This is a genomic window from Pseudomonas trivialis (assembly GCF_036864995.1).
Classification (GTDB): Bacteria; Pseudomonadota; Gammaproteobacteria; order Pseudomonadales; family Pseudomonadaceae; genus Aquipseudomonas; species Aquipseudomonas trivialis.
Map to the genome: position 1 here is coordinate 3,155,799 of NZ_CP142151.1, position 115,343 is coordinate 3,271,141.

The 115,343-nt window shown below is 58.3% G+C and carries 89 protein-coding genes and 5 pseudogenes (2 of these 94 cut by a window edge); 44 read left to right on the forward strand and 50 right to left on the reverse strand.

The window, feature by feature from the left end:
- The 13 genes from VRB54_RS13600 to VRB54_RS13660 form a co-directional block, all read right to left on the reverse strand.
- Positions 1 to 500, reverse strand: partial view of a methyl-accepting chemotaxis protein gene (locus VRB54_RS13600; RefSeq protein WP_422396058.1) — the 5' portion only. It extends 1,174 nt beyond the left edge of the window; only the first 500 of its 1,674 coding nucleotides appear in the window; the start codon lies at positions 498 to 500; its stop codon lies beyond the left edge, outside the window.
- 94 nt (positions 501 to 594) lie between these two features.
- Positions 595 to 999, reverse strand: coding sequence for a TraR/DksA family transcriptional regulator (locus VRB54_RS13605; protein ID WP_003191666.1), 405 nt, complete (start codon positions 997 to 999; stop codon positions 595 to 597).
- A 330-nt stretch (positions 1,000 to 1,329) separates the two neighbouring features.
- The gene (locus VRB54_RS13610; RefSeq protein ID WP_024076018.1) at positions 1,330 to 2,352 is read right to left on the reverse strand and encodes an ABC transporter permease; all 1,023 of its coding nucleotides are present in this window, start codon (positions 2,350 to 2,352) and stop codon (positions 1,330 to 1,332) included.
- Positions 2,353 to 2,377: 25 nt separating this feature from the next.
- The gene (locus VRB54_RS13615; RefSeq protein WP_338477620.1) at positions 2,378 to 3,931 is read right to left on the reverse strand and encodes a sugar ABC transporter ATP-binding protein; all 1,554 of its coding nucleotides are present in this window, start codon (positions 3,929 to 3,931) and stop codon (positions 2,378 to 2,380) included.
- 63 nt (positions 3,932 to 3,994) lie between these two features.
- Positions 3,995 to 4,930, reverse strand: a complete 936-nt coding sequence (locus VRB54_RS13620) for a sugar ABC transporter substrate-binding protein (RefSeq protein WP_338477621.1) — start codon at positions 4,928 to 4,930, stop codon at positions 3,995 to 3,997.
- Between the two features lie 49 nt (positions 4,931 to 4,979).
- Positions 4,980 to 5,156, reverse strand: coding sequence for a hypothetical protein (locus VRB54_RS13625; protein ID WP_209982683.1), 177 nt, complete (start codon positions 5,154 to 5,156; stop codon positions 4,980 to 4,982).
- Between the two features lie 128 nt (positions 5,157 to 5,284).
- The gene (locus tag VRB54_RS13630) at positions 5,285 to 6,313 is read right to left on the reverse strand and encodes a Gfo/Idh/MocA family protein (protein WP_338477623.1); all 1,029 of its coding nucleotides are present in this window, start codon (positions 6,311 to 6,313) and stop codon (positions 5,285 to 5,287) included.
- 92 nt (positions 6,314 to 6,405) lie between these two features.
- A complete protein-coding gene (locus VRB54_RS13635; protein ID WP_338477625.1) occupies positions 6,406 to 7,416 on the reverse strand; it encodes a Gfo/Idh/MocA family oxidoreductase in 1,011 nt (336 codons plus the stop codon).
- A 19-nt stretch (positions 7,417 to 7,435) separates the two neighbouring features.
- Positions 7,436 to 9,367, reverse strand: a complete 1,932-nt coding sequence (gene iolD / locus VRB54_RS13640; RefSeq protein ID WP_338477627.1) for a 3D-(3,5/4)-trihydroxycyclohexane-1,2-dione acylhydrolase (decyclizing) — start codon at positions 9,365 to 9,367, stop codon at positions 7,436 to 7,438.
- 40 nt (positions 9,368 to 9,407) lie between these two features.
- Positions 9,408 to 10,229: a TIM barrel protein gene (locus tag VRB54_RS13645; protein WP_338477628.1), complete on the reverse strand. Its 822-nt coding sequence runs from the start codon at positions 10,227 to 10,229 to the stop codon at positions 9,408 to 9,410.
- 26 nt (positions 10,230 to 10,255) lie between these two features.
- Positions 10,256 to 11,044 carry a 5-deoxy-glucuronate isomerase gene (gene iolB / locus VRB54_RS13650; protein WP_338477629.1) on the reverse strand — a complete coding sequence of 263 codons (789 nt, stop codon included), beginning with the start codon at positions 11,042 to 11,044 and terminating at the stop codon, positions 10,256 to 10,258.
- Complete coding sequence (gene iolE / locus VRB54_RS13655; protein WP_338477630.1) at positions 11,041 to 11,934, reverse strand: myo-inosose-2 dehydratase; 894 nt, start codon at positions 11,932 to 11,934, stop codon at positions 11,041 to 11,043. The genes iolB and iolE overlap by 4 nt, the downstream gene beginning before the upstream one ends.
- Positions 11,935 to 12,078: 144 nt before the next feature.
- Positions 12,079 to 14,016: a bifunctional 5-dehydro-2-deoxygluconokinase/5-dehydro-2-deoxyphosphogluconate aldolase gene (locus VRB54_RS13660; protein ID WP_338477631.1), complete on the reverse strand. Its 1,938-nt coding sequence runs from the start codon at positions 14,014 to 14,016 to the stop codon at positions 12,079 to 12,081.
- A 283-nt stretch (positions 14,017 to 14,299) separates the two neighbouring features.
- Between VRB54_RS13660 and VRB54_RS13665 the strand changes: the two genes are divergently transcribed.
- Positions 14,300 to 15,196: a MurR/RpiR family transcriptional regulator gene (locus VRB54_RS13665; protein WP_338477632.1), complete on the forward strand. Its 897-nt coding sequence runs from the start codon at positions 14,300 to 14,302 to the stop codon at positions 15,194 to 15,196.
- Between the two features lie 223 nt (positions 15,197 to 15,419).
- Here VRB54_RS13665 and VRB54_RS13670 read toward each other — a convergent pair whose 3' ends face one another.
- A complete protein-coding gene (locus VRB54_RS13670) occupies positions 15,420 to 16,325 on the reverse strand; it encodes a hypothetical protein (RefSeq protein ID WP_209982699.1) in 906 nt (301 codons plus the stop codon).
- A gap of 333 nt (positions 16,326 to 16,658) precedes the next feature.
- Here VRB54_RS13670 and VRB54_RS13675 point away from each other — a divergent pair, with 333 nt between their 5' ends.
- A complete protein-coding gene (locus VRB54_RS13675; protein WP_034096990.1) occupies positions 16,659 to 17,342 on the forward strand; it encodes a response regulator transcription factor in 684 nt (227 codons plus the stop codon).
- Entirely contained in the window at positions 17,320 to 18,711 is a 1,392-nt protein-coding gene (locus VRB54_RS13680) for a HAMP domain-containing sensor histidine kinase (protein ID WP_338477633.1), read from the forward strand. Before VRB54_RS13675 ends, VRB54_RS13680 begins: the two co-directional genes overlap by 23 nt.
- Positions 18,712 to 18,847: 136 nt before the next feature.
- On the opposite strand, the gene VRB54_RS13685 is transcribed toward VRB54_RS13680, so the two are convergent.
- A complete protein-coding gene (locus tag VRB54_RS13685; protein ID WP_338477634.1) occupies positions 18,848 to 19,264 on the reverse strand; it encodes an SRPBCC family protein in 417 nt (138 codons plus the stop codon).
- A gap of 144 nt (positions 19,265 to 19,408) precedes the next feature.
- Here VRB54_RS13685 and VRB54_RS13690 point away from each other — a divergent pair, with 144 nt between their 5' ends.
- A complete protein-coding gene (locus tag VRB54_RS13690; protein WP_338477635.1) occupies positions 19,409 to 21,580 on the forward strand; it encodes a TonB-dependent siderophore receptor in 2,172 nt (723 codons plus the stop codon).
- 155 nt (positions 21,581 to 21,735) lie between these two features.
- Here the strand turns inward: VRB54_RS13690 and sohB are convergent, their stop codons facing one another.
- Positions 21,736 to 22,761 carry a protease SohB gene (sohB, locus tag VRB54_RS13695; protein ID WP_338477637.1) on the reverse strand — a complete coding sequence of 342 codons (1,026 nt, stop codon included), beginning with the start codon at positions 22,759 to 22,761 and terminating at the stop codon, positions 21,736 to 21,738.
- Between the two features lie 195 nt (positions 22,762 to 22,956).
- Between sohB and VRB54_RS13700 the strand changes: the two genes are divergently transcribed.
- The gene (locus VRB54_RS13700) at positions 22,957 to 23,667 is read left to right on the forward strand and encodes a histidine phosphatase family protein (RefSeq protein WP_338477638.1); all 711 of its coding nucleotides are present in this window, start codon (positions 22,957 to 22,959) and stop codon (positions 23,665 to 23,667) included.
- A 56-nt stretch (positions 23,668 to 23,723) separates the two neighbouring features.
- Positions 23,724 to 24,038: an SCP2 sterol-binding domain-containing protein gene (locus VRB54_RS13705; protein ID WP_005788868.1), complete on the forward strand. Its 315-nt coding sequence runs from the start codon at positions 23,724 to 23,726 to the stop codon at positions 24,036 to 24,038.
- 31 nt (positions 24,039 to 24,069) lie between these two features.
- On the opposite strand, the gene VRB54_RS13710 is transcribed toward VRB54_RS13705, so the two are convergent.
- Positions 24,070 to 26,706, reverse strand: a complete 2,637-nt coding sequence (locus VRB54_RS13710) for an MGH1-like glycoside hydrolase domain-containing protein (protein WP_338477639.1) — start codon at positions 26,704 to 26,706, stop codon at positions 24,070 to 24,072.
- Between the two features lie 195 nt (positions 26,707 to 26,901).
- Between VRB54_RS13710 and VRB54_RS13715 the strand changes: the two genes are divergently transcribed.
- Positions 26,902 to 28,275: a 2-oxoadipate dioxygenase/decarboxylase HglS gene (locus VRB54_RS13715; RefSeq protein ID WP_338477640.1), complete on the forward strand. Its 1,374-nt coding sequence runs from the start codon at positions 26,902 to 26,904 to the stop codon at positions 28,273 to 28,275.
- Positions 28,276 to 28,305: 30 nt separating this feature from the next.
- Here the strand turns inward: VRB54_RS13715 and VRB54_RS13720 are convergent, their stop codons facing one another.
- Entirely contained in the window at positions 28,306 to 28,530 is a 225-nt protein-coding gene (locus VRB54_RS13720; RefSeq protein ID WP_338477641.1) for a DUF465 domain-containing protein, read from the reverse strand.
- A gap of 173 nt (positions 28,531 to 28,703) precedes the next feature.
- Here VRB54_RS13720 and tkt point away from each other — a divergent pair, with 173 nt between their 5' ends.
- On the forward strand, positions 28,704 to 30,758 hold the full coding sequence (tkt, locus tag VRB54_RS13725) for a transketolase (protein ID WP_338477643.1): 2,055 nt from the start codon (positions 28,704 to 28,706) through the stop codon (positions 30,756 to 30,758).
- 379 nt (positions 30,759 to 31,137) lie between these two features.
- Here the strand turns inward: tkt and uvrA are convergent, their stop codons facing one another.
- The 11 genes and pseudogenes from uvrA to VRB54_RS13780 form a co-directional block, all read right to left on the reverse strand.
- Positions 31,138 to 33,630 (reverse strand): excinuclease ABC subunit UvrA, encoded by a 2,493-nt coding sequence (gene uvrA / locus VRB54_RS13730; protein ID WP_338481105.1) that lies wholly within the window; start codon positions 33,628 to 33,630, stop codon positions 31,138 to 31,140.
- A gap of 22 nt (positions 33,631 to 33,652) precedes the next feature.
- Positions 33,653 to 35,365: an ATP-binding protein gene (locus VRB54_RS13735; protein ID WP_338477644.1), complete on the reverse strand. Its 1,713-nt coding sequence runs from the start codon at positions 35,363 to 35,365 to the stop codon at positions 33,653 to 33,655.
- A gap of 107 nt (positions 35,366 to 35,472) precedes the next feature.
- Positions 35,473 to 38,565 (reverse strand): error-prone DNA polymerase, encoded by a 3,093-nt coding sequence (locus tag VRB54_RS13740; protein WP_338477645.1) that lies wholly within the window; start codon positions 38,563 to 38,565, stop codon positions 35,473 to 35,475.
- Entirely contained in the window at positions 38,541 to 39,956 is a 1,416-nt protein-coding gene (locus tag VRB54_RS13745) for a DNA polymerase Y family protein (protein ID WP_338477646.1), read from the reverse strand. Before VRB54_RS13745 ends, VRB54_RS13740 begins: the two co-directional genes overlap by 25 nt.
- Before the next feature lie 7 nt (positions 39,957 to 39,963).
- Entirely contained in the window at positions 39,964 to 40,578 is a 615-nt protein-coding gene (gene imuA / locus VRB54_RS13750) for a translesion DNA synthesis-associated protein ImuA (RefSeq protein ID WP_338477647.1), read from the reverse strand.
- Positions 40,578 to 41,195: a transcriptional repressor LexA gene (gene lexA, locus VRB54_RS13755; protein WP_057007451.1), complete on the reverse strand. Its 618-nt coding sequence runs from the start codon at positions 41,193 to 41,195 to the stop codon at positions 40,578 to 40,580. Before lexA ends, imuA begins: the two co-directional genes overlap by 1 nt.
- A 112-nt stretch (positions 41,196 to 41,307) precedes the next feature.
- Positions 41,308 to 41,685 carry a hypothetical protein gene (locus VRB54_RS13760; RefSeq protein ID WP_338477649.1) on the reverse strand — a complete coding sequence of 126 codons (378 nt, stop codon included), beginning with the start codon at positions 41,683 to 41,685 and terminating at the stop codon, positions 41,308 to 41,310.
- 3 nt (positions 41,686 to 41,688) lie between these two features.
- Positions 41,689 to 42,623 (reverse strand): annotated as a pseudogene (locus tag VRB54_RS13765) (hypothetical protein).
- A 454-nt stretch (positions 42,624 to 43,077) separates the two neighbouring features.
- Positions 43,078 to 44,142: a lipocalin-like domain-containing protein gene (locus VRB54_RS13770; protein ID WP_338477650.1), complete on the reverse strand. Its 1,065-nt coding sequence runs from the start codon at positions 44,140 to 44,142 to the stop codon at positions 43,078 to 43,080.
- Positions 44,132 to 46,594 carry an ABC transporter permease gene (locus VRB54_RS13775; RefSeq protein ID WP_338477651.1) on the reverse strand — a complete coding sequence of 821 codons (2,463 nt, stop codon included), beginning with the start codon at positions 46,592 to 46,594 and terminating at the stop codon, positions 44,132 to 44,134. The genes VRB54_RS13770 and VRB54_RS13775 overlap by 11 nt, the downstream gene beginning before the upstream one ends.
- Before the next feature lies 1 nt (position 46,595).
- Positions 46,596 to 47,264, reverse strand: coding sequence for an ABC transporter ATP-binding protein (locus VRB54_RS13780; RefSeq protein ID WP_338477652.1), 669 nt, complete (start codon positions 47,262 to 47,264; stop codon positions 46,596 to 46,598).
- Positions 47,265 to 47,537: 273 nt separating this feature from the next.
- Here VRB54_RS13780 and VRB54_RS13785 point away from each other — a divergent pair, with 273 nt between their 5' ends.
- The 4 genes from VRB54_RS13785 (at position 47,538) to VRB54_RS13800 (ending at position 51,843) form a co-directional block, all read left to right on the forward strand.
- On the forward strand, positions 47,538 to 48,212 hold the full coding sequence (locus VRB54_RS13785) for a histidine phosphatase family protein (protein ID WP_338477653.1): 675 nt from the start codon (positions 47,538 to 47,540) through the stop codon (positions 48,210 to 48,212).
- Positions 48,213 to 48,401: 189 nt separating this feature from the next.
- Positions 48,402 to 50,057, forward strand: a complete 1,656-nt coding sequence (arnT, locus tag VRB54_RS13790; RefSeq protein ID WP_338477654.1) for a lipid IV(A) 4-amino-4-deoxy-L-arabinosyltransferase — start codon at positions 48,402 to 48,404, stop codon at positions 50,055 to 50,057.
- Between the two features lie 8 nt (positions 50,058 to 50,065).
- A complete protein-coding gene (locus tag VRB54_RS13795) occupies positions 50,066 to 51,583 on the forward strand; it encodes an ArnT family glycosyltransferase (RefSeq protein ID WP_338477655.1) in 1,518 nt (505 codons plus the stop codon).
- 113 nt (positions 51,584 to 51,696) lie between these two features.
- Positions 51,697 to 51,843: a hypothetical protein gene (locus tag VRB54_RS13800; RefSeq protein ID WP_338481157.1), complete on the forward strand. Its 147-nt coding sequence runs from the start codon at positions 51,697 to 51,699 to the stop codon at positions 51,841 to 51,843.
- A 144-nt stretch (positions 51,844 to 51,987) separates the two neighbouring features.
- Here VRB54_RS13800 and VRB54_RS13805 read toward each other — a convergent pair whose 3' ends face one another.
- Positions 51,988 to 58,263: an amino acid adenylation domain-containing protein gene (locus VRB54_RS13805; protein WP_338477656.1), complete on the reverse strand. Its 6,276-nt coding sequence runs from the start codon at positions 58,261 to 58,263 to the stop codon at positions 51,988 to 51,990.
- Between the two features lie 478 nt (positions 58,264 to 58,741).
- Here VRB54_RS13805 and VRB54_RS13810 point away from each other — a divergent pair, with 478 nt between their 5' ends.
- The gene (locus VRB54_RS13810) at positions 58,742 to 59,536 is read left to right on the forward strand and encodes a helix-turn-helix transcriptional regulator (protein ID WP_338477657.1); all 795 of its coding nucleotides are present in this window, start codon (positions 58,742 to 58,744) and stop codon (positions 59,534 to 59,536) included.
- Positions 59,536 to 60,956 (forward strand): annotated as a pseudogene (locus VRB54_RS13815) (efflux transporter outer membrane subunit). The gene VRB54_RS13810 and the pseudogene VRB54_RS13815 overlap by 1 nt, the downstream one beginning before the upstream one ends.
- On the opposite strand, the gene VRB54_RS13820 reads toward VRB54_RS13815, so the two are convergent.
- From VRB54_RS13820 to VRB54_RS13830, 3 genes are read right to left on the reverse strand one after another with little or no spacing between them, the layout of a single operon-like run.
- Entirely contained in the window at positions 60,953 to 61,795 is an 843-nt protein-coding gene (locus tag VRB54_RS13820; RefSeq protein ID WP_338477658.1) for a hypothetical protein, read from the reverse strand. The pseudogene VRB54_RS13815 and the gene VRB54_RS13820 overlap by 4 nt on opposite strands.
- A gap of 29 nt (positions 61,796 to 61,824) precedes the next feature.
- The gene (locus tag VRB54_RS13825) at positions 61,825 to 63,051 is read right to left on the reverse strand and encodes a type III secretion protein (RefSeq protein WP_338477659.1); all 1,227 of its coding nucleotides are present in this window, start codon (positions 63,049 to 63,051) and stop codon (positions 61,825 to 61,827) included.
- The gene (locus VRB54_RS13830; RefSeq protein WP_338477660.1) at positions 63,038 to 64,288 is read right to left on the reverse strand and encodes a XylR family transcriptional regulator; all 1,251 of its coding nucleotides are present in this window, start codon (positions 64,286 to 64,288) and stop codon (positions 63,038 to 63,040) included. Before VRB54_RS13830 ends, VRB54_RS13825 begins: the two co-directional genes overlap by 14 nt.
- A gap of 139 nt (positions 64,289 to 64,427) precedes the next feature.
- Here VRB54_RS13830 and xylA point away from each other — a divergent pair, with 139 nt between their 5' ends.
- The 6 genes from xylA to VRB54_RS13860 all read left to right on the forward strand — a co-directional run bounded on the left by xylA (position 64,428) and on the right by VRB54_RS13860 (position 71,663).
- Positions 64,428 to 65,744 (forward strand): xylose isomerase, encoded by a 1,317-nt coding sequence (gene xylA / locus VRB54_RS13835; protein WP_338477662.1) that lies wholly within the window; start codon positions 64,428 to 64,430, stop codon positions 65,742 to 65,744.
- Between the two features lie 291 nt (positions 65,745 to 66,035).
- The gene (xylF, locus tag VRB54_RS13840) at positions 66,036 to 67,037 is read left to right on the forward strand and encodes a D-xylose ABC transporter substrate-binding protein (protein WP_209982763.1); all 1,002 of its coding nucleotides are present in this window, start codon (positions 66,036 to 66,038) and stop codon (positions 67,035 to 67,037) included.
- Between the two features lie 5 nt (positions 67,038 to 67,042).
- Positions 67,043 to 68,587, forward strand: a complete 1,545-nt coding sequence (xylG, locus tag VRB54_RS13845) for a D-xylose ABC transporter ATP-binding protein (protein WP_338477663.1) — start codon at positions 67,043 to 67,045, stop codon at positions 68,585 to 68,587.
- Positions 68,588 to 69,724, forward strand: a complete 1,137-nt coding sequence (locus tag VRB54_RS13850) for a sugar ABC transporter permease (RefSeq protein ID WP_338477664.1) — start codon at positions 68,588 to 68,590, stop codon at positions 69,722 to 69,724. It abuts the gene before it with no gap.
- Positions 69,725 to 69,903: 179 nt separating this feature from the next.
- Positions 69,904 to 71,037: an FAD-binding oxidoreductase gene (locus VRB54_RS13855; protein ID WP_338477666.1), complete on the forward strand. Its 1,134-nt coding sequence runs from the start codon at positions 69,904 to 69,906 to the stop codon at positions 71,035 to 71,037.
- Entirely contained in the window at positions 71,037 to 71,663 is a 627-nt protein-coding gene (locus VRB54_RS13860) for a helix-turn-helix transcriptional regulator (RefSeq protein WP_338477668.1), read from the forward strand. The genes VRB54_RS13855 and VRB54_RS13860 overlap by 1 nt, the downstream gene beginning before the upstream one ends.
- Before the next feature lie 39 nt (positions 71,664 to 71,702).
- On the opposite strand, the gene VRB54_RS13865 is transcribed toward VRB54_RS13860, so the two are convergent.
- A complete protein-coding gene (locus tag VRB54_RS13865; RefSeq protein WP_338477669.1) occupies positions 71,703 to 72,476 on the reverse strand; it encodes an ABC transporter substrate-binding protein in 774 nt (257 codons plus the stop codon).
- 224 nt (positions 72,477 to 72,700) lie between these two features.
- Positions 72,701 to 74,200, reverse strand: coding sequence for a CoA-acylating methylmalonate-semialdehyde dehydrogenase (locus VRB54_RS13870; protein ID WP_338477670.1), 1,500 nt, complete (start codon positions 74,198 to 74,200; stop codon positions 72,701 to 72,703).
- Positions 74,201 to 74,310: 110 nt separating this feature from the next.
- Between VRB54_RS13870 and VRB54_RS13875 the strand changes: the two genes are divergently transcribed.
- Positions 74,311 to 75,273, forward strand: coding sequence for a LysR family transcriptional regulator (locus VRB54_RS13875; protein WP_338477671.1), 963 nt, complete (start codon positions 74,311 to 74,313; stop codon positions 75,271 to 75,273).
- A 215-nt stretch (positions 75,274 to 75,488) separates the two neighbouring features.
- Here VRB54_RS13875 and VRB54_RS13880 read toward each other — a convergent pair whose 3' ends face one another.
- Both VRB54_RS13880 and VRB54_RS13885 read right to left on the reverse strand, forming a co-directional pair.
- Complete coding sequence (locus VRB54_RS13880) at positions 75,489 to 75,674, reverse strand: hypothetical protein (RefSeq protein WP_003232175.1); 186 nt, start codon at positions 75,672 to 75,674, stop codon at positions 75,489 to 75,491.
- A 95-nt stretch (positions 75,675 to 75,769) separates the two neighbouring features.
- Entirely contained in the window at positions 75,770 to 76,099 is a 330-nt protein-coding gene (locus VRB54_RS13885; protein ID WP_338477672.1) for a helix-turn-helix transcriptional regulator, read from the reverse strand.
- 191 nt (positions 76,100 to 76,290) lie between these two features.
- Between VRB54_RS13885 and VRB54_RS13890 the strand changes: the two genes are divergently transcribed.
- Entirely contained in the window at positions 76,291 to 76,425 is a 135-nt protein-coding gene (locus VRB54_RS13890; protein WP_338477673.1) for a hypothetical protein, read from the forward strand.
- A 94-nt stretch (positions 76,426 to 76,519) separates the two neighbouring features.
- Here the strand turns inward: VRB54_RS13890 and VRB54_RS13895 are convergent, their stop codons facing one another.
- The 3 genes from VRB54_RS13895 to VRB54_RS13905 form a co-directional block, all read right to left on the reverse strand.
- Positions 76,520 to 76,978: an Hsp20 family protein gene (locus tag VRB54_RS13895; RefSeq protein ID WP_003232172.1), complete on the reverse strand. Its 459-nt coding sequence runs from the start codon at positions 76,976 to 76,978 to the stop codon at positions 76,520 to 76,522.
- A gap of 187 nt (positions 76,979 to 77,165) precedes the next feature.
- Entirely contained in the window at positions 77,166 to 79,127 is a 1,962-nt protein-coding gene (locus tag VRB54_RS13900) for a methyl-accepting chemotaxis protein (protein ID WP_422396059.1), read from the reverse strand.
- Between the two features lie 949 nt (positions 79,128 to 80,076).
- On the reverse strand, positions 80,077 to 80,289 hold the full coding sequence (locus VRB54_RS13905) for a response regulator transcription factor (protein WP_338477674.1): 213 nt from the start codon (positions 80,287 to 80,289) through the stop codon (positions 80,077 to 80,079).
- 269 nt (positions 80,290 to 80,558) lie between these two features.
- Here VRB54_RS13905 and VRB54_RS13910 point away from each other — a divergent pair, with 269 nt between their 5' ends.
- The 7 genes from VRB54_RS13910 (at position 80,559) to VRB54_RS13940 (ending at position 88,826) form a co-directional block, all read left to right on the forward strand.
- Positions 80,559 to 81,815 (forward strand): HlyD family secretion protein, encoded by a 1,257-nt coding sequence (locus VRB54_RS13910; RefSeq protein ID WP_338481107.1) that lies wholly within the window; start codon positions 80,559 to 80,561, stop codon positions 81,813 to 81,815.
- A gap of 10 nt (positions 81,816 to 81,825) precedes the next feature.
- Positions 81,826 to 83,976, forward strand: coding sequence for a peptidase domain-containing ABC transporter (locus VRB54_RS13915; RefSeq protein ID WP_338477675.1), 2,151 nt, complete (start codon positions 81,826 to 81,828; stop codon positions 83,974 to 83,976).
- 2 nt (positions 83,977 to 83,978) lie between these two features.
- Positions 83,979 to 85,397 (forward strand): TolC family protein, encoded by a 1,419-nt coding sequence (locus VRB54_RS13920; protein ID WP_338500552.1) that lies wholly within the window; start codon positions 83,979 to 83,981, stop codon positions 85,395 to 85,397.
- 71 nt (positions 85,398 to 85,468) lie between these two features.
- On the forward strand, positions 85,469 to 86,578 hold the full coding sequence (locus VRB54_RS13925) for an SbmA/BacA-like family transporter (RefSeq protein ID WP_338477676.1): 1,110 nt from the start codon (positions 85,469 to 85,471) through the stop codon (positions 86,576 to 86,578).
- Between the two features lie 9 nt (positions 86,579 to 86,587).
- Positions 86,588 to 87,349 carry a hypothetical protein gene (locus tag VRB54_RS13930; RefSeq protein ID WP_338477677.1) on the forward strand — a complete coding sequence of 254 codons (762 nt, stop codon included), beginning with the start codon at positions 86,588 to 86,590 and terminating at the stop codon, positions 87,347 to 87,349.
- 101 nt (positions 87,350 to 87,450) lie between these two features.
- Positions 87,451 to 88,314: a hypothetical protein gene (locus tag VRB54_RS13935; RefSeq protein ID WP_338477678.1), complete on the forward strand. Its 864-nt coding sequence runs from the start codon at positions 87,451 to 87,453 to the stop codon at positions 88,312 to 88,314.
- Complete coding sequence (locus VRB54_RS13940; protein WP_338477679.1) at positions 88,311 to 88,826, forward strand: toxin-activating lysine-acyltransferase; 516 nt, start codon at positions 88,311 to 88,313, stop codon at positions 88,824 to 88,826. The genes VRB54_RS13935 and VRB54_RS13940 overlap by 4 nt, the downstream gene beginning before the upstream one ends.
- Before the next feature lie 823 nt (positions 88,827 to 89,649).
- Here the strand turns inward: VRB54_RS13940 and VRB54_RS13945 are convergent.
- Positions 89,650 to 90,049, reverse strand: a pseudogene (locus VRB54_RS13945) (IS481 family transposase); the annotation flags it as partial.
- A 991-nt stretch (positions 90,050 to 91,040) separates the two neighbouring features.
- On the opposite strand from VRB54_RS13945, the gene VRB54_RS13950 reads away from it, so the two are divergent.
- The 6 genes from VRB54_RS13950 (at position 91,041) to VRB54_RS13975 (ending at position 95,209) form a co-directional block, all read left to right on the forward strand.
- On the forward strand, positions 91,041 to 91,583 hold the full coding sequence (locus VRB54_RS13950) for a tyrosine-type recombinase/integrase (RefSeq protein ID WP_338477681.1): 543 nt from the start codon (positions 91,041 to 91,043) through the stop codon (positions 91,581 to 91,583).
- Between the two features lie 189 nt (positions 91,584 to 91,772).
- Positions 91,773 to 92,243: a hypothetical protein gene (locus tag VRB54_RS13955; RefSeq protein ID WP_338477683.1), complete on the forward strand. Its 471-nt coding sequence runs from the start codon at positions 91,773 to 91,775 to the stop codon at positions 92,241 to 92,243.
- 461 nt (positions 92,244 to 92,704) lie between these two features.
- A complete protein-coding gene (locus VRB54_RS13960) occupies positions 92,705 to 93,160 on the forward strand; it encodes a hypothetical protein (RefSeq protein ID WP_338477684.1) in 456 nt (151 codons plus the stop codon).
- Positions 93,161 to 93,205: 45 nt separating this feature from the next.
- On the forward strand, positions 93,206 to 93,622 hold the full coding sequence (locus tag VRB54_RS13965; protein ID WP_338477685.1) for an endonuclease: 417 nt from the start codon (positions 93,206 to 93,208) through the stop codon (positions 93,620 to 93,622).
- Between the two features lie 13 nt (positions 93,623 to 93,635).
- Positions 93,636 to 94,094 (forward strand): thiol-disulfide oxidoreductase DCC family protein, encoded by a 459-nt coding sequence (locus tag VRB54_RS13970; protein WP_338477686.1) that lies wholly within the window; start codon positions 93,636 to 93,638, stop codon positions 94,092 to 94,094.
- A 512-nt stretch (positions 94,095 to 94,606) separates the two neighbouring features.
- Complete coding sequence (locus VRB54_RS13975; RefSeq protein WP_338477687.1) at positions 94,607 to 95,209, forward strand: DUF262 domain-containing protein; 603 nt, start codon at positions 94,607 to 94,609, stop codon at positions 95,207 to 95,209.
- 676 nt (positions 95,210 to 95,885) lie between these two features.
- Here the strand turns inward: VRB54_RS13975 and VRB54_RS13985 are convergent.
- From VRB54_RS13985 to VRB54_RS13995, 3 genes are read right to left on the reverse strand one after another with little or no spacing between them, the layout of a single operon-like run.
- On the reverse strand, positions 95,886 to 97,646 hold the full coding sequence (locus tag VRB54_RS13985) for an SIR2 family protein (protein WP_338477689.1): 1,761 nt from the start codon (positions 97,644 to 97,646) through the stop codon (positions 95,886 to 95,888).
- Between the two features lie 51 nt (positions 97,647 to 97,697).
- Positions 97,698 to 99,449, reverse strand: a complete 1,752-nt coding sequence (locus VRB54_RS13990) for a UvrD-helicase domain-containing protein (RefSeq protein ID WP_422396108.1) — start codon at positions 99,447 to 99,449, stop codon at positions 97,698 to 97,700.
- On the reverse strand, positions 99,436 to 101,352 hold the full coding sequence (locus VRB54_RS13995) for an ATP-dependent nuclease (RefSeq protein ID WP_338477691.1): 1,917 nt from the start codon (positions 101,350 to 101,352) through the stop codon (positions 99,436 to 99,438). The genes VRB54_RS13990 and VRB54_RS13995 overlap by 14 nt, the downstream gene beginning before the upstream one ends.
- A gap of 355 nt (positions 101,353 to 101,707) precedes the next feature.
- Between VRB54_RS13995 and VRB54_RS14000 the strand changes: the two genes are divergently transcribed.
- The 5 genes from VRB54_RS14000 (at position 101,708) to VRB54_RS14020 (ending at position 106,770) form a co-directional block, all read left to right on the forward strand.
- The gene (locus tag VRB54_RS14000; protein WP_338477692.1) at positions 101,708 to 102,520 is read left to right on the forward strand and encodes an inositol monophosphatase family protein; all 813 of its coding nucleotides are present in this window, start codon (positions 101,708 to 101,710) and stop codon (positions 102,518 to 102,520) included.
- A 298-nt stretch (positions 102,521 to 102,818) separates the two neighbouring features.
- Positions 102,819 to 103,130 (forward strand): hypothetical protein, encoded by a 312-nt coding sequence (locus tag VRB54_RS14005; protein WP_338477693.1) that lies wholly within the window; start codon positions 102,819 to 102,821, stop codon positions 103,128 to 103,130.
- 310 nt (positions 103,131 to 103,440) lie between these two features.
- Entirely contained in the window at positions 103,441 to 103,914 is a 474-nt protein-coding gene (locus VRB54_RS14010; RefSeq protein ID WP_338477694.1) for a metallophosphoesterase, read from the forward strand.
- A gap of 59 nt (positions 103,915 to 103,973) precedes the next feature.
- Positions 103,974 to 104,555, forward strand: a complete 582-nt coding sequence (locus VRB54_RS14015) for a hypothetical protein (RefSeq protein WP_338477696.1) — start codon at positions 103,974 to 103,976, stop codon at positions 104,553 to 104,555.
- A complete protein-coding gene (locus VRB54_RS14020; protein ID WP_338477697.1) occupies positions 104,515 to 106,770 on the forward strand; it encodes a hypothetical protein in 2,256 nt (751 codons plus the stop codon). Before VRB54_RS14015 ends, VRB54_RS14020 begins: the two co-directional genes overlap by 41 nt.
- Before the next feature lie 358 nt (positions 106,771 to 107,128).
- Here VRB54_RS14020 and VRB54_RS14025 read toward each other — a convergent pair whose 3' ends face one another.
- Both VRB54_RS14025 and VRB54_RS14030 read right to left on the reverse strand, forming a co-directional pair.
- Entirely contained in the window at positions 107,129 to 107,650 is a 522-nt protein-coding gene (locus VRB54_RS14025; RefSeq protein WP_338477698.1) for a hypothetical protein, read from the reverse strand.
- Positions 107,651 to 107,788: 138 nt separating this feature from the next.
- On the reverse strand, positions 107,789 to 108,298 hold the full coding sequence (locus tag VRB54_RS14030) for a hypothetical protein (protein WP_338477699.1): 510 nt from the start codon (positions 108,296 to 108,298) through the stop codon (positions 107,789 to 107,791).
- 78 nt (positions 108,299 to 108,376) lie between these two features.
- On the opposite strand from VRB54_RS14030, the pseudogene VRB54_RS24635 reads away from it, so the two are divergent.
- The 4 genes and pseudogenes from VRB54_RS24635 to VRB54_RS24640 form a co-directional block, all read left to right on the forward strand.
- Positions 108,377 to 108,722: pseudogene (locus VRB54_RS24635) on the forward strand (DUF7693 family protein).
- 435 nt (positions 108,723 to 109,157) lie between these two features.
- Positions 109,158 to 110,861: a patatin-like phospholipase family protein gene (locus VRB54_RS14035; RefSeq protein WP_338477701.1), complete on the forward strand. Its 1,704-nt coding sequence runs from the start codon at positions 109,158 to 109,160 to the stop codon at positions 110,859 to 110,861.
- The gene (locus tag VRB54_RS14040) at positions 110,852 to 111,148 is read left to right on the forward strand and encodes a hypothetical protein (RefSeq protein ID WP_338477702.1); all 297 of its coding nucleotides are present in this window, start codon (positions 110,852 to 110,854) and stop codon (positions 111,146 to 111,148) included. Before VRB54_RS14035 ends, VRB54_RS14040 begins: the two co-directional genes overlap by 10 nt.
- 503 nt (positions 111,149 to 111,651) lie before the next feature.
- Positions 111,652 to 111,792, forward strand: a pseudogene (locus VRB54_RS24640) (DUF7693 family protein); the annotation flags it as partial.
- Positions 111,793 to 111,861: 69 nt separating this feature from the next.
- Here the strand turns inward: VRB54_RS24640 and VRB54_RS14045 are convergent.
- From VRB54_RS14045 to VRB54_RS14060, 4 genes are all read right to left on the reverse strand, one after another.
- Positions 111,862 to 112,911, reverse strand: coding sequence for a DUF4238 domain-containing protein (locus VRB54_RS14045; RefSeq protein ID WP_338477703.1), 1,050 nt, complete (start codon positions 112,909 to 112,911; stop codon positions 111,862 to 111,864).
- A 74-nt stretch (positions 112,912 to 112,985) separates the two neighbouring features.
- A complete protein-coding gene (locus VRB54_RS14050; RefSeq protein WP_338481109.1) occupies positions 112,986 to 114,152 on the reverse strand; it encodes a restriction endonuclease in 1,167 nt (388 codons plus the stop codon).
- Between the two features lie 243 nt (positions 114,153 to 114,395).
- Entirely contained in the window at positions 114,396 to 114,893 is a 498-nt protein-coding gene (locus VRB54_RS14055) for a Mov34/MPN/PAD-1 family protein (protein ID WP_338477704.1), read from the reverse strand.
- On the reverse strand, positions 114,881 to 115,343 hold the final stretch of the coding sequence (locus VRB54_RS14060) for a ThiF family adenylyltransferase (RefSeq protein ID WP_338477705.1). Its footprint extends 1,184 nt past the window's final position; only the last 463 of its 1,647 coding nucleotides appear in the window; the start codon falls outside the window, past its right edge; the stop codon is at positions 114,881 to 114,883. The genes VRB54_RS14055 and VRB54_RS14060 overlap by 13 nt, the downstream gene beginning before the upstream one ends.

Consider the following 115,343-nt stretch of genomic DNA (forward strand, 5'->3'; position numbering starts at 1 on the left):
GCGCCGAGGGCCTGCCGGCTGAGCTGGGCGGTCACTTGTTCGGTGCCGATCATCACTTCAGCGCTGCTGACGATCTGTTTGGCCGCACTCAGCTGGGATTGCAGGCGCGCCGCCAGTTGCTTGACCGAATAGGCCACGCCTGCGGCTGACAATGCGTTATGGCTGGTGGTATGGGAAAGGTCGCGTGTGAGCTCGCCGATCGCGTCAACGGCGTTGATCGAGGTCACGGCAGGGGTGCGGGGTTTCAAGCGCGGCAGCCAGATCACCAGCAAGGCCAGTGGCAGACACAGGTACAGCGGCAGGCCGGCAAAAGCCAGGCCCAGCAGCACCAGCACCATCGCGGCGCTCTGCACAAGCGGCATCAGCCAGACGGGCAGCCTGCTCACCGTTTGCGGCGGCATTGCCATGCCCATCAGAGATCCATCTCCAGCCATCGTCGTTACCCCACTGCTTGTCGTTGTTGTGCCTGCATTAAACGCCACTATCGGGCCATTATCCATGGGCCTTTAGTGGGGGCTTGCAGCACATCAACAGAGGGGGCTTAACGGGTATTGCCCTGGGGGGCCGCAGGCACGGCGCCCCAGCTTCACGGCATCAGGCCTGGCGCTGATGCTTGTCGATCTGCTCGTGGCGCTCTTGGGCCTCGATGCAGTATTTGGTGGTAGGGCTGATCAGCAGGCGCTTGAGGCCGATAGGCTCGCCGCTGTCGTCACACCAGCCAAAGGAATCTTCCTTGATACGCTCCAGGGCGCGTTCCAACTGCGGCAGCATGCGCTGGTCACGGTCGATGGCATTGACCAGCCAGGTGCGCTCTTCTTCAACGGAGGCGGCGTCGGCCGGGTCGGCCGGGGTGTCCAGGCTTTCAATGGCGATACGGTTCTGCTCAATGCGCTCGTGGTGTTCGACTTTCATGTCCTGCAGCAACTTCTCGAAAAAAGCGTGCTGTTCGGCATTCATGTAGTCATCCGCCGGCATGGCCAGCAACTTTTCCTTTGTCATTGATTTCTCTATAAAAAAATACGTGCATTAAGGCGAATAAGGGAGCGTTCCGGTCGACCTCTGCAGGTCTCGGAAGGGCGCCATCCATTCCAAGCGCCACCCGGCACTCAATTTAAGAGGGGCGGCAGTCTAAGGCCGACTTGAGGGCGCAGCAACTGAAATGACAGGCATTTTTTCCCGATTAACCCCCAAAGGCACCAGGACGGGCTTGGCGAATGGTTATCGGAGTGCGTTTATAGCAGGAAAGTTCGTAAAGCGGCTATAAGCCGCATGCTGCAAGCGACAAGCTGCAAGGCGTTCCACTTCAGCTTGCCGCTTGCAACTTGCCGTTCAGCGCTTGAGCTTGCGTTTGTTGCGGTATTGGTCAATCACCACCGCCACCACAATGATCAGCCCCTTGATGATGTCCTGGATATACGCATCCACCCCCACGAAGGTGAACCCGCTGGCCATCACCCCGAGGATCAGCGCGCCAATTACCGTGCCGGTGATGCGCCCTACCCCGCCCGCAAGGCTGGTGCCGCCGATCACCGCAGCAGCAATCGCGTCCAGCTCATAGGACATGCCCATGCCGGCCTGGCCGGTGGCAGCACGTGCCGAGGCGACTACACCGGCCAGGCCCGCGAGCAGGCCGGCGATGCTGTAGACGATGATCAGGTGGCGCTTGACGTTGATGCCCGACGTGCGCGCGGCCTGCATGTTGCCGCCGATGGCGTAGGTGTACTTGCCGTACTTGGTGTAACGCAGGGCGATGTGGAAGATCACCGCCACCACCAGAAAGATGATCACCGGCATGGCGCCATGGCCGATGGCGGTGTAGGAATCCGACAGCATGCTCACCGGCTGCCCTTCGGTGTAGTAGCGCGCCAGGCCACGGGCCGAAACCATCATGCCCAGCGTCGCAATAAATGGTGGAATGCCGGTCACCGCAATGATGCTGCCGTTGATCGCGCCGGCCAGCAGCCCCACACCGAGCCCCATTGCCACCGGGATCCACACCGGCAGGTCGGTGAGCGATGGAAACACCGCGCGGGAAAAGTCCGAGGTCTGCGCCAGGCTGGCGGCAATCATTGCCGACAGCGCCAGCACCGAGCCCGACGACAGGTCGATGCCGGTGGTGATGATCACCTGGGTCACCCCGATAGCCAGCAAACCGATGATCGACACCTGCAATATCATCAGCACCAGGCGCTGGGAGTTCATCAAAAAGCTCTGGTCCCGCACGATCCAGCCGAACAGCTCAAACACCAGGCCGATGCCGATCAACACCAGGAATATGCTCAGTTCGGTGGGCAAGCGCCGACGATGCTTGACCGGGGCCGTAGCCGGCTTGTTGTCCGTTATTGCGTTCATAGCCAATCACCTTCTTATTCTGTAATCAGTGGACTGCGGTCATACCCGACGCCAGTTGCATGACTTTTTCCTGGGTCGCCTCGCTGCGATCCAGCGTGCCCATCAGGTCGCCTTCGTGCATCACCATCACCCGGTCGCTCATGCCAAGCACCTCGGGCAGCTCCGACGAAATCATGATCACCGCCATGCCTTCGCTGGCCAGGAACGAGATCAAGCGATAGATCTCGGCCTTGGCGCCCACGTCGATACCACGGGTCGGTTCATCCAGGATCAGCAAGCGTGGATGGGTCATCAGCCAGCGCGCCAGCAAAGCCTTCTGCTGATTACCGCCGGACAGGGTGTCGATGCACTGCTCCAGCGACGGGGTTTTGACCCGCAGCTTCTTGCACATGTCTTCGCACAGCGCGCGCAAGGCTTTCTGCTGGATAAAACCATTCTCCGAATAGTGTGGCAGCACGGCCATTTCCATGTTTTCCAGCACCGACAGGCACGGGAACAGACCGCTGAGCTTGCGATCCTCGGTCAACAGCGCAAAGCCCTTCTCGATGGCCATGTGCGGGTCGCTGATGCGCACCGGCGTGCCGTCCAGGGTGATCTGTCCGCTGGTGCTGGGGGTGATGCCGAAAATGGCTTCGGCCACATTGGTACGGCCCGAGCCCATGAGCCCGGCAATGCCGAGGATCTCGCCGGCGTGCAGGTCAAACGATACGTCCTTGAACACGCCGTCCAGCGTCAGGTCGCGCACCGACAGCAGCACGTCGCCAATCGGCGTCTCCCGCACCGGGAACAACTGGCTAAGCTCACGGCCCACCATCATCGAGATCAGGCTGTCGCTGTTCATGCTGTCGGCGCGCTGCAAACCGATGTAGCGGCCGTCACGAAAAACCGCCACTTCATCGGCGATGGCGAACACTTCGTTCATCTTGTGGGTGATGTAGACAATGCCTTTGCCCTGGGACTTGAGGTCGGCAATGATCGAAAACAGGTGGGCGACTTCCTTCTCGGTAATCGCCGAGGTCGGTTCATCCATGATCAGGATGTCGGAGTCGTAGGACACTGCCTTGGCAATCTCGACCATCTGCCGCTCGGCGATGCTCAGGTTGCCGACCTGCTCCTCGGGGTCCAGGTTGATGCGCAGGCGCGCCAGTAACTCGGCGGTGCAGCGATGCATTTCGCGGTGGTTGACCATGTGCAGGCTGTTGAGCTGCTCACGGCCGATCCAGATATTCTCGGCGATGCTCATGTGCGGCATCAAGTTGAGTTCCTGATGGATCATCGCGATGCCCGCCTTCTGCGCGGCCAGCGGCGTTTCAAACACGATCGGCTGGCCCCGCAGACGGATTTCGCCGGCGTCGGGCTGGTAGATGCCGGCGATGATTTTCATCAAGGTCGACTTGCCGGCGCCGTTCTCGCCCATCAGCGCCAGCACCGAGCCCGGGCGTACGCGCAATTGCACATCGTCCAGGGCCACGACGCCGGGAAAGCCTTTGCTGATGTTGACGATTTCCAGCAGGTAGGGTTCGTCCAGCGCCAGTGGCTGGATACCAGGGGGCTGCGAGGCAGTCGCTTGAGCGAGCATGAGGAGTACTCCATCTGCAGGGCGGCCGTGACCGCCCTGCCGCTTATTGTTGTTATGTCACTGCTATTTGAAGTCGTTGACGTTGTCGGGCGTGATCAGCTTGAACGGGATAATCACGTTCTGCTCGACGGGCTCCTGCTTCGCCATCTTGCGCGCTGCTTCCACCGAGCCCACTGCCTGTCCCTTGGCGTCCTGGAACGCCGAGGCGGCCATATCGCCCTTGGTGATCGCGTTCAGCCCGTCCGGGGTTCCGTCGACGCCGGCGATCAATACTGTGCCGGGTTTGGTGCCTGCCGATTTCAACGCCATGGACGCGCCGATGGCCATCTCATCGTTGTTGGCCAGCACCGCGTTGAACTCGCGGCCCTGGGTCAGCCAGTCATTGACCAGGGTCATGCCCTTGTCACGCAGCCAGATGCCGGTCTGTTCCTGCTCGATCTTGATGTCGGGGTACTTGGTCAGCACCTCTTTCACGCCCTTGGTGCGGTTGGTCGTGGAGTTGTTCGCAAGATCCCCCAGCAGGATCACGATCTTGCCCTTGCCACCGAGTTTCTCGGCGATGTATTGCATTTGCAGCTTGCCGGCCTCGACGTCATCGGAGGTCACGGCCACCACGCCCTTGGGCAGGTCTTTCTGGTCCGGGCGGCGGTTGACGAACACCAGCGGGATGCCCGCTTTGGTGGCTGCGCTGATGATGTTTTTGGTCGATGCGGTGTCCACCGGGTTGACGATGATCGCGTCGACCTTCTGGCTGATGAAATTCTCGACCTGGCTCAGTTGCTTCACCACGTCGGCGCGGGCGTCTTCGAATTGCAGCTGCACACCGTCGCCCTTGGGATAGGACTTGGCCTGCTTGTCCATGTCTTCGCGCAGGTAGGTGAGGAAGGTGTCATCGAAGGCGGACATGCTCACGCCCACCTTGATATCGGCGGCAGCGGCCATACCGCTGGCCAGCCACAGGGACAAGGCCAGCGCGGTAAAACGGATCGGGGTCTTCATGAACGGTCTGTCTCCACATTTATTGTTGGTTTTCTGGACGTTGCGTTAATCAGGACTCGGCGGGCAGTCGAACCACCGGCGCGCCGGGAATGCAGCACACCAGCGCGCCGTGGTTTTCGACGCACAGCACATTGAGGAAGGAGAAGTAGAAAGGCCGGGCGCGGGGCAGGCCGCGTGGCGTGTGAGAAAGGCGTAAAACTCGCAGTACAGCGTTGAAGATTTTCATCTGACGGTACCTGGTTGTTTTTGATCTTGTTTTTGTTGAGTCGCCCGAATCAGGTCCGGAACGTACTTTATGCAACCTGCAAAAGACTTTATTGGAAAATAATTTCTATATCAACCTGTTTTAGAATTTTATTCCATTTTCGTTGACACCACTTGCTGACGCTCCGCGCTCAGGCGTGCGGCGTCCAATATACGGGTGGTTTCCAGCGCGTCATAGGCGTTTACCGGCAAGGGCCCCTGCCCTTCCACAGCACGCTGCAGCTGGCTGTAGAAGTGCGTCCAGCAGCCTTTTTCGGTGGGCACCCGTTCGCGCTGCTCGCCTTGTTCAAACCAGCCCCAGCGGCGATGCTCCTCTGCCCCCCAATGCTCGCATTCGGTTTTCGGCGACTTGCCGGCCATCAGTGCCGCTTCCTGGCCGTCCAGGCCTTCCACGGTGTAACACCCGAGGGTTCCGCTCACGCGCAAACGCGAGGCCGGGCTGTTTTGCAGACCATTGCCCCGCAGGTGCGAAATGACGCCGTTGGCATGGGTCAGCGACACGAAGAAACCATGGTCAACGCTGGGGTGTTCGGCGGTGTAATGCAATTGCGCAAATACCCGGTCCACCGGACCGAACAGTTGCAGCGCCTGGTCCACCAGATGGCTGCCGAGGTCACGTAGCCAGCCGCCGCCACTGGCATTGCCGACCCCTTGCGGGCTGTAGCGCTCCACACAGGATTCAAAGCGCGTAATGGTGCCCAGTGCGCCGGCGTCAATCAGCTTGCGCACGGTCAGGTAATCGGAGTCCCAACGGCGGTTCTGGTAGACGCTCAGCAAGACGTCATGCCGCTCGGCGGCCGTGATCAGTGCCTGGGCCTGTTCGGCATTGCTGGCGAAGGGTTTGTCACTGACCACCGCCACGCCGTGTTCGATGGCTTCCAGCACGAGGGCCGGGCGGCCTTTGAGCGTGGTGGAGATAACCAGCGCATCAACGCCGGCTTCGACGATCTGGCCGATGGAGTCGAATGCCTGGATACCCGGATGATCGGTTGCCAGTTGCTCGCGACGCTCGGGTGACCGTGTGACCACGCCCACAAACGTCGCGCCCGGCAATGTTGCAATCAGCGGCGCATGAAAAAAGCGCCCTCCGTGGCCGTAGCCGACAAGTCCGATTCGCATGACGCGTGCTCCTTTGTTGAGATGCAAGGCCAATCCAGAGGTGGGAGCAAGCGAGCTTCCTCCCACCTGTTGGATCGCGCATCTGCAGAGGTTCAGTTATAGAAACCCGGACGCTGCGGCAGGCTGACTCTCACAATCTGCTCGCTGTTTTGCGCCTCGATGCACGCGTCCGCTGCCACGGCTGCTGCAAAGCCGTCCCACGCTGACGGCCCGCCGACCTGGTCGGCGCGCACGCTGTCGATAAACGCCTGCAATTCGACGTCATAGGCGCCGACAAAACGGTCTTTCCAGTCCATCAAAATGGCGTTGGACAGCTTCGCCTCACTGCGCAATTGCACCTGGGACGGTTCCGGCAATTTGGCGATACCGGTCTCCCCCACCACTTCGCACTGGATGTCGTAGCCGTACTGGCAGTTCACAAACACCTCCACGTCAATGCGCGTGCCTTTGGCGGTTTCCAGCAGGACGATCTGTGGGTCGCGCAGATGGGCCAGGGCCTTGCTGCTCTTGCGCGGGAACACCACTTGCACCGAGACGTAATCGTCGTCGAGCAGCCAACGCAGCACATCCAGCTCGTGGATCAGCGTGTCGGTAATTGCCATGTCGGTCTTGTAGTTGTCGCCCACCGTCGGGTTGCGGTGCGCGCAGTGCAGCATCAAGGGCTCGCCGATCTGGCCGCTGTCGATCACCGCCTTGAGGGCTCGATAGCCAGGGTCGTAGGGGCGCATGAAGCCCACTTGCACCAGACGCTTGCCGTGGGCCACTTCGGCATCGACGATTGCCCGGCAACCTTCGGCCGTCACGGCCAGGGGTTTTTCGCAGAACACCGGTTTGCCGGCAGCGATGGCGGCGAGCACAAACTCCTGGTGGCTCGGCCCCCAGGACGTCACCAGAATTGCCTCGACCTGCGGCGAATGGATCAGCGCATGGCCGTCGGGGTATACCTCGGCATCCAGCTGCAACTCGGCAACTACCCGGGCGGCCTGCTCAAGGTTGATGTCCGTCACCGCCACGACCTGGCTGTTGAGCAACGTCTGGCTGCACCGACGAATATGGTCTCGACCAATGGCGCCCGTGCCGATCACTCCAAGCTTCAAAGACATGCAAACACTCCTCTTGTTGTTAGTACTGCCTGGCCTTGGCCAGCTGTTCATTGAGTTTTGCGGCGGCTGCACGGGTGCGCTCGCTGGTGGACACCTGCGCCACCCCCACCCGCCACCACGACAGGTAGCCGTGGACCATGGTCTTGGGCAGCACCTTGATATCGATCAGGGTCGAGACGCTTTGCGTGCGCGCATCAGCCAGGGCCGCTTGCAGCTGTTCCACGTTACTGACCTTGTAGGTCTTGCAGCCATAGGCCGCCGCGCTCATGGCGAAATCCACCGGCACCAGGCCGCCGTCGAGCTTGCCGCTCTCGGGGTTGCGGTAGCGAAATTCGGTGCCGAAGCTGTCCATGCCGTTGCCGATCTGCAGGTTGTTGATGCAACCGAAGGCCATGTTGTCCAGCAGCACCACGTTGATCTTGCGCCGCTCCTGGATCGAGGTGGCCAGTTCCGAATGCAGCATCATGTAGGAGCCGTCGCCAACCAGCGCATACACCTCCTTCTGCGGTTCGGCGAGCTTCACGCCGAGGGCCGCATTAATCTCGTAGCCCATGCACGAATAGCCGTATTCGACGTGGTAGGTGTTGACGCCCTTGCTGCGCCAGGCCCGCTGCAAATCACCCGGCAGGCTGCCGGCGGCGGCGACGATAATGGCGTCGTCGGCCAGGCTTTCATTAAGCACGCCGAGGACGCGGCTCTGGGTGAGGCAGGAGCCGGTGAGTTCGATAAATTCGCGCAGTACCGCGCGGTCCAGCGGGTCGTCGACCTCGGGCACGAAATCATCGCCGTGGTACTGCACGTTGTGCACGCGATCCAGCTCGGCCTCCAGTTGCGCCTTCGCGTCGCTCACCTGTTCGCCCCAGCCCGCGCGGTAGTCGCCGAGCGCATCGGCCAGTGCTTCGAGGGCCACCCTGGCGTCCGCCAGCACCTGCACACCGTCCAGCTTCAACGCGTCGCACGGGCTGATATTGAGGTTCAGAAACCTCACCTCGGGGTGTTTGAACAGGGATTTGGACGACGTGGTGAAGTCGGTATAACGGGTGCCGACGCCGATGATCAGGTCCGCCTCCGGCGCCAGCAGGTTGGCCGCCAGGCAGCCGGTTTCGCCGATGCCGCCCACATTGAGCGCATGGCTGGACAGCACGGCGCTCTTGCCCGCCTGGGTCTCGGCGAAGGGAATGTCAAAACGCTCGGCAAAGGCTTGCAGCGCCGCATTCGCGCCGGCGTACTTCACCCCGCCGCCACAGATGATCAACGGCTTGCGCTTGCCCCGGAACACGGCCAATGCATCGCCGATCATCGCGGCAGTGGGCGCACGACGCTCGATGCGGTGCACCCGCTTTTGCAGGAAATAATCCGGATAATCCCAGGCTTCAGCCTGCACGTCCTGCGGCAATGCCAGAGTCACGGCGCCGGTTTCAGCGGGGTCGGTCAGCACGCGCATGGCGTGGATCGCGGCGCTCATCAACTGCTCGGGACGGTTGATGCGGTCCCAGTATTTGCTCACCGAGCGGAACGCATCGTTGGTGCTGATGCTCAGGTCGTGGAACTGCTCGATCTGCTGCAACACCGGGTCGGGCTGGCGGCTGGCGTAGACATCGCCGGGCAACAGCAGCAATGGAATACGGTTGGCGGTGGCGGTCGCCGCAGCGGTGAGCATATTCGCCGCACCCGGGCCGACGGACGCCGTGCACGCATAGATTTTGCGGCGCAGGTGCTGCTTGGCGAATCCGATGGCAGCGTGGGCCATGCCCTGCTCGTTGCGGCCTTGATGCACCACCAGGTCGCCGCTGTCCTGCTCCAGCGCCTGGCCCAGGCCCAGCACATTGCCGTGGCCGAAAATAGTGAATACCCCGGCGACGAATTTGCTCTGCACGCCATCGACTTCGATGTACTGGTTATCCAGAAATTTCACCAGGGCCTGGGCCATGGTCAATCGGGTTGTGGTCATCACTTGCACCTTGTGTCAATTCAGATCCATTGGGTCTCGGTTATGCCCGGGACTTTTGCAACAGGGTCATGCTTGCCCCCAACGCCTGCTGAATATCCGCCATCGAATGCACGCTTTCGGCAAACGGTTCGAACGACAGATAGCCCCTGTAGCCGCTGCCGAGCAAGCTGTCGATCTGCGCCGCATTGCCGAGGATATCGCCCTCGCCCACCAGCACGCGGTGGCCGTCGCGGATCGAATTGAGCGGCGCATCGGCATCTTCCACGCCGGAGATATGCACCAGCCCGGTGAGTGGTGCGAAGAACTCCTGCTCGCCGGTCAGGTGATGGTGGAAGGTGTCATGCACCAGGCGCAATACATCCAGGCCACCGGTCGCCTGGATGGCGTCCACCGCCACACGCTTGCGGCGCATGGCGCATTCTTCAAAGCCCAGTGGCTCGATAAAACCGAGAATCCCGTACTCACGCAGGATCGGCGCCAGTTCGCTCAGGGCAGTGCGCAGTCCGGCGGCGCGCTGGGCTTCGTTGCGCGTGTCGCCCGGTTCATTGAACGGGCACATCACCAAGCCCTGAGCGCCGCATTCACGGGCGTAGTTGGCGAGGTTGATTGCCTGGGCACGGCGCTCGTCATTCCACACGTCAAAGGGGTACAGCGCGTTGATCGACAGCACGGTGATACCCTGCGCGGCGCACAATTCACGCACGCGGCTGGCCGGCGCACCGAATTCAATTTGCCGGTCGGCGAGGTCATTGCGGATTTCGATGGCATCGCATTCAAGCGCGACCGCCAGCTGGATGAACTCCGGCAGAGACAGGTGCGGCGCAACCATGCGGTTAAGCGCGAAACGTAAGGGCGATTTCATTGTTGTTGTTCCCCGTCCAAAACAGCTTAAAGGTCCAGCAGCCAGCTGTGCTGCGGGTCATTGTGGAAATGCCAGGCGCGCTTGGGCCCGGCCATCACGTTCAGGTAATAGGACTCGTAGCCGTACGGCACGCTGACCGGGTGATACCCCTTGGGCACCACCACCAGGTCACTGTTTTCCACGGCCATGGCCTGATCGATGCTGCGATCGTCGGTGTAGACACGCTGGAACACGTAGCCCTGGGGCGGGTTGATCTGGTGGTAGTAGGTCTCTTCCAGAAAGCTCTGGTGCGGCAGGTCGTCGGTGTCATGTTTGTGCGGCGGGTAGCTCGACGAGTGCCCGGACGGCGTGCGCACTTCCACCACCAGCAGCGAGTGGGCCGGCTCGCTGTCGGGCAGGATGTCGCACACATAACGGGTGTTGGCGCCCTTGCCGCGCACGCTGCGTTTGCAGTCTTCGGGGCGGATCAGGCGCGGCTCGAAACCTGCGGCGCCGGGGGCGGCGCACACGGCGATTTGTACATCGCTCAAGGCGGTCACCTGGGCATCGGTGCCCGGCGGCAGGTAGGCGGCAAACGGCGATTTGTCCTCGAATACCGAGTGGCGATCACCGAGGTTCTGCCAGTCGAAACCTTCGCCTTGAATAGTCACCCGGCCACTGAGCAGCACCAGGCACAGCTCTTTGTCGCCGGCGCTGACCGGCAGGGTTTCGCCCAGGCTCAGGCGATAAGCACTGAAGCCCACGTACTCCAGGCGCCCGCCTTCCAGGGCGACCATGGTTTGTCCGCGTTTGCTGCTTTTGACCAACAGGCTCATGGTTGGGTCCTCTCATCGAGCAGCGCACGCAAGGTGTCATAGCCTTTTTTCGCATAGACATAGCTGGGCGCCACGGCAGGGTCCTGCTCGGCTTCCACCACCAGCCAGCCTTCGTATCGGGCCGCCAGCAATACATCGAGCAATTCGGCAAAATTGATGTCGCCATCGCCGGGCACGGTGAAGGTGCCGTTGACGATGCAGTCGGGGAAGCTCCACATCTGGTTGCGCGCCAGTTGCACCACCGGTTTGCGCACGTCCTTGAAATGCACGTGGCAAACGCGGTCGATGTGTTTGCGCAGCACTTCAAGCGGTTCGCCGCCGCCCATGTAGCAATGGCCCGAATCGAACAGCAGGCCGACCTCGGGGCCGGTGCGTTGCATCAACTGGTCGATGTCCTGCGGGGACTCGACGTAGGCGCCCATATGATGGTGGTAGGCCAGGCGCACGCCCTGGGACAGGGTAAAGCGCGCCAGCTCCGTGAGCTTGTCGGCGTAATCCTGCCAGGCCTGTTCGCTGTGAAAACGCGGGCGTTCGATCAGGCGAATGCGTGAACCCTGGATGGAATCGGCAACTTCGCCATACACCAGCACCTTGGCACCGTTGTGTTTGAGTAATTGAACGTGGCCGGCAATCGCCTCAATTTCTTCGGCCACCGAGCGGCGCGCCAGACGGCTGGAGTACCAGCCGGAGACCAGCGCCAGCTCATAGGGGCGCAAAACATCGGCGACGCCCTTGGAGTCTTTGGGGAACTTGCCGTTGAGTTCAAACCCTTCGTAGCCGATGGCCTGGCCTTCGCTCAGCGCGGTGCTCAGCGGTGTTTCACCGCCCAGGGCCGGCAGGTCGTCGTTGCTCCAGGAGATCGGGTTGATGCCAATTCGGATTGCGGGCATGGCTGCACCTTTATTGTTTTCTTCTTTATGTGGGAGCTGGCGTGCCTGCGATGGCATCCACTCGGTGTACCTGATGAACCTTGTTGCCGGCATCGCAGGCAAGCCAGCTCCCACATTGATTGCATTGCACATCTGCAGGTGGGGTTAGCCTCGCGCACTGCGCCAGGCGTTGATCAACTGCTCAAAGGTCTGCTGCACTCGTTGAATCAGCATGTCGTCATCGATCTCCCCCGCCATCCACGCGCGGCTTGGCTCCTGGAAGATCGTGCGGCCCACCGCAAAACCCCGGCAGGTGGTGCTGTGGCTGGCTTGTTGAAAGCCCTCAGCCAGGCACTCAGCGGACGCATTCAGGCCCAGCAATACCACGCCACGGCAATACGGGTCGCGCTCAAGGATCAGCTCATCAAGCTTTGTCCACGCCTCGGTCGACTGCGCCTCGATCTTCCACCACGCCGGGTAGATACCCAGGTTGTACAACCGCTTGAGGCTGCGGTAGAGCACATCCGGGTGCGGCGACGGGTGATCCTTGGGCGGGATGACTTCCAGCAGCAGTTCATGGCCGCTGACCAGCGATGCGTCGTACACCGCCCTGAGTTGCGCTTCCTGTTCCAGGCGCAGCAGAGGCTCGTCATCCGGGTGAAACTGCACCAGGCACTTGATGATCTGTTCCTGGGGCCAGGCGATCAGATTGCTGCCAATCGAGCGGCCGTGTTCAAACGCCAGCGGCCGCGAGTTCTGCACTTCCACCGGGCGCGCGATCCACCAGCCGCGACCGCTGGCAGCGTTGAGCGCGTCCTGGCCGAAACGCTGGTCGGCCAGCAGGCCCACATCGGCCTCGACGCCCTGCTCGCGCAGCTTATGCTCCACGCGTTCGATGGCCTGGATAAACAGCTGCTTGATGTCGCTGATGCGGGTCAGGTCCTGGCCGCCTTTTTGCGCAAGCTCCACCAATTGCCAGCGATGGTCGAAGGCAAATACAAACAACTGCTTCCAGGTTTTGCGCGGCACCGTGACCCGGTGCAGGCGTTGCAGGGTTTCGTCCTGATCCGGCCGGGTGATGGGCACCGGGCTGCTGAACAGGTAATCGAGTTCGGCGCGCGTTGGCATCGCCGGAGCACAGGCGTGACGCGACACCACCAGGCCACCACAGGCGTTGGCCAGCTGGCTGCAACGCTCGTCACTGGCGTCATTGATCCAGCCACTTAAAAAGCCCGACATGAACGCATCACCGGCCCCCAGCACATTGAGCACTTCCACGCGCACGCCGGGGTAAATCGCGCCGTCTTCCAGGCGTGCCGGGATCGCGCCGTGGATCACCGTGCAACCTTGCGGGCCCAGTTTGACCACCAGCGTCGCCGGGGTGAGTTCGCGCACCGTGCGCAGCGCGGTAAGCAGGTTTTCACTGCCGCCGGCGATGAGGAATTCTTCTTCGGTGCCGACGATCAGGTCGAAACGCGGGAGGATGGTCTGCACGTGCTGGCTGACGTTCTGGTCGGCCACAAAGCGCGTCTCGCCGTCGGCCTTGCCCGCCAGGCCCCACAGCACCGGGCGGTAGTCGATATCCAGCACGCACTTGACGTTGTGCCGGGCCGCGTAATCCAGCGCCTGGATGCTGGCCTTGTACACGCTGTCGGTGGAGAAATGCGTGCCGGTGATCAGCAGCGCCTTGCTGGAAGCGATAAAGGCCTCGTCGATGTCCTCGGCGCGCAGGGCCATGTCGGCGCAGTTTTCGCGGTAGAACACCAGGGGGAAGGTTTCGCGGTCCTTGAGCCCGAGCAGCACCAGCGCGGTGAGGCGTTCCGGGTCGACCTTGATACCGCTCACATCGCAGCCTTCGCGGCTCAGGGACTCCACCAGAAAACGGCCCATATGGTCGTCACCGACGCGGCTGAGCATCGCCGACTTGAGCCCCAGGCGTGCGGTGCCGAACGCGATATTGGCGGAAGACCCGCCGAGGTACTTGGCGAAACTGGTGACGTCCTCAAGCCGCGCCCCCACTTGCTGCGCATAGAGGTCGACGCCCAAGCGCCCGAGGCAAATCAGATCCAATTGACGCCCACTGGCAAAACGAGTCTGGCCCATGCTGGCTCCTGTTATTTTTATCAGCCTGCGTTGTGCCGCCGTGGCGACGGCAAACGCTCTTGGTGGGAGCAGACTAGAACGTCCGGCGACACCGATCAATATTTATTCCATAATTATTTTTATTGGAATATTTTTTCCAATACGCCAGCATAGCTTCACGCCAGCCGCAGTGCATCGTTTCAGCAGCCCCGCGGGCCGTGATGCCGAGGTATTTTTTTGCGCCTACCCTGTAGACTGGCGCCACCGCCCAGCGCACCAGACTGACACGCCAGAAGGATTGCCCATGTCCGAGACCCCTTCACAAGACGCTCTCGCCAGCCCCCCGCTCAATGCCGAACGTTTGTTGCAGCTGATCACCGATGAATACGAGAGCCTGCCTCGCCAGCTCAAGCGCATCGCCAGCTACATGAGCCAGCAGAGCGACCGGATCATGGTCGACCGCATCAGCGACATCGCCCGCGAATGTGAAGTGCACCCTTCGGCCATCGTGCGTTTTTCCCAGCGCTTCGGCTTCAGCGGGTTCAGTGAGATGCAGACGCTGTTTCGCGAGGCATATACGCACAAGACCACGCCCGTGCAGAACTACCAGCAGCGCATTCGCAGCATGATCGCCAACAAGTCGCAGAAGGCCAGCGGCGGCGACCTGGCGCGTGAGTGCGTGAATGCCACGTTATCGGGCATCGAGCGGCTGGGGCTGGAGCTGGATGACGTGGCGTTCGACAAGGCCGTGGACCTGGTGGTCAACGCCGACAACATCTATGTGGTGGGCGTGCGCCGTTCGTTTGCGGTGGCCGACTACCTGGTCTACAACCTGCAGCACACCAACAAGCGCATCCACCTGGTCTCGGGCCTGGGCGGCAGCTACCGCGAGCAGATGCGCAGCGTGCGCGCCAATGACCTGGTGATCGCCATCAGCTTCACGCCCTACGGCAAAGAGACCCAGCACTGCCTGCGCATCGCCCAGCACCATCAGGCCAGGACGCTGATCATTACCGACAGCAACCTCTCGCCCCTGGTCAAGCGCGCGAATGCGGTGCTGCTGGTTAACGAGGGATCATCGTTTGCGTTTCGCTCGTTGAGCGCCACGCTGTGCCTGTGCCAGGCATTGTTCATTGCCGTGGCTTACCGCCTGGAATTGAAAGTGGACGAGATTCACGAGCAAGTGGGTTTCGACGACTGACCTGACACCCTGCAAAACAAAATGTGGGAGGGTGCTTGCTCCCGATAGCGATGTGTCAGTGCTGAACAGGCCAGCTGACGTACCGCTATCGGGAGCAAGCCCCCTCCCACATCGGGATGGAGCCTGGCTCGGATCAGTGCATGAAGATCGCGATCAGAATGATCAACGGGATTGGCACGCCGAGGAACCACAGAAGTAATGAGCGCATGATGTTCTTCCTTATTTAACGAACGTAGTTTTCGGTTTCGACATACACCACCGCATCGCGACGGCGACCGCCGAAGGTGGCAGCGAAGCTGGCGAAGAACGCACCGATCAACAGCGACACGAAAGTCCACAGCGAAGCGTATGCGGCCACTTTCGCGGCAGTGTCGGCAGCTTGCTTGGCTTTGAGCTTGGCGTCTTCGATGGCTTTGCGGGCGTCGCCATACACCTTGTCGATACGCGCTTCGGCATCGGCCTGGCTGAGGTTGGTGCGCTGGCTGATCAGTTGCGCCAGGTAGGTACGGTCTTCCGGTGCCAACTGGCCGTCGTTGCTCAGGGTACGGGCGAAGATGCGACCGACCACGGCATGGGCTGCATCATCGCTGACCGCTGCAGGGCGATCATCACGGAACAGGCTGTCGACGTAGTAGCCGAAGTCGCCGCTGTGGGCGCCCTTGGCCATGCTGCCGGCGGCCTGGGTCATGCCGCTTGCCGCACCCGACGCCACGCTGGCACCGGCTTTGACGCCACCGCCGACGACGCTGCTCACCGAGCCGACAACCAATACGGCTGTGATCAGGGTTGCCACGGCCCAGGCCAGAAAGCCGTGGGCGGTGTCGCGAAAGTACACCTCATCGCCATGCATGTTGGCCCACTTCACGCGCAAGCGACCGGCGATGTAACCGCCCAGGCCCGATGCGACGATCTGGGTGAAAGCCAGCCAGATAATGGTGGAAATGCCAAGGCCCTTGGCACTCATGCCGCTGTCGGCCCACGGCGATACCGCCGAGAAACCCAGGCCGAAGCCCAGCAGTACGAGGATCAGGGACAGTGCAGCCGCCGCAGCGGCGCCAGCAAAAATCGCCCCCCAGGAAACCCCGGAGCGCGCGCTCGATTCTTGAAGCGTGGTGGATGATGTGATCATTGTTGTTGTGCTCCCGGCAGGAAAAAAGTGTTACAAGTCTCAAAAGGGACAGTGCAGGCCGCGTGCCAGCCCCCTCTAAAAATAAAATCTATACATTTCAACAACTTAACTAAATTGAACTTACACAATCCATGCAAGTTGCAATAAACCCGGGTTTCGAGCGGGCGTAATGCAATCCCCCCAGCCACCCACAACGGCCTGTGAGAGGGGGCTTGTTCTCACAGATGATTTTCCTGTCAGTTTTATGGAGATGACGTTTTATTTAGGAAACGTTCAGTTACTTATTGGCAAAATATGCGTACTTCTAGTGTGAATCGCTCACCAGGTACTCCTATGACCCGTATTTTGACCATCGAGGATGACGCCGTAACGGCCCGCGAGATCGTCGCCGAGCTGAGTAGCCATGGACTGGAGGTGGACTGGGTGGACAATGGCCGCGAAGGCCTGGTCCGCGCCGTGAGTGGTGATTACGATCTGATCACCCTCGACCGAATGCTGCCGGAACTGGATGGCCTGGCCATCGTCACCACCCTGCGCACCATCGGCGTCTCCACGCCGATCCTGATGATCAGTGCCCTCTCCGACGTCGACGAGCGTGTGCGCGGCCTGCGCGCCGGCGGTGACGATTACCTGACCAAACCCTTCGCCTCCGATGAAATGGCCGCCCGCGTCGAAGTGCTGCTGCGCCGCAAAAGCACGGTCAAGGAGTTCGAAACCGCATTGCGCGTGGCGGACCTGGAACTGAATCTGATCAGCCGCGAAGCCAGTCGCGCCGATCAGCCGCTGACCCTGCTGCCCACCGAATACAAATTGCTCGAATTCCTGATGCGCAACACTGGGCAGATCCTCTCGCGAATGATGATCTTCGAGGAAGTCTGGGGCTATCACTTCGACCCCGGCACCAACCTGATCGACGTGCACATCGGGCGCCTGCGCAAAAAGATCGACCCCCCGGGCCTCACGCCGCTGATCCGCACGGTACGGGGCTCGGGTTATGTCATTGCTGAACCCCTCTAAAGGCTGGCGCTCCTCCAGCAGCCGCCTGCTGGCGCTGTACAGTTCGCTGTTCGTGGCCTGGAGCTGCATCCTCATGGGGGTGCTGTATTACGAGGTCTCGGGTTACCTGAGCGACTTGTCGCGCCATTCGCTGCTGCAGCGCCAGCATCTGTTCCAGCGCTTCGACGGCGAAGAGCTGGTGGAAGCGCTGACCACCAGCATGACCTTCGACATGAAGGGCGTGGACGCCTATGGCCTGTTCGACGAGGCCTTCCGCCCGTTGAGCGGACCGATCCGCGCGGTGCCACCGGACCTGCCCCTGGACGGCAAGATCCACACGCTGGTCAATTGCGTCGAATCCGACGACCCCAAGTTGCCCAAGGACAGCTGCGACGCCGTCGCCACCCACACCGACGACGGCCGCTGGCTGGTGCTGGTGCGCGCCAACGGTTCGCTGTTCGGCGTAACGCGGATCATCTGGCACGCCCTGTTGTGGGCGCTGTCGCTGACCATCATCCCCGGGATCGCCGGCTGGCATCTGCTGCGCCGCCGCCCGCTGCGGCGCATTCGCGGGATTCAGGCAAGCGCCGAGGCCATCGTCGCCGGCGACCTCACCCACCGCCTGCCGCTGTCCGACCGGCGTGATGAGCTGGACATGCTCGCGGCCATCGTCAACGCCATGCTCGACCGCATCGAAAAGCTGATGAATGAGGTCAAGGGCGTGTGCGACAACATCGCCCACGACCTGCGCACCCCGCTGACGCGCCTGCGCGCGCAGTTGTACCGCATCAAGCAGCAAGCCGAGGAAGACTCGGTGCACGCGGTGAAACTCGACGATGCAATTGCCGAAACCGATACGCTGATGGCGCGCTTTCGTGGGCTGTTGCGCATCTCGGAGCTGGAAGATCACCAGCGCCGCTCGGGCTTTCTGGTGATGGACCCGCTGCCGCTGCTGCGCGAGCTGCATGACTTCTACCTGCCCCTGGCCGAAGAAGGCGAATTGCAACTGGTATTGGACGTGCCGGCGTCTTTGCCGCCGATCAGCGGTGACCGCGCACTGCTGTTCGAAGCCCTGTCCAACTTGTTGAGCAACTCGATCAAGTTCACCCCGCCGGGCGGCGAAGTGATTTTGCGCGCGGTCAATAACGCCGGCAGCACCCGCATTGAAGTGCATGACTCCGGGCCTGGCATTCCGCTGGCCGAGCGCGATGCGGTGTTCCAGCGCTTTTACCGGGTGGACGAAGGCGACCAGCAAGGCGGGTTCGGGTTGGGCTTGTCGATTGTGGCGGCGATCATCAACCTGCATGGCTTCAAGCTGGACGTGGGCAGCAGCCAGCGCGGCGGCGCAAGGCTGGCGCTCGAGTGTCGGCAACAACTGATGCCCAAATAACCCGGACACTGCAAAAAACTGTGGGAGGGGGCTTGCTCCCGATGGCGGTGGTTCAGTCAGCATGGCTGTAGCTGATACACCGCTATCGGGAGCAAGCCCCCTCCCACATTGGATTTGCGTTAGCCGTTAAGACCGATCAGGCCGGGTAGTTGGCGCGCAGCGCCGCAAGCCCATCGCTGTACACGCCAGTGAACAACGCCTCGGCAGCCGCCTCGGTGGTGCCCGCTGCCGGTGTGAACACGCCGGACCAGGTCACCTTTGCCGACGTTTCGGTCAGCGCCTCAACCTGCACCGTCGCCAGGTAAGCACTCACCGGAAACGGCGATTGCTCGATGGTGTAGCTGTAGGTGCGCGCCACGTTGTCAAAGGTTTGCAGGCGCTCCACGATCACGGCGCCATCGGTGGTTTGCAGGTGACGCACGCGTCCGCCCTCACCCGGCTCGCTGCTGGCGATGAACGCCAGCCAGTCCGGCAGGCTGTTGAAACCGCCCATCAATTGCCAGACCTGGTCGGCACAAGCGGGGATTTCAATGACACAAGATGCTGTTGCCATGGCAGGTACTCCAGAAGGTCAATAAGAACTCGGCTCGCCGGCAGTGTACGCCACACTTGCATGCAGCTCTCCCAATGACTTGTAAAACCTCGCCGTAATGCCTAGCTTATGCGCCCCCTCGCCCAACGCTTTAAGGCCCCGCCCATGGTTTTGCGTTTTCGCCCTTTTCGCCCTCTGGCCACTTCACCTTTTGCTCTCGGTCTGTTGCTCAGCAGCGGCATGGGCAGCAGCCAGGCGGCTGAAATCGAACTGCCGGCGCTACAGGTCCAGGGCCAGGAGGCATCCGGCTACCGCACCGAGAACGCGTCGGTCGGCGGCTTCAACGAAGCGCCGTTGCTCGACACGCCGGCCTCGATCACGGTCATCAACGCCACGCTGATCAAGGACCAGCAGGCGCGCCTGCTCAGTGAAGTACTGCGCAACGACGCCTCGGTGGGCGACAGCTATGCGCCGATCGGCTACTACGAAAACTTCGTGGTGCGCGGCTTCTCGCTGAATGCGGCGAGCAGCTACAAAATCAACGGGCGCACCATCACTGGCGAGCAGAACGTCGCGCTGGAGAACAAGCAGCAGGTGGAAGTGCTCAAGGGCCTGGCCGGGCTGCAAAGCGGTATTTCCGAACCCGCCGGCGTCATCAACTACGTGACCAAGCGCCCGGAAGAGGTGCGTTCGGTCACCGTCTCCACCGATGATCGCGGCAGCGGCTATGTGGCCACGGATGTGGGCGGCTGGTTCGGCAGCGAGCAACAGTTCGGCCTGCGTGCCAACGTGGCCCATGAAGACCTCAACACCTATGTGGAACACGCCAATGGCCGGCGCGATTTCGTGTCCCTGGCCTTTGACTGGAACCTCAGCCCCGACGCGGTGCTGCAACTGGACGCGGAATACCAGAACAGGCAACAGCGCTCGGTGCCGGGCTATCAATTGCTGGGCGGCACTGAAGTGCCCCACGGCGCGTCACCAAAAAAACTGCTGGGGCACCAGAGCGGTTCCAGGCAGGTGGGCATCGACTCGCTGAACCTCAACGGCAAGTTCGAGTACCGCTTCAGCGACCAATGGAAAGGCAGCCTCAGTGCAGCCCGCAGCCAGGTGGTGATCGACGACTACAGCGCGTTTGCCTGGGGCTGCTACGGTTCGGCCAGTTGCAGCGGGTCGAGCACGCCCAACTACTTCAGCCCCGAAGGCAATTACGACGTCTACGACTTCCGCAGCCCGGATGACACGCGCCGTAACGATGAAGTGCAGGCAACCATGACCGGGCTTTTCGACACCGCCGGCATCGGTCATGAGCTGACCTTCGGCAGCAGCGCCTTTCGCCGGGTGGTCGACAAACGCATACCAGTCAACGAGCTGATCGGCACCGCCACTATCGACGAGGACGTGCCGACCTTCACCCCTGCCGACAAGCCGCTCAACGACAGCCATCGCGCCCTCGACAGTCGCCAGTACGGCGTGTTCGTCACCGACCGCATGCGCCTGAGCGAGCAATGGCAAACCGTCCTCGGCGGCCGCGAAGTGCGCCTGGATGAGCGGGCGTTCGACAGCGACGGCAACCCGGCACGGCATACCCAACAGTCTGTGTTCCTGCCCCAGGCGGCATTGATCTACAAACCGGTGGAGGCTGTTTCGCTGTACACCAGCTACAGCAAGGGCCTGTCCCTGGGCGGCACCGCGCCGTGGTTTGCGAGCAACGCCAATACCACCCTGGCACCGACCACATCACGGCAGATCGACGCCGGGGTGAAATACGACTGGCGCCGCATCAGCTTCGCCGCCGCCGTGTTCCAGACGCGCCAGGCCTATCAATATGCCAGGCCCGACGGCGCCGGTAACTTCACTTACGTACAACAGGGCGAGCAGAAGAACACTGGCCTGGAGCTCTCGGCCAATGGCTGGGCCACCGAACGCCTGCAGATCGCAACCAGCGTGGCGGCGATTCGTGCGCGGGTGAGCGGCAGCGGCACGCCGGGTTATGAAGATCATCAGGCAATCAACGTGCCCACGCTGCGCGCCAGTGTGTATGGAGATTACGCGTTGCCGTGGGTGAACGGTCTGGCGGTGCTGGGCGGCGTGCAATACAGCGCCAAAAAGTACGCCAATCGCACCGGCAATGCAGAGGTGGGGGATTACGCGGTGGTCAATGTCGGCAGCCGCTACACGACCCGGCTCGATGGCTATGAAACAGTGTTTCGCCTGAGCGTCGACAACCTGTTCGACAAGCGATACTGGCGCGACGCGGGCGAGTACATGGGCGATGACTACCTGTTCCAGGGCGCACCCTTGACGGCCCGCTTGAGTGCTTCGGTCAACTTCTGATCCGCGGTATGAATGAAAATCCAACCGTAGAAGGAAGTCTGTTTTTAAAGCCTGAATTTTCAGACGGCCACATCACTGTGACGAGCAGGCTTGTTGTGGCAAGCCCGCTCGCCACAGCGGGCCTCGCGAAAGCACTAAGCCCCCCACATTGCGCCTTACCAGAACCGCTGCTGGGTCAGGCGGCTCCACCACGTCAGCAGCACCCGGTCCACTGAACCGCTGGCCGCCAGGCCCACACGTTCCTGCAGGCTCTTGCGCTCGGCGTAATGCAAGTGGAACACCTCGGCCGTCGCGGCCTTGGTGGCCAGGTATTCGTCGCTGGTCTGCAGCGCGTCCACCAGTTGCTTGTCCAGCGCCGCCACGCCCAGCCACACTTCTCCGGTGGCAACGTCATCGATTGACAACTGCGGGCGGTAACGCGAGACGAAGTTCTTGAACAGTTGGTGGGTGATATCCAGGTCTTCCTGGAACTTCTCCCGGCCTTTCTCGGTGTTTTCGCCGAACACCGTGAGGGTGCGCTTGTATTCACCGGCAGTCAGCACTTCAAAGTCGATGTCGTGCTTTTTAAGCAGGCGGTTGACGTTGGGCAACTGCGCGACCACACCGATGGAGCCGAGGATGGCAAACGGCGCGCTGATGATCTTCTCGCCAATGCACGCCATCATGTAGCCGCCGCTGGCCGCGATCTTGTCGATGCACACGGTCAACGGCACGCCCGCCTGGCGAATGCGCGCCAGTTGCGACGAGGCCAGGCCGTAGCTGTGCACCATGCCGCCGCCGCTTTCCAGACGCAGTACCACTTCGTCCTCGGGCGTGGCCAGGCTCAGCAACGCGGTGATTTCATGGCGCAGGCTCTCGGTGGCCGAGGCCTTGATATCGCCATCGAAATCCAGCACGAATACCCGGGGCCGGGCCTCTGGCTTCTTTTTGCTGTTCTTCTTTTCGGTTTTGCTTTCGGACTTGCGCAGGGCCTTGAGCTGGTCCTTGTCGAGCAGGGACGACTCCAGACGCTCACGCAACCCCTTGTAGAAATCATTGAGCTTGCTGACCTGCAACTGACCGGCGGACTTGCGACGTCCTTTACTGCGCAGCGCCGCGAAGCTGATCAGGACGACCAGGATCGCGACCACCAGGGTGACAGTCTTTGCGAGAAAGCTCGCGTATTCAGCCAGAAAATCCATGGTTCTCCTTACAAGTGCAGTGCGCCAGGCGCGGATGGCCCCAGCATACCGGCGGCACTGCCTGCAAACCAGTGCCCAAACCGCCAGCAGCCGCCCTCCAACTACCTTTTAAAACAAGCGTATGTTTTTCCATTGACAGCTTCCGGGCATCCCCATAACCTCGTCGGACGTTTCAACGTACCCAGGAAAACGGACGTGGGCAGCATCTATCTGATTCGGCATGGCCAGGCCTCTTTCGGGGCAGACGACTATGACGTCCTGTCGCCCATCGGTGTGGAACAGGCGCAGGTGCTCGGTCGTCATCTCGCCGACCTGGGGATTGCCTTCGACCGCTGCATCGCCGGCGACCTGCGCCGCCAACAGCACACTGCCACCGCCACCTTCGAATCCTTCAGCGCCCTCGGCTTGCCGGTCCCGCCCGTGGAAACCGACAGCGCATTCAATGAATTCGACGCCGAAGCCGTGATCCGCGCGCTGCTCCCCGAGCTGTTGAGCGAAGAACCCGAAGCCCTCGACATCCTGCGCAACGCCGCGCAAAACCGCCGCGAGTTCCAGCGCATCTTTGCGCTGATCATCGACCGCTGGCTGGCCGGCACGTACGACCCGCCAGGGCTGGAAAGCTGGCTGGGGTTCGTCGAACGCGTGCAGGGCGGTCTGCAGCGTCTGCTGGACAAGGCCGACGACGCCGACAAAATCGCCGTGTTCACCTCCGGCGGCACCATCACCGCCCTGCTCCACCTGATCACCCGAATGCCTGCCGCGCAGGCCTTCGAGCTGAACTGGCAAATTGTTAACACCTCGCTCAACCAGCTGAAATTCCGCGGTCGCGAGGTGGCCCTGGCTTCCTTCAACAGTCATGCGCACTTGCAACTGTTGAAGGCGCCGCAGCTCATCACGTTCCGATGAATTGCGGCCCACCGTGACCCCAAGGTCACTGGACTCTACCCTAAAGGATCGAAACCATGACTGACGTAGCCAAAGCCGTAGAAGCAATGAAAGCCAAATTCAACCCAAGCGCCGCCGAAGGTCTGGACCTGGTGTTCGGTTTCCGTATCGACGACACCAAGAACTTCTCGCTGGTGGTCAAGGACAAGACCTGCGAACTGCAGGAAGGCGAAAACCCGGACGCCCAGGTCACTCTGGTGATGGACAGCGAAACCCTGGAAGGCATCGTCGACGGTTCCACCGACGGCATGCAGGCGTTCATGGGCGGCAAGCTGCGCACCGAAGGCGACATGATGCTGGCCATGAAGCTGAGCGAATTGTTCCCGTCCTGAGTGCCCGTGGGAGGGGCTCGCCCCTCCCATATCAGTTTTTCGGTTGCAGCAACAACGCCACCAACGCGCTCCACCCCGTCTGATGCGACGCCCCCAAGCCTCGCCCCGTTTCTCCATGGAAATACTCATGGAACAGCACCAGGTCGCGACTCGCCGGGTCCGCCTCCAGCTGCGCATACCCCGCCATCGAAGGCCGCAGGCCGTTTTCATCCCTTAGAAACAATCGCGTCAAGCGCTGACTCAAGCTGTCGGCGACCTCCCCCATCGACGCCAGATAACCGCTCCCCGTGGGGTACTCCACCAAAAAATTGTCCGCGTAGTAACGATGAAACTCGCGCAGCGACTCGATCAGCATGTAGTTCACTGGCATCCACACCGGCCCGCGCCAATTTGAATTGCCGCCGTACAGGCGTGAATCGGATTCGCCGGGCTGATAACGCGCGCTCAGGCTGTCGCCATTCATCTGCAGCGCCAGCGGCTGCTCGGCGAAGGCTTTGGACAATGAGCGCACGCCGAACGCCGAGAGAAACTCATCGTCATCCAGCATGCGCCGCAGCAGGTCCTTGGTGCGCTCGCCGCGCAGCAACGCCAGCAACAGGCGATTGCCCTGCCCCGGTTCATTCCAGCGCGACACCAGCCTGGCCAGATCAGGCCGGTGATGCATAAAGCCCAACAGCCGTTCGCGCAACCCCGCCAGGCCTTCATGCTCGCGCTGCTCCAGCACCAGCACGGCGAACAGCGGCATCAGGCCGACAATGGAGCGCAGGCGCACCGGCTCGCTGTGGCCATCGGGGCGGTGCAGCACGTCGTAGAAAAACAGGTCCTGCTCATCCCAGAGGCCTTCGGCGCTGTCGTCGACGCGGTTGATGGCGCCGGCGATATACAGGAAGTGTTCGAAGAATTTCACCGCAATATCGACGTACACCGCATTGCGCCTGGCCAGCTCCAGGCCGATGCGCATCAGGTCCAGCGCATAGGCTGCCACCCACGCCGTGCCATCGGCCTGATCCAGTTGATAACCCGGCGGCAACGTCGCCGAGCGGTCGAACAAGGCAATGTTGTCCAGGCCCAGAAACCCGCCCTGAAACAGGTTGCGCCCCTCGGCATCCTTGCGGTTGACCCACCAGGAAAAATTCAGCAGCAGCTTGTGGAAAATCCGCTCGAGAAAATCCATATCGCCGACGCCCGTGAGCGCCTTGTCCTGCTGATACACGCGCCAGCTGGCCCAGGCATGCACCGGCGGGTTGGCATCGTCGAAACGCCACTCATAGGCCGGCAACTGGCCGTTGGGGTGCATGAAGCGGTCCTTCACCAACAGCAGCAGTTGTTGCTTGGCATAGCCCGGGTCGATCAGGGCAAACGCCACTGCCTGGAAGCCCTGATCCCAGGACGCGTACCACGGGTATTCCCAGGTGTCGGGCATTGAGAGGATGTCGAAGTTGGACAAGTGCCGCCAATGGGTATTGCGAATGTGCAAGCGCTCGGGCGGCGGCGCCGGTTGGGCCGGGTCGCCGTCGAGCCACTGGTTCACATCGAAATAATAGAGCTGCTTGGACCACAGCAGGTCGGCCAAGGCCTGACGCTGCACATTGCGTGCGTCTTCATCGACGATGCCCTGTTGCAGGGCGGCGTAGAAGTCATCGGTTTCCTGGCGGCGCTGTTCGAACAGCTTGCGCGCATTGACCTCAGGCGCGCCCACCGGCGCAAAGCGCAGGTAGACAGTTTTGCTTTCCAGCCCCGCCAGCTCCAGGATGAACCGCGCGGCGACCTTGGTGCCCGCGTCACGCCGAATGGCAGCCTGCACACCGTCCACCACGAAATCGTTGATGCCATCCTTGAACGGCCCGGGCGCGGCTTGCCCGTCAAGCCTGGGGTAGTTGGTTTCGTTCTCGCAGAACAGCCATTCCACGCCGTCCTGGCCCCAGGCGCCGAGCTGGTAATCGGGCAATTCATGATGACGCGCGAGCACACGCTCACCGTCGAGTTTCAACTGCGGCTTGGGGGCGTCAGCAGTCCAGCTCCAGTCGTTGCGCGCCCACACCTGGGGCAGCACCTGCAGGCGTGTCGGCTGCTCGGCGCGGTTGTGCACGGTGACGCGCATGCAAATGTCGCCCGGCTGATGCTTGGCGTACTCGACGCTGACGTCGCAATAACGATTGTCTGCAAACACGCCGGTGTCGAGGATCTCATACTCGGCATCGCCCAGCCCGCGTCGCGCGTTTTCGCTGATCAGGTCGGCATAGGGAAACGCTGCGTGGGGGTATTTGTAGAGCATGCGCATATAGGCATGACTGGGCACGCCGTCGACGAAAAAGTACAGCTCCTTGACGTCCTCACCGTGGTTGCCCTCGGCGTTGTTCAGGCCGAACAGGCGCTCCTTGAGGATCACATCGCGCTCGTTCCACAGCGCCAGGCCCAGGCACCAGCGCTGCGCCTTGTCACTGAACCCGGCCAGGCCATCCTCGCCCCAGCGATAGGCGCGGCTGCGCGCATGTTCATGGGGGAAGTAGCGCCAGGCATCGCCGTCGGCGCTGTAGTCTTCGCGCACCGTGCCCCATTGGCGCTCACTCAAATACGGCCCCCACGCGCGCCAATCCTCGGCATCCTCGGTTGCCAGGCGCTGGCCTTCAACCGTTTCACGTAGTCGGGTATTGGGTGTGGCCGTCATGGAGTCCTCCGTCGCCTGCCTGATAGACGCAGTGTAGAGCCCAACCGCGCGCGGATGCACATGAAGACTTGGAAGACGCCTTTCATTCATTTGCAGAATGAAGTCCTGAGGATTCTTCGTTTGCACGCGCACCCCGCGCCCAACAAAATCCCGTGAACGGCCACGCTCACCGCCACTGCCATCAGGAATTTTTCTATGTCCAGCACCGCCCATGTCAGCCCCGACGACATTCGCAAAGGTTTCTCCAAGGCCATGTCCGACATGTACCGTGATGAAGTGCCGCTTTATGGCGCGCTGCTGGAGCTGGTGGCCGAGACCAACCGCCGCGTACTCGACAGCGACGCGGGCCTGGCGCAACAGCTGCAGCGCACCGGCGAAATCCAGCGCCTGGACATGGAACGCCACGGCGCCATCCGCGTGGGCACGGCTGCCGAACTGGCAACCCTGCGCCGGTTATTCGCGGTGATGGGCATGCAGCCGGTGGGCTACTACGACCTGACCCCGGCCGGGGTGCCGGTGCATTCCACGGCGTTTCGCGCGGTGCATGAAAGCGCTTTGCAATCCAGCCCGTTCCGCGTATTCACCTCGCTGCTGCGCCTGGAACTGCTCGAAGCCCCCGAGCTGCGCGCCTTCGCCGAAACCGCCCTGGCCAAACGCTCGATCTTCACCCCGGGCGCCCTGGCGCTGATCGAACACGCTGAGCAACAGGGTGGCCTCAACGCCGCGCAGGCCGACGAATTCATCCGCCAGGCCCTGGAGACCTTTCGCTGGCACCACACCGCCACCGTCACCAGCGCGCAGTACCGGCAATTGAGTGACCAGCACCGCCTGATCGCCGATGTGGTGGCCTTCAAGGGGCCGCACATCAATCACCTGACCCCGCGCACCCTGGACATCGACCAGGTGCAGGCCGCGATGCTCGGCAAAGGCATCACGCCCAAGGCGGTGATCGAAGGACCGCCGCGCCGCCGCTGCCCGATTCTGCTGCGCCAGACCAGCTTCAAGGCGCTGGACGAACCCATCGCCTTCACCGACGCCCACGGCAGCCACAGCGCGCGCTTCGGCGAAATCGAACAGCGTGGCGTCGCTCTCACCCCCAAGGGCCGCGCTTTGTACGACCAACTGCTGAACGCCGCGCGCGATGAACTGGGTGCCTTTCCCAGCGAGGCCAACGCTGGGCGCTACACGCAGTTGATGGAACAGCACTTCCAGGCCTTCCCCGACGATCATGGGCAGATGCGTGAACAGGGCCTGGCCTACTTTCGTTATTTCGCCACCGAGCAGGGCCTGGCCGCACGCGGTCAGGCCGACCGACCGCGTACGCTGGAAGCACTTTTGCGCGCCGGCCATGTGGCGATTGAACCGTTGGTGTATGAGGATTTTCTGCCGGTGAGTGCGGCGGGGATTTTCCAGTCGAACCTGGGGGATGCGGCGCAGAGTCATTATGCGGCGAACTCGAACCAGGCCGAGTTCGAGCAGGCGCTGGGGTGCAGGACAATCGATGAATTGCAGTTGTATGCACAGACGCAACAGCGTTCCATCGACGCCTGCACTCAGGCATTGCTGTAGGAGCAAGCGTGCTCCTGCAGCCGTCGGCATTCAGCTCAAGCGGTCTCTGATCTCGTCCTTGATCAACAGGCGTTTCTTCTTGAGCTTCTCTACATCCTCATCGTTGGCACTGGCTTTTTCCGCCTCCAGCACCTCCTTGTCGGCGTCGGCATAGCGAGTGAGCAGCGCGTCCAGCCGTTTATCGTCCGCCCTGTGTTTGTGAACGTCGTCCTTGCTCATTCCCAGGTCCTGATACAGGTCGTGTTTAACTGGCATGGCCTACCTCCGCACGTTGATCAATGGCTTACACCCTTGAAACTAGCCCATTCCTGACGCGCTTGTCATGTTTCAAGCCCATCGGTTCCGTTCGTCGCAGCGCAAGGGATGGGATCAAACCTTTGCGCTGACCTGCCCTCCACTGTAGATCGCCACCCAAGGGAGACCGGTTCATGAATCACGCTGCCACCGCTGTCGACACCCAATGCATCAACACCCTCCGCACCCTGGCCATGGACGCCGTGCAGAAGGCCAATTCCGGCCATCCGGGCACGCCCATGGGCCTGGCGCCGGTTGGGTATACACTGTGGAGTCGCTTCCTGCGCTATCACCCCGAGCACCCGGACTGGCCCAACCGTGACCGCTTTGTGTTGTCGGTGGGCCATGCGTCGATGCTGCTGTATTCGCTGCTGCACCTGGCCGGCGTGGTCGAGATCGACGCCCACGGCAAGCGCAGCGGCCAGCCGGCAATCAGCCTGGACGATATCAAGCAGTTCCGGCAGATGAGTTCCAAGACTCCAGGCCACCCCGAATACCGCATGACCACTGGCGTGGAGACCACCACCGGCCCGCTCGGCCAGGGCTGCGCCAACAGCGTCGGCATGGCGATGGCCGAGCGCTGGCTGGCCAAGCGCTTCAACCGCGAAGGTCAGGTGCTGTTCGATTACAACGTCTACACCCTGTGCGGCGACGGCGACATGATGGAAGGCATCAGCAGCGAAGCCGCGTCGATGGCCGGCCACTTGAAGCTGGATAACCTGTGCTGGATCTACGACAACAACACCATCAGCATCGAAGGCCACACGGAACTGGCGTTCAGCGAAGACGTGATCAAACGCTTCCAGGCCTATGGCTGGCACACCCTGCACGTCACCGATGCCAATGACTTGCAGGCATTGAGCGACGCGTTGACCACCTTCCAGGTCAACACCGGCGCGCCGACCCTTATTGTGGTGGACAGCGTGATCGGCTACGGCTCGCCGCACAAACACAACACCGCAGCAGCCCACGGCGAGCCACTGGGTGACGATGAAATTCGCCTGACCAAGGCGGCCTACGGCTGGCCGGAAGACTCCAGCTTCCTGGTGCCCGAAGTCGCGCGCACGGTATTGCGTGACGCGCTGCATGAGCGCGCCGAGCCTTTGTTTGCGCAGTGGAGCCAGACCCTGTCGCGCCTCGACCCGCAACTGGCCGACGAACTGCAGCGCATGCGCGCCGGTGAAATGCCCGCGCAGTGGCAGGCGCAACTGCCCGACTATGCGGCCGATGCCAAGGGCGTGGCCAGCCGTGCCGCCGGTGGCGAGGTGCTGAACGCCTTCGCCCAGCAGATTCCCTGGCTGCTCGGTGGTTCGGCGGATTTGTCGCCTTCGACCAAGACCAACCTCACCTTCGACGGCGCCGGGCGTTTCAGCGCCGATGACTACAGCGGGCGCAACCTGCACTTCGGCATCCGCGAACACGCCATGGGGGCGATTGCCAACGGCATGGCGCTGTCCTACCTGCGGCCGTACACCTCGACCTTCCTGGTGTTCAGCGACTACATGAAACCGCCGATCCGCCTGGCGGCGATCATGGAACTGCCGGTGGTGTTCGTGTTTACCCATGACTCAATCGGCGTGGGTGAAGACGGCCCCACTCACCAGCCCATCGAGCACCTGACCCAACTGCGCGCCACACCGGGCCTGCTGACCCTGCGCCCGGGCGATGCGAATGAAACCCTGGAAGTGTGGAAAGTGGCGCTGGCACAAACCCATCGGCCCAGTTGTGTGGTGCTGTCGCGCCAGCCGCTGCCGACTCTGGACCGTACGAAGTACGCAGCCGCCAGCGGCGCGGCCAAGGGTGCCTATGTGCTGGCGGGCGCCGGGCAACCTCAAGTGCTGCTGTTGGCGACGGGCAGCGAAGTGAGCCTGGCGGTGGCGGCGTATGAACAGCTCAAGAGTGAAGGGATTGCAGCGCAGGTCGTCTCAATGCCCAGTTGGGAACTGTTCGAAGACCAGGACCAGGCTTACCGCGACAGCGTCTTGCCGCCCGCGGTGAAAGCCCGCGTGGTGGTGGAACAGGCCGGCCCGCTGGGCTGGGACCGCTATGTCGGGCAGACCGGCGCCAAAGTGGTGATGAACAGCTTCGGCGCCTCGGCCCCACTGGCCAAACTGCAGGAGAAGTTCGGCTTCACCGTGGAAAATGTGGTCAAGCAGGCCAAACAGCAAATCCAGCTGAATCAACACTGATCCATCTGTGGGAGGGGGCCGCACAGGTTCGGGATCACCTGAGAATTTACTCAAGAAGGCCAAACCAACCCCACCTGATCCAACACTGCTCCACCTGTGGGAGGGGGCCGCACAGGTTCGGGATCACCTGAGAATTTACTCAAGAAGGCCAAACCAACCCCACCTGACCCAACACTGCTCCACCTGTGGGAGGGGGCTTGCTCCCGATGGCGGTGTCACAGTCAACATCTGCATTGACTGACCAACCGCTATCGGGAGCAAGCCCCCTCCCACATTGGCCGAAGGGGGCCGCACAGGTTCGGGGTCACCTGAGATTTACTCAAGAAGGCTAAACACAACCCCAACTGCCCCAACACCCTCCCACAAGTGACCTTGGTTGTTACACCAGCTCCCGCGCCAGAAACGGCGCGGTCCGGCTTTTCCTGCTTTTGGCGACCTTTTGCGGCGTGCCACAGGCAACCACGGTGCCGCCCTCATCCCCGGCCCCCGGCCCGATGTCGATCACCCAGTCGCTCTGGGCCACTACGCGCATTTCATGCTCCACCACAACCACCGTGTGCCCTGCGTCCACCAGTTGATTGAGCTGGCTGAGCAAGCGGTCGACGTCCCGGGGATGCAATCCGGTGGTCGGCTCGTCGAGCACATACAAGGTCGCGCCCCGGGCATTGCGTTGCAACTCGGTGGCGAGCTTGATGCGCTGCGCTTCGCCGCCGGACAGCTCGGTTGCCGGCTGCCCCAGGCGCAAGTAGCCCAAACCGATATCGCGCAGCACCTGCAGTGAACGCAGCACAGCAGGTTGCTCGGCGAACACCTCGACCGCCTGTTCCACCGTCAGCCCCAGCACCTGGGCGATGCTCAGGCCTTGCCATTTGATCGCCAGGGTCTCGGGGTTGTAGCGCGCGCCGTGACAGGTCGGGCATGGCGCGTACACGCTGGGCATGAACAGCAACTCAACGCTCACAAACCCTTCACCCTCGCACTGCGGGCAACGGCCCTTGGCGACGTTGAACGAGAACTGCCCCGCGTCATACCCGCGCTTCGTGGCCGCCGGCGTGGCGGCAAACAGTTTGCGCACGTTGTCGAACAGCCCGGTGTAGGTCGCCAGATTGGAACGCGGGGTACGGCCGATGGGTTTCTGGTCTACCTGCACCAATCGACGGATATGCTCGAGCCCGGAGCGGATGTGCCCGCCACTGGTTTGCGGGGCGTCGTCCTCCAGGCTGGGCTCTTCGTCATTGACCACCCGGCTGCCCAGACCACTGCCCACCAGGTCCAGCAGCGCCTGGCTGACCAGGCTGGATTTGCCCGAGCCCGAAATACCGGTCACCGCCGTGAAACAGCCCAGCGGGAAATCCACCTTCACGTCATTGAGGTTGTTGCGCGTCACGCCTTCCAGCTTCAACCACGCAGCGGGCTCGCGGCGCGTCGAGGGCAACGCCTGCCCTTCGGCAAACAGGTACGCGCGGGTCTGCGAAGACTGCACGTCTGCCAGCCCGGCCGGCGGGCCGCTGTACAGCACTTGCCCGCCGTGTTCGCCGGCGGCCGGGCCCACGTCGATCAGCCAGTCGGCGCGGCGCATGGTTTCCAGGTCATGCTCCACCACGAACAGCGAATTGCCGGCGGCTTTCAGGCGCTCGAGCGCGGAAAACAACGCCTCGCCATCAGCCGGGTGCAAGCCCGCCGAGGGCTCGTCCAGCACATAGATCACGCCGAACAACTGCGAGCCCAATTGCGTGGCCAGGCGCAAACGCTGCAACTCGCCGGACGACAGGGTCGGCGTGCTGCGCTCCAGGGACAGGTAACCCAGGCCCAGGTCGATCAAGGTGCTGACCCGTTCGAGCAGGTCCTGGGCGATGCGTTGCGCGGCCAGGCGTTTCTCCACCGACAGCTTCATGCGGTCCTGCCCTTCCGCCACCGGGCGCAACAGTTCGGCCAGTTGCGAGAGGGACAACTGCGACAACTCGCCGATATCCACCCCGGCAAACTTCACCGACAGGGCGGCCCGCGTCAGGCGCTTGCCCTCGCACAACGGGCAGGCGCTACCTTGCATGAACTGCGACACGCGCTTTTTCATCAGCGCGCTTTGGGTGTGGCTGAAGGTGTGCAGGATGTAGCGCCGCGCACCGCTGAATGTGCCCTGGTAACTCGGCTCCAGCTTGCGCTTCAACGCGTCGCGGGTCTGCGCCGGGGTGAAGCCGGCGTACACCGGCACCGTCGGGGTTTCTTCGGTGAAGAGGATCCAGTCACGCTGCTTTTTCGGCAGGTCGCGCCAGGGGATGTCGACGTCATAGCCCAGGGTCACGAGGATGTCGCGCAGGTTCTGGCCCTGCCACGCTAGCGGCCAGGCGGCCACCGCGCGCTGGCGGATCGTCAATGAGGGATCGGGCACCATCAGCGCCTCGGTCACTTCATACACACGGCCCAACCCATGGCACTGCGGGCAGGCGCCCTGGGGCAGGTTCGGCGAAAAGTCTTCGGCATACAGCATCGCCTGGCCCGGCGGGTAGCTGCCGGCGCGCGAATACAGCATGCGGATCAGGCTCGACAAGGTGGTCACACTGCCCACCGAGGAACGCGCGCTCGGCGTGCCGCGCTGTTGTTGCAGGGCCACGGCCGGCGGCAGGCCTTCGATGGAGTCCACGTCCGGCACGCCGACCTGATCGATCAGGCGCCGCGCATAAGGCGCCACCGACTCGAAATAACGGCGCTGGGCCTCGGCATACACCGTGGAAAACGCCAGTGACGACTTGCCGGAACCTGACACGCCGGTAAACACCACCAGGGCATCCCGTGGAATATCCACATCGACGTTGCGCAGGTTGTGTTCGCGGGCGCCGCGTACCCGGACGAAACCTGGGCGTTGGGCGGAGATCGGGGGGTGGTGCGCTGTGAAGTCATTGGCAACCTTGTCGTGCGGTAAGCATGCTGCGCACCCGTAGCGTCAGGGCTTCGGGGCTGTAGGGCTTGCTCAGCAGATGAATGTCGGGACTCAGCAGGTGGTTGCTGGAGAGAATGTCGCGGGTGTGGCCGGAGGTGAACAACACCGGCACCGGAGGCTGTTGCTGGCGAGCCCAGTCGGCCAGGTCGGTACTTTTGACCCGGCCCGGCATCACCACGTCGGTAAAGATCAGTTCCGGTTGCAGGCCGGTTTGCAGCTTTTGCATGGCCTGGTCGCCGTCGTCGGCGGTGAGCACGGTGTAGCCCGATTGTTCGAGCACTTCCACCACGGTGAGGCGCACGCCCTCGTTATCCTCGACCACCAGGATGGTTTCCTGCCCGCCGATGGGCTCCACGGATTCATCCGCCAACTCCTCGCACTCCTCGCCAAGGCTGCGCGGGAAATACAACTGCACCACGGTGCCCTTGCCTTCGGCGCTGCACACGTCGACATGCCCGCCGCTTTGGCGCACAAAGCCGAACACCATGCTCAAGCCCAGCCCGGTGCCGTGGCCGTCGCGCTTGGTGGTGAAGAACGGTTCGAACACCTTGGCCTGGATCGCCGGCGACATGCCCACCCCGGTGTCGCTAACCGACAGGCGCACGTACTCGCCGGGGCTGATGCTTTTGCCCACGCAATCCTTGGGGTTGAGAATGATGTTTTCGCCGCTGATGCGAATCACGCCCTCGCCTTTCATGGCGTCCCGCGCGTTGATCGCAAGGTTGAGCAGGGCATTTTCCAGCTGGTTGCGGTCGACGTGAATACGCCAAGGGTCGCGCGGCAGTTGCACATCGATATGGATGGTTTCACCCAGCGCGCGCTGCAACAGCTCGCCGAGGTTTTCATAAATGCGCAAAGGGTTGTACACCGCCGGCGACAGCGGCTGACGACGGGCAAACGCGAGCAATTGCGAGGACAGCTTGGCACCCCGCTCCACGGCGGCGATGGCCGCCGTGACGCGGCGCTGCACCTGGGGGTTATCCGGCTCATGCCGGGCCAGCAGGTGCAGGTTGCCGGCGATCACTTGCAGCAGATTATTGAAGTCGTGGGCCACGCCGCCGGTCAGGCCGCCGATGGCTTCGAGTTTCTGCGACTGGCGCAACTGTTCCTCGGCGGCCGAACGCGCCTGCACTTCGGCGGCGACGCGCTGCTCGAGGTTGTGGGTGAGTTCCTGGCGCACCCGCTCGGACTTCACCAGTTCGGTGGTCTCCACCACAATCGCCAGCACCCCGGCCGGTTGCTGGTTGTCGCCGGCAACCGGGCTGTAATAAAGGTCGAGCCACAGGGTTTCGGGCTTGCCGTTACGCGACAGCACCAGTTCCTTGTTGTTGAACGACAGGGTGCCGCCGGCCAGGCAGGTGTCCACCACATGCCGATTGAACTCGGCCACTTCCGGCCAGCCCTGCTCCACCGGCGTGCCCAGCAGGTAGGGATGGCGCCGGCCGGCGAACACCGAATAACTGTCGTTGTAGATCATGTAACCCGCACGCCCCCACAGCATCACCATCGGCACGGGAGATGCGAGCATCATCTGCACCGTGCAGGCCAGACTGGTGGACCATTCGTCGAGCGGCCCCAGGTCAGTGTTCGACCAGTCGAACGCGCGAATGCGTTGGGCCATTTCACCGGCCCAGCCTTCACAGTCATGTGGGTTGGATAAAAATTGCATGATTGGGCTCTGCACAAAGAGGACGTTCGCAACGTTTTGGAGCATGCCAGTTGTAGATGGTTTCATCTGGACTTATTTAGGGCGCAAACACTATGCAATCAACGGCTTCAATGGAAATCCCGGCTGCGCACATGGATGCCGTCCAACAGCGGCGTGAGATCGGTGAGACGCCCGGCGATCAGGTGTCGCACTTCGCCCACCGCCTCCCAGCGCCCGTCCACCTTGAGCAGTCGCGAACCCACCAGGGCCTGGCGTTGGCGTTCGGCCAAATCGCGCCAGACCACCACATTGAGGTTGCCGAACTCATCTTCCAGGGTGACGAAGGTCACGCCGCTGGCGGTGCCGGGCCGTTGCCGACCCGTGACCAGCCCCGCAACGCTGACGTTGCGCCCATGCTCCACCGTCGCCAGCTCCCGGGAGCTGCGACAACGCCGCTTGCGCAGCTCCCCGCGCAGCAAGGCCAGCGGGTGCGGGCCCAGGGTGGTGCCGAGGGTGGCGTAGTCGGCGTGCAGGTCTTCGCCCAACGTTGGCGCGGGCAACGCCACCGGGGTTGCGTCGGCGCCGGGCAGGTCGGCAAACAGCCCCAGCTGTTTATGCATCCCGGCCACGTCCCAGCGCGCCTGGTGCCGGTTGCCGGCCAGCGCACGTAATGCACCGGCATCGGCCAGCAGGGCCTGGGCACGCGAATCCAGCCCGGCCCGCTCGTCGAGGTCGGCAATGTCGCCGAACACACGACGCCCGCGCGCGGCCTCGATGCGCCGCGCGTCGTCTTCGCGAAACCCCGAGATCATGCGCAGCCCCAGGCGAATTGCCGGTTGCTGGCCGTCGATGGGCTCCAGGCTGCAATCCCAGTCACTGGCGAGCACGTCCACCGGGCGGATCTGCAGGCGATGGCGGCGTGCGTCCTGCAGGATCTGGTCCGGGCTGTAGAAACCCATGGGCCAGCTGTTGATCAGCGCACAGGCGAACGCCGCCGGCTCATGGCACTTGAGCCAGCAACTGGCGTAGGTCAGCAGGGCAAAGCTGGCCGCGTGGGATTCGGGAAAACCATAGCTGCCAAAGCCCTTGATCTGCTCGAAGATCTGCGCGGCAAAGGCTTCGGTGTAGCCGTTCTTCATCATGCCGGTGCGCAGGCGTTCCTGATGGGGCTCCAGACCGCCATGGCGTTTCCAGGCAGCCATGGAACGGCGCAACTGGTCGGCTTCGCCGGGGCTGTAGTCGGCGGCGACCATGGCGATCTGCATCACCTGCTCCTGGAACAGCGGGATGCCCAAAGTGCGTTTCAGTACCACTTCCAACTCCGGCGAAGGATAGGTGGTCTCTTCCTCCTTGTTCCGCCGACGCAGATACGGATGCACCATGCCGCCCTGAATCGGCCCGGGCCGCACGATGGCGACTTCGATCACCAGGTCGTAAAACTTCTGCGGCTTGAGCCTGGGTAACATCGACATCTGCGCTCGCGACTCGATCTGGAACACACCAATGGTGTCGGCCTTGCTGATCATCGCGTAGGTGGCCGGGTCTTCCTTGGGGATCGACGCCAGTGTCAGGTCCCGATTGCGGTGGCGGCGCAGCAGGTCGAAGCAGCGGCGGATCGCGCTGAGCATGCCCAGGGCGAGAATATCCACCTTGAGCAGGCCCACGGCGTCGAGGTCGTCCTTGTCCCACTGGATGATGGTGCGCTCGGCCATGGCTGCGTTTTCCACCGGTACCAGGGTGTCCAGCGGGTGTTCGGAAATCACGAAGCCGCCGGGGTGCTGGGACAGGTGCCGGGGGAAGCCGATCAACTGTTGGGTGAGCGTGAGCACCCGGCGCAGGATCGGGCTGTCCGGGTCGAAGCCGCTTTCACGCAGGCGCGCCAGCGGTGGCGCATCATCACTCCAGCGCCCGCAGCACTCGGCCAGCGCGTTGATCTGGTCGGCGGGCAAGCCCAGGGCCTTGGCCACATCGCGCACTGCGCCGGCCGCGTGATAACTGCTGACCACCGCCGTCAACGCCGCGCGGGCACGCCCGTAGCGTTGGAACACGTATTGCAGCACCTCCTCGCGGCGCTCGTGCTCGAAGTCGACGTCTATGTCCGGCGGCTCGTTGCGCTCCCTGGACAGGAAGCGCTCGAACAGCAGGCGGGTCAGGCTCGGGTCGATCTCGGTGATGCCCAGGGCAAAGCACACCGCCGAATTGGCCGCAGACCCGCGCCCCTGGCACAGGATCGAACGGCTGCGGGCGAAACGTACGATGTCGTGCACCGTGAGGAAGTAGCTTTCGTAGCCCAGCTCGCTGATCAGCTCCAGCTCGATGTTGATCTGCTCCAGGGTGCCAGCCTCGACGCCCTGGGGCCAGCGCCGGGCGATGCCTTCTTCGGTGAGGGTACGCAGCCAGCTTTTGGCGCTGTGGCCGTCGGGCACCAGCTCGCGCGGATAGTGGTAGCGCAACTGGCCGAGGTCGAAGGTGCAGCGTCGGGCGATGGTCAGGGTTTCGTCGAGCAAGGCCTGGGGGTACAGCGCGGCCAGGGCCTCGCGGCTGCGCAGGTGGCGTTCGCCATTGGGGTGCAGGCGCGTGCCGGCTTCGGCCACCGGAACGTGATGGCGGATGGCAGTCATGGTGTCTTGCAGGGCCCGGCGACCGCGCGCATGCATGTGCACATCGCCACAGGCCACCGCCGGAATGTGCAAGCTGGCGGCCAGTTGCAGGCGCTGCTCCAGATGGCGCGCATCGTCCTGGCCGCAGTGCAGGTGCACCGCCAGCCACAGGCCGTCGGCGAAGGTGCGGCGCAGCCATTGGATATCGGCCTGGGTGTTGCCGTCTTCGGCCACCCACAGCGCCAGCAGGCCGGAAAACGGCGTGTCGAAGTCCTCCCGCAGCAGGCGATAACGGCCCTTTTCGGCGCGCCGCCGGGCCAGGGTGATCAGCCGGCACAGGTGCTGGTAACCGTTGAGGTCCTGCACCAGCAACACCAGTTTCGGGCCGTTTTCGATGCGCATCTCGCTGCCGATGATCAGCGGCACCTCCACCGCCTTCGCCGCCTGCCACGCCCGCACGATGCCCGACAAGGTGCACTCATCGGTGATCGCCAGTGCGCGGTAGCCCTGCTGTTTGGCGCGCTCGAACAACGCCAGCGCACTCGAGGCGCCGCGCTGGAAGCTGAAGTTGGACAGGCAGTGCAGTTCGGCGTAGTTCATGCAAACCAGCCTTGCAGCCATAACCCATCGCTTTGCCCCACGCTGCGGTAGGCCCAGCCCTGCTGGCCGGCGCGGGTCTGGATCAGGTAGTAGTCGCGGCGGATGTCGGCGCCGTCCCACCAGCCGGATTCGATGCGTTCCGGGCCCATCAGAATCTGCACCCCCTGCTCGGCCAGCAGGGTCGGTTCGCGCAGCAGCCAGCCGGGGCGTTGCACCTTGTTCAGGGTTGAGCAGGGATGTTTGTCGACCGCCGCCTGCCAGGCATATTCGGGGCGGTGATCGGCATGAAAACGCAGGCCCTGCACCGCCTCATCCCCCAGGCGCGCGCGCAGGCGTTCGCGCAACTGTTCCCACGGCAGGGTTTGTTGCGGGCGGTCGTCGAACAGGTCCTGGCGCTGGGGCACGAACAACGGCAGGTCCTCAGCCACCAGGCGAAAGCCGCGTACCGGCGCGGTGACCTGCACTTGCTCAAGCCGCCCGCGAGCCAGCTCGAACAGCATCGCCGGTTCGCGCTCGGCGCTGAGCAGGCCGACCTTGATCACGCTGTCCGGCGCCTGGGCGTGTTCCAGGTGCAGGTCGAACCGTTGCACGCCGCTGTCGCGCCCGCAGAGGAAGGCCGATAGATCGCCGGTCAGGCGGCGCAAGGGAAACAGCAACGCCTGGTGGGAGTGCACGTCGAAATTCAATTCGATGCGCACATCGAACTGGTCCGGTGGCTGATAGAAGGCCAGGGCCAGAGGCCGCTGCCCGGTCAATGTATCCAGGTGCTGCAGCAGCCCGGCGTCAAAACGCCGCGCCAAGGTATGCCGGGGCAGCGCCTGCACCTGGGCCAGCGTGCGCAGGCCCATGCGCGACAAGGCAGTGGCGGCCTGCGGGTTCAGGCCTGCGCGGTCGATGGGCAGCGGCGCCAGGGCGTGCAGCAAGGCGCTGTCATCGGCCACGGCCAGGCCATCGTAGAGGTTCGCCAACACGCGCGCCGCCGCCGGGTTGGGGGCGGCGACGATGCGGTGGCGAAACCCCAGTTCCGTGAGTTCCTTGCGCAAGCGCGCCTCGAACTGCGGCCAGGGCCCGAACAGGCCCAGGCTCGACTCGATCTCGAACAGCAGCGCACGCGGATAAAACACACTGACCTGGGAACTGAAACGGTAGGCCCAGGCCGCGAGAAACTGTTGCCAGTGTTCGATTTGAGCCGGGTCGTACTCGGCGCTGGCAAAGGTTTTGCTCAGCGCATGGGCGGCCGTCAGCGACTGGCCGGGGCGCAAACCCAAGGCGCGCGCGGCGGCATTGGCCGTTTGCACGACGCGGCGCTGCGGCGTGCCCGCAAGCAGCACCAGCGGTTGGTCCGGCTCGGGATGCAGACGCTGCACCCCGTCCAGCGCCAATTGCGGGAAGACAATACACACCCAGCGCATGGCAACCTCAGTGCCCGGCCAGCGCGATCGGCGCCGGGTGGGCCAGCCCGCCCCGGCACTTGAGCACGCGCACCTGCGCAGGCTGCGCCTCGACCGCCAGGCGCAGGGCCGCCGGCGACGCATTGACCGCCTCGCCCAATGCGCGCCAGGCAAACGCCAGGGTCTGCCCGGTTTCCGCCGCCACCTGCAGGCGGCGCAAGGCGCGGTCATCGGCCTTGCGCGGCCAGCACAGCACCGCGCCGCAACTGCCGGAACGCAGGCACTGTTCCGCCGCCCACAGCGCGTCGCGCTCCTCGGCCTGGATGACGGCGAGCTGACGCAGGTCCACCCCGGCGTTGTGCCAGGCATGGGCGTACGGCGTGTAAGGCGGCGCCACCAGCACAATTCGCTCCCCTGCCGCCGACAGGCGCGCCAGGGTCGGCAGCACCAGTTGCAATTCGCCCACGCCCTCCGTGGCCATCAGGATTTCGCTGAGGGCCGACTCCGGCCAGCCACCGCTGGGCAGCACCGCATCCAGCGCCGCCAGCCCCGTGGGGTGCACGCTGGCCGGTGGCGCGGCGGGTCGGCCTTTCCACACGCGGCCGCCATTGAACAGCGTGTCCAGCGCAATGACAGCGCCCATCAACCCTGCCTCACCAGGCCGCAGAACACCCCTTCGATGGCCAGGTCCTGGTCAGGCCCCACCACGATGGGCTGATACGCAGGGTTGCGCGGCAACAGGCGCACGCTGTCGCCGTGGCGCTCGAACCGCTTGATGGTGACTTCGCCATCCAGGCGCGCCACCACGATCTGCCCGTTTACGGCCTCGGCACTGCGGCGCACGCCCACCAGGTCACCGTCGAGAATGCCGTCTTCGATCATCGAATCGCCCTGCACCCGCAGCAGGTAATCCGGAGTTTTGGCGAACGTGGTCGGGTCCAGTTGCAGGCGGCTGTGCACCTCGGCATCGGCACCGATGGGCAACCCGGCGGCCACGCGACCGAGCACCGGAACATCCAGCCAGTCGGGCCGCGCCGGCTGATTGAGCAGGCGAATACCGCGAGCCTGGTTGGGGTTGACCTCGATAAAACCGGCCTCGGTCAGGGCCAGTACGTGCTTGCGTGCCACGCTGCGCGAGGCAAAGCCGAACGCCTCGGCGATCTCGGCGAGGCTGGGAGGCTGCCCTTGCTGCGCGATGCGATCGCGGATAAAGGTCAGGATGGCGGTACGGCGGGGGGTTAAAGTCGTCATGGAGTACATTTGTACTCCTGCGGGAAATTTCTGACAATAGCCGGTAGTCGGGAGTGTTCACTGAAGCCAGGCGCACGTTAAATGCAAGAAAACATGACACTCTCCTCTGCCGGATATCACATCAGATTTGAATGTCGAACCACCAAAACCAGAGACACCAAACGATGGTTGCGCCTCCCCAAATATAAGTAAGGTAAAAAGGCCACAGCACCCAACGCCTGAGTGACAAAGAAATGGATTGCAGTTCGGCCTCCGTCACGATTCCTGCTTCCACGTGGCGTTTTGAATCGGACAAAAACTCATAAATCTGCAACATGCGATAAAACCTGTCGATCGGCTGGTTTCTTCCCCAAAAACGTTTGGTGCCGCGAACCTTTTCATTTTGGCTGAAACAGCTTTCCAGACTGTCGAGTTTTACGTATTCGGCAAATAGTCGCAGCCCGAGGATAACAAGGCCTCCAACAAACCAGACGACGGTGTAGACGAGAAAGAATGACAATTGTCAGGCCCCTTCAGGTTCGAATATCAAGTCTCCACCAACTTCAATGATCTCCCCGCCCAAAAAAGCACCTCCAGCACCACCTGCATTTCCGGCTGCGCTGCCTCCCGCTGCACCTCCAATGACTCCACACGCAAGTAATCCATTTCCTTTCAAATAAACGCCCAGATACAAGCGACAAGCACTACGAGCTACATCAGCAGCTAATTTTGCCCCAATGGCAGCTCCGTCACCCCGCCCACAAACCTGCCCGCCTCCACATATTTCGCTCGTCTGCACTGCGCTTCCTTACCCGTCATACAGGCTTCCTTGATCTCCAAACCTGTGACGCCAACATCCAACAGCAATCCTGCATATGTCCCTTTGCCCAACCACTTCGACGTCCGCGTTATCGCCTTGATTCTTTGCGCATACCCTGCAATTTCATTCTTGTGCAGATAACTTTTAGTCGACAATCCGAGCACTTTCTTCAACGATTGATTGCCTTGCAATCCCGTCCCGAAACGCGCCGCTCCTTGCAACTGCGCATCCAATCGACCAAACAGCATCTGCCGCTGCCGAACAAATCCATCCCTGTCCAACCCGCCACTCTTCAACCGCTGATGCAAATGTTCGATTTCTCCCAGTGTTCGCCCCACTTCATCCAGATGCCGCCCCCAGCCAGACGCTGCGCTTCCCACACCAATCGAGCCATACGCAAGAAAACTCTGCAGCAAATCATAATTGCCGATCACCACCGCGCCGGCCGACGTATTCAGCTCCAGGCTGCGACGAACCTGTTCAGCATGCCGCATCAACCAGGCCTCCTCGCCGGAACAGCTCACGCTGCCGGCATCGGGAATAATCACCAATTGCCCCGGTGCCACAAGACCGGGGCGCAGGTGTCGATTCAGTACGTCGAAATGATCAGAGCGCTGTCGATTCAGGCCGCCGCCCATCAAGCGCGATTTCAAACACTCTTAGTCCGTTGTGCGGTCATTGATGTGGCTCTGCGCCATGCCTTACATCCGGGATGCAATGAAACTGGCGTCGAAATATAAGCAGGGAAGCACGGCCTGGACACAAGTCCGGGAGGGGTCCATCACATTTGGGAGGCTGCCTACACGGCAGAGAATTTGCGCTTACAGAAAGCGGCCCGACCTACCGTCAAACCTTTACCACTTTTACTTTGGCGAGCGGGCCTGTCGTGGCGAGCGGGCTTGCCCCGCGTTGGGGTGCGAAGCAGCCCCAGAACCAGGCTCTGAGTAGTGTCAGGTACACCGCGCTTTTCTTGATTGGGGGCGCTTCGCACCCCAACGCGGGGCAAGCCCGCTCGCCACAGAGGTGCACTTTTGCTGCACGAGAGTTTTTGCTTTGCTTTGATTTTGATCTCAGGCGCCCCGTCAACCACGCCTAGTACCCGGTCATCTCCAGATACCCCACCCCACCCTCAAACTTCACCGGCCCTTCCCAGTACGGAATATTCAAATCCATCCAGGCCTTGGGATTGACGGCCTGCGTCGTAATATCCAAGCCCTTGCCGGGAATCTTCAGCGACCAGCGCGTGGGAATACGGCGCCCGTCAATCTCGGTGGTGGCCAATGGCGTGAGCTGGATATCGGCGTTGTGCAAGGTCTGCGTCACCCCTTGCGGATCAATCCAGGTACCCGTCAGGTAACCCGAACCGTCCTTCTGCCGCACACGAAACAGCATCAACTGCTCGCCCCTGTCCAGGTGCAGCGAAAACCAGTCCCAGCCCGTCTGGCTGGCGGCCAGAGGTTGGCTGCTCCACTCCCGATCCAGCCAGACCGGCCCGGTCACCTGATACACCTTGCCATCCAGGCTGACACTGCCACTGGCCGTAAAAAACGGCTGACTGTAGTAATACGACGCCTGGCCCTGATCCGATTTACGGCTGTAGCCACGGTCACCTTGCAGCACCAGCGGGCGGCTGGAGGTCAAGCGCAAATCGTAGGCAAACTGCGCGCCGCCGGACTTGAGTTGCATGTCTGCCAAGGGGCTGGCCGCGCCGGGACGGCTGGCAAAATTCCACTCGTCGATCCAGGCAGCAAACGGCGCCGACTGAGCACCGGCCTGGCCGACACCGCCACGGGCATAACGCTCGGCAGCGTAGTGCCGGGTGGCAGAAGTGACGGCCGCGTGGCCCAGCCAGACTGTGGAATCGCGCCAACCGGCCTGCGCGGGGCCAGCCTGCAAGGCGTTGCGAAACAGCGTCCACTGCACGCCAAACACATTGCCCTGGGCGTCCTTCAAGTTGGCGGTCACGTACCACCATTCAATGCGAAAGCCTGGATGCGCACCGTGGTCTTCGGGAAACGTGAACACCTTGCCTGGCACTACCTGGGCAAAGTCCGCGGCATCGCTGCCAAGGCCGGCAAAGCTTTCTTCGGGGGCGGGGGCTTTGTCGCACGCACTCAACAGCAGCAACGCACACCACAACCAGGCTTTAATTTTCATGGGCGAAGGTCCTCAGCAGATCCGCCGGGCGGCTGCGGTACAGCTGCCACAGCGGCCAGGCCGAGGCCAGCAGCGTGGCGAGCATTGCCAGCCCCAGCAATTGCGCCAACTGCCACGGAAATACCTGCAACGGCAGACGCCAGCCAAAGGCCTGCACGTTGATCACCGCATCCAGGCACCAGGCCAGCAGCAGGCCCAGGGGCAAGGCCAGCACCAGGGTCAGCACCGCCAGCAGCCAGGTCTGGCCCAGGTTGAGCAGCATCAGTTGTCGGCGCGTCACGCCCAGCGCCCACAACGGCGCGAGTTGGCCAAGGCGGCTTTGGCTCTGAGTCAACAGGCTGATGAACAGCGCCACACCGGCGACGCCGAGGGTGAGACTGTTGAGCGCGGCCGTGGCGGCAAACGTGCGTTCGAACACCTGGCTCGACCAGCCTTTGAGCTGCTGTTGATCGACAATACGGCTGTCCTCCAGGGCAAAGGTGCGCTGCACGGCCTGGATCAACGACGGTACCTGTTGCGGCAACACCCGTAGGTTGAAGCGCACCGGTGACAGCCCTGGCCAGTGCGCCAACAGGTGCTGTGAATCGACCAGCAGGTGGCCCTTGGGGTTGCCGTAGTCGGCGTAAATCCCGACCACCGAAGGCGACCAGTTGCCCTGTGCGGTGGGCACGCTGAGCGTATCGCCCAATCGCACCTTCAAGCGCCGCGCCAATTGTTCGCTGAGCATCACCGTATCGCCTTGATGCAGGCGGTCCCAGGGTTGGCCGACGGCTTCCAGCAACGGCCAGTGCTGACGGTAGGTCGGGTCGTCGACCACGCCGAACACGTCCGCCGGCCAGCCCTGCAACTGCACGCTGACCTGCCAGGCGGGCAGCACCGCCTGCACCTGCGGTTGGCGGGCCAGCCAGGAGTGCATCTGCTCGGCCTGCGCCGGGTTTTGCGGGTTGAGGTAGAGCTCGGCGGTAAGGCGCTGTTCCAGCCAGTTATCGAAGGTGTGGCGAAAGCCCGAGGTCATGGAGCCCGCGCCGATATTGGCCGCCAGCGCCAACAGCAGCGCCATCAGCGCCAGGCTCAGGGCCGGCAATTGCTGACGGCAATCGGCGAGAAACCACTGCCCCAACACCGAACGGCTGCGCCCCAGCACGCCTTTGAGCAGCGCATTGAGCAACACCGGCAAGCCCAGCGCCGCGCCCAGCAACAGTGCGGCCATCAGCACAAACCCGGCGGCCAGACTGTTGCCCAGCCACAGCGCCAGCAGCGCAATCAGCAGCGCCGCCGCCGCCACCCACCCCTGGCGCCGCAACCAGCGGCCATGGGCCTCATGCCAGGCCTGGGCATTGGCCAGCGCCAGCAGCGGCAAGCGTGCCGCGCGCCACAGGCTGCCGGCGCCGGCGAGCAGCGCGCCGAGCAGGCTCAAGCCGAGCCCGGCTACCCACCAGCCCGGGCTGAGGCTCAGTTGGCCCGGCACCTCGGCGCCGTACAGGCCGCGTATGCTGGCAGCCACATCCGGCAGCAACAGGCTGGCCAGCAAGTACCCGCTGGCCACACCCAGCATGCCGCCGAGCAACGCCAGCACGCCCAGCTCCACGCCCAGGCTGAGGATCAGCAGGCGCGCGCTGACCCCGCACGCGCGCAAGGTGCGCAGCAGGCTGCGTCGTTGCTCCAGGGCCAGGCCGATGGCGGCGTGGACGATAAACAACCCGACCACAAAGGACAGAAACCCCAGGGCATCCAGGTTCAGGTGAAAGCTTTCGGTGAGGCGCGCGAGGTTGTTGTCTTCGCCCTGCTTGAGCTGCAAGCCGGCCGGTGGCGTGGGATGGGTGGCGGCGAAGGTCTTGTCCAACAGCAAGCGTGACAATTGCCCGGGCATGCCCAGTAGAGGTTGGGCAAAGCCGATGTCCATCAGCAGCAGGCCGGGAGCCATGTCCGGCTGGGCCTGCAAGGGCGGAAGCGCTTGCCCGCTGACGGTGTGAGGTTGCTCGCCCTCGCGCAGGCTGAGCGCCTGCAGGGTTTGCGGCGAAATCCAGGTGCGCCCCGGCGCGGCAAAAAACGCGAGCATCTGCGCCTGGCTCAAGCGCTGCCCCGCCACCGCCCCACCGCCGGGCAGGGACAGCGGCTCGATGCCCATCAACTGCAGGCGCTGGTCTTCATGCCCCTTGAGTAACACGCGCCCTTGCACCACAGGCGACACCGGCCAGCCGGCGCGACGCAACTGGGCAAACAGCACCTCGGGGAAAGCGGCGGCATCCGGCGCACTCAGGCTGGCTTGCGGCTCGCCGCCGATCAACTGGCCGGCGCGTGCGTAGCTATCCCGCGCTTGACTGTTAAGGGCTTGCACACCGGTGAGCAACGCCGTGGCGAGCCACAAGCCGGTGAGCACACTGAAAAACTGCACGGGGTGACGCCGCCAGTGGCTGAGCAGCGCGCGCAAGGCCCAATAAAATACTCTCATTTCAAGACGCAACGGCGGGCACGACCCGCCCGCGATGCAGCACCACCTGGCGGTCGAGCCGCGCCGCGATGCGTGGGCTGTGGGTGACCATCAGCAGGCTGGTGGGGCTGTCACGCAACAGGTCCAGCAGCAGTTGCAGCACGTCGTCGCTGGTGGCTTCGTCGAGATTGCCGGTGGGTTCATCCGCCAGCAACAGGCGCGGCCGCGACGCCAACGCGCGGCCCACCGCCACCCGCTGCTGCTGACCGCCGGAGAGTTGCTCGGGATAACGCTTGAGCAAGTCGCCCAGGCCCAGGCGCTCGATCAACTGCGCCTGCCAGTGCGGATCAAAACGCCCGGCCAGACGCGCCTGGAAGGCCAGGTTATCGTCGACGCGCAAACTGCCGATCAGATTGAACTGCTGGAACACCAGGCCGATTTCGCTGCGCCGCCACTGCGCCAGTTGCGCCTCGCCCAGTTGGTCCAGGCGTTGCTCGCCCACCTGGATACTGCCTGCGTCCACGCGGTCGAGCCCGGCCACCAGGTGCAGCAACGTGCTCTTGCCACTGCCCGACTCCCCCATCAGCGCCAGGCTGCTGCGCTCGCCCAAGTGCAGGTCGACGCCGGCCAGCACCGCCAGCGGCCCCTGGGGGGTGGTGTAGCTCTTGCGTACGCCGTGCACCTGCAACATAAACACGCTCACTTGAAAAACTGAAAACGAGAATAACGGCTGATGGCGACAAGTAAGCAAATTTTTCACATGAATTTCACTGCGCGCCCACCACTGCCACTTTAAATTGCCGGCCCATGACTGATGAGTCGGCAACTTCTTAGTTATTTAATGCGACAACTTTTAACCGCGGGATGTTCAGCCAAAAGACAGCCACCCTGTGACAGCCTCTTTATCCCACTGCGGGTATCCGTTAATGCATTGCGCCTACTTGAATATTAATAAATACGGGTCATGGTGAATGATGTGGTTGACCTCACGCTGACCAAACCGCGCACGCGCCGACGCTTAATCAAGCGCTGGCGAACGTGGCGGATGAGCCTTGCCGTCGTAAGCCTGATGCTTGCGGGCTGGCTGTTGTGGCCTGCAACACCCCGCGACCTGGGTGTGGGCAAACGGCTGCTGACTGCGCACCTGCTGCCTGCCTGGCGGGAAGGCGAACTGATCGTGCTGGTGCGCCATGAAGAGCGCTGTGATCGCTCGAAAAACCACTGCCTCGGCCCGGCCGATGGCCTCACCGTCGTCGGCAATCAACACGCCGAAGCGCTGGGCAAAGCCTTCAACGTATTGGGCATGACGCGTACCGACGTGCTCGCCAGCCCCGCCACTCGCACGGCCCAGACGGCCCATGCGATGTTCGGCAACGTCCAATTGACGGCTGATCCGCAGGCCATCTGCGGCGAGGCGATCGGCGAACAGCTGCTGCAGCGCAAACACCCCGGGCGCAACCTGATCTTCGTCACTCACAGTGGCTGCATCGCCGACTTCGAAAAAGCCCTGGGCTACCCCCACGCGGCGTTTCCCCAGTACGGCAGTGCGCTGTTCATACGGGCAAGGGCCGACGGCAGGTTCGACACCCTGGGCCTGGTCAATGGTCCAGCGTGGGCGGCTGTTTTGAAAAACCTCTGAACACACTTTTTTACATATCCAGCATTACCTATTCAGCAAAATGACAGGCCTGTTCTGGCATGTTGAGCCGCGCCCGTTAATTAACGGCGCCCAACATAACTCGACCCAGTTAGTGAACATTTTGAGTCTTGCTCTTATTACTTATATAGCCCCCCACTCCGTCATTAAGTGTCAAGGAGCCGCGCGCTCATGACCCGACTAAAACCTCTGCCCTTACTGTTGCTGGCAATCGCCGCATTTTACCTGCTGCCCCTTGGCCTGCATGGCTTGTGGGTGCCCGACGAAACCCGCTACGCCCAGATCAGCCAGGAAATGCTCACCAGCGGCAACTGGGTGTCGCCGCATTTCATGGGTTTGCGCTACTTCGAAAAACCTGCCGGCGGCTACTGGTTGATCGCCCTCGGCCAGGCGGTGTTCGGCCAGAATCTGTTCGGCGTGAGGATTGCCTCGGCACTCACCACTGGTCTGAGTGTGTTGCTGGCTTACCTGATCGCCCGCCGCCTGTGGAACGATCCGCGCAAAAGCTACGCCTGCGCCCTGCTCTACCTGAGCTTCGGCCTGGTGGCCGGGCAAGCCGGGTACTCCAACCTCGATCCGCAATTCACGTTCTGGGTCAATCTCAGTCTGGTGGCGCTGTGGTTCGCCCTCGACAGCCGCACGCCACGCGCCCGACTCGGCGCCTGGGCGCTGCTCGGGGTGGCTTGCGCCATGGGCTTCATGACCAAAGGGTTCCTGGCCTGGCTGCTGCCGGTGCTGATCGCGGTGCCCTACTTGTTGTGGCAACGCAGGCTGGGTGAATTGCTGCGCTATGGTCCACTGGCCGTGGGCGTTGCCTTGCTGCTGTGTCTGCCCTGGGCCTGGGCGATTCATGTGCAGGAACCGGACTACTGGCGCTTCTTTTTCTGGCACGAACACATCCGCCGATTTGCCGCCGATGATGCACAGCATGCGCGGGCGTGGTGGTTCTTCCTGCCGATCATGGTGGTGGCGTGCCTGCCCTGGACCGGGCTGCTGCCCAGCACACTGCTCAAAAGCTGGCGGGAAAAACGCCAGCCGGCCATCGTGTTCCTTTCCCTCTGGCTGTGGCTGCCGCTGGCATTTTTCAGCCTGAGCCGGGGCAAGCTACCAACCTACATCATGCCGTGCCTGTTGCCGCTGGCCCTGTTGATGGGGCATGCGCTGATCGACCTGGTTCACCAGCACAAGCCACGCGCCATCCGCCTCAACGGCGTGATCAATCTGGTCGTCGACCTGCTCGCGATGGTGGCCTTGATCTACCTGCAAATCGACCGCCCGCTGTACGGCAACAGCCATGCCGAGATGTTCAGCCTGTCGCTGGCATTTATCGTGCTGCTGGGCTGGATCCTTGCCAACCTGCTGCAGGCCTTCCGCCCGCTGACGCTGTGGGCCACACCGGCGCTGGGCATCGGCCTGCTGGTGGTGTTGCTGCCGGTGGGCATGCCGGCGCAGATCGCCAACAACGAAATGCCCGACCAGTTCGTGCTCGAACACCTGGACGAACTGCAGCAGACCCAGGCGCTGTTGAGCAATCAACTGGAATCGGCCTCCGCACTGGCCTGGCGACTGAACCGCGCGGACGTCACGCTTTACAACACCGAAGGCGAACTGCGCTACGGCCTGACATATGCCGACGCGGCGCACCGCAAGGTCAACCTGGAGACCGTCCAGGCGTGGCTCACCGAAGCGCGCAAACACGGCTCGGTCGGCGTGCTGCTGCGCGTCAGAAGCACCAGCGAACACCGTGAAGAGGGGCAACTGCCACCCGGTGGCAAGCGCTACCGCAAGGGCGACCTGGTCATTACCCTCTACCCGCAATCCCCTTAGGAATACCCATGAGTTTCTGGAAAACCGAACGCGGCGCCCTGCTGTTGCTGCTGGGCGTATCAGCCCTGCTCCTGCTGCTGGGCCTGGGCAGCCGCGACCTGTGGGGACCGGAAACACGCTGGGCGAATATCGCCCTGCAGATGCTGCAAAGCGGCGACTACTTCGACCCTTATCTCAAGGGCGCACCCTACTATGACAAACCCCTGCCCTCCTACTGGCTGATCACCGGCTTTGCCAACCTGATGGGCGGCCTGGGCCCATGGTCGCTGCGCCTGTCGTCGGTGATCGCCGCATGGCTGAGCATCTGGCTGGTGTACCTGATCGGCGAGCGCCTGTTTCGCAAGGGCACCGGGCTGATTGCCGGCTGGATGCTGACCACCACGTTCTATTTTCTGTTCTGGGCGCGGGTGGCCACGGCGGATGTGCTCACCGTATGCGGCGTGCTGGCCGCCGTGTGGTGGTACTGGCGCGGGCCGGACGACACCCGGCTGGGGCGCTACACAGTATTTTTCCTGCTGCTGGCGGCGACGTCATTGTTCAAGGGGTTGATCGGCTTCGTACTGCCGGGCCTGGTGCTGTTACCGCACCTGCTCAGCGAACAGCGCTACAAACGCCACTTCAACCTGCGCCTGCTGCTGGCCGTGATTATCGCCGGCGCGTTCTACGCGATTCCCTTCGTACTGTCCCATCTCTATGGAGCACCCACCTATGGCGAAAGCGGCCTGGAGCTGGTGTTCAAGGAAAACGTGGTGCGCTTCTTCGACCCCTTCGACCATATGGGGCCGATCTACACCTACCTGATCTACCTGCCGGCGTACACCCTGCCCTGGGCACCCTGCTGGATGCTCGGCCTGTGGCTGGCGCTGCGCCACTGGCGCGAAACGCCGCCCAATGTGCGCTGGCTGGTGTGGGGCCTGGGCCTGTTGTTCGTGTTCTTTACCGCCAGCGGCAGCCGACGCAGCTACTACGTACTGCCCCTGGTGCCTTTTGCCCAGCTGCTGGCAGCGTGGTGGTTGAGTGAACGCCTGGCGAAAAAACCCGCCAGTTGGCCGCGCTGGCAAAAGGGCTTTGGCTGCGCTGCGGGCTTGATGCTGCTGGTGATCGGCGTCGTGTATCCCTGGACCAACGGCAACGGCGGCGTGACGCAGTTTGTCGAGGATGTGAAAGCACAGGCGGTGAAAACAGCACCGTGGGATCAGTGGCAGATGGTGCTGGTGGAAGTCGACAACAAGCTGCCGATGTACCTGAACAATGGCGGCAAGCCGTTCTACTACGTCAGCGAAACCCAAAACTTCCCGCGCCAGGGCGACAGCGCCGCGTTCATGGCCTGGCTGGAGAAAACCAGCGGCCAGGAATTTGATCCACAGCACACCATCATCATCGCGCAGTTCTCCAAAGACGACCCGACACCGCTGGCGTTTCTGGAAGTAGATCACCAAGTGATCGTTACCCAGCCGGATAATGGGGAGCGGTTGTTTCACAAGCGTGAGGGTGGGAGTGTGGGGTTTATTCCAGTGAGTAAGTGAAGCGACCCGGTGCTTACAGACACTGAATACCCAGTGTGGGAGGCTCCAGTTTGCTGCGCGACAGCGCTGGCCGAATCTCCCACATTGACCGCAATCCATAGGGGTGTTGGTTAATGGCATTTGGTCATGGTTTGTGCAGTGAGCACCTGGAGAGCCCCAAGCGGGCGAAGATTCTGGCGGTGTGGCATTTGCTGGAGATTGCCAGGACCACGGTGGGTCGCTCTATCCACTGCATGAACAACCCAAAAACCACTGCCTGAACGCGCGCAAAAAATGTGGGAGGGGGCTTGCTCCCGATGGCGGTGAATCAGTCAGCCAATCATTGGCTGACCCACTGCCATCGGGAGCAAGCCCCCTCCCACAGGGAGCGTATTTCAAGATCAGGATCAGCGTAATTCTGGCCCTCAAATCCTGCGACGGCGGTTGAGCTGCGGAATGGTGGTTTGCGCCACTTCCACTCGCTGCACCTGCGCCTGGGTGCGCACTGCCAGTTGTGCCAGTGTCGGCTGGCTGAACAGCGTGCGCGCATCCACTTCCAGCCCGGCCTTGCGCAGGCGTGCCACCAGGGTTACCGCCAGCAGCGAATGCCCGCCCAACTCGAAAAAGTGGTCATGACGCCCCACCCGTTCCAGCTTCAGCACGTCGGCCCAGATTCCGGCCATGGTGGTTTCCACCTCGCCCTGCGGTGCTTCGTAGGCGCGGCTGATCACTGCTTCCAGGCCCGGTTCCGGCAGGGCCTTGCGGTCGAGTTTGCCTGCCGGGTTCAGCGGCAAAGCATCGAGCTGCACGAAGGCCGCCGGCACCATGTACTCGGGCAGTTGCTCCAGCACATGGGTGCGCAGCGCTTCCAGGCTTGGCGCCTGTTCGCGCACGGTGAAATACGCCACCAGCCGCTCTTCGCGGATCAGCACCGCCACTTCACGCAACGCCGGGTGCGCCAGCAGGCGTGATTCGATCTCGCCCAACTCCAGGCGCACGCCGCGCAGCTTGACCTGGAAGTCATTGCGCCCCAGAAACTCCAGGTTGCCGTCCGGCAGGTAACGCACCAGATCGCCGGTGCGATACAGGCGGTCGCCCACCACGAACGGGCTGTCGATAAAGCGCTCGGCGGTCATCTGGGCCAGGCCCAGGTATCCGCGTGCCACGCCTACCCCGCCGATATGCAACTGGCCGCTGACGCCCAGCGGCACCGGCGCGTCGTGGTCGTCCAGCACATACAGGCGGGTGTTGTTGATCGCGCGGCCGATCGGCAGTTGCAGCGCCGGCACCGGGGCGCCGGGTTCAAGGGTCCAGGCGCTGCTGTCGACGGTCGCCTCTGTGGGGCCATAGACATTGTGCAGGCGCACCTGGGGCAAGCGCGTTTGCACGCCACGGGCCAGCGCTTCGGTGAGTTCGCCGCCGCCGCACAGCACGTCGGTGAGGCTGGTGCACAGCGCCGACTCGTCCAGTTCAAGGAACTGCTGCAACATCGCCGGCACGAATTTGATCACGCTGATGCGCTGCTCGCGAATCACTTGCGCCAGGTACGCCGGCTCCCGATGCCCGTCGGGTCGCGCCAGCACCAGGCGCATGCCGTTGGTCAGCGGCCAGAACAGCTCCCACACCGAGCCGTCGAAGCTGAACGGCGCGCGTTGCAGCAGCGCGCCGCCTTCAGCGTTCGGGCACAGTGTGGAGCCCCAGTGCATCAGGTTGCTCAGCCCGCGATGCTCGATCATCACGCCCTTGGGCGTGCCAGTGGAGCCGGAGGTGTACATCACGTAGGCCAGGTTGGCGGCGCTCAGGCCCGGCACCAACGGATTGCCGGTCGGCGCTTGGCGCCAGGCGCAGCAGTCGAAGTCGATCAGCGGGATCGACACGTCGCCCGGCAGGTCGCGCGTTGCGGCATGCACCAGCAGCGCCACCGGCTGGCTGTCGTGCAGCATGTAGGCCAGCCGCTCGCGCGGGTAGCCCGGGTCCAGCGGCACGTAAGCGCCGCCGGCCTTGAGAATCGCCAGCAGGCCCACGACCAGATCCAGCCCGCGCTCCACGCACAGCGCCACCCGCGAATCGGGCTGTACCCCGCGCTCACGCAGGTGGTAGGCCAACTGGTTGGCGCGCTCGTTGAGCTGTTGGTAGCTCAGCTGTTGTTCGCCGGCCTGCACCGCGATGGCGTGGGGGGTACGCCGCGCATGTGCCTCGAACAGTGCCTGCACGCTAAGGGTGTCGGGGTAGACGGTGTCGGTGGCGTTGAAGTCCACCAGCAAGGTGTGCAACTCGTCGGCGGGCAGCACCGGCACATCGCGCAGCGGCGATGTCGGCGCCTGTTCCAGTGCCTGCACCAGACCGTGCACGGCCGTGTCGAGGTAGGCCAGCAGCCGCGCGGCGCCGACCTTGCGCGGCGCCTTGACCTTGAGGCGAAACCCCTCGGCGGTGTCGTCCACCGTGAGCATCAGCGGGTAGCTGAGGATGTCTTCACTGCTGAGCAAGGCAATTCCAGGCACCAGCTTCAACTCGGGGTCGGCCGAGGTATGGCGGTAATTGAGCAGGCTGTTGAACAACGGCGAGGCGCTGCTGCAACGCTGGGCCAGCGCCAGTGACGCCTGCTCGTGAACGAGCAAGGCACTCAGTTGGGCGTGGGTATAACTCAACGCATCCACCACAGTTTGCCCGGCCAGTTGCACCCGCAGCGGCAGTGTATTGATGAACATGCCCAGTGCGCGGTCGGCGCCCTCGCCCGCCTGCAGGCGACCAAGCAATACGGTGCCGAACACCACGTCATCGCGGCCCGACACACGGCTGAGCACCTGCGCCCAGGCCAGGTGAAACAGACTCGCGGCACTCACGCCCAGGGCGCGGGCCTGTTCGCGCACGCATTGATTGAGGTGCTCGTCGAGGGCCTGTTCGGCCTCTTCACTGTCGGCGCGATTGGCCTGGCGCTCCTGCAAGCCGAACGCCAGTGTCGGCTCGTCGACATCCGCCAGACGCTCACGAAAAAACGCCTCGTGCGCTGCCTGGCGCGCCGGCAGGCGGCTCTGCGCGACCACATTGCGATACGGCACCGGCGCCGGCAGTTGCGCCTGCTGGCCGAGCAGGTGCGCGCGAATCTCATCCACCAGCACGGTGGTCGAGGTGGCGTCGTTGACCAGGTGATGAAAGCGCAATCGCGCAATCCAGCGTTGCTGCTGCGGCTGTTCGGCGTAGTCCAGGGCCATCAGCGGCGCCTGGCGCAGGTCCAGCGGCTCATCAGTGTCGCCCAGCGGCGCGACGCGCAAGTGCACCTTGCGCCACACCACCTGCATCGGTTGCTCCAGCGCATCCCAGGCCAGGCTGGTGCGCAGGATGTCATGCCGGTCGATCACCTGTTGCAGGGCCTGGGCAAAGGCATCGAGCTGTTCGCGTCGGGCAAAGCTGAACATCGCGTGCTGCTGGTACGGATCGCGCTCATCGGTGAGGTGGTGGTAGAGCAAGCCCTCCTGCAACGGCGCCAGCGGGTAGATATCCTGCACATTTGCCGCGCCGCCAGGAATACCCGCGACGATGCGGTCGATGCTGGGCTGGTCGAGTTCGACAAGGGCCAGCAGGTCCGGGGTGATGTGGGTGCAACCTGGCGCAATTCGGTTGGCCGGCACCGCCACCTCGCGGCGCTGGCTGACGGCTGCCAGCGCCGCCAGGGTGGGCTGGCCGAACAGCACCTGCACATCGGCATGCAGCCCGGCCTGACGCATGCGCTGCACCAGTTGCACCGCCAGCAGTGAGTGCCCGCCCAACTCGAAGAAATGATCATGCCGGCCCACTTGCCGCACCTGCAGCAGCTCGGCCCAGATCTGCGCCAGGGTGGTTTCCGCGCCGTCGTGCGGGGCTTCGTAACGGCGGGTGACAAAGGCATCCTGGGTCGGTGCCGGCAACGCCTTGCGGTCGAGTTTGCCGTTGGCGGTAAGGGGCAGACTGGTCAGCTTCACATAGGCGGCGGGCAGCATGTAGTCGGGCAGCGACGTTTGCAGGTGGGCGCGCAGGGCGTCGATATCGATAGGGTGATGCTCGATGTACCAGGCCAGCAGTTGTCCCTCGCGGAACTGCACCACGGCCTCCTTGACGGCGGGATGGCCGGCCAGGGCGGTCTCGATTTCACCGAGCTCGATGCGCACGCCGCGGATTTTCACCTGGTCGTCATTGCGCCCCAGGTATTCAAGGTTGCCATCGGGCAGCCAGCGCGCCAGGTCGCCGGTGCGGTACATACGGCCGGCGCTGAACGGGTCATCCAGAAAACGTTCGGCGCTGAGGTCCGGGCGGTTGAGGTAACCGCGCGCCACGCCCTTGCCGCCGACATACAACTCACCCGCAACGCCAATCGGCAGCCGGCGTTGTCGGGCATCCAATACGTAGACCTGGGCATTGGCGACGGGCGAGCCGATATGCAGCAGGCTTCCCACTTCAACCTTTCCAGACGTGGCAACCACCGTGGCTTCGGTGGGCCCGTAGTTGTTGATCACATCGAAGGTTTGTGCACGGTTGAACGCGCGCAGGCGGTCGCCACCGATGAGCAAGGTGTGCAGGGTCGGGTGTTCCAGGCGCTGGCTGAAGGCGTACTCGGCCACCGGCGTGGGCAGGAAGCACACGTCCAGCGGCTGGGCGCGCCACCAGTCGAGCAGCGCGTCGATGTCTTCGGCGCCGTCATGGGCCGGCGGCAGGTGCAGCGTGGCGCCTACACACAGGGCCGGCCACACCTCCCAGGCCATCGCATCGAAGCCGAACCCGGCGACGCTGGCGGTGTGGCTGCCCGCGTGCAGGTTGAAGGCCCGGCAGTGCCAGTCCACCAGGTTCGACACACTGTGGTGCTCGACCATCACGCCTTTGGGCAGGCCGGTGGAACCGGAGGTGTAGATCACGTAGGCAAGGTGCGTGGGCTGCACCGCCACGTCAGGGTTGGTGCCCAGGTGCAGCGCGGGACGGTCCAGTTCGATCACCGGTACGTCCACGTCCAACACAGGCAGGCGTTGGCGCAGGTCATGCTGGGTCAGCACGGCGACCGGGGCGCTGTCGTGCAGCAGGTAGTTGAGGCGTTCGGCGGGATGGGCCGGGTCCAGCGGCACATAGCAGGCGCCGGACTTGAGAATCGCCAGCAGCCCCACCAGGGTGTCCAGCCCGCGCCGGGCCAGGATCACCACGCGGTCGTCAGGCTGCACGCCCTGTTCGATAAGCAGATGGGCCAGGGCATTGGCCTGTTGATTGAGCTGGCCATAGCTCAGTTGCCGGCCCTGACACACCGCCGCCACGGCCTGCGGCGTGCGCGCAGCCTGGGCTTCGATGCGCGCATGCAGGGTGCTCGGCTGAGTATCGGGCTGGGCGGTGGCGTTGAACTGTTGCAGTTGCGCCTGCTCAGCCGGGGTAATCAGGGACAATTCGGCGAGGGTGAGCGCCGTGCCCTCCAGGCCCTGCTCCAGCAACCCGATGACGCGTTCAGTCAGTGCCTGAACCTCGTCGTGACTGAAATACGCCTCGTTGTACACGCAATGCAGGCACGCGGTGTGCTGCACGCGATTGCTGCGCAGGTGCATGGCAATCGGCAGCGCCTCATGGTGGTTGGAGACCTTGATGGCCCGGGCCTGGACCTCGCCATAGCGCAGGTCATGGTCGTCCTGCTCGTAGGACACCGACACCTCGAACAACTGGCCGCGGTCGCTACGGCGCAGGCCCAGTTCACGGTTCATCTCGCTCAAAGGGAAGCGCTGGTGGCGCATGTCCTGCTTGAGCTGGTCGCGCACGCCGCGTACCAATTCGCCAAAAGACAGCTGCTCGCTGAATTGAAAACGTACCGCACTGACCTGGGCGAACATCCCCACGGTTGCGCGAAAACGCGCGTTGGCGCGGTTGAGAATCGGCAGCCCCACCACCCACTCATCGCGCTGGTGGGCGCGGGTGAAAGACACATATAACGCCGCCAGCAATACATGCAACGCCGAGGCCTGGTGACGCTGGGCCAGTTCTTCCATGCGGTGCAGCAACGGCACCGCAAACCCTTGCGCCAGCGTGTTGCTCGGCCCTGGCGCGGTGTGCCGTGGCGTCAGCAGCGGCTCGGGCAGGGTCTGATATTTGTCCAGCCAATACGTGCGGTCGCGGGTGTAACGCGGCGAATGCCGGTAGTGCTGGTCGGCGTCGATGAAGTCGATGTACGACGGCGCCAGCGGCTGCGGCTGACTGCCCTGTGCAATGCCCGTGTACAGCTGCGCCAGGGAATGCAGCATCTGGCCGAAGCCCCAGCCATCGAGGATCAGGTGATGGGCCTGGGTGCCGAGCCAATAGCGGTCAGCGTCGAGCTTGACCAGAAAAAAGCGGAACAACGGCTCGCCCTGCAACCCATAGGGCCGGGCCATCTGCGCCTGCATCAAGGCCTGGGCGGCAACCTGCGGCTCGGGCAAGGACGAAAAATCATACCGCGCCACCTCTACCGGCAATGCCGCAGCGAAGTGCTGGCGTGGCAAGCCGTCGGCGTCGCTGATCAATTGGGTGCGCAGCCCATCGTGCAGGGCCACCAGTTGCTCGATGGCCTGCTGGATCAGCGCTGGCTCCACAGGGCCGGCAAAATCAAGAAAACCACCAATGTTGTAGAGCGGCGAGTCACCCGCGCGCTGTTGGTCGAGCCAGATATCCTGCTGGGCAGCGGTGAGCGGGAAGCTGGGCGACGGGCTGGAAATGTGCGGCATAAGATCCTTCTCATGGGGGCTCGCCAGGGAGGTCCATCACGGCGAAATTGCCGGATTTGAGCATGGGGGTACGGGGCTGCCTGACACCCCAAACCCGGACATTCAAATGAAGGGAACCGGCTCGGCTGAAGGTTCACCGCTGAAACGATTAAAGCGTTGTAGGAAATTGGCTATGTAACGCCGAGGATGGCAATTAGACATGTCGCCTTAAAAATTATATTTCCCTTTTAAATCAATAAATTAAAAATATTTAAAAATCGGCGCCGGCTATTCGTATGAGGAAATACCTGACAGAACCGTCGATTTAATGGCGGTGCTTTTATGGCACGTTGTGTCCCACGTTTCCGCTACATACGTAGGACAAGTCCATATGGCTAAATGAAATCTCGAACGCCGAGTCACGTTCAAGCAACACGGCGCGCCCCGCACAGACCCAGGGCGCCCGATGACGGTTTTCGACATCAAGGATGAGATGGCTATGAGTCTGACGCGCACCATGAGCAACACAACCAGCCCGCATTTTTATGCCGAAATGGGCGAACTGATTTCAAACAGCGGCCAGGAAGATTTCGCCGCCCACATGCTGCACCTGGTGGACAAATGGGTGCCGATCCACATGGTGGACCTCAGCGAGTGGACCCTCGACGAACTGCGCGACCGCGTGCTCGATATCAAGCTGCTGGGCAGTGCCGGGCTCAAAAGCGAGCTGTCTGCGCCCCAGACCCTGCACCCGCTCAAGGACCATCCGCTGCTGCGGGAGATGCTGCGCATGCAGGACCCGCTGCTGATTCAGATGCGCGCCCAACCCAACAGCACACACCCGCGCGGCACCTCGCACCAGTGCAACCTCGTGGCACGCCAGGGCAATCGGCGCCAGGTGATTTCGTTCTACCGCCCGCCGGCCCAGCGTGGGTTTTCCCTGGCGGAACTGTCGTTTCTCAAATGCCTGTCGGACACCCTGCTGCCGCTGCTGGAGCGTCATGCCCAATTGCTTCACCAGGCGCCGCAGAGCGGCAGGGAACCGGTGCATAACCCGCTGGAGCAATCGCAGTTGCAGCGCGAGTTCTACAAGCGGCTGTCGCTGAGCGATATCACGCTGTCGGCACGGGAGCAGGAAGTGTGCCTGGGCCTGCTGACCGGCGGCACCGTACCGCAGATGGCGGAAAAACTCAGCGTGAAAAACAGCTCGATTGAAACCTACCTCAAGCGCGCCGCCGCCAAACTGGGTGTGAGTGGCCGCCATGGCCTGGCCAAATGGATGGTGGGTGCTTGATGACCAGAACCACCCTCACCGCCGTCGGCATGGCCTGCCTGCTCGGCGGCTGTTCGCTGATTCCCGAGTACCAAAGGCCCCAGGCACCGGTGCCGCAGCAGTATCCCCAGGACGGGGTATACCGCCAGGCGCAAGCGGGCACGCAAACCACCTCGGACTGGCAGCACCTGTTCCATGACCCGGCGCTGCAACAGCTGATAGGTGATGCACTGGTCAACAACCGCGACCTGCGTGTGGCGGCGCTGAACGTCGAGGCGTTCCAGGCGCAGTACCGCATCCAGCGTGCCGATCTGTTTCCGGCGGTGTCCGCCACCGGTGCCGGCAAGCGCCAGAAACTGCCGGGGGATGTGACGGGCACCGGCAAGTCAGCGATCACCTCCAGCTATTCGGCCACCCTGGGCATCAGCGCCTATGAACTGGACCTGTTCGGCCGTGTGCGCAGCCTCAGCGAACAGGCGATGCTCACCTACCTGAGCACCGCAGAGGCCAGGCGAAGCGCGCAGTTAAGCCTGGTGGCGAATGTCGCCAACGCCTACCTAACGTGGCGCGCCGATCAGGAATTGCTGGACCTGGCCCGGCAAACCCTGACCGCCAACGAACGCAGCCTGCACCTTACCGACCGCAGCAAAAGCGCGGGCAAAGCCTCGGCAGTGGATGTGGTGCAAGCGCGCACCAGTGTCGAAAGCACCCGTGCCAGCCTGGCCCGTTACCAGCGCCAGGTGGCCCAGGACCTCAACAACCTCGCCGTGCTGGTCGGCGGCCCGGTGGACCCAAGCCTGCCGTCGCGCCCGCTGGCCGACGACCTGGTCGCACGGGTGCCCGCCGACCTGCCCTCGGACCTGCTGCAGCGCCGCCCGGATATCCTCCAGGCCGAATACCAGTTGCAGGCCGCCAACGCCAATATCGGCGCCGCCCGCGCGGCGTTTTTCCCTCGGTAAGCCTCACGGCCAATGCCGGCAGTGCCAGCACTGAGCTGTCGGGGTTGTTCAAGGGCGGTTCGGGCACCTGGACGTTCCAACCGCAAGTCAACCTGCCGATTTTCAACGCCGGCAGCCTGCGTGCCAGCCTCGATTACGCCAGGCTGCAAAAAGACATCACGGTGGCCCAGTACGAAAAGTCGATCCAGACCGCCTTTCAGGAAGTGGCCGATGGCCTCGCCGCGCGCCAGACATTCGTCGACCAGCTCAACGCGCAACGGGATTTTGTCGCCGCCAGCCAGAACTATTACGACCTCGCTCAGCACCGCTATCGCAGCGGAGTGGACAGCAACCTGACGTTCCTGGACGCACAACGCTCGCTGTTCAGTGCACAGCAGGCGCTGATTGTGGATCGACTGGCGCAGTTGGTGGCAGAGGTAAACCTGTATACGGCGCTGGGTGGCGCGTGGGCCGAAGCCCCGCGCTTGGCCGCTGCGCCCTAGAGCAGTTTCAGCCCGATCGCTGAACGGTTGCTCCAATTCGATTCGCGCAGCTCGGATGCCTGTCCGTAGTCATCCAGCTTGCCGTCGATGACTGCCATTGAATGCACTAAGTCAGCGACCGTGCCGATCGCCCCCCGCCTGAAGTCTTCAAGGGTGGCCGGGGCCACGTAGTTCTTCAGGCCCAGGCGGCGCAGGGCCTGCCCTGGGTACTCGCCATCGTTCAAGCTGGTCAGGGCAGCGGTATAGCCCTGATTGCCGACGCCATCATTGTTTTCCAGTTGGGCACGCTTGGCGCTGACGGCATACAGAAACTGCGCATTGACCAGCACATCATTGGGCCTGACGGCCTTGAAATCCGAGGCTTTACCGGCTTGCTCCAACTCTGCATAACTGATGCGCAGTCTGTAGGCATCGCGCATGACGACCTCAAAACCCGTGGCCGTCGCCTGGACGCGCTTGAAGACGCCGTGGGGATTGTGGCCAAACCTCATCATGGCGGCCTTGATTGCGGAAATGGTGACGCAGTTCCTTTCATCGTTCTGATAAAAGTCCGTGAATACGTCAGCGGGTTTTATGCCGATGTTCGCCGCCGTACCGCGGATAAACCGGCCAGCTTCGCTCACCCCCGGATCCAGGTTTTCAGCCTGTGTGATGCGCCGGCGATTCACTTCATGGGTGTCGTATCGCCCGCTCCTGCGTTCGGACAATTGCCTGAGCCGTTCGCCCAACACGCCCAGCGCGCTGATCAAACCCTCTGCATTCTGCCTTGACGCGGGCTCAGTCGGGGTATGCGCTGCGGAATAATCGGTCCTTCCAAAATACACATTCAGACCCAGCATTTTTCACCTCCAATGGGTGACCGGTGCAGTCAATCAGCCAGCGTGGCAACTTTCAGGGAAGGTGAGACGGGCCTGTTATATAACTGCCCCTCCATCACCCCATCAATGATGACGCCGTTCTTGTGGCTGCCGCCTGACGTCACCGGCACACCCACCTGCGAGCCCAGCGTGTGTGCATCGACAACCCTGATCTGCTGTTCCAGGCCCAGCAAGGACAAGGCCGAGTCCCCATCAATGCCCTCGCCCGCCAATGCCAGCACGCCCGGATACGTGCGGCGCGCGTGATAGTCGCTGTCCGTGCCATACATCTTCATGAACGGATCCGACGCTTTCTGAAGGTCCAGCTCCAGGCTCTTGCGCTTGTTCATCACGGCAAACAGGAAGCTGGCATCCTTGACCATTTCTTCATCGCCGCCGCTGAACTTTGCGGCCCTGAACGCCAGGTTCAACTCTTCAATCGATATATTGAGTTTAAAGCCATCTCTCATCGTAATGCGGTAGCCGTCCCCGGTATTCACAACGTCCTCAAATACACTGGCCGGGCTCTGTCCAAACTTCATCATTGCAACTTTGATGGCGCCTACATGTTCTTCCCTGCCAGCGCTGCCCAGGTAAGGATAGTTTTCGTATGACGCACGCAGCCCGTTAAGGATGTCAGTCGGCTTTTGTCCTTTGGGTACCGCCGATAAGAAGTCTGTGACCGGCTCATAATGTTCAGTTGCAAACATCTCAGTCAGTTCGCTATCAAAATGGGTACGGGTAGCGGCCAGATTTGATCGTTCCATGAACGGTGCCAGCCTGTTGCGCCAGACGTTGTCCGTGGACACCGGTTCAGTGCGTGGAGCAGGCGCGACATCCATGGGCGGCAGTGGACCGGGCAGCGTTTTATCCCTGGCCATCCATTTATTCAATGCACTGACCAATGCGTCGTACATCTTTAACAAGGCAGCCAACTCGGGATCTTTTTCCTGCGCCGTTAAATGTTGGCCGATCTCACTGAGTGCCGAGAACGGTCGAAAGGGATTAAAAGCATGACTCGCTGATTGATTATTGATTGATTCAGGCATTTTGCTGATGGCCGCGGGAGTTTCACCGCCCAATGGAAACATCATCAGACGATTGTTGTACGCAGAACTCATGAACATGACATTCAAGTCTCGGTAATTGAAATAAAAGGTCAACCCGTCAAAGTGGGTACTTTTGCGTGGCGAATCGAAGATGATCGTTCCGGCCGCCAGCGGGCTAATACGTAACAACGACCTTCGATTTCAAACAATTACCATCGGAGAAATCCGCAGCCTCAGCCTGTTTGTCCGAAGGCACGCTGCCCTGCTGGAACTGACGCGGTGTACAGCCATACTCACGCCGAAACACCGTGTGCAGATACTGCGCCGAGGTAAAGCCGCAACGCGAGGCGATATCGGCAATCGCCAGCGCCTGGTTGCCCAACCCCTTGGCTGCGGCGGCGAGTTTGAAGCGCAGGATCTCGTCATGCACGCTGCAGCCGCGCACCTTGCGAAAGTGCGCTTCCAGGGACGAACGCGACACGCCCACATAAGCCGCCACCTGCGCAGTCTTGATCCCCTGGCAGGCGTACTGGCGAATAAACAACAAGGCTTGCATTACATACGGATTACCCAGCGGTTGATGCAGGCTGGAGGCCTGCACGTTGATCGCGTCCGGTGGCACCAGCACCTGGGTGCCCGTGCAGGGTTTGCCATGCAGCATCTGGTGCAGCAACGCGGCAGCGGTGCGGCCCATGGTCTCGGTGCCCTGGATCACCGAACTGAGCGGCACCCGCGTGAGCGTGCGGGTCAGCGGGTCGTTGTCGATGCCGATCAGGGCGACCTGCTCCGGCACCGCAATGCCCGCCGTGAGGCAGGCCTGCAACAGCTGCCGGGCGCGGGCGTCGGTGACGGCGATAATGCCGATGGGTTTGGGCAGGCTGTGCAGCCAGGCGATCTGCTGCTCCACCGCGCTGTCCCACAGCGGCGCGCTGGTGCCCAGGCCGCGATAGATCTGCACCGCCAAACCGTCGCGCTGCATCAGCCCACGAAAGGCTTTTTCACGTTCCTGGGCCCAACGATTCGCCTGGGCTTCGGGCAGGCTGAAACAGGCAAACCGGGTCAGCCCGGCCTCGATCAGGTGTTCGTAGGCGAGCTTCATCAGCGCATGGTTATCGGTGGCCACGTAGGGAATGCCCTTGGGATAGGCGTGCACATCCTCGTAGGAGCCGCCCACCGCCACCACCGGCAACGTGCTCCCGACCAGCGCCTCGCCGATCAGCGGGTCATCGAAATCCGCAATGATGCCATCGCCCTGCCAGCGCTCGATGCCCTTGAGGCGGCAGAGGAAATCCTCTTCCAGAAACAGATCCCAGGACGCGCGGGTGCTGCTCAGGTAATTACCGATGCCGGCAATGATGCCGCGGTCGTAGATTTTGCTGCCGTTGAAGAGCAAGGCGATGCGGTGCACGGGCGGTAGGGTTTTCATTGTTGTTGTCCTGGGGCCGATCAGGACAGACTAGACCTCGCCACTCAAAATCGCACCACACCTTGGTGATTTTCATAATCGGCAAGGCGGGCGCCGTTGCTAGTATCCAGACACCGCCAAGAACAATAAGGAAAACGCCATGCCGTACTTCCCCGGTGTCGAGAAGGTTCGCTTCGAAGGCCCAGACAGCGATGCCCCCCTCGCCTTTCGCCATTACGATGCCAACAAGCTGATTCTCGGCAAACCCATGCGTGAACACCTGCGCATGGCCGTCTGTTATTGGCACACCTTTGTGTGGCCGGGCGCGGATGTGTTTGGCGCCGGCACCTTCAAGCGACCGTGGCAGCGCAGCGGTGATCCGATGGAGGTCGCCATTGGCAAGGCGGATGCGGCCTTCGAGTTCTTCTCCAAGCTGGGCATCGACTACTACAGCTTTCACGACACCGATGTGGCGCCCGAGGGCAGCTCGCTCAAGGAATACCGCCATCACTTTGCGCAGATGGTCGATCATCTGGAGCGCCATCAGGAGCAGAGCGGCATCAAGCTGCTGTGGGGCACCGCCAATTGCTTCAGCAACCCGCGCTTCGCCGCCGGCGCCGCGAGCAACCCGGACCCTGAAGTGTTTGCCTGGGCCGCCGCTCAGGTGTTCAGTGCGATGAACGCCACACTGCGGCTCAAGGGCTCCAACTATGTGCTGTGGGGCGGCCGTGAAGGCTATGAAACCCTGCTCAATACCGACCTCAAGCGCGAACGCGAACAGCTCGGCCGATTCATGCGCATGGTGGTGGAGCACAAGCACAAGATCGGCTTCAAGGGCGACCTGCTGATCGAACCCAAGCCTCAGGAGCCGACCAAGCATCAGTACGATTACGACAGCGCCACGGTGTTCGGCTTCCTGCACGAGTACGGGCTGGAGCATGAGATCAAGGTCAATATCGAGGCCAACCACGCAACGCTGGCCGGGCACAGTTTTCACCATGAAATCGCGACGGCCGTGTCCCTGGGCATTTTCGGCAGTATCGACGCCAACCGTGGCGACCCGCAGAACGGTTGGGACACTGACCAGTTCCCCAACAGCGTCGAGGAAATGACCCTGGCCACCTATGAGATCCTCAAGGCTGGCGGATTCAGGAACGGCGGCTATAACTTTGATTCCAAGGTGCGTCGCCAGAGCCTGGACGAAGTGGACCTGTTCCACGGGCATGTCGCGGCCATGGACGTGCTGGCCCTGTCGCTCGAACGGGCGGCGGCGATGGTGCAGAACGACACGCTGCAGCAGTTCAAGGATCAGCGCTATGCCGGCTGGCAGCAGCCCCTTGGCCAGGCGGTGCTGGCGGGGGAATTCAGCCTTGAGTCCCTGGCCGAGCATGCGTTCACCCATGAGCTCAATCCTCAGCCGGTGAGCGGGCGGCAGGAGATGCTGGAGGGTGTGGTTAACCGGTTTATCTATCGGTGAAGTTTGGCTTGTGTGGTGAGCCTGCTTCTGTGGCAAGCGGGTTCATTGTGGCAAACGGGCTTGTTGTGGCGAGCGGGCTTGCCCCGCGTTGGGCTGCGAAGCGCGCCCTGAAACCAGACGCCTCGGTTGTATCAGGTAAAACTGCGGTGTATGAATTGGGGGCCGCTTCGCGCCCCAACGCGGGGCAAGCCCGCTCGCCACACCAAGCCCGCTGGCCACAGAGGCCCGCTCGCCACAATCAGTACTGTGTTTGCCTAGAGTCTTCCAACAACAATAAAAGGACGCACCATCATGAAGTCATTCAAACGTACTCTGCTTGCTGCCACCCTGGCAGTGCTCGCCCTGCCGGTGATGGCCGATCCTGCCCACCCGAAAATCGGCTTTTCCATCGACGACCTGCGTCTGGAGCGCTGGTCCCGCGACCGTGATTATTTTGTGGCGGCGGCGGAAAAGCTCGATGCCAAGGTATTTGTGCAATCGGCCGATGCCAATGAGCAAAAGCAGATTTCCCAGATCGAAAACCTGATCTCCCGGGGCGTCGACGTGATCGTGATCGTGCCGTTCAACGCCACGGTGCTGACCAATGCGGTCGCCGAGGCCAAGAAGGCCGGGATCAAGGTGGTGTCCTATGACCGCCTGATTCTCAACGCGGACATCGACGCCTATATCTCCTTCGATAACGAAAAAGTCGGCGAGATGCAGGCCAGCGGCGTGCTGCAGGCGGCGCCCAAGGGCAATTACTTCCTGCTCGGCGGCGCGCCCACCGACAACAACGCCAAGGTGCTGCGCGAAGGCCAGATGAAGGTGCTGCAACCGGCCATCGACAAGGGCGATATCAAAATTGTCGGCCAGCAGTGGGTCAAGGAATGGAACCCCACCGAAGCCCTGAGCATCGTCGAGAATGCCCTGACCCGTAACGACAACAAGATCGACGCCATCGTCGCCTCCAACGATGCCACCGCCGGCGGCGCCATCCAGGCCCTGGCCGCGCAGAAGCTGGCGGGCAAGGTGCCGATCTCCGGGCAGGACGCCGACCTCGCCGCGATCAAGCGCGTGATCGACGGCACCCAGACCATGACCGTGTACAAGCCGCTCAAGCTGATCGCCACTGAAGCCGCCAAACTCTCGGTGCAATTGGCCCGCAGCGAAAAACCGGCCTACAGCTCGCAGTACGACAACGGCAGTAAAAAGGTCGACACCATTCTGCTGACGCCGACCCCGCTGACCAAGGCCAATGTCGACCTGCTGGTGAAGGACGGCTTCTACACCAAAGAGCAGATCGGCGGGCAGTGACCGTCATGTCCGACTACCTGCTGCAAATGAATGGCATCGTCAAACGTTTTGGCGGTGTCAATGCGCTGAACGGCATCGATCTCAAGGTACGGCCCGGCGAGTGCCTGGGCCTGTGCGGCGAGAACGGTGCCGGCAAATCCACGCTGATGAAGGTGCTGTCGGCGGTCTACCCGCACGGCACCTGGGAGGGCGAAATCCTCTGGGACGGACAGCCGCTCCAGGCTCAGTCCATCCGCGAAACCGAAGCCGCCGGCATCGTCATCATCCACCAGGAGCTGACGCTGGTGCCGGACCTTTCGGTGGCCGAGAACATCTTCATGGGCCACGAACTGACCCTGCCCGGCGGGCGCATGAACTACCCGGCGATGCTGCACCGCGCCGAAGCCCTGATGCGCGAACTCAAAGTGCCGGACATGAACGTGGCGCTGCCGGTGTCGCAGTATGGCGGCGGCCATCAGCAACTGGTGGAGATCGCCAAGGCCCTCAACAAACAGGCGCGTCTGTTGATCCTCGACGAGCCCTCCTCGGCCCTGACCCGCTCGGAAATCGAGGTGCTGCTCGACATCATCAAGGGGCTCAAGGCCAAGGGCGTGGCCTGCGTGTACATCTCCCACAAGCTCGATGAAGTGGCGGCGGTGTGCGACACCATTGCGGTGATCCGCGACGGCAAACACATCGCAACCACGGCCATGATTGACATGGATATCCCGCAGATCATCACGCAGATGGTCGGGCGCGAAATGAGCAACCTCTACCCCGCCAGGCCTGACGCGGTGGGCGATGTGATCTTCGAGGCGCGTCACGTCACCTGCTACGACGTGGACAACCCCAGGCGCAAGCGCGTCGACGATATTTCCTTCGTGCTCAAGCGTGGCGAAATCCTCGGCATCGCCGGGCTGGTGGGCGCCGGGCGCACGGAGCTGGTGTCGGCGCTGTTCGGCGCCTACCCCGGCCGCTACAGCGCCGAGGTGTGGCTGGATGGCGCCGTGATCGACACGCGCACGCCGCTCAAGTCGATCCGCGCCGGGCTGTGCATGGTGCCCGAGGACCGCAAGCGCCAGGGCATCATTCCCGACCTCGGCGTGGGCCAGAACATCACCCTGGCGGTGCTCGACACCTATGCGCACCTGACGCGCATCGATGCCGAGGCCGAACTGGGGAGCATCGACCAGCAGATCGCGCGCATGCACCTGAAAACCGCCAGCCCGTTCTTGCCGATCACCAGCCTCTCCGGCGGCAACCAGCAAAAAGCGGTGTTGGCGAAAATGCTGATGGCCAAACCCAGGGTGCTGATTCTCGACGAGCCCACGCGCGGGGTGGATGTGGGCGCCAAATATGAGATCTACAAGCTGATGGTTGCACTGGCGGCCGAGGGCGTGGCGATCATCATGGTGTCGTCGGAGCTGGCCGAAGTGCTGGGGGTGTCGAACCGCGTGCTGGTGATCGGCGACGGCCAGTTGCGCGGCGACTTCGACAACCAAGGCCTCACCCAGGAACGGGTGCTCGCCGCTGCGCTCAGTCAAAACAATAATGATCGGAAGACCGCCTAGATGAATCAGGTCAAACACCTTTTTACCCGCTATAAAATGCTCGCGCTGGTGATTGCCGTGGCGTTCATCTGGCTGTTTTTCAGTTGGCAGACCGAGGGCGGCTTTCTCACGCCGCGCAACCTGTCCAACCTGCTGCGGCAGATGTCGATCACCGGGATTCTGGCGTGCGGCATGGTGCTGGTGATCATCAGCGGCGAAATCGATTTGTCGGTGGGCTCGTTGCTCGGATTGCTGGGCGGGCTGGCGGCGATTCTCGACGTGGTGTATCACGTTCCGCTGCTGGCCAACCTGAGCCTGGTGGCGTTGTGCGGGCTGATGATCGGCCTGACCAACGGCTACATGACGGCGTACCTGCGCATCCCCTCATTCATTGTCGGTCTGGGCGGCATGCTGGCGTTTCGCGGGATTCTGCTGGGGATCACCGGCGGCACCACCATCGCGCCGGTGTCGCCGTCGCTGGTGTATGTGGGCCAGGGTTATCTGCCGCATGGGGTGGGTATCGGGCTTGGGGTCTTGCTGTTTGCACTCACCGTGTTTCTCACCTGGAAGCAACGGCGCAACCGCGCACTGCACGGCCTGGCCGCGCATTCGCCGGTGCGTGACGGGCTGCGTGTGGTGCTGATCGGCGCGGTGCTGGCCGGGTTTGTCACCACGCTCAACAGCTACGACGGCATTCCAGTGCCGGTGCTGCTGTTGCTGGCGCTGCTCGGGGTGTTCAGCTACGTCACCAGCCAGACCGTGTTCGGCCGCCGGGTGTATGCGGTGGGCAGCAACATGGAAGCCACGCGGCTGTCGGGCATCAATGTGCAGGCGGTGAAGCTGTGGATCTTCGGCATCATGGGCGTTATGTGCGCCCTCGCCGGCCTGGTCAATACCGCGCGCCTGGCGGCCGGTTCGCCGTCCGCCGGGAACATGGGAGAGCTGGATGCGATTGCCGCGTGCTTTATCGGCGGCACATCAATGCGCGGCGGCTCGGGCACGGTGTATGGCGCGCTGCTGGGGGCGCTGGTGATTACCAGCCTGGATAACGGCATGTCGATGCTGGACGTGGACAGTTACTGGCAGATGATCGTCAAGGGCAGCATTCTGGTGCTGGCGGTGTGGGTGGATGTGAGTACGCGCGCGGCGAGGCGTTGAGCTAACAGCGCTCCACGCACATCAGGAGAGTGATTTGGAGTAGAGGTCACTGTGGGTCGAGGCAGAGTGTGCAATGGAATATTGCGATATAAAAAATAAAATCCATAATGGACAAATTAGTTTATATCAAGGTATTCATGCCCACATCTGGTATGACCGACGACTACAGGTGACCTCTTATGAGCCAGGCAGACTACATCATCATTGGCGGCGGCATTGCAGGCGCGTCCGCCGGTTTCTGGTTGTCGCAACACGGCAAAGTGTTGGTGCTGGAGCGTGAAAGCCATCCGGCCTATCACGCAACCGGGCGCTCGGCGGCGCTCTATACCGCTGCGTATGGCACCGCGCAGGTCCGCGCACTGACCCTGGCCAGCCGTGAGTTTTTCGATCATCCCCCGGCCGGTTTTTGCGAGCACCCCTTGCTGACGCCGCGTGGCGAAATAACGGTCGACTTCACGGGTGACCCTGCCGAGCTGGAGGCCCAGTATTTGAGCGCAAGGGCCACGGTGCCGCAGGTCGAGCGGCTGAGTGCCGACGAAGCCTGCGCACGGCTGCCGATCCTGCGCCGCGAAACAGTCCACGGCGCACTCTATGACCCCACCGCCTGCGACATCGACACCGATGCCCTGCACCAGGGCTATTTGCGCGGTATCCGCCGCAACCACGGCCAAGTGCATACCGACTGCCATGTGCTGGGCCTGAGCCGCGACGCCGATGGCCTTTGGCAGGTGCGTACCGAGGGCGCCGTCTTCAGTGCGCCGATCATCATCAACGCAGCCGGCGCCTGGGCCGACCACGTCGGAGGGCTGGCCGGCGCGGCATCGCTGGGCCTGCAACCCAAGCGCCGTTCGGCGTTTATCTTTGCCGGGCCGGACGGCCTCGATAGCCATGCCTGGCCAATGCTGGTGGCACTCGACGAAACCTTCTACATGAAACCCGATGCCGGCATGTTCCTCGGCTCGCCCGCCAATGCCGACCCGGTGGCGCCCCAGGATGTGCAGCCCGAAGAGCTGGACATCGCCATGGGCATCTACCGGATCGAGGAAGCCACCACCCTGACCATTCGCCGCCCGCAGCGGGCCTGGGCCGGGCTGCGCAGCTTCGTACACGACGGCGACTTGCTGTGCGGCTTCGATACCCGAGTAAAGGGATTATTCTGGGTTGCAGCCCAGGGCGGCTACGGCATCCAGACCTCACCGGCCATGGGCCAGGCCAGCGCGGCCCTGGTGCGCGGCGAGCCGCTGCCAGAGCACCTGACACAGTTCGGCCTGGACGCTGGTATGCTCTCCCCCGCCCGCCTGGAGCCCCATTGATGAACACTGCCGAACACAACACCGTCATGCAGAACTTTCGTGCGATCGCTGATGCGATCGCCACGCTGTTCTATCCCCATGCGGAAGTGGTGCTGCACGACCTGCACACGCAAACCGTCGATTACATCGCCAATAACCTGTCCAAACGCAGCCCGGGTGACGATTCGTCGCTGGAGAACCTGCTTGACGGTGAAATCAGCGAAGTGAACATCGGCCCCTACGAAAAGCTCAACTGGGACGGTCAGAAAATCCGCAGCCTGAGCACTGTTCTGCACGACAACAACGGCCACAGGCTGGCCGTGCTGTGCATCAACCTGAATATCTCATTGCTGGAAAACGCCAAGGCAGCGCTGGATCTGTTTCTGTCGCCAAGCAAGCTGATTGCGCAGCCGGACGCGCTGTTTCGCGATGACTGGCAGGAACGCATCAACACCTTTTTGCACGCCTGGCTGCGCGAGCGTCAATTGAGCCTGAACCTGCTGACCCGCGACCACAAACGCGAACTGGTGCTGGCGCTGCATGCTGAAGGGGCGTTCAAGGGCAAAAGCGCGTCCAACTATGTGGCCAATGTGCTGGGCATGGGGCGGGCGACGGTGTACAAGCACTTGAAGGAATTAAAAAGCTGATCCTGCGCAGGAGCGGATTGCGCGCCCCTGCCCTGATCGTCAGTCGTAGATATCGGACTTGAAGTACTGCTGTGAAATCTTCTGGTACTCACCGCTGGCACGTATGCCGTCGATGGCCGCGTTCAATGCGCTGACCAGCTCGGTGTTGCCCTTGCGCACCGCGATTCCCGCCCCCTCACCCACGTATTTCGGGTCTTTGAGCTCCGGACCGACAAACGCGTAGCCCTTGCCACGCGGCATCCCCAGGAAGTCATTGAGTGGAAGGGTATCGGCAAAGATCGCATCCAGGCGACCCACCGCCAGATCCCGGTAGATTTCTTCGTTATTGGCATAGCGTTTGACCGCGATGCCCATGGGCTCGAACACCTCGCTCGCATAACGATCAGTGGTGGTGGCGCGCTGCACGCCAACGGTCTTGCCCTTGAGGCTGGCGTACTGATCATCCACCACCGCACCGGCCTTCATCACCAGGCGTGAAGAGGTGAAATAGTATTTGCGGGTGAAATCCACCGACCGCCTGCGGTCTTCGTTAATGGTCATGGACGATAGCGCCATGTCGATTTTCTTGACCTTGAGGGAGGGAATCAGGCCATCGAACTCACCTTCCACCCACACGCAGTTGACCTTCATCTGGGCGCACAGGGCGTTGCCGATATCATGGTCGAACCCGACGATCCTGCCGTCACTGGTCTTGGACGCAAACGGCGGATAAGCGGGCTCGATGCCGATGCGCAAGGTTTTCTCCGCTGCCAGCAATGGGCCGCCAGCCAACAGGATCAGGGCCAGGGCGGAAGTGAAATGGCGTTTTTTCATGATCAGGTCCTCGCGATTTTTTATTGGTTTGGCAAGAGCGAAGAAAGAAACTGAAGCGCTATCTGTACTTAAAATTCCACAATGGACTTTTATGCTTGTTTTTTGATTCAGTCAATAGCCCAATACAAGGTAAAGGGGCTTGCTACCGACAGCAGTGAGAACGGCAACCGCTCTCTGCCATCGGCAACAAGCCCCTTGCACATTTGGCCAACTGCGGCCTTGAGCTAGCGGGACACCGGCATCGCAAACTCCGCGCCCTGCTCGATACTCTCCGACCAGCGCTGCATGATCGACTTCTGTTTGGTGTAGAACCGCACACCTTCGGTGCCATACGCATGCATGTCACCGAACAGGCTTTTCTTCCAGCCCCCAAACCCGTGCCACGCCATCGGCACCGGGATCGGCACATTGATGCCGACCATGCCCACTTCGATGCGCCGCGCAAACTCACGGGCGATATTGCCGTCGCGGGTAAAGCAGCTCACGCCGTTGCCAAACTCATGGTCGTTGACCAGTTGCACCGCCTCGGCAAAGTCAGTCACCCGCACACAGGCCAGCACCGGGCCGAAGATTTCTTCGCGGTAGATGCTCATCTCCTTGCTCACGTGATCGAACAGCGTCGCGCCAAGCCAGAAGCCGTTCTCCAGGCCGGGCTCGCCGGGCACGTAATCACGGCCATCAAGCAGCAACTGGGCGCCGACCTGCACGCCCTGTTCGATGTAGCCACTGATGCGCTGCAGCGCCGCACGGGAAACAATCGGGCCCATTTCGGCCTTCAGGTCGCGGCCGTCGGTGATGCGCAACTGCCTGGCTCGTTCGGTCAGGGCGGCGACGACTTTATCGCCCACATCGCCCACCAGCACCGCCACGGAGATGGCCATGCAGCGCTCGCCGGCACTGCCGTAGGCGGCGCCCATCAAGGCGTCGACGGTTTTTTCGATATCGGCGTCGGGCATCACCACCATGTGGTTTTTCGCACCGCCCAGGCCCTGCACGCGCTTGCCGTTGCGCGCGCCGGTCTCGTAGATGTAGTGGGCAATCGGCGTCGAGCCGACAAAACTCAGGGCTTTGACGTCCGGGTGTTCAAGCAGTGCATCCACCGCTTCCTTATCGCCCTGCACCACGTTGAACACGCCCCGGGGCAAGCCGGCTTCACGCAGCAGCTCGGCCATGAACAGCGAGGCGCTCGGGTCGGTAGGGCTGGGCTTGAGAATGAAGGTGTTGCCGGCGGCGATGGCGATCGGGTACATCCACATCGGCACCATCACCGGAAAATTGAACGGCGTCACGCCCGCCACCACGCCCAGGGGCTGGCGCAGGGTCCAGTTGTCCATGCCACGGGAGACCTGGTCGGAGTGCTCGCCCTTGAGCAGGTTGGGGATGCCGCAGGCGAATTCGAGAATATCGATGCCACGGTCGACTTCGCCCTGGGCATCGGTGAACACCTTGCCGTGTTCGGCGACGATGATGCTTGCCAGCTCGTCCTTGCGCTCACGCAACAGGTGCAGGTACTGAAACAACACACGGGCGCGGCGGATCGGCGGCGTGTCGGCCCAGTCGGCAAACGCAGCCTGGGCGGCGGCCACCGCTTCGCCCACGGTGTCGCGGCTGGCCAGGGCGACGCGGCCGGTGACTTCACCGGTGGCGGGGTTGTACACGTCCTGATAGCGATCATCGCGGCTGACGCGCTGGTCGTTGATGTAATGCTCGAGGGTGGTGGTCATGGCAGCGGATCCCGGGTCGATTAGCGTTGGCACCTACCATAGGCTTCCGCTTTGTCCCAAACCAGAGCAGAATCCAGAACTGATTGTGCACACAGGCGAACAATAGCCCCATGGAAAAAACCGAGATCGAAGGCCTGTGGACGCACATCCACTGGCTCTCCGTGCTGGAAGAACACGGCACCTACACCGCTGCCGCTGCGCGCCTGGGCGTGAGCAAATCGGCGGTGAGCCAACGTATTTGCGAGCTGGAAGCCGCCACCGGCACCCGCCTGGTCACCCGCACCACACGCAGCGTGCGGCTCACCGACGCCGGGCGATCACTGACCCGCGAAGTGCGCAGCGCCTACGAGCACATCGCCCGCAGCTTTTCCTCGGTGCGTGACTCGGCCGGCGAAATCCGTGGCCTGGTGCGCCTCACCGCTCCGGTCGCCTTCGCGCGTCAGCAACTGGTGCCGCATCTGCCCGAATTCCTGCGTCAGCACCAGCAGGTTCGCATTCAGCTGGACGTGTCCGATGCCTTAAGCTCACTCGCCGCCGAAGGCTACGACCTGGCCGTGCGCCACGGCTTCCAGGTGCCGGAAACCCACGTCGCCTGGAAACTCTGCGACACCGCCTCGGTACTGGTCGCCACCGAGGACTACCTGCACCACCACGGCGAACCCCGCGAACCCGCCGACCTCAGCGCCCACAACTGCCTTTACTATCCGCGCGGCGCCGACCAGCCCGCGTGGACCTTCGAGCGCGGCGTTAAAAAGACAGAACGCATCACCGTGCCCATCGCCGGCAGTTTTTCTACCAATAACAGCGAGGCACTGCGTGACTCGGCGCTCAATCACCTGGGCATTGCCCTGCTCCCGGATTTCAGCGCCCACGCGGCGCTGGTCAATGGCACGCTCAAGCAAGTGCTCAAGGGCTGGCGATTGAAGGGTGCGTTTGCCGATGAGATCTACTTGATTCGGCCGTATTCGCCCCATGTGCCAAAGGCAGTGAGTGCGCTGGTGGGGTTTCTGAAGGACAAACTGTCGGCAGGCTTTGGTTCTGGTGAGCGGCAGGTCGCGACGAGAGCGGGTTGAACATTTTTTTGAAAATGCTGCAATGCGTAGGACATTTCACACAGTTTTCACAGGCGCACGCTTAAGCTCCACTCAGCTCCTAAGTGAACACCTTTTAAGCCCGCGCCCCCATCGTGGGCTTTTCTTTGTCTGGCGCAAAAGGCATTGCGCGCAGTGACTGCCCTGAATGCAAAAAGCCCGGCTCAATGGCCGGGCTTTTTGTTATGGAGCGGTCCTCAGTTGTCAGGATGCTCACTCGCCACCGAATCCGCAGCGTCCACGTCAGACATGTCTTCCTCGTCATCAGCCGGCAACGACTGCTCCGGCGCGTCGCGCTTGGGATCGTGACCGGTTTCGCTGTCGGTGCCTCGGGTCACGGGCTGCTGTGAAATGTTGCCTGGGGCGTTCTCGTCGATTTCCATGCTGGCTCTCCGCTTGGGCGTTCGGGATATCCGCGCTTGAACATGAGAAGCACAGTGGGCTGGCAAGTGCCGCTTGATGGACGAACGGTGGTCGTTCAGGCCTTGTTCGGTTGGGTGACCTTGAAATAGATCTCTTCGTCCGCGTCATTCTGGAACAGGTCATCGGCAATGGCCCGGCTGTCCAACAGCGCCTGCGCTTCTTCCCAGGACATATTGACCACGGCCTGTTTCTTCCCGGTCACGACGTAAACCACATCCATGCCATGGCTCGCCAGCGCCGCCAGGTAATCAGCCGCTGGCATCGACTCGCTGAGTTCGTAACGTCGCTGCTCTGCCGCCGTAACACCACCGATTTCAGCCAACCTCTGGAGTGTCAGGCCCATGCGCTGCCGCTCCTGTTTCAACCGCCTGCCGATTTCCTTCATCTCACACCTCCGCCTGCCTGACCCGCCTGATGGCTATTTTTGGTAGAAAAAGATGAGTGTCGAAAATTCAGTTTAATCGTCAGGCTCTGGCGTAAACGGCTTTCTCAATCAGCGGTGTAGAAAATTTGAATTAGCAGATTGTCCTCCCGGTCAAGAATTATGAACGCAGTCAATCTGACGAGGTGAGCGCAATGACTATCCAGGCAGAGACACTCGTACAACTGACCGAAGCGCTGCGCGAACGCGGCTTGAATCTGGTGTCGGATGTGCACTTTACCCGTGCACCTTATCGGCACAATCACCGCTGGATCTGCACGGTGCAATGAGGTCACATAAAAACAAATGCCCCGACAAGTCGGGGCATTTGCTGTCAGCCGGAGTAGACCGCGTTTTCACGCGGGCAGCCCGGCCCTTTTTTACTCACTGCAGGCTTACCTGACGCAGTTGCGGATCACTGTCGCTACCGATCGTGATGCGTTTGGGCTTGGCCTCTTCAGGCACCACGCGCAGCAGGTTGATGCTCAGCAATCCGTTGTTCAGGGAAGCACCGCGCACCTCGATGTGATCCGCCAGGCGGAACGACAACCGGAAGGCCCGTTGCGCAATGCCCTGGTGCAGGTAAGTCACCTCTTTCTCGCTTTCACGTTTGTCACCCACAACCGTCAAAACGCCCTTCTCGACCTGGATATCCAGATCCGCCTCAGTAAGCCCGGCGACTGCAATGACAATGCGATATTCGTCATCACCGTGCTTTTCCACGTTATGAGGCGGATAGGTGTTTGGAGCCTCGCTGCGCAGCGCAGACTCAAACAGGTCATTGAAGCGATCAAAGCCCACCGACTGACGGAACAGAGGGGCCAGGGAAAGAGTAGTAGCCATTTTAAAATCTCCTGATTAGATCCAAGTGATTTAAAGCGCGACCCTGATTCGGCGTCGCGTGAAGGGAATTTATGTGCGGGAGAGAAGATTTCAAGGGGCGGGTTTGAAATATTTTTACGGGCTCGCTGGCCCTGGGCTGAAAATCCCGCGAAGCCTCTGGCTCGCGGGATTTCTCCTTGGTGTTAAGTCAGTTGACCTTGAACTGCCTCACCAATCCCTGTTGATGCTCGGCCAATCGAGCAAGCTCGCGGCTAGTGGCGGCGGTTTGCTCAGCGCCGGCGCTGACCTGGATCACCAGTGAGTTGATGTCGTTGACGTTGCGATGAATTTCTTCGGCCACCAAGCTTTGCTCCTCGGCAGCGGACGCTACCTGGATGTTACGGTCGCTGATGGACGCGATGCCTTCGGCGATCTCATTGAGCAAGTGGCCCGCACGAACCACATTGCTCGCACCTTCCTGCGCCTTGCCAAGGGTCTCCTGCATGGAGACAGCGGCGCGGTCTGAACCCGACTGCAGGTTGGCGATCATGTTCTGGATGCTGACCGTGGAGTCCTGGGTCTTTTTGGCCAGATTGCGCACTTCATCCGCAACCACCGCAAAACCACGGCCCTGCTCTCCCGCACGCGCCGCTTCGATGGCGGCGTTCAGTGCCAGCAGGTTGGTTTGCTCGGCAACACCGCGAATCACGTCCAGCACCGAAGAGATGGAATCGCTTTCGAGTTTGAGTTCGTTGATGATCTTCGAGGTTTGTTCGGCCTGCACTTCCAGGCCCTGGATCAAGCGGACGGTGTTATCGATCTCAGTCTTGCCCTGCAGGGTGCTGGCGTTGACACGCTGTGACATTTCAGCGGCGTCGGTGGTGATGCGCGCCACATCCTTGACCGTGGCGCTCATCTCGCTGATCGCGGTCACCACCTGGTCGGTACCCTGACGCTGTTGTGCCACGTTCTGGCTGGTCTGCAAAGCCACCGCCGAGGACTGCTCGGCAGCCGTGGCAACCTGCGTCGTGGCGCTGCCAATGTCGCTGACCACGCCACTTATCTGAAGCGCCATGTTGTCCAGGTTGCGTGATATTTCGCCAAACTCGTCCTTGCCGGTGTAGCGGGTGCGCACCGTCAGGTCGCGGGTGGAAAGCGATGCAAGGGTGCGGTTCACATCGGTCACCGCCCGCTTGATATTGCGGATGATCACCAACGCCAGCCACAGCAAGGCGATCAACATCACTATGACGGTCGCTATGGCCACATACAGACTGAGTTCGGCATTGTCACGCTCGTGATGGGCCAGGCCAACCACGTTCTGGCCCAGCTCCGCTTCGACGCCGGCCATGAGGTCGATACGACTGGTCGAAAGGTTGAACCAGTCTTCAGGTTTGATATTGAGCGGGTTGCCCAGGGGCGTATCAAAACCGAGCCGCTGAAGGCGTGCGACTTCCAATGATCCGGGTTGTTGCAGGACAGCATCCAGCTTGCTCTTGAAGGCTGCCGGAGCCCATCGCTGGAAGGCTTCAAAGTAGCCAGAGAACTCACCGAGGTTACGGCTGAAGCGCGACAGCAACGCAGCGTCGAATCGATTTTGATTGAACGCCAGGCCCAGCAATACGCGCTCGCGCCCGGCACGCTCTTTCATATCGACAAATTGATTGAGCGAGCCCAACGCACGCAAAATTTGGGGGTCATCAATGCTGGCTTCCAACGAATAATTGAAGCCCACAAGGGTTTTAATCAGGTCGGTAAAAAGAGCGCCGGACTCTGTGTTGTTAATCGCCAGGTTATCGACTTTCAAACGCAAGGCGGCCAACTCACCCAGCGCGCGCAATGCCTCGTTCGGGGCTGGAATACCCTCGCTCGATTGCCCTCGCAGCGCGCCGATTGACGTGTCGGTCTCCTGGCGCAAGGCCTTGAGCTTGTCTTGCATGGACTTGCCACCGCTGCCCAGAAAAACGCCGCTGGCGCCGCGCTCGCGTTGGAGGGTTGTCACGACATTGCTGAATTTCTGTGCAGCGGTGGTGGCGGCAACTGCGCGATTCATTGCCCCCAGCGTATCGCTTTTGTCCGCAATGAAAATGCCCGCAAAGGCCAGAAATCCGAGCAAAGGAAAAATCAGAATAAGCAGCAGCTTGGTACTCAAAGGAGCATTGCTAAGCATTACAAACCTCAGGACTTACAATTTTTGTCTAATAATTACCTCAGGCGCACGTTCTAGTGAAATCGACGTTTATAGGAGCCAAAGATGATCCAGTTTGAGCCCGCCATAGCCGTTTTTCTTCCGTTTAGACTATCTCGGCCTCAAATTCGTAAGCTTTAGAATGATTGAGGAGAAGGTCCGCATATTGAGGCTATCAAATTCTCTTTCTCCCAAAAGAGTCGGCGGTTGGGGGCTTGATCCTAATCTCGCCTCCGGTCAGGCAGAATTTTCGTAGCGCTATATAGCCATATTGCCACGCGGGGGACCACCTGCATCTAACTCAGAAATAACCCCTTAATGGCCAGCTTGTGCTTGCTGGCGCATTCGGCGTCGGTACAGGGCATCTGTCATCGGGAACTCGGTGACAGGTGTGCGTGGTTTTCTCCAGAATTTGGTTTTTCTGAAAACCGAAGGTATCGTCCGCCTGACGCTGCTACAAGAATCAACTATATTACAGAAGATAAAAATCCATGAAGGATACGCAGATTCAGCTAAAAGCCTTTACCGAAACTAACAGTTAGTCGATAACACTTCCAGTTGGCCAACGCATTACCGACACACTAAAGCCTCGGCTCGACAAGCTCAGATAAGTTACGAAATATATCCTGCTTATCCCTTATGATTTCGTGTAAATAGATGCTAGCGCCCTACAGATGTAGGGTGGTCATGAAAAATAAAAGCTTGCTATTATCTTATTGCGTTACTTCGCTTGAATAGCATAAATGGAATTATATGCGGGCGCTTACAAGTGTTCGCAGTTAAGGCAATGGAGCCATTCAGCGTGCAAGACTTACTCATGAGAATGAAGTGAGACTGATAACTCAGGCGGACAATCACGCAGCCGCCTTCAAAAAGTCGTCATTCCAGTCTGCGATGATCGAACCGGTGCCAAAATTTAGAGTTTGAGGTGTTAATCAAGCTGCGAGCATAAGAGGGTTTTCCTCATTTTTCCTCGAAATACTGCCAACTCAACGCGATTGGTAGTTTTCGTTTTTTTTAGCATTGATGAGATGTGGTCTCTTACGGTGTGGTTGCTTATACCCAGCTCTTTGCCTATCTGCTTGTTAGTTAAGCCTTGTGCTAAGAGTTCTATGACGTCGGACTCTCGATTTGTAATTTCCAAAATAACGCTTCCTTACATGGACTGTTCGTGTGTTGGTTTTAGAAACGGAGCTGAAAATTTTACGCATCCCCGTAACCGGCTTCAGGTGGTGCGCTCACATCGATAACGAGCGGGGACAGTTAAAATTTACTTTTTCTAGCCGTATTTTTTATGTGATGTGACGCATCGCCCAGCTAGTGGTTAGCTCTGCCGGATGAGTTGTGCATCGCCCAGGTTGATGTTCAAGGATGAAAGAAGATGAGGGGTAAATTTTGAGCTCGGAGAAAACGTTGTTCCGGCGCGAGGCATTGAGCTCTCAGCACTCGAATTGGCTAGGAGAAATCGTACTCGCCAGACCCGTATCCTTCGCCATCCTCACTCTGGTTGCTGGATTGTTCGCGACAACGGTCGTGAGTTTTTTTCTCTGGGGCAGTTACACAAAACGTATCACTGTGCCGGGCCAGTTGGTGCCCTTCTCGGGGCAACTGAAAATACATTCTCCTCAGTACGGGCTGGTCCTGGAACGATTTGTCGATGAAGACCAGCGTATCAAGCGAGGAGCCCCACTTTTTCGAATTTCCAGCGAGCGCTATGCGGGGGATGCGCGGCCAGTTCAAGCGGACGTCAGCGACCAACTCGCTATGCGGCAGCACTCTTTGACCGCCGAGTTCACGAAGAAGCAGCAACTTCAGGCTGAAGAGCGGCAAAGCCTGCAAAGCAAGTTGGACAGTTTACGACGACAGTTGCGAACTCTGGCGCAGCAGACGGCCAGTCAAGAAAAGCTTGTAACGCTGGCGACAAATGCTGCTGATCGTTATCAGGGGTTGATGGATAAGGGCTACATCTCAATGGATCAGCTTCAACAGCGTCAGTCTGAGCTCCTGGGCCAACATCAGACTCTCCAAGGACTGGCTCGCGAAACGACGGTGCTCAACCAGCAACTGGTGGAGACACAACACGAGTTTGCCGGTCTTTCGGCACTGCACGAAAACCAACTCGCGGGCATTCAGCGCTCACTGTCGGGCATCAAGCAAGAACTGATCGAAAGTGAAGCCAAGCGTGCCTTGACTATTACAGCTCCTCGAGACGGCGTGGCCACAGCGATTCTTGTTGAACCGGGCCAGACGGTTGATAGCTCTCGCGTGTTGATGAGCATCGTACCCGCTAATTCTCATCTGCAAGCAGAGTTGTACGCGCCGAGCAAAGCCATTGGTTTCATTCGTGCCGGCGACCCTGTGAGGGTGCGCTACCAGGCGTATCCGTACCAGAAGTTCGGCCAATACAAGGGCAGCGTCACGTCAATTTCCAAGGCGACATTGTCGGCAACTGAGCTGGCAACGATGACAGGCAGCGTCCCAGGACTCGACCTGGAGGGTGAACAGATCTACCGCATTCGCGTTGATATCGAAGCGCAAACAGTATTGGCGTACGGCAATTTACGGCAGCTGAAAACCGGGATGCTGGTTGAGGCCGATATTCTGCAGGAGACTCGTCGTCTCTATGAATGGGCGCTTGAGCCCCTCTACAGCCTGACCGGCAAACTCTAGGGGATACCGCATGAACTATCTCGATGCGATTTCCTTGCAAATTGGTCGACGTCTGCCCTTGATCCTGCAGACCGAAGCGACCGAATGTGGCCTAGCCTGCCTAGCCATGATCACGGGGTTTCATGGTAATCATGCAACGCTGATAGACCTACGTCGCCAATTTAGTGTGTCGCTCAAAGGAAGCACACTCAAGCAACTGATCCGGACTGCCGACCAACTCAATCTCGGTACTCGAGCTGTCAAGCTGGAGCTTGAAGATCTGGAAAAACTAAAGTTGCCTTGCGTTTTGCACTGGAACTTCAACCACTTCGTTGTGCTCAAGGCAGTACAAAACCAACGAATTATTGTGCATGATCCTGCCTCTGGCATCCGACATTTGAGCTTGTCCGAGGCCAGCAAGTCCTTTACGGGCGTAGCGCTGGAAGTCTGGCCAGGTGGGAGTTTTGAAAAGCGGCAGCCCAAGCCTCAAGTCAAACTGATGAGCATGTTGGGAAGAGTGAGCGGACTGTATCGTTCCCTTGGACAGGTGCTTGCCTTGGCACTGGCGCTGGAAGTGTTCTCACTGCTGAGTCCTTTTCTGCTGCAATGGACGCTCGACAATGTGCTGGTCACTCAGGACCATGACCTGTTGACGACTTTGATTATCGGCTTTGGCTTGTTGTTGCTGATGCAGCAAATGGTGAGCGCAATACGGGCTTGGGTCATGATGCATATGAGTACATTATTAAATGTGCAATGGCGCGCCAATGTATTCAGTCATCTGTTGCGTCTGCCTATCCATTACTTTGAAAAGCGGCATCTAGGGGATGTCGTTTCCCGTTTCGGTGCCGTGGATGTCATACAAGGCACTCTGACAGCGGCATTCTTTTCTGCCGTGCTCGATGGTCTGATGACCATCGCTACTTTCATTCTCATGTTTATCTACAGCCCATTACTGGCGGCCATAGCCGCAACAGCGATGATCCTATACGTCATGGTTCGCTGGGCGTGGTACTACCCATTGCGTCGAGCCAGTGAAGAACAGATTGTTCACGCCGCTCGCCAAGAAAGTCACTTTCTTGAAACTGTGCGTGGTATTCGGCCGATCAAGCTGTTCCAGCGCCAGAACGAAAGACGTCTTGCCTGGCTTGGTTTGCTGGTAGAGCAGATCAATGCGGGGTTGAGAACGCAAAAGTTGCAGTTGGTCTACACGCAACTGAACGGTTTGATATTCGGCCTGGAAAACCTGATAGCCATAGGGCTGGGTGCATCGATGGTGATGAACAACCAGTTCACCGTCGGCGTATTGATCGCGTTCATGGCTTACAAAAATCAGTTCGTGAGCCGCATCGCTAACTTGATCGATCACCTCTTTGAACTCTACATGTTGCGTCTGCAAGGTGAGCGTTTGGCTGACATTGTCATGCACTTACCAGAGGAAAGCCGCGGCACATTGGCGAGTGAGATGTGGCCTGCATGCCCGGTGGATATGGAACTCAAAGGCGTGAAGTACCGATATTCCGATCAGGAGCAGTTCGTGCTGAATGGTGTTGATCTGTACATCGCACAAGGCGAGTCGGTGGCTGTCACGGGAGTTTCGGGTAGCGGCAAGAGCACCATCGTCAGCTTACTGCTGGGTATCCTCCAGCCCACCGAAGGCCAGATATTCATGGCTGGGAGTGATCTACAACAGCTAGGAACCGAAACGTTCCGAGCCAAGATCGGGGTAGTCATGCAGGACGACTGCCTGTTCGCCGGTTCCCTCTCAGACAACATCGTGTTCTTTGAGTCAAACCCGGATCTGGACTGGGCTATGGAGTGCGCGCGCATGGCGTCCATTCATACCGACATCCTAGCTATGCCGATGGGTTATAACACCTTGGTGGGCGATATGGGGACAGTGTTGTCGGGCGGCCAGAAACAGCGTTTGCTGTTAGCTAGAGCGCTCTACAAGAAACCCGACGTACTGATCCTTGATGAGGCCACCAGCCATCTGGATATGGCGTGCGAGCAACAAGTTAATGAGGCTGTACGAGCGCTGAAGGTGACGCGGATTCTTATCGCTCATCGCGCTGAGACGATTGCATCGGCAGATCGAGTGGTGGTGCTGGAGCATGGCCGGATTGCACCGGCTCCTTTTGCTGAGACCCATTGTATTCATGCCATTGGCACGGTCACTTAGTGATGAGGATTTCACGCTCCGTCACAGTAGTGGCTTGTCTTTGTGCTTTATCTCAGTTGGGTCTGGCGGAAAGTCTGGATGTGTTCGCGACTGAGCGTACGGTTGCGCAAACTGCTACTCAACCCATCCACAGTGTTCCCGGTGCGTGCGAGAGCAGCCCGGTACCTGCGCGTTTAACATTGGAGGACATGATAGAGCGCGTGCTCTGTCACGATCCCCAAGCGAGGCTGAACTGGGCAAATGCCAAGGCTCAGGCAGCGAATGTCGGGGTGCGGCAGTCGGCGTATCTTCCTAGACTCAACGCAAGTTCGGGTATCACAACAGGCCGCAACGACACGAATTATGAACAGCGTGAAGAATACTCCAACCGCGGCCATAAACGCCAATTGGATCACCGACTGGCCTTGAGCTGGGTGTTGTTTGATTTTGGTCAGCGCGACGCAGCGTTGCGTAATGCTCGCCAATTGTTGGTTGCGGCGAACGCTAATCAAGATGAGCAACTACAGCAAACATTCATACTGGCTGCGCAGTTGTATTACGACACGTTGGCAGCACAAAACAGTCAGATTGCTGCTGCTCAGGTGGCGGCCCTGGCAGCCGAAAACCTTAAGGCTGCCAGTGCCAAACATGACGCAGGTGCAGCTGCACTTTCGGACCAACTCCAAGCCCAAGCTGCGTATTCCGAAGCGGCACTCAATGAAGTCCGCAGCAATGGGGCTTTAGTCAGTGCCAAAGGGTTTATTGCCTTGCGCATGGGACTGGCGCCGCAAACACCGCTTGAGTTAGCAGGAAGCCTGACTCGTCGCCCGAATACGCGATTTGTCAAAGGTATTGACGAGCTGCTTGAGGAAGCTAAGCAGGATCACCCGTCGCTAGTCGCTGCCAAGGCTCGGCTGAATGCGGCAAAAGCAGCTATCGACGAGAGTAAGGCGGAAGGCCATCCTACCTTGTCATTTGTTGCCAACGCCTCCGATATGCAGCTTAACCAATCAATGGCGTTCAACGGCGATAGCCGAACACGTGATAACAGCATTGGGCTGCAACTAAACATCCCTTTGTTTGAAGGATTCGGGCGCACTTACCAAGTACGAAGCGCTCAGGCTCGACTCGAAGCGAGGGAGGCAGAGGTGATCGATGTTGAGCAGCGTATCTCGATAGACCTTTGGCGTAACTATCAAACGTTGATCACTGAAACGCGATCCTTGGAAAGAACGGCCGAGTGGGTGGAACAATCCAACCAAGCACTGGAAGTAGTACAAGGCCGCTACCGGGCCGGTGTTGGGAGCATGATCGAGTTACTTAATGCATTGACTGCGTATGCGACCGCAGAGCAGCAGCACATAAATGGCCTAAACAGCTGGCAAATGGCACGCTTGAAATTAGCGGCTAGTCTGGGGCGCTTGGGATTCTGGGCGTTATAGCCTACTGAGTTCGAAGTAAACCAGAAGTTAAAACTAAAAAATATAAATATGAAATAAACCGAGAAGCCGTGATGAATGCTGATACAGAAAATACGGACGCACCAAAATTTAATAAAAGTAGTTTTTTCCAAAATACTTTTTTATTACTTTCGCTGTATTGGAAGTCAGAGGAAAAGCTATTCGCATGGTGCGCTCTGATTGCACTGGCAATCCTTTCCCTGCTGGGAGTTGCAACTGCGTTAGCGCTTAATGAGTGGTACAAGCATTTCTATAATGCCATTCAGGAACTGAACGTTCACAGGTTCTACACGTTAGCACTGGTTTTCCTCGGGATTGTATGTTTCTCAGTGGTGCGTTCAGTTCTCACCACTTACCTCGTGGATATATTTGCGCTCAAATGGCGTCGGTGGTTGACCAATCATTATCTTTCGGCATGGATCATCCAATCTAAACAGCCGAATCAAATTGAACATCGCGTCGACAATCCAGACCAGCGCATTGCTGAAGATATTAACAAGTTTACGTTTTCGACAGTCTACCTTGCCTGCGGACTGATCTACACACTGGCAAGCGGGGTGTCATTTAGCATAGTTTTAATCTCTATTTCGGGCAGCGCGACGTTATGGGGAGTAACGTTTCCTGCCTATATGTTCTGGTCGGCGATTATATATGCATTGCTAGGAGTGTATGTAAGTCAGAAAATTGGATTTAAGCTAGTATCCTTGAATAATAATCAGCAAAAATCAGAAGCAGACCTTCGTTATTTCCTGGTGCGTTTTCGTGATCGCAACAAGATAGAGTGCGTAGCATCGACGCGAAGTTCTGAAAAAAATCATATCAGCGACAAACTTGACGTTAGTCTAACCAACATGCGCCATACAATCCGGGTAAAAGTGCGTCTTTCTTTATTTACGGAAAGTTATGGCCAGCTTTCCTTGCTATTCAGTAGTTTATTGGCCGTCCCGCGGTATTTTTCTGGAACTATCAAATTTGGCGATGTCATGCAGATAAATTCAGCATTCGGCAATCTATGTGAAAACTTAAGCTGGTTTATTAACGCCTACCACAACATAGCTGAGTGGAAGGCGACAACTGATCGCCTGATCGCATTTGACAGGGCTTTGCTGCAGCAAGCGGAAGCACCTGGAAAGCTATCAGGTTGTCACACTTTTTCAAAGTAAGGAGCCGTTATGTGCAGATTAACACTATCCGACTTACCAGAAGTTTTTGTACCTTTTCCGGCTTTAAGGTCAAACAAAGGCAAGCTTGTTTTTTATAATAAAAACCTTAATTTCAATTTGAGCGAGGCCGAATTGCTATCGAGATATAATTATACAACCTCACTCACTAATTTTGATACGGACAGCATTATAGGCAAAAAAATATTTTTTGCCGAGCGTTATGGTGGAGACGGTATATTGAACAATGGCGGAGGCGGACGCTGTGGTTTTGATGGTATCTTTCATTTAAAAGGCCTTGGAACGAATCAGCTAGTCGGGGCAAGGCCTCGCGATGCGTATGGAAACTCTCACGGAAATGGTTTCTTATCGCTTGATGTTGCGATTTATGAGTCTATATGGGGGGAGATCATTAACGTCGCGCTGCCTTACGGTGCCACAAGGGCCGCCGCAGTTATAGATTTGGACGAGGACTTTGAAGAACCAGACCAAACATTGCCGCGTGGATTATTGGTGAGGATGCCTGCCGTTCGCCCTGCGCACTTTATCAGGGCCGTTTATTTTAAAGAAAAAAAGTTTGGCAACTTGAGTGAGGACGCCAAGCGCGTGATGTTGGCTGTCAGGAAATTAGTAAATTTCCTGCCAAGAAAAAAGCCAAGGGTGTCGTTGGTAGTGTGGAACAACGCCTTGAACGGGGGATGGTGGAGCTGGCGCAACGATATGCTAGTCAGTTCGCTGCCGCGAGAGCCAAACGAATATTTCATCAGAGTATGAGTGCGTCCAACGTAACATTGGAAGGTGCGTGGATCGATTTAGCGGGAGCCACTGTTTTTTCAAATGCAATGTGGTGGGATGGATTTAATATAGGAAGGTTCATGAATGAATATTCTCCTGTGATGGAGAGCATACAGGACATGTGCTTTTACCTGAGCAAGTATAGAGTTGTCAGTATCGATAGCTCAAATAGCATGCTGAAAGCTTCGGTTGCGGCGTTTACGCACGAATATGAAAATCGTCTTTTTTTATACACGGCTATGCAAGTTGGATTCCCTTTGCAGGTTATTCAAGATATGCGTGAGGACATAATATTTATCGAGTTCTCCAGGACGTTACAGAAAGTATTGGCTCATGATATTTTTTCGCTGATGCCCGTCCCGAAATTTTCTGCCTGGGAGGGCTATGAGCACTATGTCGCTCGCCTGTACCGTCAGTTGTTACTGCAGAAATTCACCCATTTACCGCAGGACCTTTCCTGGTTTTGTAAAGATAAAGTGCTTATGGCGAGGCTGATTGAAGCTTATGATCAGCTTGTCGAGCAGGTCATAGTTAAGGCCGAGGTCGCCAATTTTGGCGTTCGACACCTTATCGCTTTCATGGCGATTAATACCACACGACTGAATCGGGTAGGTGCTTCGCTATTGAATATTCGTGAAAAAATTACCGAGGTGAGAGTCGACTCATCACGTAATACTGACGTCTTTTCGTACAGTACTTTATTTGAAAGCGCGCTACTGGAGGCTGAGTTAGCCTATAAAGACAGCACGTCGTTTGACACTTTGCTATGGAAAACTGGCGAAGTGACTATTTATTTTGATGGCCTAAGCGGCTGCTTTGCCGCTGCCGACAATGAAACTGGAAATAAAATCATGCTCAGTAAGTTCGTTGATTTATCTAAGCAGGTTAAATGTGGAAGCGATCTACTTGTATTTTATGATGACATTAAGGAGTTGCTGCCATGAATAATAGCTTTAAACTTTTCACGCAGTGTCGAAAAAATAATGTGATCGAGAAAGCGAAATTTATAGGATTTGCCTCCTGGATACTTATGCAGTGCCGGCGCTATTCATTTCTCCGCTTTGTTGACTTTAGAGTGTGGCTTATCCCGGCAATTGACCATAAGCAAATCATATTCTTCTTTGATGACTACGATACCCCCGTTGGTTATTTGGTATGGGCAAATTTAGCGCCTGACAGCGAGCAGCGACTATTGAATGATCCGAAGTTTCTGTTGCATGAGTCCGAGTGGGATGAAGGCAGCAGCACGTGGATAATTGACTGTTGTTTTCTTGTAGGGGGTCTGGCGTTCGCACGTCAGGAACTCCGGAAATTGTTTCTAACTATGAATATAAAAAAGTTGAATTGGGTGCGGAGGAACATGGACTACTCGGTGAAAAAGGTCTCCTGTTGGAATATAGTAGCTGCCCTCCATACAGATGTAGGGGTTGCATGTTTTCATTCTCCACAGCTATGATTAGGAGGCTGAGTTTCTTAAGTGCTTCTTGTTCGCTACTCACCCCATATTGACCGTGCGTTTAATCCTACTATCTATCTCGCGAGCATAATGGGGCCTCAATTAATATAGACACAATAGCAACGCTTTACGTGAAACACGTACGTGGGTGTGCAGCGCAGTGTTTAGGGAAAGCTGTAAATAGCAGTTACATACATTGGAGAGTCGATATGCGTGAGATTACGTTAGAAGAAGTAGAGGCTGTTACTGGCGCTTATGGCGTTCCTGGCGCAATTGCTGGAGGGGCGGCGGGCGCTGTTGGGTATGTGGGTAGCCTTATAGGCGGCGGGTCTTTTAACGGTGGCGAATTTGCAGCTGCTGTGGGAACTGGTGCGCTGGGCGGAGCAGTTTTTGGGCCGGTAGGTATAGGTCGAACCTTGGGTAATGCCGGTATCAGCTTTACTACGGGTGTCATAGCAGGTAATGCGAACCGGCTATCAAACGGCTCTTAAGGCGAAAGGAAGAAGTTAAAAGTATCTCTTTGTTTATGTAAGATAGCGCTTAGACGAGCGCTATCTTACACTAAATGGTTACTCTAATTTGCAAGCCATTAAAGGTTCAGGTGAACAAGTGCTAATAATCCTCTCGCTCGTAAGCGCCCTGATTCTGTCGTTCGCGGCAAAAGGTGTGGCGTCGTTTATAAATGAAAAATTTGACAAAAACATTCAGGGCAAGCATTTACACATGGTTACGCTGCCGATGATAATTGCTTTCGTCATTTTGGCTGTGCCAAAATTTGTGGGATGTATTAGCTAATACTAATTAGCTGAAGACGTTCAAAGTGGAAAGCGACTTGGTAGAGCACCTGCAAAAATCGTCTTATGGAACGCTCGCAGACCATTGGTCTGCGGTGACGCCACTTTATTGCGAGTATGTTCGATGTCGGTCATCGTCAAGTAGAGCTGGTAATCATGCGGCGCCAACTTGCCGCAATACTCGGCTCCACGAACCGCAACAATGCTAACACAAGGAAGTTTTGCTCGAGGGACGGTAATATTTTGTCGTTCATCAGCAGGTCTACTGCCGTGATCGGCGTCTTCGTCTTGTAGAGTTTGATGGAAGCCATTTTGCTGTACGTATCGATGACGGTCTGCTGGTAGATTCGTCCTACCCCCCTTCATGTGCCCACGTAAAAAGTTGTCCTGCGAGCCCGGGAGGGCCGGGTGGATCGTTTCAATTTCGCCGTAGGGGATATCACCGTCGAGCGCGTTTAAAGGAGATTCGTCGCAACTGCGAAGCCGTCAAAATAGAAAAGTTATGGGGCGCTATCAAATACAGTTCCGCCGCAGTCGAACCCCAGAAACGCAAAAGCCCCGCTTTCGCGAGGCTTTCGTGTCAATCTTGGCGGGAAACCAGGGATTCGAACTCTTATATAAGGTTCAACCCAATACTTCCTCAAGCGCCATTACGGTAGCTTTAAGCTGCACTTTAGTCAACATCAATGAATCCGGGCTCTCTGCCAATGAAATACGAGCGTAGCCCGTTGTCGCCCCAAAGCTTGCAAAGGTGCAACTCGTTGCATGTTAAGCGTTGCACCTTAACGAGGCCGAGAAACTCAGGACAAAAGACCGGAGCCAACCCCACCACCCGGTTCGGTCTGACGATCACTCGCGGGACTTTGCAGTCTCAGAGCGTGCTCGCATGGGCAGGCGGCTCCTAGAGATGGAGGATCAGCATTGAGAATCTCTATGCTCACAGGCTGCCCACCGCATCGTAACCTCACCAAGACTCGATCTACCGAAACACTCCTGAAGTCACCACTCATGCTCTGCAATCGCTAATTCCGCATTTTATAATTTCGGCGTCGGTCTTTTACGGAAACTCGCACAATGGATAAGCGGCTTCCGCTATAAATATAAATTATTGACAGGCACTCAATTCAACAGCAAACGTCACAAACAAAGTTTTAATCAATTGCATTCGGGGTAATCGCTGAGCAATAACAGCATTTACATACTAAAACACAAACTAATGCCCCCATCACTATACCCATAACGAAAAACCAATAAAACAAAGCCGCGCTAGAAACTTTCTGAAAACCACAAAATCAAATTAAGAGTCTACTTTTAATATACTGTTAAAAGATTACCACACGCCGAGAAAAGTGCAAAAACACCTTGACGTCAGCGCAGTCACTCCTCTTAAATGGCAGCCCTCTCATGACGGTGATTGATGATGAGTCGAGCAAAAGAAGATATGCAAAGCAAAGCGACTAGGCCTTTTAGTCGAGGTGAGCTGATGCAAATAAAAGAAACTCTCGAACAGAAAGGCTCGCTTACAGATCGGTTACTTTTCTCCCTAATGCTCACAGGCATGAGGCCCAGCGAATATTTGCCGATCAGATCGCAAGACTTGGTGCTTGGATTCGAGAACACAGTAAACTTCAGAGCAGTTTCACTGCCAAAGCAAGACGTAGATCTTGCTGTAGAGATACTGAACCTGAGGAATAGCTCAAAGAATGACTATATTTTCCCCAGCGGCTCAGCTTCAAACTCTCCGATGAAGCCTGAAGAACTTAGTAAGAAGCTTGGGAGCTGGCTGAAGGCTGCGAACGTATGCCATGGCGGACGCTCGCCACACGTCGTTCGTCGTTCGGTAATTATAGCTAATGCAGAAGCGGCGATACAGGTATCCAAGCGTTTCGATCCTGCCATGGGCACAATCAGCCGGAACATGACCCATCACTACGCTATCAACAAGCGCCCGCCGCAAAACTAATAAGAACAGTGAAAGGGCGAGACCGGGCCAAGCTTTTAAGCTAACGGAATAGTCTCTAGTGGGGGTTACATACCCGAAATTCTTGCCGAAAGACAGCTGACAAGCTAATCAATTGCCCACACCATCAGAAATGGCGCCTTTCGCACCTGATAGCCCTGTTCCGCCTACGCTTTAACTAAGAAGAAATGAATGAAAAACCAACAAGTTGACTTAACTTTCGGACAGCCGTCACGCGCGAGGCTGAATCTAGCCAAGCTGCTTCCGTTTGAGCAATATGAAAACAACTGTGATATACCGCCCGAATGGATCGATCTTGAAGACGTTGAGTTAATCTGGTGGATTGTTGCCTCTAGAATTAGCAAGAAAGAGCTTAGAAATCGTTTAAGAAAGATTGCGGACAGCTACCAAGATTGTGGTTTTTTCGCATTCGCTGTAGTTGCAGACGGAAATGGTCGTGGGCGCTACCCCAGAGGGGTTGTCAATACTCTCCGGTCAATTCTGAAACCACGCAAGCTGATGTGGCGGCACCCCACGGAAGATGTTCTCCGCATCCAAATGGTGATCTGGCATTTATGCATCTCTGCTGCGCTTGATTGGTGCCCTGCTGAAGCTCTCCCCATGAGACTTCAAAGCCTGAAATTTGAAAAAGCTTTGGATTGAGAGTTGTACAAGACTAGATCGATACTTTCATAAAACGAAATCTTTCGGATCGTCGACACGGCAGACGTCCCTAGCCGCACTCTTCTTGACTCAAGCACCTCGACCTATCGGTAGCTTCTGGGAAAACCATTCCCTCGTTTCTTTAGGCGCTATACCAATGACAAAGCATAAAAATGCCACAGCAAATTCTGCCGCTAACTTCCAGCCATTACCCAATCGATGTCTCGGCGCGCCACAGTGACGCCCCACATATAAATTAAAAATCCTTCGCCAAAACGGTATCCAACATTATTTATTCCCGCTGGCTTTATACCGAACATGAGCAACCTCACAACGATGATGGTGAGGGCGCGTACACGATTTTTTCTACACAGCAGTTATTCGGCGTTGACTGCATGCCGCTCGAGGTCGTGTGCATTCAGAGATTCGCAGTGCTCTGGGAAGGACAACCTGACACTAGGGTGATCGATCTGATCGAGCAGTCTATTACCTTGGCAGTTCTCTCCCCCGTGAAGCTTTTGCATGCGTCCAAAGGGATGCTTGTCGTGGTGTATGACTCCATGTTTGCCGGTGAGACTTATAAGTTGTTTCACCTCGCCTGGGCGAAAATTGCTGCCGGCGCGTTGTATGAAAATTGGACTGTCCTTCTAATCAAAGATACGGATGTCGGACGTGGCGTTGATGGAGGCAGGATTTTCAGACATTTTGCTCGTGACATCCTGGACGACAGCGAAGTCGGAATCGCTGAATTTACGCGTGATATGTTCCTTTTCAAAGGTGACTGGTCGCCTGAAAATATCTTTGGGCCGTCTCCTGCCGAGGAATCGGACGCCGCCTCGGAACGGCAGAGAGACGAGCCAGACCTATTCGACGATGACTTGGATTCGTGGCTCCAGTCGGCGAAAGCGTGCGACTGAACCGCGAGACAAGGTGAAGGATCGGTAGCAAGGACGACGTTCTACATGTTCGACCGGTACAACCTTAAGATGTCTCGCCAGCAGCAACAGCTACTAATGGCATGGGGCAAGCGGTTTCCAGTTACGCCCTGGGAACAGGAGCGAAATAAACGTATCACCGCGATCATGGGGCATCCCAACCCTTTCGTAACTCAAGAAAGCAGTTGGAATCAAGGCTATAAGACGGTGGGCGACGGAGTAGCCATCGGCCTTACGGCAAAGTCGGCGCAATCACAAAAACCGACATCGGTATCCCGCTCCACATCAGTTGGTAGCATTATCGGTAATGGTAAAAGCCATGTTTACCATCTACCTGAAGGTTGCCCAAGCTACGACAAGGTGTCCTCGAAGACCCAGGTAACCTCCGACTCAGAATCCGCCGCTAAATCTGCGGGTTACCGAAAAGCAGGGAACTGTAAATGAAACAACAGACTGAATGACCACGAAAACTGAATCCACTGCCCCGTTCCTACAATCCGGCGACACCGCAGTTCTCTTCGACGGCACATGCAAGCTCTGCAACGGGTGGGCTAGGTTCATCATCCACTATGACAAGGCTCACCGAATTCAGCTCGCTGCGGTTCAGTCGCCTGAAGGCCAGGAGCTTTTGAGGTGGGCCGGACTGCCACAGGACAAATTCAACACCATTGTTCTCATCTCAAACAACAAAGTGTCCATACGTTCTGAGGCGATGTTCGAGATTTTAGGTCGCCTTAATGCCCCGTGGCGCTGGCTCACGGCTGCACGTGTTGTACCAGCAACCATGCGAGATTGGATGTACGACAAAATCGCGGTAAATCGCTATCGGTTGTTTGGCCAGTACGACTCCACCCACCTTCCAGCGGCAGATCACGATAAGCGCTTTTTGAAAGCAAACGTCGCAGTGGTTCACTAGACCTTAGATTCAGGCGTCAGGGTCGGTGATATATGATCGAACGCATGATCTTTTCGTTTTCCGCTTTACACATATCGCGAATGCCTTCTATTGCTGAAGGGGGCATTCGCGTCTCTGCAGCATCTGCACAAAAATCCTCCATCCAGCTCAAGTTTTGCCAAAACACACCGTTTTCAATTGTATGTACACGGTGAGAAATCAGCCTTGACCCAATCAATGTCTTCATCCATTCAGATTCTACGGGGAGCGATATCGTTTCCCGAGACGATCCAGGGCAACCGTCAGCGGAGAACCTGGGAACGACTGATTAGTTACATTGAGTCATCCGACTCACCTTCCGCATTCGATAAGGCAGCATCCTACATCGAAGGCTATGTGCACGCGCTTGTCGATAGCGACCAGATCCACGTTTCTATCGAACGAGATCTGTTGATCATCGAGACGGTCGACGCTTGGCGATGCACCCGTACTGAATCGAACACTTCGCCTTATCTGAACGCCCCAGGAAAACCATGACTTCCTTTTTTAAACGCTACGCCGACGGCGGAACATCAGACCTACACATCCATATGCCGCAGCGTCTTCTGCCCACGACCGTCAGTCATTGTCCCATCGAGGTCTTAGTGGGCCACTGGGAAAAGTATCTCGTAGATCCCTCCTCCGCTCATGAGCATTGTCCATGGGCAGCGCGATTCGTTATGGGCATGCCCGTGCCAACCTGGTCGCGCGGGCTGGAATGGAACATCGGACAGAAGTCTCGCTTCATCTCAGCAGTATGGTCAGGTGGGGATCTGGGGAGCTACCTCACGAATGACTGGTACGAGCCAGAGATCGCTGGCAGGGCGTTGGCCGAAAACAGCGAGATTCTGGTTGATGGTCAGCAACGCCTGCACAGTCTTGAAGAGTATTTCCTAGACCGCCTTGCAGTCCCAGACGCGCAAGGACAGCCGAGGATTTGGTCTGAGCTTGGCAACGGCGAAAGGAGACGCTTTCTGTCGACGATCTTTACTCATGCGAGGGTGTCTTCTGGCGATGAGGTAGCATTGCGCAAAACGTATTATCTTTGCGCGCAGGGGGTTGTTCCTCGGTCATTTGATCAGCGCGCCTTGAGGTGATATTCGACACTTCGGTTGTCGTGGCATGCCCTAGCAGGGATGGCTGTCGTTAACCAAGCCCTGTCTACGACCGGTCTTGGCCCTGCGGGCTTCCATCCTCATGCTATTCGACCATCCTGGTCTACGCGCTCCGCTTGCATAGGGATCAAGTTCACTACCTAGCTTGGACATTCCCTGCGGCTACCACATACTAGCTTCCATCCATCTTGGAGTGAGGCTAGGCGAAATGGCATGGTCATTTTGGAAGGACAAACGTCCTGAATGGATTCAGGCTGAAGAGCGAGCGTTCATAACGGCAGCCAACGCTCTGAAAACTTTGCAGGTGACGCCTCGTGGCGGAATGAGGATTGATCCTGAAGAAATCAGAGATCAAATCTTAGCAGCGCGAGAACTGTACAAAGACCTAGTCAAGAAATAGCAATGCCAGATGGTCAGCCGACTTTCTGCTCGACCTGTTTCGTTCAACCAGGCATGTGCAGCCTTAATGGATGAGTTCGGTAGGAATCGGGATCCGAACTCTTCGACACTGAGCGCGTGACGCCCTCGCCAGCTTTGTCTGTCCACTCATCGTGGTGTTGGACTGTATGCAGGCCGGCTCCGGTTTCGGGCATCATCGTGGCCCAATAACCTCTGTAATCAGAGCGAGGATGAGCATCAGTAGCAGAACCGAAGCGAATCAGAATCTCGTCATTCGCTGGAGCGCTTCGAAAAACATCTTGAGGTAGGCGTCACTAGCGAAACCGAATCCAGCGGTAACCAATGGAGCTCTGAACTCCTGGAGAGACATTTCCTCAGATAGCCGCCTTCTGGCCGAACGCACCGTTCTTAAACGGCCGTGAATCCACCGCGAAAATTGATTTTTTTGGATGGCATCAGTCAACGATTCTTCATTCACGTCACGATACTTGAAAAGTTGAAGTAAGCAGAACAGCTCAAAGCGCTCATAAAGCTGGGTTGGATCGGACACGCCGGCGAAGCTTGTCGACCACGCTGGAGCAAGAATCTCAGCAAAGCGATCATAAATAGATCTGGAAGTGCCACTATCCAAGGACTCCCAAGCTTGGCTACCTGTCAGATCCTCAAGGTAATAAGGAGAGAGTTCCTCAATGAGTGGCATTCTCACGCTAGTTTCATTGGCAATGGGATGCTCCATCAGCGCATACAGGTCAGATAATCGTCCTGCCCTTGTGAGGCCCAGGCCGTAGCCGTAAAAAACGAGAGCGGCCGGGTAACGCTTTAGCTCGATCCAGTCTCGATCACCTGCACGTCCCGCGTATCCTTTAGATAGCAAAGTCTGGATCACCTCAAGCATTAGGTGATGTTCGTGCTGGGAGCCCCAGCGTCCGACGACACCCGCGAGGCGTGCCAGCGGCTCAGATGCAGCCTCGTAGCGCAGCACCCAGTCTCTAAACTCTCCAGGCTGGTCGCCGTCTGAGTTATACATCTCAGCCAAATGAGTTGTGGCGCGCTCGACCTCATTGGCGACCAGGTCATCGAACTGAATGCGATACTCAGGTTTGGACAGGTATCGCTTTGCCAGGGAAACTGTAAGTTCAACGCTAGACAGGTTGGGCTGACGGAATTGGGTGATGGTTGAGACTTTTGCGTAGAGTGTCTGGAAGAACGTGTCAGCGTCCGGGGCAATCGCCATATTGGCCTTCCGATGGGAAACCAACTCTTGAGCGCGTTCTGAGAGTTTTCCACGAGTTAGCCAGAAAGAGGAGTAGCGTCTGTTAGGCGCACGCAGTATGGCCGCACGAAGAGCACGATCCCATTCGCCCGACCAGCCGGCAACAATCAGGCCGAACTCATCAAAAATTCTATCGAGCAAGCCATCGAAGACCAAGGGATATTCGCTGAGCTCAGAATCTGTGTTGAGAATGCGAGCATCCTTGAAGTCGCCGTGAAGCTTGAGGATGTAGCAATTGGTGTGGGTGAGCGGTTCAGCACCGGCAAAACCATCGGCTGAACTCACGACGGTTGGCTCTATCCCCACATCGCGGAGCGCGTTCTCCATCAGACGATCGAAATTGGTCGTGATGATCACACGCACATGGCCAGTCTTCACTAAGTCAGCAATCGCGCGGTGAGCCGGTGTTGGCAACTTTAGACCTTGCTCGCGCTCATCTTCGGAGGGTTTGAGAAAGCTCTCAATGATCGCCTGCCGTTCTTTAGGCGTGCTCGCCAGTTCTTCCAACAACGTCGAGTAGTTAGGCTGCTGATCGCGCTGCTCGACGTACCAGCGATGCCAGTCATCTTGCTCTCCCGCGCCAGCAGCAATCCCTGCACGCCGTATCAACTCCAGTGTTATCTCCCAACCTGTGGGTATGCCCGCACTCCGTGAAACTCCTGAACCCAATAGCACCGCATAAACGCCGGGATTCTCAGACATGGAGAACGCGAGCTGGGTCGTAGAGTCCGTGTTGGTGATGCTCATGTGAAAATCCTTAATCAGTAAGCGTCGGGGCTTGCGCTAGTTAGCACCGATTCAGACGAGTTCAAACCCTAACCCAGTAAGCGTTTTTATCTCATCGGCCTTCAGTTTCTTCACTGCCCAGATAAGCATATGTCGTGGACGTGAACTCGCCACGTAAGCGAACCTCGCGCCTTCGGATGTAGGGTCGGCTAGCCACTCTTTCCAATGGGAAAGGTGAATGTTTTTCTGAAGCGATGACACGACCACCGTTGCATCGTGCGTCTCGCCTTTGACTTGATGGATGGTCTCGTAGCGTAGGACATCTGCGACAGGTTGCTGAGCCACCGCTTGTTTAAGGCGGACGGAAAGTGCGATGTCACCCTGCTTTGCGGGTGATCGAAGTTCCAGCACCCTAAGCGGCTCAAGATCACCGCTGATTTCATTTAACACGAAAGCCTGATCGGGCAAACTACGCATGGTTTTTTTCGCTACTGCCGCCCACTCCTTCCACGTTAGATTCGTATCTGCAGCGCCGGCGGCAACCAAGTGCTTCAAGCATTGATGAATAAATTTCCGCCAGGCGAGCTTGGACTCGATGGCTACCGGACAATGGGGGCCTGATCTTGTGACCTGCAGAGAGAGCCTATCCGCCAACCATTCAGCGAATAGTGCTATCGCGACGTTCAAGTCCTTGATGCTCCCATTACTGGCAGCAACGCATGCGAGTGCCAGCATTTCAACTCCCTTGAAGCTGTCGCCTCTGCGAAACCGTTGCAAGGTGCTGTGCCCACGAGCAACAACGACAACCTCTTCATAACCATTAGTTAGCTCAATGACTTTCGGAATGAGCTCTGAAGGACATTTCGCATACTGCAGCAAAAGCGGTTTTACGGAAGCAATTTCGGGATTGCCAGAAATCCGCTTGATTCGCAGCAGATCACTACAGAGATCGACGATGGATTGCCCGCTTCTCCAATTCGCTGTGAGTGGTAGCTCTGCAAAACCGAGCTCGGCGAGGAGCGCCTTCACATTATCTGGATTAGATTTTCTGAACCCGTAGATCGATTGGTTTAAATCGCCTATGAAATGGAATTTGACGCCAAGGCCATGGAGCTTTCGTACCATCGCCAGTTGCTCTGCTGACAGGTCTTGGCACTCATCGACAATGATCAGTGGAAATCGCTTCGCAAGGCGCTGGAAATAGCCGGTGAGAGCCGGCCTCTGGAGCGCCGCGAGGGCGATCATGTCCACATCTCTGTATGTCGCAAAGCCTGCCGCCCAAAACCGCTTCTTCGTGTTGATCAGGTCTTCCCGAGCAACCTTAGAAATTGGAGCGTCATTGAGCTGTTTATCTCTAGTCCGCTCGCCGGTCGAGAACATGAAACTTTTGGTCTCTAGGTCGTAGTTATACTTACAGGCGGAGACCGAACGGCCACAGAGTTTTTTGCGAGTGTGAAATATGTCTGCCTTGTTTTCCAAGATCCGGATCCGACTGTCCCCATCCTTCCCTGAAAACTCAGTAACCTCGCTTGCGATGCTTGCGATAATTCGGGAGTGGACAAAGCTATCGAACGTGGACACTAGGTGAGGAAACCCCAGCGGCTCTCCCAGATACCGAACTAATCTGTTTTTGAGCTCGTCCGTTGCGCTGTTGGAGAAGGTCAAAACCGCTATCCCTCTAGGGAAGCTAGTCCACTCTTCAACGACCTTGGCCACCATGGCTGCGACGACCTCAGTTTTGCCACTGCCTGGGCAAGCGTTGAGATACACATGCTGGTCGATAGGTGCGTCGATATAAGCCCTCTGCTCGTCAGTCAGCTTGATCATTGAGCGGGGGCTCCTCGAGTCCGCAAGCCCAAAGAATGGCATCACGGATGTAGGCTGGTACGACGAACTCCCCTACCTGCTTCTCAAGCGCTTCGGCAAAAGCTTGCGCATAGATTCCTTTTCCAATACTGGTGGAGTCGATGCGATATAGCAGCTCAGCCGCGTGCCCTGCTCGCTCGGGACTTTTCATTTCGTCAAAAGCAAGCTTCGCTCTCTCTCGCAGTTCTGGCGCGACCGTTCCATCCTGAGCAGGCCAGAGATCGGCCGCTACAGAGAGCATCATTCGCAGGTTTGCTCCCTCCATAGCGATATCGTACTCGAAGGTTTTGTAATTACCCGCGTAAAGGCGTCCGAACTGTGACTGTCCAATTTTGGCAATGTAGGCGAGAGCGTGGTTCTCACCATCCCTCAAATCGTCGTCGTTCGGCGTGTACTCAACTGCCACTTGTTTCCCACCGTCAACATCAACTTTGATCGTTTTGGGTGGATCCTTGTCGGTTAAACCCGCGCAGCGTACCGGCACGTTTTTCCCCAGGCTCTCATCAGTCACGTCGCAAAATAGCTGCATGAAATGTTTGAAGTAGATCCCGCCTAGGTTTATGACGGAGACACCGTAATCTTCCAGTGTGTTTTCGCCGTCGCCGTACTGAGCGAGCACCCTACGCGCCACCTCTGGGATAACCATCGCCTCAGCTATGCCTTCAACCAAGATAGAGCCTTTCGAAAACAGCAGGTTGGATTTAGTGACGTCGAGCCATCGGTCAATGAATTTCCGGCTTGGTTCTGGAAGTCCACACGTCCGCAAAGGTATCGCTACTGGCGTGGATTTGTTGGAGAGATGGATGATTTCATCAACTGATACTGCGGATGAAATGACCGTGGAATGGGTGGTAACTATTACCTGAATGCTTTTCTCTTTGGCCACAGTGCTGAGGTGCTTCAGGAGACGTATCTGAAGCTGGGGATGAAGGTGCGCCTCGGGTTCTTCAATCAACAGGAGCCGCAAGTAGGTTTCTTCCCCGCGCTCCTCCTCAACTTCTAGCGTTAGCTCAGCCAGAATCGAAGCAATGTAGAGCAGGTTGTTGTAGCCAAGACTGTTTTCTTCCAGAGACCGGAACTGCGTAGCCTCGGCCGCCGCGAGGTTCGGGAAGTAGAGCAATCGAAGACCTTCAACGATGCGTGAAAAGCTCACTTCCGAGAACTGAACGAGCGTGTTCTGGGAAAGGTGCATCCCTAACGCGGCCCTCAAGCTATTCCCAATTCGTTCATTCGCTTGCTTGATTGCGTAATCGTCGCTCGCGGAGAGCTCTTGGTTGAACGCACCAACTCGCTCCTCCAAGGGGTGTAGTTTCCCCTCCTTACGAGCGGCATTAAGTTCCTTGCGGCAGAGCGCCTTCAGCAGCCGGGCTAGCCGGGATTGCCGCCCATCCCGAAGTTTTGTTTCCGCATCACGCAGAGGGGGTAAATATATGCAGTGAATAAGGTCAAGGGTTTCGGTTTCCAGCGCCGTAGCACGCGCATACCCGCCGTATAGCTGGCTTTTGAACCGCCCCCGAGACTCTAAATTGAGCGCGGTAAAAGTGAGTTTTGCCTCCTCTTCGTGGCCACACCAGTCCCTAAAAGCGATCGCGTCATTCTCATCCAGGTCAGAAAAGGTTGCTCGAATATCAATCCTTTGTGCCGCTACTGCCGCCTCGTGAAATCCACGGTGAAAATCTCTCTCGTTGATCAGGCGTTTGCCAGATTCGGAGTCGTTAAAGAGCTGTCGGACGGCTGCGATGACTCCTGTCTTACCCGCTCCGTTCTCGCCCACTAAAACATTGAGGCCATCGTGGAAGTCAATTGTGAAAGGCTCGCCGAAGCATTTGAAACCGTGAATATCTAAAGTACGTAAATACATGAGAGTCCTTTCTTCCTGAGAATCCAACGTGGCTTAGTAGGCCCATCGTTACCTAACAAGCTGAGCCAACAAGCGTCAGCGCAGAGGTAACGCCTCTGGATGATGCCATGGAGGGGCAGAAGTCGAACAGCTGCAACCAGCGTCTTATAACCGACCATTCTGGCAGAAAGGTGCGGTCTCGGAGGACTACTGGTGATCGTTGGCATGAAACTCAATACTGCGTCGGCAGAGCGACCGTCTCAGCCACTCGCTCGTAGAACAAGCTAGAAAGCTTACGAGGAACACACCAATCGCTCAGTGCTGCGGATAAGCTGTCAGGCATTATTCCCACTCGATCATCATCCGGAAGGGCATTATGGATACTTCCCTAATACACCAGTTGCTTCCCCAGGTAATAGCGGCTGTGGAGCGAGCAGGTGTTTTGCTGGCGCAAGAATGCGTCCGTCCCGGTGGCCGGAGGGGTTGTGGAGACAAGGCCGAGATTGATGTCGAAATAGAGGCGCTGCTTCGTGCAGAACTTCTGGCACTCCTGGATTGCGATTGGTGGGGCGAGGAAACCGGCCATGTTCTTTCCGGATATCCGTTCTGTTGGGTCGTTGATCCCAACGATGGCACCAGCGATTTTTTGAGGGGCCTCGCAGGCTCTGCCATATCCGTCGGCTTGCTCCATGACGGCAAGCCTATCCTTGGAGTGGTGCACGCCCCTGTTACGCCTTCCGGAGTCTCTGACTGCATTGCCTGGGCAGAGGATATGGATCATCTGATCAGAAATAACAATCGCGTAGTCGTCGACCTCTCTGATCAAAAACTTTCCGAGACGGCCACCGTGATGGTTAGCGCTGCAGCTACTGGCAAGCCCGAAATCAATAACCAGTTGTGCGCGCCGGCAGAATTTTACGCGATGCCATCCATTGCATATCGACTCGCTAAAGTTGCTGCTGGGGACGGTATTTGTGGTATCTCGCTATACCCTGTTAGCGCTCATGATGTAGTGGCTGGTCATGCGCTGTTGAGTGGTGCCAAGGGGGTGCTGATTGGCGAGGATGGGACTCCAATTCAATACACGACTGAGGCCACCATGGCGAAGGTATCCGGACGTGTATTCGGTGGCGCACCAGATGCATGCAGCGAGCTCAATAAACGGGACTGGAATAGGGTGTTTGAGTAATGCTGACTGCATGCAAAATTCAGTCAGACAGCTTATTCCTGTAGACCGGCGTTTGGCACGCCCTTCGGGCCAGCTGTCGTGAATCAAGCCAGCCATTTTCAATGGCTATCTTGCCCCTCCGGGCTTCCATCTTCGTGCCTGCGCGCTCCGCTTGCCTGATGTGATAGTCCTCCAGCACATCAGTCCCAGCTGCCGCATTGGGGCAAGCATGTATCTCTTCAAAAAAGAATCGCTTCAGCTCAAGGTTTTCCGAAAGAAACCGTCCGTCATAGGTAAATACCCTTTTTGAGCGATGGCGTTGACCTTCTCTACACATGACTTCGCACAACGCCTGAGCGGCGCCTTTTCATTCCCCTGCACGATCCTCGGCAACCGCCAGCGACGCACACGGGAGCGGCTGATCAGCTACATCGAATCGTCAACCTGCACAGCCGAATTCAACAAATCGGCGGCCTATGCCGAGGGCTGTGCACACGCTCTGGCCGATAGCGGGAAGATAGATATCTCCACAGATCGGGATCTGCTGATCATTGCAACGGTGGATGCATGGCGATGTGCCCGTACTTACCTGAATACCTCAACCAACCTGAGCCACCTAGGAAAACTATGACTACCATTTTTAAACGCTACGCCGAAGGCGGAACATCAGACAGGCGCATCAATTTGCCGCAGAATTCGGCCATTGGAGCCTCCATCCTTCAGGCCTGCGCGTTCCACTTGCCCAAGCCAGCCCTGCTGGGCGACCTACCAGGTGCGTGATTACAATCCACTTGAGCACCTACCGCCTCTCGCCTTCGCGCTCCGCTCGCTAAGTAGGCTATTGAGCGCCACTCACTTTTGCCATTACTATGCCAGCTAGCGTACGGATTCGTGCCAAGCTATTTTCGCAAATGGCACATGTTGTTTAGGGGAGTTGGGCGGTGTTGAATACTATGGAAGGAAGAGCTTTTAGCTGGCTTCACTTAAGCGATCAGCATATCGGAATGTCCGGCAGCAAACTTTACTGGCCTCAAGTAAGAGATGCGTTCTTTGATGATATAAGGCAGCATCTCCTCAGCGGTAAAATAATTGACCTCGTTATTTTCTCCGGGGATTTGGTACAGCAAGGCCTACAAGAAGAGTTTGAACTCGCGCTGATTGAACTAAAAAAACTTTTTGCTCTACTTGAAGACTGTGACTGCCGTCCAGGCTTTTTCATTGTACCTGGAAACCACGACCTTGTTCGAGTCGATGAAACATCTGGGCTACCCTTTGCCATTACCGAAGCAGGGAAGCGGAACGGCAAGTTCAAAGAAAGCGTTCTAAAAAAAATGACAACAACAAGCAGATTGTTTCAACCTTCAAAAATTATACAAAATTCATCAACGGCCTTCGTCAAGAAGGAATTCCGCTAATAGGTGACATCTCGGGAATTTTCCCCGGAGACACATCATCAAAACTTGATGTAAATGGAATGAAAGTCGGGATAGTCGGGCTTAATACGGCTTGGTCTCAAATTTCAGGCGGGGAATATAAGGAAAGGATTGAAGTCTTCTCTGATCAATTTCTAGCATTAGTCGAAGGTGATCCAAGCGTTTGGCTAAAGCAGAATGACATTAATATTCTCGTAACACACCACCCCCAGTCATGGTTTTCAAAGCCTTCGTTAACAGAATTCACTACCGAGATTTTCCTGGCCCGATATTTCGACCTACATCTATACGGCCACATGCACGAAATTGAAGCAATTGCCGAAGACCATGGCGATGGTCACGTCAAAAGGACGATACAAGGTGCCTCCCTGTTTGGAATGGAAAGAGACCCAAGAGAAGGCATTAAACGCCATCATGGCTATCTTTTCGGATCCATATCAGAGAACGACGAAAAACTCACACTGTGGCCGCGTCAGATCGAAAAAACCAATGCCTTTGGATGGAAGGTAAGCATCGATTCCCAGCGGGTACCAAGTGCTGGAGATATAGTCACATATCCGATAAAGGTGCGCCAGGAGGGCATTGCTCAAAAAAAACACCTCAGCAATCCTAACAGTACCTAAAGTATCTGAAACTTTAAAGCAAAACCCAAGTTTATTGCCTAGGCTAGAATCCTCTTTGCCAAGCGCCCTCCCCCACATGGATTGTAGGGCCGGGCTAACTAAATTCGCCGCTAGTTTTTTGCAGAGTTCCAGAGCTTTATGGCTTGCCGGCGCATGGGAGATGGCGTGGCCAGACTTTATAGCCGTTGCTCGATCGCAGCTAGGACACAGCGAAATACCGACTTACCATCTGAATTTTGATAGCTTTACTACAGGAGGGGATCCTCTCGCTACCGCCTCATTAGCATTGGGGGCGGATGTTCAAAGTTTCTGCGATGAAATAAAAGGCATCAAACTCTGCTATATAATTCTCATCACAAATGCAACGACCTTAGATAAAGATCACTATAATGAACTTAGAATCATCGGAGACTATCTAAGAAAGACTTGCGAAAACTCTACTATCATTACAGTCTCGCCTCAACCTCCGGAATTTTACTGCCCCTCATTAGTATCTCTCTATAATTTAGAAGAAGCGGAGTGCAACCGATATATTGCGGCTCACCCCTTAGGAAACTACGTATCTCCCGAAGAGATTGAGTCTGCTACCGTATATAATTATACCGGAGGAGCTCCAGCAGCTATAGATTCTTATTTAAAACTCCGTCAACATGATGATTATCTTGAAATTCAGAGAACAGGATTAAGAAACAGCCCACCTAGCCAATACTACCCTAAACACCTAGTTGAGACTGTGAACTCACTAGGAACGGAGAATCCAGACGCACTGGATTTATTACTTGTCCTATCGGTCTTCCCTATGGGAGAAAGCGCCCACGCCGTACGTTATATCCAACCAACAAGGCGCCTTCACGGAAAATGTGCTATCGCTCTCGAGGAGCTAGGCCTGGTATATCAGGTTTCGTTGCGCTCCGAGACCATCGGAATGTTTGAGCCGCACAAAATCATAATTGTCCACCGACTTGTTCGAGAGTACATATACGAGATCCACCTTCAGAAACATGGCATAATATCGCGATTCGAGCACATACAAGCAGCTATCTGCCTATACTTTGGCGCTGAATGGAGAAAGGAAAACTATAAGCTCAAAGGCAACTTAATCTCTGGAAAAATCCGACACAACACTATAACCGCAGGAAACTCTAGAGCGCTGCTTCTGACTCTCGTTAGCTTTGCACATGACGAAGCTTTGAGCGATTCGTCACTGATTAGTGACGCCCTGAAGCTGGTTAACTTCTATTCCGCGCAACTTGCATCTGCCACAAACTATAAATCGGTGGTAGATTTAACTAGAGACATATGGGACATAGTAATCTTATATGCTCATACCCCACCAGCACAGGAAATTCTGCACACGTACATCATGGCGCTGCGGATGCGGAATTCATTCCAGATGGCGCTACACGTGTCTACGCTCATCGTTAAACCTCACTCAAAAAATTTCTCATTCCGCCTCAAGACCGAAATAGCTTATTGCCAGCTAGCGATTGGTGACCCATCCATAGCCAAGCAATTAGCCGATGAAGTCCAGCGCGAATGCAAAACCTCCACTCAAATGCACGCAAAGTACATAAGCCTAAGACTATCAAATTACAAAAACAAGCCAAAAAGATTAGAAAATCTGGCCAAAGAATCGAGAGCAAGAGGTGCAGTGCTACTTTCTAATTTTATAAAATCGCATCTACTTAGATCTATAGGCGACCCCAAGCAGCGGCGAACAATGTTCAAAACTGCAGCCGAAGAAGCGCAGCTTGATGGAGATGGAATGAATTACGCAAGAAACACCATGGAGTATTGCGAATTATCATTGGCTGCAGGCTTAGCTCTAAGCAAGTCCGACATTTCTCATATGGAAGAAGCTTACAGACTAAATTATGGTCAGCGATTAACTTCTGAATTCAAGAAAGCGTCCAACATTCTATGGGAGGACAGTAAGAACAAACGAGATTTAGATAGGTTACTTGAACTTTTCGCTAGAGGATCACAGGTATTCCAGATCCTGAAACTTGACAATGAAGAAGAGCGATATCTAAATGACTTATTTATAGTTCTTCAAGATAAACCCTCTCACAAATTTGACGCGCGCCTGAGGTATGCGTTAGTACGCGCACTGGAGCTCGAACTCTTATCATTCGACAAAATTTCCAACTCTCTACAAGGAGTGATTGGAGACGATTTAACAATACCGTCCCTGAAAGAGGATGAGACCATGTAGCCAGCATGGCCAACAGCTAGTTGTCTTGATGCAATCAGCGATAGGCTTGGGACGAGTCCGAAGCCGACTCGCGTTGTTGACCCAAGAACCCTTCGCTGACACCCCCAACACAGCGACGGGTGAGCCCGGAATGCTTCGTTGGTAGGGAGTTGTGCGGGATTGGAGATCTCCCACAATACGGCCAGCGCATCCCTGAACGTGGGGATGCCTCTCTCAGCCGATGTACCAGAACCCGGGTAGACAACAACACGCTTACCCCTCATGGATTGCATCCAGTCAGCATGGATAAGAGTCATTCCAAAGCGGTCTGTTCAACCACATCACGTGGCAGCGATACAGGTGCGACCCGCCCCTCAATTTAATGTTTCGATATTTCTTGGAAGGCTTTAAATAACTGCTCGCTCAGCCAGACCGCATCATCGTCAGTGAACGAGTAACACATAAAGGGGAAGACCAACTCAAAACCTCCGCCCTCAATTGCGCCGGCCACGATTGACGTGGTGCCTGAAGGTGAACCTTCACAGACGTCTTCGGTCGCATCTTCAATCGTAATCTCGCCAGAAGCCGAATACTGAAGGCCGCGTACTCCAGTCGTCCTGCGAATCTTGAACAATCCATTCGGTCGATTTTCTCCGCCAGATTGATCACTTTCCTCGTCACCATCAATTGCCAGTGCCTCTCTGAGGCATGATGAAATCTCTAGTGCTACTTCAGCAGTGACGCTGAACTTTACGATGTCTAGCTCAATCATGATTCGCGCAGTCGGAAGCAGTTCGATAGCGCATGTATACGTTTCATCAGAATCCAGTCCACGCCACGAATCGAATTCTTTAGAAACACGAAAATCAGAGAAATCTTTTGAAGTCTGGTAAATGCTCATCGAAACATCCTAGAATTTTTGCTCTTAGAACTAAAAACGGATGCGTCTCGAAAAACTTGAGGTGTTTTCTGCACTTATATTGAGATACCCAAGCGGAGAGCTTTCAAATGCTGTCACTCGGCTAAGGGGATCGCACCATCAGCCATTTTCAGTGCCTTGATTTGAGCCGGCAGTCAGTCGACGGTAAAGGTCGGCTAAAAGGCGAGCATCCAGCAGCGCGTGATGTGGAAGTTCTGGGAGCGTCACGTTGCCGATATCATCCGCTTCGAGATGCCTGAATAGCAGGATCAGGTTGGTTGGACTATTGGCAACGTTAGCAGGCCAACGATGATTTACGTAGGCCAATTGGCAGAAGAGATCCCAGTCCCAGTCCCAGTCCGGAGCGTCCGAGCAAATCTCGAGCGGGCCTTCAAGGTGGCTAAGGAAAGCGAGCAGTGAGGTTTGAGCTTCGACCAAGGTTTGCCCGTGCGCCGCTAGGTTGAGGTGAGGCAGCACGTTCAGGATCACGAAATCGCTGCAGTCCCCCACTAGATATGTATCTGTGAGCTCGACGTAAAACTCGTGCCCGGCTTCGGAGACGAGCGCCAAGGAAATCAGCTTCGTATCTCGTTTCAGCTGTGTGAACTCACAGTCCAAAAATAGCTTCATCTGCTCCTCCCTGTGAGTACCTGGTTCATGCCTGCGGTGTACCTTTGGCAAAACGATCAAAGCCGACTGGTTTCTTTTATGATTTCAACCGATTGTCCTGACGAGCCTATGCCTGCACTCACAGCAAGGGAGGTTTGCCAGGTGCTGTGCGATGCCATCTTTGGGCGACGCGCGATGGTCAGGGTATACGCTCAGACTTGGGACAAGCTTCATGCCGGGATGTTCATGGTCGACATCGACGGATGGAGCATTACGATTTTCAACGACTGTGATGAGCTCGATTCTCGATTACTGCGAAGCGTGCGTGACCCCGGATGCACGGCGCTGGTCATTCGACTCGGGAGATAGATACGGGACTGACCCTATAGCCATGCTTAGCACGTGGGAGCATCAGACGCTTGAGAATCTGCTGAAGCCGCTTTAAAAACCACATTCAATAGGGGGCGCCTTGATGGCTCGGCTACAGTGAACCATGCCATGTCGACCTACTCACACCTCTTAGCGAGACGGAGTTTTATATAGCAGTTGGAAGCGGATCGATACGAGGGCGAAGTAAAGATGTGTTCGCCATCCGCTTACTCCCATTAGGTTATCTAGCAAAACCTTCTAACCAAGCAAGCATCGCCGCCTCGATCCAAAACACATGGAATACCTTAGCGTGGATAACACTACATGGAAGAGCGAATAGGCGGTACGCTGCTGCACACTGACCAATCGCGATCATTTTGGCTATGCGAATCTTCATGAGAAAAATATCGTTCAACGCTGATCTCGCAGCAGCCAGCACTGGCCAGTAGCCACCCATACTCTTCTAGGGTTAATATTACTAAAGCCTAACTCCAGCTAAAGATAGTGAAAAATGACAAAATTGCTTAAGGATTCAGAGCGAAGCGAGCCTATATTTTTGGCTTTACAGGGAGGTGGCGCTAAAGGCGTCGTCCACGTCGGTGGTCTTATCGCTATTGACGATTTGGGATTGGATATAAAAGGGGTTGCAGGAACATCCGCCGGTTCGATGGTAGCTGCTCTAATAGCCGCTGGTTATAAGGGGCAAGACCTTATCGACCCTATTAATCGCACCCACATATTCCAAACAGTCGCACCAAAATATGGTTTTTCCAAAGCCACAGACCTGTTTTCACCCAATGGCTGGAGAACGTTAAGAGCTATTCGGCACGTAATAAACCCCCAAAAACATACGAAATCGCTAATAAAAAAAACATCAGGACTGGAGCTATCTCTCTCAATAGCCCTTATTGGACTATTACTGTACTTGATAGGACATCACCCAATATTTACTTCTGTAATTCTACTCTCAGTAGCTGGCTTATTGACGTACAAGCTAATCAATGGCTTAACATCCATTGAAAAAGTCAGAGTATTGATTGATGGTGCCATTTCAGACAAATGCAAACCCGGCCACAATAATATTACATTCAGAGACCTAGCCAGTGCGGGAGGTATTCCACTTAAAATTGTTGCAACCAATACACTGGGTGAATGCTTAGAGTTATTTTGCTTGGAAAGAACTCCAGACGTGGTGGTCGCTGATGCGGTTGCCGCGTCTATCTGTTTACCCATTATTTTCAGGCCTTGGGAGTTCTCTTTTCTTAGAGAGTCTGAACACACCTCAAGAGTGATCGGAGGAAAATTTGTCGATGGCGGACTCATGTCAAACCTACCCGCATGGCCATTCGATGAAGAGCGTCTTCTTTTCCCTGAGACAACAACCGTTGCGCTTGGTATCCGATCAGCGCAAGGAAGTAACACCAATGACAAAAAACATTGGCTGCCATCTGTAATAAACGCGATTGTTTCAGGAACTGGCGAAATTCATACCAGAGCAGTAGGAAAAATAATCAAAATTCCGCTGACGACCAAACTTGGCATGCTCGACTTTGACGCAGATATAGAAGATATATATGAGGAAGTAGAGAGATCCAAGATAACTGTCGCCACACAATTGCAACAAGAATTGATCGCAAACCCGCGATTAATGAGAGAGGCCGCAGAGAAGATAAAAGATGGCTGCGATGCTTTGATCAGGGAATACAAAGGTCTTTGGTACACTGAAGATAGCGAAATGGAATGCGAACCACTCAGTGAAAGCCCGTATAAGCTTCGTGTAGCGTTAGGCGTTCAGCGAGCTGGCGCGATGAAGTCTCTATCACTTGCATTTTCTGCAGGCTATGACAAATCGAATCCAGATAACGCTATAACCTTACCACTCACAAAATCCATTGCCGGAAACGCATGGCTTCGAAACGAAACCATTGTCGCAAACCTTAAAGAACTTCCGATAAAACACTTGCATGCATCTGAGAAAGTTTGGGATAAAATACAATGGGTTATGTGCATCCCACTCCGCGCCCCCTCAGCACCCGATGTAAAATCAAGACCTTTTGTTATAATAATTGACTGGACTATATCCATTGATAATAGCCTTCCAGATTCCAAGATGCATTTCGAAAAATTTGCGGAACGTGCGCTTGAGTCAGTTGTCGTATATACTAGAGAAATGAAGATCACAGAGATTGTTCAAGGAGCAAACTCATGGCTATAAAATTGTACTCTAACGGAACAGAGTCGACGATAGAAACAAAAGAAGAAAACAGCTATCGCATCGATGATAAGTTTGCTCAAGTAGCACACTACGACTCTGACGAGCTACAGTCTTTAGTTAAACACGCATTGGAGAGGGTGGAAATCGCGCGCAGACTTATGGATACTGATGTTCATCAAAGAGAACGCCTACAGGAAATATATGAGATTCTGAAACAGCAAGCATATGCCGATAATATTCTTTATCGAGGCTCTAGATATGTTGAGGACGAAGATTTTCAACCATAACTTACAGCCAACTACTGCTTCTAAGGCGCTATTGTTAGCGCCTTTTTCGTACAAAGGTATAAGCCAACTAAATTCGAAACTTTCTTTCATCAGGATCCGTTCTAATTATAAGATCATTCAGTGACTCTCTTGACTGTATCGAAGCTAACTCTCCGTACGGAGGGATCGACGACACTAGAGATGTGGCTTCCATCGTCAAGGAAGTGCTCACTTGAGAACTCAGCCGGGCCAAGCGCCCGAAGAGTCGATTCCCCTATTTGTCCGCGATATCAGCATGCTTAGCGATCATCTGGAATGTCTCGGACAGGTATGTGTTAGTAATGGCCCGGCGAACGTACTCCAACCTACTCTCTATTGCATCATGAGAAGATACGGCTTACCTTGCACCAAAAATAGTTCGTAAAAGTATGAGGAGCGCTACGTGCTCACTCTCCTTGAGCACTTATGCAAATACGTTGCTGATGGTTTGATAGTTTTGTTGAATACTAGGGCCAGCTGTATCGCTCGATTACTGCGAAGCGTGCGTGAGCCCGGATGGACGGCGCTGGTCGTTCAACTCCGGAGATCGGTTTGGCACAGATTCCATTGCGCTGTTATCTGTGTGGGAGCATCAGACACTTGAGCGGCTTCTGAAGGCGTCATGATGAGGATTACATCTCGACGAACCATCTGAGGAAGATCCCTTCGCGTAACCTCGTCTTGAATGTTCAGCGTCAAGTTAGCTTCTTCCCCATTAACCCCGAAAGCACTTCTCCGAGTAATACGCTCATTTCTCTTGCCGAAAGCCAGCTAGCGTTGCGTCCTATCTGCGCCTGAAAATCGACAGCACGATCACTCTGGCGGGAGCAGATGAAATACTTCATAGAGCATCTGGCGATTTCAAGCGGCAGGTTTTGGGAAAGCGTTGGCTGAGAGACATCCGTCTCCCCAAGAAGGTACAGATCCGACGACAGCGGCAGAATTACTTGGACAAGCTCATCATCCTTATCCATGAAGGGCTTGAAAGAGCGCTCGCCTCTCACATGGAACAGTACGACTGAATCTCCCAGAGGCAGATCGCCTGACTCAAATCTTTGAACCGAATAATGGAGCGCGCTAAAACGCAGCGCGCGGGCGGCTGGCGATACAGACTCGTTGAGCATGCGGACATGACTGGCTTTTATCATTTCGGGTATTGAAGACTTAATATGCATCAACAGGGCAGGCATCTGGGCTGCAAATATCGCGACGAGCGGCTCGATGATTTGGTCGAGGAGTGATTCATCCCTAGTGAGCAAAGCCTGAAGCTGCTGCGGGCTAACATCCTGCTCTGCCAAGGAACTGTCAAAGACAGGGGAACCTGGTCGGAAATGATCTTGAGTCAACGCACGGAGGGTAGCGGGATCTGAGAGATACCCAAGAATGCCAGTGGCACACTCCTCAACCATCGACTGCATATTCTGGCGAACGTGGCGGCTTCTGATTTCTAGGTGAGCTAACAGCGCTGTAATCCCCTCGACCACCGCCTCGCTCAGGTTGCCAGCACGTAGGCTGTCTATCAAAGGTACGTAAACGTCACGCTCCTCGTCGGTGATTTTATCGTCCAGATCCGGCTCGCCGTCGATAGCATAAAAATGCCTTTCAAGTCCTACATCTTGAATATTTGCAGATCTGGGGGGTTTATTCTGTTCGTATACCCAGCACCGGACGATTTTGCCCTTACCCGGAGTTCTGAACCCTTTCTGCAAAAACCTTGGAATGAAGTGCTGTCGTGTCCCTGACATATCCCGCCCCCTTCAGATCTGTACGCATTATGTTGCCTTGGCGATTGCCGTCTAGAACGGTGGCCGGGGCAGGCCTAGACGGTTTCTTCCTCGGCCTGGAAGACCTCGATAAGCTTCTGATTGTAGTCATCCAGGTAGCTCTGAAGCCCATCACGGTCGATTAGCCGCACGCCCGCCGTGCTGGCCAACTCCTTCGCTGATTTCGTGTAGTAGGAGTTCGTGACTACCATGGCCTCGTCGCACCCATAAAAGGCTTTTGCGGAGATGGCTTGCTGCACAGCCGCATTGCCTACGGAGCCCGAGTAGTTCTTTGCCTGGATCACCATGTTTTTGCCGAAGCGGCTTACAAATAGATCAGCACCTTGGTCAGCCGTCTTCTTGGTCTCTTTAACGTCATATCCAATGGTCTGGAAAATCTCAACAAGGAAGGCTTCGAATTGAAACCCATCCATGGCATCCACTAGGTACATGGTGATGAACTGGTTCGGATTGAAATGCTCCAGCTGAGATCCCAGCCGTTCGACGAGAATATCGAAATAAATCTCCTCGCAGAGGCTTAGGCCATTCCGGAAAACCTGTATCGGGAGGAGTGGCACACCAGATGTCGAAACCGCTTGGGGGTTGAATTGCACATCGGGGAAAGCTACGTCATTTTCCCACAGGTAGTAATAGAACAAGGCCAAGTCAGACCTGAAGGTCGTACCTGCCTCTTCAATCCAAGAACGTAAGGTGTCGGCAAGGTCAGTTCGAATGTGTCGCGTCAACTCTCTGGAGAAGCCCAGGTAGGCAGAGTTGAAGGCGGTGGTCTGTAACAGCTTGTCCAGAAGAGATGGAAGCCCTTCAAGCTCGTCAAAGCCTTTGCGAATCAAGACTTCCCTGAACAATTCCCTCTCGCTGTACACACCATCCAACCGTGGGCCGGGTACGCCTGCGTCATCACTGCTACCTGAGCGTTCACGGGTGGTGTGAATGAAGTTCGTGAAGTACGGCTGCTTTAGCTCGGAGTATTTTCTCAATACGTTGTTCAGAAGATCGTTGAGCTGGGCTTGCTCCTTCTTCTTCCCGAAAAAGTCTTGAATCAAGCCTTTGGATCTGTATTGAAAATCGGGATAAAAGGAAGGATCCAGTGGCGTAAGGTGGCGCAACGTGACCTCTGATGATGGCGACACCTGGGAGCCCATGCACCATGGGCACGCTGTCTCGAAGGCAGTCCTATTGCATCCATTGCATTGGTAAATCATCGCGCCGATTCCTTTCATGAGCCATCGCGCGGTCTTGCGCTTAATCTCGCAAGCGAACATAGCTTAGTGCAATCAGCTCGTCCATCGGGACTATCCAGGGTGACCGAGTCGCCTTCAATCAAGTCCTGACGGTACTGATAGGGGCCACTCCTCGATATTTCCTGTTTTACGTATGAGGCTAACTGCACGCCCAACGAAAACAATACGGGAAGCATTCCCACAAATTTGATTCCATTCAGTCGCTCAGACCAACGAGAGACAGGTTTCCAAGAGATGGCTCAGTAAGACTCGCCGTCCATCCTTATGCATGTACTCAACATGCAAGCCTTTGCGCCCGACGATCACTGCAAGCAGCGGCCTGCAATCTATTCGCGACTCCGCAAGGACTCTCCACTCTCTTAAATCTGTGCCAGAAGGTGAGGGAAAATCCTCGGGGTGCGTGTGCCACTCACCAAGGTATCTGACCTGGCCCTGGCTATCCTCCCACCGTTGCTTGACGATTTTTTGGTGGTCGTTTTGATGACGAATAAAGAAAAACCGGGAGCGCAAATCTTTACGCGTAGGCTCAGTGGCCTCGATGATCTCTAAGTTTCCAGCCCGTACTTTTCCCAGCAGAATTCCTCCCGCCTCGGGATCTTGGCTGCCAATCTGGACATACCTCAAAACTGTCGCGAGAACATCTGAATTTAGGAAGATTAAGTTACGCCGATCTGGCGTCACCCAACTGTTTAAGTTGAGCATGCAGGACAACCTGAACGTGTTTCCGGCGAACAGTCCGGAGTGGCTGCTTCGTAGCCAGGTGACAATACTTTAGTTCGCAGTGCTTCGTGAGCGGATCCGCCGGCCCATTGCAGCGCTGCTTCCACACCAAGACACGCTGCCTGGACGGATACAACCGCAGAGAATGGCACATAGAGCCCTTCGCACCCCTGCCCAGCAAATACAGGCTTCAAATCCTCCTTCACTGAACGATATCGAGAGCCTTTGTTGTAATCGCACAGGCAACGATAGCAAGCTCCATCACCTGGACGCTTTAAAAGCGAGCGCACTGCAACACCGGCACCTTCAATCCAAACACTCAGTGTAGGAACTACAGAATGGTAGCGAGCCGCGAGCCAATACCCCAATGACTCCTCACCCGTAGCATCAATCAGTAAGTCGAACTCACCCAGGGTCAAATCTCGAACGTCT

What these genes read in the sequence shown, in the direction of transcription:
- arnT (WP_338477654.1), top strand. Translation starts at nt 48,402, where the DNA reads ATGACCCGACTAAAACCTCTGCCCTTACTGTTGCTGGCAATCGCCGCA.
- VRB54_RS13880 (WP_003232175.1), bottom strand. Translation starts at nt 75,674, where the DNA reads ATGGAAATCGACGAGAACGCCCCAGGCAACATTTCACAGCAGCCCGTG.
- VRB54_RS13965 (WP_338477685.1), top strand. Translation starts at nt 93,206, where the DNA reads ATGTTCGACCGGTACAACCTTAAGATGTCTCGCCAGCAGCAACAGCTA.
- VRB54_RS13645 (WP_338477628.1), bottom strand. Translation starts at nt 10,229, where the DNA reads ATGAAATCGCCCTTACGTTTCGCGCTTAACCGCATGGTTGCGCCGCAC.
- sohB (WP_338477637.1), bottom strand. Translation starts at nt 22,761, where the DNA reads ATGGATTTTCTGGCTGAATACGCGAGCTTTCTCGCAAAGACTGTCACC.
- VRB54_RS14025 (WP_338477698.1), bottom strand. Translation starts at nt 107,650, where the DNA reads ATGAGCATTTACCAGACTTCAAAAGATTTCTCTGATTTTCGTGTTTCT.
- VRB54_RS13715 (WP_338477640.1), top strand. Translation starts at nt 26,902, where the DNA reads ATGTCCAGCACCGCCCATGTCAGCCCCGACGACATTCGCAAAGGTTTC.
- VRB54_RS13995 (WP_338477691.1), bottom strand. Translation starts at nt 101,352, where the DNA reads ATGTATTTACGTACTTTAGATATTCACGGTTTCAAATGCTTCGGCGAG.
- VRB54_RS13900 (WP_422396059.1), bottom strand. Translation starts at nt 79,127, where the DNA reads ATGCTTAGCAATGCTCCTTTGAGTACCAAGCTGCTGCTTATTCTGATT.
- VRB54_RS13805 (WP_338477656.1), bottom strand. Translation starts at nt 58,263, where the DNA reads ATGCCGCACATTTCCAGCCCGTCGCCCAGCTTCCCGCTCACCGCTGCC.
- VRB54_RS13800 (WP_338481157.1), top strand. Translation starts at nt 51,697, where the DNA reads ATGGCATTTGGTCATGGTTTGTGCAGTGAGCACCTGGAGAGCCCCAAG.
- VRB54_RS13610 (WP_024076018.1), bottom strand. Translation starts at nt 2,352, where the DNA reads ATGAACGCAATAACGGACAACAAGCCGGCTACGGCCCCGGTCAAGCAT.
- VRB54_RS13985 (WP_338477689.1), bottom strand. Translation starts at nt 97,646, where the DNA reads ATGAGCATCACCAACACGGACTCTACGACCCAGCTCGCGTTCTCCATG.
- tkt (WP_338477643.1), top strand. Translation starts at nt 28,704, where the DNA reads ATGAATCACGCTGCCACCGCTGTCGACACCCAATGCATCAACACCCTC.
- VRB54_RS13675 (WP_034096990.1), top strand. Translation starts at nt 16,659, where the DNA reads ATGACCCGTATTTTGACCATCGAGGATGACGCCGTAACGGCCCGCGAG.
- VRB54_RS13710 (WP_338477639.1), bottom strand. Translation starts at nt 26,706, where the DNA reads ATGACGGCCACACCCAATACCCGACTACGTGAAACGGTTGAAGGCCAG.
- VRB54_RS13970 (WP_338477686.1), top strand. Translation starts at nt 93,636, where the DNA reads ATGACCACGAAAACTGAATCCACTGCCCCGTTCCTACAATCCGGCGAC.
- VRB54_RS13890 (WP_338477673.1), top strand. Translation starts at nt 76,291, where the DNA reads ATGACTATCCAGGCAGAGACACTCGTACAACTGACCGAAGCGCTGCGC.
- VRB54_RS14035 (WP_338477701.1), top strand. Translation starts at nt 109,158, where the DNA reads ATGACAAAATTGCTTAAGGATTCAGAGCGAAGCGAGCCTATATTTTTG.
- VRB54_RS13635 (WP_338477625.1), bottom strand. Translation starts at nt 7,416, where the DNA reads ATGTCTTTGAAGCTTGGAGTGATCGGCACGGGCGCCATTGGTCGAGAC.
- VRB54_RS13670 (WP_209982699.1), bottom strand. Translation starts at nt 16,325, where the DNA reads ATGATCACATCATCCACCACGCTTCAAGAATCGAGCGCGCGCTCCGGG.
- VRB54_RS13875 (WP_338477671.1), top strand. Translation starts at nt 74,311, where the DNA reads ATGGAAAAAACCGAGATCGAAGGCCTGTGGACGCACATCCACTGGCTC.
- VRB54_RS13830 (WP_338477660.1), bottom strand. Translation starts at nt 64,288, where the DNA reads ATGAAAACCCTACCGCCCGTGCACCGCATCGCCTTGCTCTTCAACGGC.
- VRB54_RS13940 (WP_338477679.1), top strand. Translation starts at nt 88,311, where the DNA reads ATGAATAATAGCTTTAAACTTTTCACGCAGTGTCGAAAAAATAATGTG.
- VRB54_RS13935 (WP_338477678.1), top strand. Translation starts at nt 87,451, where the DNA reads ATGAATGAATATTCTCCTGTGATGGAGAGCATACAGGACATGTGCTTT.
- iolB (WP_338477629.1), bottom strand. Translation starts at nt 11,044, where the DNA reads ATGAGCCTGTTGGTCAAAAGCAGCAAACGCGGACAAACCATGGTCGCC.
- VRB54_RS14055 (WP_338477704.1), bottom strand. Translation starts at nt 114,893, where the DNA reads ATGCTCAACTTAAACAGTTGGGTGACGCCAGATCGGCGTAACTTAATC.
- VRB54_RS13770 (WP_338477650.1), bottom strand. Translation starts at nt 44,142, where the DNA reads ATGAAAATTAAAGCCTGGTTGTGGTGTGCGTTGCTGCTGTTGAGTGCG.
- lexA (WP_057007451.1), bottom strand. Translation starts at nt 41,195, where the DNA reads ATGTACTCCATGACGACTTTAACCCCCCGCCGTACCGCCATCCTGACC.
- VRB54_RS13735 (WP_338477644.1), bottom strand. Translation starts at nt 35,365, where the DNA reads ATGCAATTTTTATCCAACCCACATGACTGTGAAGGCTGGGCCGGTGAA.
- VRB54_RS13915 (WP_338477675.1), top strand. Translation starts at nt 81,826, where the DNA reads ATGAACTATCTCGATGCGATTTCCTTGCAAATTGGTCGACGTCTGCCC.
- VRB54_RS13780 (WP_338477652.1), bottom strand. Translation starts at nt 47,264, where the DNA reads ATGTTGCAGGTGCACGGCGTACGCAAGAGCTACACCACCCCCCAGGGG.
- VRB54_RS13615 (WP_338477620.1), bottom strand. Translation starts at nt 3,931, where the DNA reads ATGCTCGCTCAAGCGACTGCCTCGCAGCCCCCTGGTATCCAGCCACTG.
- VRB54_RS13820 (WP_338477658.1), bottom strand. Translation starts at nt 61,795, where the DNA reads ATGCTGGGTCTGAATGTGTATTTTGGAAGGACCGATTATTCCGCAGCG.
- VRB54_RS13630 (WP_338477623.1), bottom strand. Translation starts at nt 6,313, where the DNA reads ATGCGAATCGGACTTGTCGGCTACGGCCACGGAGGGCGCTTTTTTCAT.
- VRB54_RS13660 (WP_338477631.1), bottom strand. Translation starts at nt 14,016, where the DNA reads ATGGGCCAGACTCGTTTTGCCAGTGGGCGTCAATTGGATCTGATTTGC.
- VRB54_RS13895 (WP_003232172.1), bottom strand. Translation starts at nt 76,978, where the DNA reads ATGGCTACTACTCTTTCCCTGGCCCCTCTGTTCCGTCAGTCGGTGGGC.
- VRB54_RS13775 (WP_338477651.1), bottom strand. Translation starts at nt 46,594, where the DNA reads ATGAGAGTATTTTATTGGGCCTTGCGCGCGCTGCTCAGCCACTGGCGG.
- VRB54_RS14050 (WP_338481109.1), bottom strand. Translation starts at nt 114,152, where the DNA reads ATGATTTACCAATGCAATGGATGCAATAGGACTGCCTTCGAGACAGCG.
- VRB54_RS13690 (WP_338477635.1), top strand. Translation starts at nt 19,409, where the DNA reads ATGGTTTTGCGTTTTCGCCCTTTTCGCCCTCTGGCCACTTCACCTTTT.
- VRB54_RS13745 (WP_338477646.1), bottom strand. Translation starts at nt 39,956, where the DNA reads ATGCGCTGGGTGTGTATTGTCTTCCCGCAATTGGCGCTGGACGGGGTG.
- xylF (WP_209982763.1), top strand. Translation starts at nt 66,036, where the DNA reads ATGAAGTCATTCAAACGTACTCTGCTTGCTGCCACCCTGGCAGTGCTC.
- VRB54_RS13665 (WP_338477632.1), top strand. Translation starts at nt 14,300, where the DNA reads ATGTCCGAGACCCCTTCACAAGACGCTCTCGCCAGCCCCCCGCTCAAT.
- VRB54_RS13855 (WP_338477666.1), top strand. Translation starts at nt 69,904, where the DNA reads ATGAGCCAGGCAGACTACATCATCATTGGCGGCGGCATTGCAGGCGCG.
- VRB54_RS13950 (WP_338477681.1), top strand. Translation starts at nt 91,041, where the DNA reads ATGAGTCGAGCAAAAGAAGATATGCAAAGCAAAGCGACTAGGCCTTTT.
- VRB54_RS13605 (WP_003191666.1), bottom strand. Translation starts at nt 999, where the DNA reads ATGACAAAGGAAAAGTTGCTGGCCATGCCGGCGGATGACTACATGAAT.
- imuA (WP_338477647.1), bottom strand. Translation starts at nt 40,578, where the DNA reads ATGGGCGCTGTCATTGCGCTGGACACGCTGTTCAATGGCGGCCGCGTG.
- VRB54_RS13955 (WP_338477683.1), top strand. Translation starts at nt 91,773, where the DNA reads ATGAAAAACCAACAAGTTGACTTAACTTTCGGACAGCCGTCACGCGCG.
- VRB54_RS13625 (WP_209982683.1), bottom strand. Translation starts at nt 5,156, where the DNA reads ATGAAAATCTTCAACGCTGTACTGCGAGTTTTACGCCTTTCTCACACG.
- VRB54_RS13850 (WP_338477664.1), top strand. Translation starts at nt 68,588, where the DNA reads ATGAATCAGGTCAAACACCTTTTTACCCGCTATAAAATGCTCGCGCTG.
- iolD (WP_338477627.1), bottom strand. Translation starts at nt 9,367, where the DNA reads ATGACCACAACCCGATTGACCATGGCCCAGGCCCTGGTGAAATTTCTG.
- VRB54_RS14030 (WP_338477699.1), bottom strand. Translation starts at nt 108,298, where the DNA reads ATGAAGCTATTTTTGGACTGTGAGTTCACACAGCTGAAACGAGATACG.
- xylG (WP_338477663.1), top strand. Translation starts at nt 67,043, where the DNA reads ATGTCCGACTACCTGCTGCAAATGAATGGCATCGTCAAACGTTTTGGC.
- VRB54_RS13785 (WP_338477653.1), top strand. Translation starts at nt 47,538, where the DNA reads ATGGTGAATGATGTGGTTGACCTCACGCTGACCAAACCGCGCACGCGC.
- VRB54_RS13920 (WP_338500552.1), top strand. Translation starts at nt 83,979, where the DNA reads ATGAGGATTTCACGCTCCGTCACAGTAGTGGCTTGTCTTTGTGCTTTA.
- VRB54_RS13685 (WP_338477634.1), bottom strand. Translation starts at nt 19,264, where the DNA reads ATGGCAACAGCATCTTGTGTCATTGAAATCCCCGCTTGTGCCGACCAG.
- VRB54_RS14040 (WP_338477702.1), top strand. Translation starts at nt 110,852, where the DNA reads ATGGCTATAAAATTGTACTCTAACGGAACAGAGTCGACGATAGAAACA.
- VRB54_RS14045 (WP_338477703.1), bottom strand. Translation starts at nt 112,911, where the DNA reads ATGTCAGGGACACGACAGCACTTCATTCCAAGGTTTTTGCAGAAAGGG.
- VRB54_RS13925 (WP_338477676.1), top strand. Translation starts at nt 85,469, where the DNA reads ATGAATGCTGATACAGAAAATACGGACGCACCAAAATTTAATAAAAGT.
- VRB54_RS14015 (WP_338477696.1), top strand. Translation starts at nt 103,974, where the DNA reads ATGAAAGTCGGGATAGTCGGGCTTAATACGGCTTGGTCTCAAATTTCA.
- VRB54_RS13795 (WP_338477655.1), top strand. Translation starts at nt 50,066, where the DNA reads ATGAGTTTCTGGAAAACCGAACGCGGCGCCCTGCTGTTGCTGCTGGGC.
- VRB54_RS13680 (WP_338477633.1), top strand. Translation starts at nt 17,320, where the DNA reads ATGTCATTGCTGAACCCCTCTAAAGGCTGGCGCTCCTCCAGCAGCCGC.
- VRB54_RS13705 (WP_005788868.1), top strand. Translation starts at nt 23,724, where the DNA reads ATGACTGACGTAGCCAAAGCCGTAGAAGCAATGAAAGCCAAATTCAAC.
- VRB54_RS13810 (WP_338477657.1), top strand. Translation starts at nt 58,742, where the DNA reads ATGAGTCTGACGCGCACCATGAGCAACACAACCAGCCCGCATTTTTAT.
- VRB54_RS13620 (WP_338477621.1), bottom strand. Translation starts at nt 4,930, where the DNA reads ATGAAGACCCCGATCCGTTTTACCGCGCTGGCCTTGTCCCTGTGGCTG.
- VRB54_RS13885 (WP_338477672.1), bottom strand. Translation starts at nt 76,099, where the DNA reads ATGAAGGAAATCGGCAGGCGGTTGAAACAGGAGCGGCAGCGCATGGGC.
- VRB54_RS14000 (WP_338477692.1), top strand. Translation starts at nt 101,708, where the DNA reads ATGGATACTTCCCTAATACACCAGTTGCTTCCCCAGGTAATAGCGGCT.
- VRB54_RS13870 (WP_338477670.1), bottom strand. Translation starts at nt 74,200, where the DNA reads ATGACCACCACCCTCGAGCATTACATCAACGACCAGCGCGTCAGCCGC.
- VRB54_RS13740 (WP_338477645.1), bottom strand. Translation starts at nt 38,565, where the DNA reads ATGGCTGCAAGGCTGGTTTGCATGAACTACGCCGAACTGCACTGCCTG.
- VRB54_RS13860 (WP_338477668.1), top strand. Translation starts at nt 71,037, where the DNA reads ATGAACACTGCCGAACACAACACCGTCATGCAGAACTTTCGTGCGATC.
- iolE (WP_338477630.1), bottom strand. Translation starts at nt 11,934, where the DNA reads ATGCCCGCAATCCGAATTGGCATCAACCCGATCTCCTGGAGCAACGAC.
- VRB54_RS13975 (WP_338477687.1), top strand. Translation starts at nt 94,607, where the DNA reads ATGACTTCCTTTTTTAAACGCTACGCCGACGGCGGAACATCAGACCTA.
- xylA (WP_338477662.1), top strand. Translation starts at nt 64,428, where the DNA reads ATGCCGTACTTCCCCGGTGTCGAGAAGGTTCGCTTCGAAGGCCCAGAC.
- VRB54_RS13865 (WP_338477669.1), bottom strand. Translation starts at nt 72,476, where the DNA reads ATGAAAAAACGCCATTTCACTTCCGCCCTGGCCCTGATCCTGTTGGCT.
- VRB54_RS13930 (WP_338477677.1), top strand. Translation starts at nt 86,588, where the DNA reads ATGTGCAGATTAACACTATCCGACTTACCAGAAGTTTTTGTACCTTTT.
- VRB54_RS13720 (WP_338477641.1), bottom strand. Translation starts at nt 28,530, where the DNA reads ATGCCAGTTAAACACGACCTGTATCAGGACCTGGGAATGAGCAAGGAC.